This window comes from Hymenobacter sp. BT730, from assembly GCF_030542105.1.
GTDB lineage: Bacteria > Bacteroidota > Bacteroidia > Cytophagales > Hymenobacteraceae > Hymenobacter.
In genome coordinates this window covers 804,825-920,167 of sequence record NZ_JAUOFB010000001.1, presented here as the reverse complement: position 1 = coordinate 920,167, position 115,343 = coordinate 804,825, and the positions used below count along the sequence as shown (strand labels likewise).

96 protein-coding genes and 2 tRNA genes (1 of these 98 only partly in view) are annotated in these 115,343 nt (G+C 56.5%); 57 read left to right on the top strand and 41 right to left on the bottom strand.

All coding sequences use genetic code 11. The features are described from left to right. The first annotated feature begins 123 nt into the window (after window positions 1-123). Both Q4G72_RS03945 and Q4G72_RS03940 read left to right on the top strand, forming a co-directional pair. Entirely contained in the window at window positions 124-1,005 is an 882-nt protein-coding gene (locus Q4G72_RS03945) for a Cif family virulence factor (RefSeq protein WP_303310132.1), read from the top strand. A gap of 129 nt (window positions 1,006-1,134) precedes the next feature. Continuing rightward, the gene (locus Q4G72_RS03940) at window positions 1,135-2,037 is read left to right on the top strand and encodes a S66 peptidase family protein (protein WP_303310131.1); all 903 of its coding nucleotides are present in this window, start codon (window positions 1,135-1,137) and stop codon (window positions 2,035-2,037) included. Between the two features lie 18 nt (window positions 2,038-2,055). Here Q4G72_RS03940 and Q4G72_RS03935 read toward each other — a convergent pair whose 3' ends face one another. The 5 genes from Q4G72_RS03935 to Q4G72_RS03915 form a co-directional block, all read right to left on the bottom strand. Next, entirely contained in the window at window positions 2,056-3,348 is a 1,293-nt protein-coding gene (locus Q4G72_RS03935) for a MutS-related protein (RefSeq protein WP_303310130.1), read from the bottom strand. A 52-nt stretch (window positions 3,349-3,400) separates the two neighbouring features. Then, entirely contained in the window at window positions 3,401-4,708 is a 1,308-nt protein-coding gene (locus tag Q4G72_RS03930) for an alpha/beta fold hydrolase (protein ID WP_303310129.1), read from the bottom strand. A 103-nt stretch (window positions 4,709-4,811) separates the two neighbouring features. Beyond that, window positions 4,812-5,834, bottom strand: coding sequence for a M28 family peptidase (locus Q4G72_RS03925; protein ID WP_303310128.1), 1,023 nt, complete (start codon window positions 5,832-5,834; stop codon window positions 4,812-4,814). A gap of 42 nt (window positions 5,835-5,876) precedes the next feature. Continuing rightward, window positions 5,877-7,382 (bottom strand): cysteine--tRNA ligase, encoded by a 1,506-nt coding sequence (gene cysS, locus Q4G72_RS03920; RefSeq protein WP_303310127.1) that lies wholly within the window; start codon window positions 7,380-7,382, stop codon window positions 5,877-5,879. 61 nt (window positions 7,383-7,443) lie between these two features. Then, a complete protein-coding gene (locus Q4G72_RS03915; RefSeq protein ID WP_303310126.1) occupies window positions 7,444-8,580 on the bottom strand; it encodes an endonuclease/exonuclease/phosphatase family protein in 1,137 nt (378 codons plus the stop codon). A 117-nt stretch (window positions 8,581-8,697) separates the two neighbouring features. On the opposite strand from Q4G72_RS03915, the gene Q4G72_RS03910 reads away from it, so the two are divergent. The 7 genes from Q4G72_RS03910 (at window position 8,698) to Q4G72_RS03880 (ending at window position 19,934) form a co-directional block, all read left to right on the top strand. Next, on the top strand, window positions 8,698-12,183 hold the full coding sequence (locus Q4G72_RS03910) for a DUF7948 domain-containing protein (protein WP_303310125.1): 3,486 nt from the start codon (window positions 8,698-8,700) through the stop codon (window positions 12,181-12,183). A gap of 124 nt (window positions 12,184-12,307) precedes the next feature. Continuing rightward, window positions 12,308-12,778: a ribosome maturation factor RimP gene (gene rimP / locus Q4G72_RS03905; RefSeq protein WP_303310124.1), complete on the top strand. Its 471-nt coding sequence runs from the start codon at window positions 12,308-12,310 to the stop codon at window positions 12,776-12,778. Between the two features lie 126 nt (window positions 12,779-12,904). After that, on the top strand, window positions 12,905-14,185 hold the full coding sequence (nusA, locus tag Q4G72_RS03900) for a transcription termination factor NusA (RefSeq protein WP_303310123.1): 1,281 nt from the start codon (window positions 12,905-12,907) through the stop codon (window positions 14,183-14,185). A gap of 122 nt (window positions 14,186-14,307) precedes the next feature. Next, on the top strand, window positions 14,308-17,379 hold the full coding sequence (gene infB / locus Q4G72_RS03895; protein ID WP_303310122.1) for a translation initiation factor IF-2: 3,072 nt from the start codon (window positions 14,308-14,310) through the stop codon (window positions 17,377-17,379). A gap of 633 nt (window positions 17,380-18,012) precedes the next feature. After that, window positions 18,013-18,753, top strand: a complete 741-nt coding sequence (locus Q4G72_RS03890) for a hypothetical protein (RefSeq protein WP_303310121.1) — start codon at window positions 18,013-18,015, stop codon at window positions 18,751-18,753. 61 nt (window positions 18,754-18,814) lie between these two features. Then, complete coding sequence (locus Q4G72_RS03885; RefSeq protein ID WP_303310120.1) at window positions 18,815-19,288, top strand: lipocalin family protein; 474 nt, start codon at window positions 18,815-18,817, stop codon at window positions 19,286-19,288. A 91-nt stretch (window positions 19,289-19,379) separates the two neighbouring features. After that, on the top strand, window positions 19,380-19,934 hold the full coding sequence (locus Q4G72_RS03880; RefSeq protein WP_303310119.1) for an OmpA family protein: 555 nt from the start codon (window positions 19,380-19,382) through the stop codon (window positions 19,932-19,934). A gap of 260 nt (window positions 19,935-20,194) precedes the next feature. Here the strand turns inward: Q4G72_RS03880 and Q4G72_RS03875 are convergent, their stop codons facing one another. The 3 genes from Q4G72_RS03875 to mscL all read right to left on the bottom strand — a co-directional run bounded on the left by Q4G72_RS03875 (window position 20,195) and on the right by mscL (window position 22,231). Next, window positions 20,195-20,629: a hypothetical protein gene (locus Q4G72_RS03875; RefSeq protein WP_303310118.1), complete on the bottom strand. Its 435-nt coding sequence runs from the start codon at window positions 20,627-20,629 to the stop codon at window positions 20,195-20,197. 104 nt (window positions 20,630-20,733) lie between these two features. Further along, window positions 20,734-21,723, bottom strand: a complete 990-nt coding sequence (locus tag Q4G72_RS03870; protein WP_303310117.1) for a DUF3078 domain-containing protein — start codon at window positions 21,721-21,723, stop codon at window positions 20,734-20,736. 85 nt (window positions 21,724-21,808) lie between these two features. Then, the gene (gene mscL / locus Q4G72_RS03865) at window positions 21,809-22,231 is read right to left on the bottom strand and encodes a large conductance mechanosensitive channel protein MscL (protein WP_303310116.1); all 423 of its coding nucleotides are present in this window, start codon (window positions 22,229-22,231) and stop codon (window positions 21,809-21,811) included. A gap of 222 nt (window positions 22,232-22,453) precedes the next feature. Here mscL and Q4G72_RS03860 point away from each other — a divergent pair, with 222 nt between their 5' ends. The 7 genes from Q4G72_RS03860 to Q4G72_RS03830 all read left to right on the top strand — a co-directional run bounded on the left by Q4G72_RS03860 (window position 22,454) and on the right by Q4G72_RS03830 (window position 30,479). Continuing rightward, window positions 22,454-23,242 (top strand): enoyl-CoA hydratase/isomerase family protein, encoded by a 789-nt coding sequence (locus tag Q4G72_RS03860; protein ID WP_303310115.1) that lies wholly within the window; start codon window positions 22,454-22,456, stop codon window positions 23,240-23,242. Between the two features lie 124 nt (window positions 23,243-23,366). Continuing rightward, entirely contained in the window at window positions 23,367-24,875 is a 1,509-nt protein-coding gene (locus Q4G72_RS03855) for a lipopolysaccharide biosynthesis protein (protein WP_303310114.1), read from the top strand. Window positions 24,876-24,923: 48 nt separating this feature from the next. After that, a complete protein-coding gene (dut, locus tag Q4G72_RS03850) occupies window positions 24,924-25,358 on the top strand; it encodes a dUTP diphosphatase (protein WP_303310113.1) in 435 nt (144 codons plus the stop codon). Between the two features lie 118 nt (window positions 25,359-25,476). Continuing rightward, window positions 25,477-26,487 (top strand): sugar nucleotidyltransferase, encoded by a 1,011-nt coding sequence (locus Q4G72_RS03845; protein WP_303310112.1) that lies wholly within the window; start codon window positions 25,477-25,479, stop codon window positions 26,485-26,487. A gap of 87 nt (window positions 26,488-26,574) precedes the next feature. Next, a complete protein-coding gene (locus Q4G72_RS03840) occupies window positions 26,575-28,386 on the top strand; it encodes a tetratricopeptide repeat protein (RefSeq protein ID WP_303310111.1) in 1,812 nt (603 codons plus the stop codon). Continuing rightward, window positions 28,379-29,158 carry a lipoprotein insertase outer membrane protein LolB1 gene (gene lolB1 / locus Q4G72_RS03835; RefSeq protein ID WP_303310110.1) on the top strand — a complete coding sequence of 260 codons (780 nt, stop codon included), beginning with the start codon at window positions 28,379-28,381 and terminating at the stop codon, window positions 29,156-29,158. The genes Q4G72_RS03840 and lolB1 overlap by 8 nt, the downstream gene beginning before the upstream one ends. After that, window positions 29,142-30,479 carry a murein hydrolase activator EnvC family protein gene (locus tag Q4G72_RS03830; RefSeq protein ID WP_303310109.1) on the top strand — a complete coding sequence of 446 codons (1,338 nt, stop codon included), beginning with the start codon at window positions 29,142-29,144 and terminating at the stop codon, window positions 30,477-30,479. The genes lolB1 and Q4G72_RS03830 overlap by 17 nt, the downstream gene beginning before the upstream one ends. A gap of 260 nt (window positions 30,480-30,739) precedes the next feature. On the opposite strand, the gene Q4G72_RS03825 is transcribed toward Q4G72_RS03830, so the two are convergent. Further along, window positions 30,740-31,687, bottom strand: coding sequence for a GAF domain-containing DNA-binding protein (locus Q4G72_RS03825; RefSeq protein WP_303310108.1), 948 nt, complete (start codon window positions 31,685-31,687; stop codon window positions 30,740-30,742). 276 nt (window positions 31,688-31,963) lie between these two features. Here Q4G72_RS03825 and Q4G72_RS03820 point away from each other — a divergent pair, with 276 nt between their 5' ends. The 12 genes from Q4G72_RS03820 (at window position 31,964) to Q4G72_RS03765 (ending at window position 50,649) form a co-directional block, all read left to right on the top strand. Further along, entirely contained in the window at window positions 31,964-32,188 is a 225-nt protein-coding gene (locus Q4G72_RS03820) for a twin-arginine translocase TatA/TatE family subunit (RefSeq protein WP_303310107.1), read from the top strand. A gap of 9 nt (window positions 32,189-32,197) precedes the next feature. Continuing rightward, window positions 32,198-32,557, top strand: coding sequence for a Sec-independent protein translocase subunit TatA/TatB (locus tag Q4G72_RS17870; protein WP_368408960.1), 360 nt, complete (start codon window positions 32,198-32,200; stop codon window positions 32,555-32,557). A 10-nt stretch (window positions 32,558-32,567) separates the two neighbouring features. Continuing rightward, complete coding sequence (gatA, locus tag Q4G72_RS03810) at window positions 32,568-34,007, top strand: Asp-tRNA(Asn)/Glu-tRNA(Gln) amidotransferase subunit GatA (RefSeq protein ID WP_303310106.1); 1,440 nt, start codon at window positions 32,568-32,570, stop codon at window positions 34,005-34,007. Further along, entirely contained in the window at window positions 34,007-36,031 is a 2,025-nt protein-coding gene (locus Q4G72_RS03805) for a LysM peptidoglycan-binding domain-containing protein (protein ID WP_303310105.1), read from the top strand. Before gatA ends, Q4G72_RS03805 begins: the two co-directional genes overlap by 1 nt. 144 nt (window positions 36,032-36,175) lie before the next feature. Then, a complete protein-coding gene (locus Q4G72_RS03800; RefSeq protein ID WP_303310104.1) occupies window positions 36,176-36,751 on the top strand; it encodes a hypothetical protein in 576 nt (191 codons plus the stop codon). A 153-nt stretch (window positions 36,752-36,904) separates the two neighbouring features. Next, window positions 36,905-39,178, top strand: a complete 2,274-nt coding sequence (locus Q4G72_RS03795) for an NADP-dependent malic enzyme (protein ID WP_303310103.1) — start codon at window positions 36,905-36,907, stop codon at window positions 39,176-39,178. A gap of 389 nt (window positions 39,179-39,567) precedes the next feature. Further along, window positions 39,568-40,122 (top strand): Riean_0653 family protein, encoded by a 555-nt coding sequence (locus tag Q4G72_RS03790; RefSeq protein WP_303310102.1) that lies wholly within the window; start codon window positions 39,568-39,570, stop codon window positions 40,120-40,122. 244 nt (window positions 40,123-40,366) lie between these two features. After that, window positions 40,367-40,972: a Holliday junction branch migration protein RuvA gene (ruvA, locus tag Q4G72_RS03785; protein ID WP_303310101.1), complete on the top strand. Its 606-nt coding sequence runs from the start codon at window positions 40,367-40,369 to the stop codon at window positions 40,970-40,972. Between the two features lie 25 nt (window positions 40,973-40,997). Continuing rightward, on the top strand, window positions 40,998-48,320 hold the full coding sequence (gene sov, locus Q4G72_RS03780) for a T9SS outer membrane translocon Sov/SprA (RefSeq protein WP_303310100.1): 7,323 nt from the start codon (window positions 40,998-41,000) through the stop codon (window positions 48,318-48,320). A 173-nt stretch (window positions 48,321-48,493) separates the two neighbouring features. Continuing rightward, complete coding sequence (gene gcvH, locus Q4G72_RS03775) at window positions 48,494-48,874, top strand: glycine cleavage system protein GcvH (RefSeq protein WP_303310099.1); 381 nt, start codon at window positions 48,494-48,496, stop codon at window positions 48,872-48,874. Window positions 48,875-48,885: 11 nt separating this feature from the next. Continuing rightward, complete coding sequence (locus tag Q4G72_RS03770) at window positions 48,886-49,290, top strand: VanZ family protein (RefSeq protein WP_303310098.1); 405 nt, start codon at window positions 48,886-48,888, stop codon at window positions 49,288-49,290. 51 nt (window positions 49,291-49,341) lie between these two features. Next, window positions 49,342-50,649: a M28 family metallopeptidase gene (locus Q4G72_RS03765; RefSeq protein ID WP_303310097.1), complete on the top strand. Its 1,308-nt coding sequence runs from the start codon at window positions 49,342-49,344 to the stop codon at window positions 50,647-50,649. A 105-nt stretch (window positions 50,650-50,754) separates the two neighbouring features. Here the strand turns inward: Q4G72_RS03765 and Q4G72_RS03760 are convergent, their stop codons facing one another. The 4 genes from Q4G72_RS03760 to Q4G72_RS03745 form a co-directional block, all read right to left on the bottom strand. Beyond that, a complete protein-coding gene (locus tag Q4G72_RS03760) occupies window positions 50,755-51,297 on the bottom strand; it encodes a hypothetical protein (RefSeq protein ID WP_303310096.1) in 543 nt (180 codons plus the stop codon). A 332-nt stretch (window positions 51,298-51,629) separates the two neighbouring features. Then, complete coding sequence (locus Q4G72_RS03755; RefSeq protein ID WP_303310095.1) at window positions 51,630-52,523, bottom strand: YicC/YloC family endoribonuclease; 894 nt, start codon at window positions 52,521-52,523, stop codon at window positions 51,630-51,632. Between the two features lie 136 nt (window positions 52,524-52,659). Then, window positions 52,660-54,081 carry a beta-helix domain-containing protein gene (locus tag Q4G72_RS03750; RefSeq protein ID WP_303310094.1) on the bottom strand — a complete coding sequence of 474 codons (1,422 nt, stop codon included), beginning with the start codon at window positions 54,079-54,081 and terminating at the stop codon, window positions 52,660-52,662. A 41-nt stretch (window positions 54,082-54,122) separates the two neighbouring features. Continuing rightward, a complete protein-coding gene (locus Q4G72_RS03745) occupies window positions 54,123-56,996 on the bottom strand; it encodes a TonB-dependent receptor (protein WP_303310093.1) in 2,874 nt (957 codons plus the stop codon). Between the two features lie 142 nt (window positions 56,997-57,138). Here Q4G72_RS03745 and Q4G72_RS03740 point away from each other — a divergent pair, with 142 nt between their 5' ends. Both Q4G72_RS03740 and Q4G72_RS03735 read left to right on the top strand, forming a co-directional pair. After that, window positions 57,139-58,365, top strand: a complete 1,227-nt coding sequence (locus Q4G72_RS03740) for a glycosyltransferase (protein ID WP_303310092.1) — start codon at window positions 57,139-57,141, stop codon at window positions 58,363-58,365. Between the two features lie 10 nt (window positions 58,366-58,375). Next, window positions 58,376-59,668: a lipopolysaccharide biosynthesis protein gene (locus Q4G72_RS03735; protein WP_303310091.1), complete on the top strand. Its 1,293-nt coding sequence runs from the start codon at window positions 58,376-58,378 to the stop codon at window positions 59,666-59,668. Here the strand turns inward: Q4G72_RS03735 and Q4G72_RS03730 are convergent. The 6 genes from Q4G72_RS03730 to mutS all read right to left on the bottom strand — a co-directional run bounded on the left by Q4G72_RS03730 (window position 59,665) and on the right by mutS (window position 66,019). After that, the gene (locus Q4G72_RS03730; RefSeq protein WP_303310090.1) at window positions 59,665-60,624 is read right to left on the bottom strand and encodes an AAA family ATPase; all 960 of its coding nucleotides are present in this window, start codon (window positions 60,622-60,624) and stop codon (window positions 59,665-59,667) included. The two genes, Q4G72_RS03735 and Q4G72_RS03730, sit on opposite strands and share 4 nt — an antisense overlap. Window positions 60,625-60,830: 206 nt before the next feature. After that, window positions 60,831-61,229, bottom strand: coding sequence for a hypothetical protein (locus Q4G72_RS03725; protein WP_303310089.1), 399 nt, complete (start codon window positions 61,227-61,229; stop codon window positions 60,831-60,833). A 10-nt stretch (window positions 61,230-61,239) separates the two neighbouring features. Beyond that, complete coding sequence (locus Q4G72_RS03720) at window positions 61,240-62,544, bottom strand: PAS domain-containing protein (RefSeq protein ID WP_303310088.1); 1,305 nt, start codon at window positions 62,542-62,544, stop codon at window positions 61,240-61,242. Between the two features lie 329 nt (window positions 62,545-62,873). After that, window positions 62,874-62,957, bottom strand: a tRNA-Leu gene (locus Q4G72_RS03715). A 62-nt stretch (window positions 62,958-63,019) separates the two neighbouring features. Beyond that, a tRNA-Gly gene (locus Q4G72_RS03710) sits at window positions 63,020-63,092 on the bottom strand. Between the two features lie 239 nt (window positions 63,093-63,331). Further along, a complete protein-coding gene (mutS, locus tag Q4G72_RS03705; RefSeq protein ID WP_303310685.1) occupies window positions 63,332-66,019 on the bottom strand; it encodes a DNA mismatch repair protein MutS in 2,688 nt (895 codons plus the stop codon). 299 nt (window positions 66,020-66,318) lie between these two features. On the opposite strand from mutS, the gene Q4G72_RS03700 reads away from it, so the two are divergent. After that, the gene (locus Q4G72_RS03700; RefSeq protein ID WP_303310087.1) at window positions 66,319-66,864 is read left to right on the top strand and encodes an RNA methyltransferase; all 546 of its coding nucleotides are present in this window, start codon (window positions 66,319-66,321) and stop codon (window positions 66,862-66,864) included. Window positions 66,865-66,946: 82 nt separating this feature from the next. On the opposite strand, the gene Q4G72_RS03695 is transcribed toward Q4G72_RS03700, so the two are convergent. Next, entirely contained in the window at window positions 66,947-69,439 is a 2,493-nt protein-coding gene (locus Q4G72_RS03695) for a T9SS type A sorting domain-containing protein (RefSeq protein WP_303310086.1), read from the bottom strand. A gap of 317 nt (window positions 69,440-69,756) precedes the next feature. Here Q4G72_RS03695 and Q4G72_RS03690 point away from each other — a divergent pair, with 317 nt between their 5' ends. The 3 genes from Q4G72_RS03690 to Q4G72_RS03680 all read left to right on the top strand — a co-directional run bounded on the left by Q4G72_RS03690 (window position 69,757) and on the right by Q4G72_RS03680 (window position 73,675). Continuing rightward, window positions 69,757-72,342 carry a M36 family metallopeptidase gene (locus tag Q4G72_RS03690; protein WP_303310085.1) on the top strand — a complete coding sequence of 862 codons (2,586 nt, stop codon included), beginning with the start codon at window positions 69,757-69,759 and terminating at the stop codon, window positions 72,340-72,342. 92 nt (window positions 72,343-72,434) lie between these two features. Beyond that, the gene (locus Q4G72_RS03685) at window positions 72,435-72,866 is read left to right on the top strand and encodes a hypothetical protein (RefSeq protein ID WP_303310084.1); all 432 of its coding nucleotides are present in this window, start codon (window positions 72,435-72,437) and stop codon (window positions 72,864-72,866) included. Further along, on the top strand, window positions 72,863-73,675 hold the full coding sequence (locus Q4G72_RS03680) for a J domain-containing protein (protein ID WP_303310083.1): 813 nt from the start codon (window positions 72,863-72,865) through the stop codon (window positions 73,673-73,675). Before Q4G72_RS03685 ends, Q4G72_RS03680 begins: the two co-directional genes overlap by 4 nt. Window positions 73,676-73,757: 82 nt before the next feature. Here Q4G72_RS03680 and Q4G72_RS03675 read toward each other — a convergent pair whose 3' ends face one another. Both Q4G72_RS03675 and Q4G72_RS03670 read right to left on the bottom strand, forming a co-directional pair. Further along, the gene (locus Q4G72_RS03675) at window positions 73,758-74,528 is read right to left on the bottom strand and encodes a TerC family protein (protein WP_303310082.1); all 771 of its coding nucleotides are present in this window, start codon (window positions 74,526-74,528) and stop codon (window positions 73,758-73,760) included. An 85-nt stretch (window positions 74,529-74,613) separates the two neighbouring features. Further along, entirely contained in the window at window positions 74,614-75,105 is a 492-nt protein-coding gene (locus Q4G72_RS03670) for a YajQ family cyclic di-GMP-binding protein (protein WP_303310081.1), read from the bottom strand. A 159-nt stretch (window positions 75,106-75,264) separates the two neighbouring features. Here Q4G72_RS03670 and Q4G72_RS03665 point away from each other — a divergent pair, with 159 nt between their 5' ends. Beyond that, on the top strand, window positions 75,265-75,708 hold the full coding sequence (locus Q4G72_RS03665) for a GNAT family N-acetyltransferase (protein ID WP_303310080.1): 444 nt from the start codon (window positions 75,265-75,267) through the stop codon (window positions 75,706-75,708). Here the strand turns inward: Q4G72_RS03665 and Q4G72_RS03660 are convergent. Continuing rightward, window positions 75,705-76,010: an Mpo1-like protein gene (locus tag Q4G72_RS03660; RefSeq protein WP_303310079.1), complete on the bottom strand. Its 306-nt coding sequence runs from the start codon at window positions 76,008-76,010 to the stop codon at window positions 75,705-75,707. The genes Q4G72_RS03665 and Q4G72_RS03660 overlap by 4 nt on opposite strands. Before the next feature lie 63 nt (window positions 76,011-76,073). Here Q4G72_RS03660 and Q4G72_RS03655 point away from each other — a divergent pair, with 63 nt between their 5' ends. Next, entirely contained in the window at window positions 76,074-76,553 is a 480-nt protein-coding gene (locus Q4G72_RS03655) for a PaaI family thioesterase (protein WP_303310078.1), read from the top strand. Between the two features lie 78 nt (window positions 76,554-76,631). Here Q4G72_RS03655 and Q4G72_RS03650 read toward each other — a convergent pair whose 3' ends face one another. From Q4G72_RS03650 to Q4G72_RS03640, 3 genes are all read right to left on the bottom strand, one after another. Continuing rightward, on the bottom strand, window positions 76,632-77,639 hold the full coding sequence (locus tag Q4G72_RS03650) for an NYN domain-containing protein (protein ID WP_303310077.1): 1,008 nt from the start codon (window positions 77,637-77,639) through the stop codon (window positions 76,632-76,634). A gap of 390 nt (window positions 77,640-78,029) precedes the next feature. Then, entirely contained in the window at window positions 78,030-78,767 is a 738-nt protein-coding gene (locus Q4G72_RS03645; RefSeq protein ID WP_303310076.1) for a metal-dependent hydrolase, read from the bottom strand. A gap of 47 nt (window positions 78,768-78,814) precedes the next feature. Next, complete coding sequence (locus Q4G72_RS03640; RefSeq protein ID WP_303310075.1) at window positions 78,815-79,015, bottom strand: hypothetical protein; 201 nt, start codon at window positions 79,013-79,015, stop codon at window positions 78,815-78,817. Window positions 79,016-79,223: 208 nt separating this feature from the next. Here Q4G72_RS03640 and mfd point away from each other — a divergent pair, with 208 nt between their 5' ends. From mfd to Q4G72_RS03625, 3 genes are all read left to right on the top strand, one after another. After that, a complete protein-coding gene (gene mfd / locus Q4G72_RS03635; RefSeq protein WP_303310074.1) occupies window positions 79,224-82,748 on the top strand; it encodes a transcription-repair coupling factor in 3,525 nt (1,174 codons plus the stop codon). 96 nt (window positions 82,749-82,844) lie between these two features. Beyond that, window positions 82,845-84,056, top strand: coding sequence for a M50 family metallopeptidase (locus tag Q4G72_RS03630; protein WP_303310073.1), 1,212 nt, complete (start codon window positions 82,845-82,847; stop codon window positions 84,054-84,056). 5 nt (window positions 84,057-84,061) lie between these two features. Beyond that, on the top strand, window positions 84,062-84,619 hold the full coding sequence (locus tag Q4G72_RS03625; RefSeq protein ID WP_303310072.1) for a hypothetical protein: 558 nt from the start codon (window positions 84,062-84,064) through the stop codon (window positions 84,617-84,619). 31 nt (window positions 84,620-84,650) lie between these two features. Here the strand turns inward: Q4G72_RS03625 and Q4G72_RS03620 are convergent, their stop codons facing one another. Together Q4G72_RS03620 and Q4G72_RS03615 are read right to left on the bottom strand one after the other, a co-directional pair. Beyond that, entirely contained in the window at window positions 84,651-85,331 is a 681-nt protein-coding gene (locus Q4G72_RS03620; RefSeq protein WP_303310071.1) for a GAF domain-containing protein, read from the bottom strand. A gap of 161 nt (window positions 85,332-85,492) precedes the next feature. Continuing rightward, a complete protein-coding gene (locus Q4G72_RS03615; protein WP_303310070.1) occupies window positions 85,493-86,248 on the bottom strand; it encodes an energy transducer TonB in 756 nt (251 codons plus the stop codon). Window positions 86,249-86,446: 198 nt separating this feature from the next. Between Q4G72_RS03615 and Q4G72_RS03610 the strand changes: the two genes are divergently transcribed. Beyond that, entirely contained in the window at window positions 86,447-86,860 is a 414-nt protein-coding gene (locus tag Q4G72_RS03610) for a DUF2147 domain-containing protein (RefSeq protein ID WP_303310069.1), read from the top strand. A gap of 14 nt (window positions 86,861-86,874) precedes the next feature. Here the strand turns inward: Q4G72_RS03610 and Q4G72_RS03605 are convergent, their stop codons facing one another. After that, complete coding sequence (locus Q4G72_RS03605; RefSeq protein WP_303310068.1) at window positions 86,875-87,888, bottom strand: methyltransferase; 1,014 nt, start codon at window positions 87,886-87,888, stop codon at window positions 86,875-86,877. 174 nt (window positions 87,889-88,062) lie between these two features. Between Q4G72_RS03605 and Q4G72_RS03600 the strand changes: the two genes are divergently transcribed. From Q4G72_RS03600 to Q4G72_RS03590, 3 genes are all read left to right on the top strand, one after another. Further along, a complete protein-coding gene (locus tag Q4G72_RS03600; protein ID WP_303310067.1) occupies window positions 88,063-88,458 on the top strand; it encodes a hypothetical protein in 396 nt (131 codons plus the stop codon). 19 nt (window positions 88,459-88,477) lie between these two features. Beyond that, complete coding sequence (locus Q4G72_RS03595; RefSeq protein ID WP_303310066.1) at window positions 88,478-89,227, top strand: arylamine N-acetyltransferase family protein; 750 nt, start codon at window positions 88,478-88,480, stop codon at window positions 89,225-89,227. 110 nt (window positions 89,228-89,337) lie between these two features. Further along, window positions 89,338-89,760, top strand: a complete 423-nt coding sequence (locus Q4G72_RS03590) for a DUF2147 domain-containing protein (protein WP_303310065.1) — start codon at window positions 89,338-89,340, stop codon at window positions 89,758-89,760. Between the two features lie 36 nt (window positions 89,761-89,796). Here the strand turns inward: Q4G72_RS03590 and Q4G72_RS03585 are convergent, their stop codons facing one another. Beyond that, window positions 89,797-91,425: an amidohydrolase gene (locus Q4G72_RS03585; protein WP_303310064.1), complete on the bottom strand. Its 1,629-nt coding sequence runs from the start codon at window positions 91,423-91,425 to the stop codon at window positions 89,797-89,799. Between the two features lie 240 nt (window positions 91,426-91,665). On the opposite strand from Q4G72_RS03585, the gene Q4G72_RS03580 reads away from it, so the two are divergent. Further along, the gene (locus Q4G72_RS03580) at window positions 91,666-92,070 is read left to right on the top strand and encodes an META domain-containing protein (protein ID WP_303310063.1); all 405 of its coding nucleotides are present in this window, start codon (window positions 91,666-91,668) and stop codon (window positions 92,068-92,070) included. A 49-nt stretch (window positions 92,071-92,119) separates the two neighbouring features. Continuing rightward, a complete protein-coding gene (locus tag Q4G72_RS03575) occupies window positions 92,120-92,830 on the top strand; it encodes a DUF6624 domain-containing protein (protein WP_303310062.1) in 711 nt (236 codons plus the stop codon). An 89-nt stretch (window positions 92,831-92,919) separates the two neighbouring features. Here the strand turns inward: Q4G72_RS03575 and Q4G72_RS03570 are convergent, their stop codons facing one another. Further along, window positions 92,920-94,311 (bottom strand): FAD-binding oxidoreductase, encoded by a 1,392-nt coding sequence (locus tag Q4G72_RS03570; protein WP_303310061.1) that lies wholly within the window; start codon window positions 94,309-94,311, stop codon window positions 92,920-92,922. A 477-nt stretch (window positions 94,312-94,788) separates the two neighbouring features. Here Q4G72_RS03570 and Q4G72_RS03565 point away from each other — a divergent pair, with 477 nt between their 5' ends. Next, window positions 94,789-95,337 (top strand): GNAT family N-acetyltransferase, encoded by a 549-nt coding sequence (locus tag Q4G72_RS03565; protein ID WP_303310060.1) that lies wholly within the window; start codon window positions 94,789-94,791, stop codon window positions 95,335-95,337. Window positions 95,338-95,521: 184 nt separating this feature from the next. Beyond that, window positions 95,522-95,944, top strand: a complete 423-nt coding sequence (locus tag Q4G72_RS03560; protein ID WP_303310059.1) for a VOC family protein — start codon at window positions 95,522-95,524, stop codon at window positions 95,942-95,944. Between the two features lie 134 nt (window positions 95,945-96,078). On the opposite strand, the gene Q4G72_RS03555 is transcribed toward Q4G72_RS03560, so the two are convergent. Further along, window positions 96,079-96,789 carry a DsbA family oxidoreductase gene (locus Q4G72_RS03555; protein ID WP_303310058.1) on the bottom strand — a complete coding sequence of 237 codons (711 nt, stop codon included), beginning with the start codon at window positions 96,787-96,789 and terminating at the stop codon, window positions 96,079-96,081. A gap of 140 nt (window positions 96,790-96,929) precedes the next feature. On the opposite strand from Q4G72_RS03555, the gene Q4G72_RS03550 reads away from it, so the two are divergent. Continuing rightward, the gene (locus tag Q4G72_RS03550; protein ID WP_303310057.1) at window positions 96,930-97,493 is read left to right on the top strand and encodes a lipoprotein; all 564 of its coding nucleotides are present in this window, start codon (window positions 96,930-96,932) and stop codon (window positions 97,491-97,493) included. A 7-nt stretch (window positions 97,494-97,500) separates the two neighbouring features. Beyond that, on the top strand, window positions 97,501-97,986 hold the full coding sequence (locus Q4G72_RS03545; RefSeq protein WP_303310056.1) for a YdeI/OmpD-associated family protein: 486 nt from the start codon (window positions 97,501-97,503) through the stop codon (window positions 97,984-97,986). An 11-nt stretch (window positions 97,987-97,997) separates the two neighbouring features. Here Q4G72_RS03545 and Q4G72_RS03540 read toward each other — a convergent pair whose 3' ends face one another. Continuing rightward, the gene (locus Q4G72_RS03540) at window positions 97,998-99,104 is read right to left on the bottom strand and encodes a YitT family protein (protein WP_303310055.1); all 1,107 of its coding nucleotides are present in this window, start codon (window positions 99,102-99,104) and stop codon (window positions 97,998-98,000) included. A gap of 211 nt (window positions 99,105-99,315) precedes the next feature. Between Q4G72_RS03540 and Q4G72_RS03535 the strand changes: the two genes are divergently transcribed. Then, a complete protein-coding gene (locus Q4G72_RS03535) occupies window positions 99,316-100,365 on the top strand; it encodes a ferredoxin--NADP reductase (protein WP_303310054.1) in 1,050 nt (349 codons plus the stop codon). A gap of 9 nt (window positions 100,366-100,374) precedes the next feature. Here Q4G72_RS03535 and Q4G72_RS03530 read toward each other — a convergent pair whose 3' ends face one another. Together Q4G72_RS03530 and Q4G72_RS03525 are read right to left on the bottom strand one after the other, a co-directional pair. Beyond that, on the bottom strand, window positions 100,375-100,788 hold the full coding sequence (locus tag Q4G72_RS03530) for a hypothetical protein (RefSeq protein WP_303310053.1): 414 nt from the start codon (window positions 100,786-100,788) through the stop codon (window positions 100,375-100,377). An 82-nt stretch (window positions 100,789-100,870) separates the two neighbouring features. Next, on the bottom strand, window positions 100,871-101,269 hold the full coding sequence (locus Q4G72_RS03525) for a hypothetical protein (RefSeq protein ID WP_303310052.1): 399 nt from the start codon (window positions 101,267-101,269) through the stop codon (window positions 100,871-100,873). A gap of 163 nt (window positions 101,270-101,432) precedes the next feature. On the opposite strand from Q4G72_RS03525, the gene msrA reads away from it, so the two are divergent. Further along, the gene (gene msrA / locus Q4G72_RS03520) at window positions 101,433-102,092 is read left to right on the top strand and encodes a peptide-methionine (S)-S-oxide reductase MsrA (RefSeq protein ID WP_502213666.1); all 660 of its coding nucleotides are present in this window, start codon (window positions 101,433-101,435) and stop codon (window positions 102,090-102,092) included. Window positions 102,093-102,193: 101 nt separating this feature from the next. Here msrA and Q4G72_RS03515 read toward each other — a convergent pair whose 3' ends face one another. Then, window positions 102,194-102,445, bottom strand: a complete 252-nt coding sequence (locus tag Q4G72_RS03515) for a hypothetical protein (protein ID WP_303310051.1) — start codon at window positions 102,443-102,445, stop codon at window positions 102,194-102,196. A 227-nt stretch (window positions 102,446-102,672) separates the two neighbouring features. Between Q4G72_RS03515 and Q4G72_RS03510 the strand changes: the two genes are divergently transcribed. After that, window positions 102,673-103,143 carry an META domain-containing protein gene (locus tag Q4G72_RS03510; RefSeq protein WP_303310050.1) on the top strand — a complete coding sequence of 157 codons (471 nt, stop codon included), beginning with the start codon at window positions 102,673-102,675 and terminating at the stop codon, window positions 103,141-103,143. A gap of 13 nt (window positions 103,144-103,156) precedes the next feature. On the opposite strand, the gene Q4G72_RS03505 is transcribed toward Q4G72_RS03510, so the two are convergent. Further along, window positions 103,157-106,066, bottom strand: a complete 2,910-nt coding sequence (locus Q4G72_RS03505) for a TolB-like translocation protein (protein WP_303310049.1) — start codon at window positions 106,064-106,066, stop codon at window positions 103,157-103,159. Window positions 106,067-106,107: 41 nt separating this feature from the next. After that, window positions 106,108-106,503, bottom strand: a complete 396-nt coding sequence (locus Q4G72_RS03500) for a hypothetical protein (RefSeq protein WP_303310048.1) — start codon at window positions 106,501-106,503, stop codon at window positions 106,108-106,110. A 174-nt stretch (window positions 106,504-106,677) separates the two neighbouring features. On the opposite strand from Q4G72_RS03500, the gene Q4G72_RS03495 reads away from it, so the two are divergent. Continuing rightward, window positions 106,678-107,835, top strand: a complete 1,158-nt coding sequence (locus Q4G72_RS03495; protein ID WP_303310047.1) for a methionine aminotransferase — start codon at window positions 106,678-106,680, stop codon at window positions 107,833-107,835. Between the two features lie 115 nt (window positions 107,836-107,950). Continuing rightward, window positions 107,951-108,748 carry an amidohydrolase gene (locus Q4G72_RS03490; protein ID WP_303310046.1) on the top strand — a complete coding sequence of 266 codons (798 nt, stop codon included), beginning with the start codon at window positions 107,951-107,953 and terminating at the stop codon, window positions 108,746-108,748. Here the strand turns inward: Q4G72_RS03490 and Q4G72_RS03485 are convergent. Next, on the bottom strand, window positions 108,745-111,018 hold the full coding sequence (locus Q4G72_RS03485; RefSeq protein WP_303310045.1) for a T9SS type A sorting domain-containing protein: 2,274 nt from the start codon (window positions 111,016-111,018) through the stop codon (window positions 108,745-108,747). The genes Q4G72_RS03490 and Q4G72_RS03485 overlap by 4 nt on opposite strands. Before the next feature lie 43 nt (window positions 111,019-111,061). On the opposite strand from Q4G72_RS03485, the gene Q4G72_RS03480 reads away from it, so the two are divergent. Next, window positions 111,062-112,357 (top strand): UDP-N-acetylmuramoyl-tripeptide--D-alanyl-D-alanine ligase, encoded by a 1,296-nt coding sequence (locus Q4G72_RS03480; RefSeq protein WP_303310044.1) that lies wholly within the window; start codon window positions 111,062-111,064, stop codon window positions 112,355-112,357. A gap of 91 nt (window positions 112,358-112,448) precedes the next feature. Here Q4G72_RS03480 and rfbC read toward each other — a convergent pair whose 3' ends face one another. Together rfbC and Q4G72_RS03470 are read right to left on the bottom strand one after the other, a co-directional pair. Beyond that, entirely contained in the window at window positions 112,449-112,991 is a 543-nt protein-coding gene (rfbC, locus tag Q4G72_RS03475; protein ID WP_303310043.1) for a dTDP-4-dehydrorhamnose 3,5-epimerase, read from the bottom strand. A gap of 65 nt (window positions 112,992-113,056) precedes the next feature. Further along, the gene (locus Q4G72_RS03470) at window positions 113,057-114,175 is read right to left on the bottom strand and encodes a glycosyltransferase family 4 protein (protein ID WP_303310042.1); all 1,119 of its coding nucleotides are present in this window, start codon (window positions 114,173-114,175) and stop codon (window positions 113,057-113,059) included. Between the two features lie 107 nt (window positions 114,176-114,282). Here Q4G72_RS03470 and Q4G72_RS03465 point away from each other — a divergent pair, with 107 nt between their 5' ends. Next, window positions 114,283-114,630 carry a c-type cytochrome gene (locus Q4G72_RS03465; RefSeq protein ID WP_303310041.1) on the top strand — a complete coding sequence of 116 codons (348 nt, stop codon included), beginning with the start codon at window positions 114,283-114,285 and terminating at the stop codon, window positions 114,628-114,630. 64 nt (window positions 114,631-114,694) lie between these two features. After that, on the top strand, window positions 114,695-115,343 hold the beginning of the coding sequence (gene hflX / locus Q4G72_RS03460) for a GTPase HflX (protein ID WP_303310040.1). Its footprint extends 683 nt past the window's final position; the window shows 649 of its 1,332 coding nt (coding positions 1-649); the start codon lies at window positions 114,695-114,697; its stop codon lies beyond the right edge, outside the window.

The following is a 115,343-nucleotide window of genomic DNA, read 5'->3' as shown; positions in this document are numbered from 1 at the left end:
TCAGCCAGAGAATGTGTATATTCCAGTATGGAATCTGGCCGGTTTTTTCATCCATGAAAAACCAACCGGCTCAAGCATTTGCTACGGCCGAAAGGGTGTTGCCAGTTCTTACTGCTTTGCTCTATGCTTACTGCCCTGCTTTTCCCTCTTTTCAGTTTGTTGGCGGGCTGGTGTGCCCAACCAGCCGCGGCCACGCAGCGCGAGAAAACCGTGCGCAATGACTTTGAGGCGCTAGTGGAAGCGGAGCGCACTTTTGCTGCCTATGGGCAGGAGCATTCCGTGCAGAATGCCTTTAGCAAATACCTCAGCAATGCGTTTATGCTGCATCAGGGCCAGTTTATGCGGGGGCGCGATATTTACGCGCAAGCCCCGGATCAGCCCGGCCGACTGGTATGGCGCCCGGTCTTCGCTGATATTGCCGCTTCCGGTGATCTAGGCCTAACCACGGGGCCATGGGATTTTCGACCTAACACGCTGGCCGATGCGCCCACACGCTTTGGTGATTTTGCCACTATATGGCGCAAAACCAGCACTGGCAGCTGGGAGGCCGTCTACGATGGAGGCATCAGCCATGCAGCACCCGCCAAACCGGTGACTGAGCAGCTTCGGCCGGCCCGCTATGCTCTCAAGCAGGAGTCGGCGCCGGCGGATACGGCCAGCCGGCGGGCTGAACTGGCGCAGGCAGAGGCCGATTTTGCCATCCGTGCCCGCAAGTGTATGCGCCAGGCGTATCAGCCGATATTGGGGCCCACCGAAAATTTGCGCCTGCTGCGTGAGGGGGAAAAGCCTTTGCTGACCACCGCCGCCTGGGCGCTAACCAAAACCTCTACCCAACCGCTGAATCTGCAGCCAGTAAAAACCGAGGTGTCGGCGGCAGGTGATTGGGGCTACTCCATTGGCTATGTAGGGCAGCTGCCGGAACGGGGGCAGTTTCTGCACGTGTGGCGCCGCATAGATGGGCAATGGAAACTAACGATGGAAGTGCTCAGTGCGCGCGTAAACTGAATTAGCCAGTCTATTTCATTCAGCAAATACATCCGTATAAGCCCATCGTTTGGGGCACTTTGCTGATGAAAAGCTGCTAGTGCTCCCATATTTGTTCCGTAGGTTTGTTGCGCCTCCATTTGCTGCGCTATGCCTACTGTTCCTGCTCCGCTTCGCTCTCAAGACCGGGTTGCTATTGTGTGTACTGCCCGAAAAGCATCACATGAAGACCTGGCTACCGCTATTGCTACTCTTACCAGTTGGGGGCTGGAAGTAGTACTCGGCGAAAGCACGAACATTGCCCATCATCAGTTTGGCGGTGATGATGAGGTGCGGCGCCGTGACTTCCAGCGCCAACTCGATGACCCCAGCATCCGGGCTATTCTCATTGCACGAGGCGGTTATGGTACCCCGCGCATCATTGACCAGCTAGATTTTACTCGCTTCGCGGAGAACCCGAAGTGGATAGCTGGTTTCTCGGATATTACCACGCTCAACTGCCACCTGCTTCGTCTCGGCCACGAAAGCATTCATGGCGTTATGCCCATATTTTTCCACCAGCCCGGTGGCGAGGCAGCACTGGAAAGCCTGAAGCGGGCCCTGTTTGGAGAGCCTATTATATATACTGTCCCGGCTCATGAACTCAACCGTTTCGGTACTGCGGAGGGGGAGCTGATTGGCGGCAACCTCAGCATGCTGCAAAATCTGACGGGCACGCCCTCTGATTGTCCTACCGATGGCCGGATTCTGTTCCTGGAAGATACCGATGAGTACCTCTATGCCATTGACCGGATGATGGTACACCTGGAGCGCACCGGCAAGCTGCGCCACCTGGCTGGCCTGCTAGTAGGCCACTTCAGCAACCCGCAGGATAACCAGGTTCCCTTCGGGCAGACGCCTTATGAAATCATTGACACGTATGCGGGGCGTTATAATTTCCCGGTAATTTATGGCTTCCCGGTTGGTCACGAACCGGAAAACATGGCCCTGATCTGTGGGCGGCGTACCCGAATAACGGTGGACGAGAGTGGAGCGCGGGTGGAATATGTGTAAACCTTATTTGGGCGCTATTTAAGGCTGTAGCAAGTGGTATAATCCTTCTTTCTCAAATAGCAACCGCCCTATTTTAAGGCTTGACCATCCGGGCTGTAGGCGGTAGGTAAAACGCGGTGTGCTTTCTTCTAGCAAGCATTCTATACAGTATGCACGAATGCAGGGCAAGGAAGGGAGCCGGGTTTCCAGCTGCAGCAGGTGAGTAGAAATCATAAAGCATGAATTCGGGAAGCCGCTTAGGCCGTTAACCGTCGCCTGCGTGATTTCCGTGGCATCGTCCACATTTGTGCCTCGAAACAACTCATCGAAGATGGCAAACGTGCGGCCCGGCAACTGAGCTGCCTGCAATACGGATTTTAGATTCTGCAGCTCAGCCATAAAGTGACTATAGCCATCTTTCAAACTATCGGCTAGGTTACCGGCAACTACGATGGAATGAAAGAATGGCAGTTGACAAGATGCCGCAGGCACTCCTACGCCCAGGTGAGCCAGGTATACACATAAGCCAACCGCCTTTAGCAAGGTAGATTTCCCTGACATATTTGGTCCGGTCAGAACCACTATAGTATCAGTTGGGCCCAAGGCCAGCGTATTCTTTACCGGGTGTGGCAGCACGGGGTGATAGAACTCCTGCAGTTGTAAGCCTTCCTCCTGAAAAACGGGAAAAACAAATCCGAAGTGGAGCATGCCTTTTGCCAGCGACCAATACGCTTCAAACTCATTAAACCCTGTCCAGAAAGCGGCTATTTCCTCGGTGCTAACTGCCAAGAGTTGCCGGGCAAAGCGCACCATTTGGCCACTGGAAAAATCATCTTCCTGAATGGCCTGGGCATAAGCACTCAGGCTAAAACCCTCTAAAAACCGGATCAGCATGCCAAGCCGGGGCTGAAAGCAAGCCGGAAACACACCAACATTCAGCCGATGCAAATACCGCTGCTGTAGTTGATGCAGAAAGGAAATAGTTTGAATGCAACGGGCTCTACTAACATACCGTGCTTCCTCAGACAGCAGGAGTTTAACGGTCAGGCGCAGCCGGTTTTTCTCCAGCATGATCCGACCATGACTAACATCCAGAAGAAAAGCCCGCACCTCCTGCAAGGCAATTTTTTGGTAAGAAAAGTCGGCTAATACAGTCCAATTAGCCAAAAAGCCTTTGATAATGTCCTGCTTTTTCTGGATCAGCCCGATGGAAGGTGGCAACTCATGCAGCAGTTGCAGTAAGGTATCCTCTGCCTCCTGGTTATAGGTGTAGTTGAATAGAGGAAGGATATCGGCCTCAATCTTTAAGTCCTGAATGTGTATCACCCCCATTTTTATGAAAGAAGCCTTAAACTGCTTTTACCGCCAGCATACTGATTTTCTATTACTTGACTTCGGCATTGTTCAAAAACTGCAGTACCGTCTGGTTGAATAACGGACCATTTTCTTGCGGGGCATAGTGCGTAAGCCCAGGCAGAATAACCAGCTGGCTTCGCGGAATATTCTGAGCAATAAGACGGGTGTGCGCCTCTTTAATAACGTCCTTCTCCCCGGCTAGTACCAGTACCGGAGCCGTTATGGCGCGTAACTCGGCGGGTTTCATATTCGGATAGTTCAGTAGCAGGGTGCTGAGACGGTAGCCCTTGTGCCACTGCTTTTTGAAAGGGCCCAGCAGTGTCAGAATCCGCTTGGTATGGCGCACCTCCTTCAGTAGTTTGGCATCCACGGCAGTAGTATCGGCATAGAGATTAGCACCCATGGTTACCAGACTTTTTACCTGGGCCGGATAGCGCAGGGCCATGCTCAGGCCGGTGTTTCCGCCGTCGCTCCAGCCCACAATGTGGGCGGCGGGCACGTGCAGGTGCTCCAGTAGCGCATGTATATCATCCGCAAACAAATCGTAGCTAAGCCGGCCCTTGGTGGCCGCCGACTTGCCCTGGTCGCGGGTATCTACCGCAATAACCTGGTACTGCTTTGCCAGCGTCCCAATTTGCTGGCGAAAGCTGCTGATGGATTCTCCATTGCCGTGCAACAGCAGCAGGGGCTCGCCCTGCCCGTAGGTTTCGTAGTAGAGCTTTACGCCGTTGACCACCGCATAGTGGCCTGTGGATTTGTTGCGGCCGTAGGGCACAATATGCTGCCCGGTGGTGCGCAGGTAGTGGTTGCCGACAGTATCAGTCGCAACTTCCTGAGTAAAGCCAGTTACCTGCTGGAACTGCCGCCAGCCCTGGTTACCGGTCAGGAGTGGGCCGGCACCTTCAAAATCAGCGTTCAGGAGAGGAAGCTTTAGCCACTGCCCGGGCGCAGCCTCTACTTCCAACAGAAAGTCATCGAAGCCGAAGCGGCCGTTCATATAGTAGCCCAGCACCATCTGCAGGGAATCGGCCTGCTTACTCAGCTTGCCCTGCACGCTATAGGTGCGCCACTGGGCATCCTTAATGTTTTGGGGAAGGCGGGCGGAGCTAAGCCATTTGGTTTTAGAGTCCAGCACGGAGGCTGCAATCCAAGCATCAGCCCCATCGGAGGCGGCAGTATCTACCTGTACGCGCGCCGATAGCCGGTAAGGGCGCCCGGCATAAGCCCGCACGCTCACCCGCTGAAACAAGCCGTCGGCCACGGATATTTTGGGGGCCGTCTGGGCGTGGGCAGCAGCGCCCAGTAATAGCATCAACAAAGTCAGAGGTCTTTTCATACGTGATGAAGAGCCCGCAATGGGGCCTGGGGTGGCAAGGGCAGAAAAAAACTCCGGCAGTACTACTTGCCGGAGTTTTTTCTTGATTTTCAGCTGGCGGTAACTATTCGCCATAGATTACCTGCAACACCGTCTGGCCCACGGCCTTAAGCGTACGCCGGTCGATGATGCTCATATTATCCTGCGTGGTATGATGGTAGGCGGGGAAAACCTCTTCGCCAAACGGAAGGGTGTCAATAATATCAATGGTGCGGATACCTGCCTTGTTGGTATACACGTGGTCATCGGTGAGAGCAGGACCGTCGCGGAACAGGAAGAAATCAGAGAAGCCGATTTTAGCGGCCGTATTCCACACTTTTTCCACCACATCGGCCGCCATCTGGCGCGATTCACCCTCGCGGCTGAACTTAGCATTTTGGGCGCCTACCATATCCAGCAGAATACCATAGCTGGGCTTATAGCCAGCGGGCAGCAAGTGCGAGGCCCAGTACTGGGAGCCCAGACACCAGCTGTCTTCATCGGGCAGTTGGTTGCGCAGCTCGCTTTGTGTTGATTCGTCGTAGCCGTAATCTTCAGAATCAAACAAAATAAAGTCGATGCCGACGTCCGGCTTCAGACTGTCGGGCTGGGCAGCCAGCACGCGGGCCATTTCCAGAGCTATGCCTACGCCGCTGGCCCCATCAACCGCACCATCAAGCGGGGCATTTTTCCTGGTCTTGTCTTTATCAGCAAAGGGGCGCGTATCCCAATGGCTGAAGATGGCAATGCGGCGCGCTGCCTGTGGCTGAAACTGCGCCACAATGTTGCGGGAACGAAGCATTTTGCCATCAAAAGCCATAGCCTCAAAAGGCTGCTCTTTCACCGTCAGACCAAAGCTTTTAAATGTGCGCACTACCCAGTCGCCGGTTTTCACGTGGGCGGTTGTGTTGGGTACCCGTGGGCCAAACGCTACCTGCCGGGCCGTGTAGGCATAGGCAGAATCGGCATTGAAGCCGGGGGCTTTGGGCAGCTTAGCCTCTTGCGGCGGGGTGGCAGTTTCGGTAGTAGATTTCTTATCCCGGCAGCCGGCGGCCAGTAGCAAAACGGCCAGCGCAACCGAGGTAAGATGAGAGAGGCGAAAGTTCATAGAGTATAAAGAAGGGGTCAGGCTGAGAGAAGGCCGCTATGTTTATTCTTCACTGTAAGCCCAGTCTACACCGGCTTTGGTGTCTTTCACCACAATGCCCTGCTCCTTCAGCGCTGCCCGAATAACGTCCACTTTGGCGTAATCTTTGGCAGCTTTGGCTTCCTGATAAAAGCTAAGCGCCAGCCCCAGCAGATCTTGGGCATTAGCGCGGGGTTCATCCTGCAGGCCTAACACGTCCTGTACCAGCGTGCGGTAGGCGGTGGCTGCCTCTGTTAAAGCGGCTTCACTCACCTGCACCAGCGTAGTGGGGTTGGCTGCGTAGCTATTGAATTTGCGCAGCAGGTTAAACAGGGACGCAATGCAGCGGGCCGTGTTCAGGTCATCGTTCAGGCCAGTGAAGCAATCCTGCGTGAGTTTGCGCAGCTCGGTATCAGCCGGGGCAGTATCGGCAGCGCGCTCGGTGCCTTCCGGCAACACCAGCTTCTCCAGCACGCGCAAACCGTTCATCAGCTTGCGGTAGCCTTTGCGGGCAGCCTGCATGGCCTCATCCGAAATATCGATGGGGCTACGGTAGTGCGCCTGCAGCAGGAAAAAGCGCGCCACCATGGGCGAGTATGCCTGCGACAGGGTAGCATTAGTGCCCTCAAACAGTTCGGAGATGGTAATGAAGTTGCCGAGTGACTTGCTCATCTTGGCTCCATTCACCGTAATCATGTTGTGGTGCATCCATACCCGCGCCTCGTCGGTGTGGCTGTGGCTGCCCTGGCTCTGCGCAATTTCGCACTCATGGTGCGGAAACATCAGGTCCAGTCCGCCCCCGTGGATGTCGGACATCTGCCCCAGGTACTTGCGGCTCATAGCCGAACACTCCAGGTGCCAGCCAGGGAAACCCTGGCCCCAGGGCGAGGGCCACTGCATCAGATGGCGGGCATCAGCCTTTTTCCAAAGGGCGAAATCCAATGGGCTGCGCTTTTCTTCCTGCCCGGCCAGGTTGTCGCGCGAGCCGGCCAAGAGCTCATCTACCACGCGGTTAGAAAGCTTGCCGTATCCGCGCCCAGCTGCATTATAAGCCGGCACGTCAAAGTACACGGAGCCATTCACCTCGTAGCCAAAGCCGTTAGTGATGATTTCCTGAATCAGCTCAATCTGTTCGGTGATGTGGCCGCTGGCGCGGGGCTGAATATCGGGCGGCAGGCAACCCAGCACCTCCACGTGGCGCTGGTAGAGGTTGGCAAACTGCTCGGCTACCTGCATAGGCTCCAGTTGCCGGGCGCGGGCCATTTTGCTGATTTTGTCCTCTCCCTCGTCGGCGTCACTTTCCAGGTGGCCTACATCCGTGATGTTGCGCACGTAGCGCACCGTGTAGCCGAGGTAGCGCAGATAGCGCGTGAGCACATCAAACACCACCGGACCGCGGGCGTTGCCCACGTGGGCTTCGCTGTACACAGTAGGGCCGCACAGGTATACCCCTACAAAGGGGGCATGCAGGGGTTCAAAGGATTCCTTCTTGCGGGTAAGGGTGTTGTAGAGGGAGAGCGGGTGGTGCATCCGGCAAAGATATCATTGGCAATGAAGAATGAGGAATGATGCCGGCGGGCACCTTCGATTCTCATTCTTTCGTCTTGGTCTTCAACCGATACGTGCCGGTGAGGGGAAAGTGGTCAGAATACGGAATTTCGTAGTGTACGCCAAAGTCCTCAATAGTCCATTGGGGCCCGGCAAACTGCTGGTCGATGCGCAGGAAAGGCAGCCGGCCATTGTAGGTAGTGCCAATGCCATTACCAATGGTGGCATGGGCATTCTGCATATGATCAGCCAGTTGGTCATAGGTGTAGCTGTAGGGCAGATCATTTAAATCAGCGCAGAAAAGCACCGGGTAGCGACTCTCACTCATGTGTGCTATCAGCTGATCTACCTGCCGGCTGCGGGCAACCAGCCCGCGCTTAAACCGGCGCAGCAGCCCTACCCCTTTTGCCTTTAAGCCATCTTTGCTGGAATAGCTGTCTACAATGTCACGTTCCTCCATGCTCATACTTTGCAGGTGGGCGTTGTATACACGCATGGTGTCGCCGCTGGGCAAGCGCAAATCGGCAAACATGGCGTGGTTCTGGGTGAGCTTGCCAAAGCGGATAGTTCCCTGGTTTACAATAGGAAACCGCGAGAAAATAGCCAGGCCAAACTCGGCATCAATGGCATTACGCAGCGTAACGGACACAAATGGGTACCGGTGCGCATCGGGCCCAATGCGCTGCACCGACTGAAATGCCCCCTTACTTGCCTGGTTGGCGCGGGTAATGCGCGGCTCATTGTAGAACTCCTGCAGGCAGATAACATCGGCCGGCTGTTCGGCTATCCATTTGATTAACTGACGGGAAGAAGCATAGTCCTTATCGCGCAGTTGCGCATACACGTTAAAAATGCGCACGTTGGCACTCAGCAACTGGACTTTTTGCCCGGGGCCGGCAGCCGCATCAGCAGGAACCAGGTACAAAGGATGCAAAGCAAAGCCCCGCTGCACGTGTGGCCACATCAATACCAGCATTAGCAAAGGCAGGAGAGCTACCCGCCAGTTGCGCAGCAGCCAGTACACGGCCAGCACCCCGGTGAGCAGCAGTGCTACTGGTAAGGAAAGCCCGATAAAAGCCGCCGGCCAGAACTGATGCGCCGGCACCTGCAATGCAGCAATGGCCAGCAGCACCCATCCTAACACCAGCAGGGTGCATTTAAAAGCAAAGGAACGTCGCACAGGATCAAAGAAAGACAGCGGCAAAATACGACATCCTGCTTGTTTAGACACCTATGGTATTTATCCATGGCTACTTTAGACTATATTTCAGGGTTGTATTTCGCCTGCTATCCTCTTATGAATCAAAGGCTCCACTATAGCCTGCTACTGGGCTTTTTTTCCTTGCTGCTGGGCACAGTATGGCCTGGCCATAGCTACGCCTCCGTCCCCACAACCCGTAGCCTGGAGTTTGTGGAAAACCGTGGCCAGTGGCCTGAGCCCGTGCGCTTTGCGGCCGACGTCCCCGGCGGACGGATGTTTTTACGCCCGACCGGATTTACTTATTCCCTCTACTCGCCGGAGGATTTAAGCGCATACAACCACCACGATGGCCGTAGCCAGGCTACTACGACTCCTCCGGACCGGCTCCGCGGCCATGCCTATAGCGTTACGTTTGTTGGTGGGCGCTCGGCTACTATTAGCTCCCAGGAGCCCACGGAAGGGACGCGAAATTATTTCCTGGGCACAGATTCCCGCCGCTGGGCACAGAATGTGTCTGGCTTTCGCCAGCTGCGCTACGAAAAAGTGTATCCTAATACCGACGTGCAGCTGTACGAAAACATTGGCGGGCAGCTCGAGTATGACTTTCTGATAGCAGCAGGCGGTAAGCCGGAGGCCATACGGCTGCGCTATGAAGGGCAGGAAAGTCTCATGCTGCAGGAAGGCGTTCTGGTCGTGCGCACCTCGGTAGGCCACGTTACAGAAACCGCACCCGGGGCCTGGCAGGACATTAATGGGCGGCGCGTGCCCGTAGCCTGCGCCTTTGTGCTGCGCGGCAAGGAAGTATCGTTCAGCCTGCCCCAGGGCTATCAGCGCAAATACCCGCTTGTGATTGACCCTACCGTTATTTTTTCTTCGTTCACGGGCGCTACGGATGATAACTGGGGCAACACGGCTACCTATGATGAGGAAGGGCACCTGTATTCCGGCGGTACGGCATTTGGACCGGGCTACCCCGTCTCGCCGGGGGCTTTTGATCAGAGCTTCAATCAGGTAATTGATGTAGCCATTATTAAGTACAACACCAAAGTGAGCGGACCGGCCGCGCGTTTGTATGCCACGTTTGTGGGCGGCAATAGTGTAGAAACCCCGCATAGTCTGGTTGTGAACTCCAAGGGCGAGCTGCTGATTATGGGCACTACCTCTTCTGAAGACTTCCCCACCAGCGCTACCGCTTTCGACCGGAAGTTTAATGGCGGCGTGCCAATTGTGCCGCTCAGCGGCTCCAGCTATACGAAGGGGTCCGATCTGTTTATCAGCACTTTATCCGCCAACGGTAGTCAACTGGTGGCCTCCACCTTTCTGGGCGGCACTGGCAACGACGGCCTGAATACGGATAAATCGGGCGACAATTATCTCTCCCGCAACTACGGCGACTCTTTCCGGGGAGATATCACCGTGGACGCCACGGATAACGTGTACCTGGCTACCAATACCTTCAGTACCGATTTCCCGGTGCGCAATGGCTTGGGCCGCACTTACGGCGGTGGCGCCAGCGACGCCGTAGTAGCTAAATTTCCCGCCGACCTAAGCAACCTGTTATGGTCGAGCTACCTGGGCGGGCGCGGGGCCGATGCAGCCTATTCCATTCAGATTGCCCGCGACGGCTCCCTGTACGTGGCCGGCGGCACCAACAGCTCCGATTTCCCCGTTACTGCCGGCTCTTATCAGCCTGCCCGGGCCGGCAATGCCGACGGCTTTGTAGCCCACATTACGGCAGCCGGCACCACCATTAAGGAAGCCACCTACATAGGCACCGCCCAGTACGACCAGGTATATTTCCTGCAGCTGGATGAGCTGGACAACGTGTATTTGCTGGGCCAGACGTTTGGCACTTATCCTGTCACAACTGGCCTGTATGATAACCGAAAAAGGCGCGGCGGACAATTCATTCAGAAAATGGATCCGCAGCTTACCGCTAGGGTGTACTCGGTAGTCTTTGGCAGCGGCCGCACAGGCGTAGACTTATCATTAACCGCCTTTCTGGTAGATGCCTGTGAGCGGATTTATGCCTGCGGCTGGGGTGGCAATGTCAACCGGGGCTTCAACGGGGGCTCCACCGATGACTTACCCGTAACATCCAACGCCATTCAGGGCACTACCGATGGCTCTGACTTTTACCTGATACAGTTTGGAGCCGGCGCGCAAAGTGTAGAGTATGCTACTTTCTTCGGCGAAAATGGCGGGCGTGGCGAGCATGTAGACGGCGGGACCAGTCGGTTTGATAAGCGTGGCGTGGTATACCAGGCGGTGTGCGGCGGCTGTGGTGGCACTACTAATTTTCCGGTACCGCCTGGTGCCAACACCTATTCTACCCTCAATAACAGCCGCAACTGCAATAATGCCGCCTTTAAAATTGACTTCGGACTGCGCATAGCCCAGGCCGGCCCTGCCCAAACCCTGTGCGCCGATGCTGCTCCCCTGGTTTTGGGCGGTTTTCCGGCTGGTGGCACCTGGAGCGGCCCCGGCGTAACGAAGCAAAGTAACGGCAGCTACTTGTTCACGCCCAGCGCTGAGTTAGTAGGTGAGCAGCACCTGACGTACTCTGTAGCTTCCACGGGGGTTTGTGTAACAACCAGCACCCTACGGCTTACGCTGAATCCCGTGCAGACGGTTACTTTCCCGCTGGCGACTTTGCTATGTACCAACCAAGCCAGCGTTTCACTTTCTGCTACCCCGGCTGGTGGCACCTTTTCCGGCAAAGGGGTGAGTGGCAACCTATTTAATCCTGCCGCAGCCGGCCCCGGAGAACATACCATTACCTATACCCTGCCGACCGGGCAGTGCGGGCAGGCCAGCCAAACGGTAAAGGTACTGTCCCCGCCCAGCGTAGAGGCCGGCCGGGATACAGCGCTGTGCAGCTTCCAGAACCTTCCTTATCAGTTGCTGGGCGCCACCCCGGCCGGGGGCATCTGGAGCGGCATAGGTGTTACCCCGGAGGGCATGTTCACTCCACCTGCCGCGGCTGATACGGCCCAGCAAATCCGCCTCACCTATACTTATCAGGACCCCAACGGCTGCAGCCAGTTTGATGTTCGCCGGGTGGTAATGGCACCGCTCAATACACAGGTAGCACCACTACCGCTGCCGGAATGCGCTGCCTACCCTGGCAAAACCGGCCTGGCTCCCCTTACCATTCACTTTGTTACTCCTTCCCGCTATGCTAGCAGCTACGACTGGGACTTTGGCGACGGCGCACATAGTGACGAGGCGAACCCCACCCATGTGTATACCAAACCCGGCTCCTATTCTGTCAGCTCCAATGCTTACTATACCACCAACTGCCAGGTTGATACCCGTTTTCTGACAGTAGAAGTAGGCGAAACCTTCGTTCCCAACATCTTCACTCCCAACAACGATAAGCGCAACGATACTTTCGTGCAGCACTTCACCTGCCTGCCCGTTTCCCTCAAGATATTCTCGCGCTGGGGCAATGAGGTGTATAGTACCGCCGACTACCATAATGACTGGAGTGGTGACAAGCTCTCCGATGGCCTGTATTATTTCCTGCTGCGCGATACCGAAGGCAAGCAGTATAAAGGGTGGCTGGAAGTGCGGCGGTAGGCGCATAGGCCAGAGCCCGTCTTGCATTTAGGCAGAATATGTCCTATCTTTGCACCTGCAAACTACAAGTTAAGAGGAGGGGACGTGCAGTCCCCTCTTTCTTTTATCCCCCAGGTTCAGCCGTATGAGATTTGACCGTGACCGAATTGCCGAAATGCTACAGGACAGCCTGCCTGGCACTGAGCTGTTCGTTGTCGGCCTCACAGTTTCAGATGCTATCCGCCCCAAAGTGACGGTTATTCTGGACGGAGAGCAAGGATTGGGCATTGATGAATGCGCTAAAGTTAGCCGCCGGCTGGCCCACCGCATTGATGAAGCCTATGGTGAGGAAGCCAGCTATACGCTGGAAGTAACCTCCCCCGGAGCCGATCAACCCCTCACCGATTCCCGCCAGTACACCCGCCATGTAGGCCGAGACCTGAGTCTGAAGCTGGCCGATGGCACGGAGAAAACCGGTACGCTGGAAGCTGTAGAAGCCGAAGGCATTCAACTGGCCGAAGTCATTAAAGAGAAAACAAAAAAGAAAGTATTACCCGCCGTTTCCATCCCATTCACGGATATAAAAGAAGCCCGGGTTGTTATTTCCTTTAAATAAATTACGAGCGAATGGCCTTGGGTCATCCGCTTTTTCGTTCTGCTCACCTTTCATCTGTTTCGTCTGCTGGCTGATTTCCTAACGTAAGCCAACCACCAGCACCGACCAGTCAAAAGCTCAAACAATATGAACAGCCACGTTCTGATCGAATCGTTCGCCGAGTTCGCCCGGTCTAAGAACATTGACCGTCCCACGATGATGAGCATCCTGGAAGACGTGTTCCGGACGATGATTCGCAAAAAGTACACGACCGATGAGAACTTCGACGTCATCATCAACGTGGACAAAGGCGACCTTGAAATCTGGCGCAACCGCGAAATCGTGGACGATAACTCCGAGGACATCTGGGATTTCGACAAGATTCCGCTGGCTGAAGCGCAGAAAATTGAGGCCGACTTTGAAGTGGGCGAACAGGTTGCGGAAGAAGTAAAGCTGGAAGATTTCGGCCGTCGTGCCGTACTCATGGCCCGTCAAACGCTGATTCAGCGGGTGAAGGACTTGGAGCGTGATAACCTCTACCAGGCTTACAAAGACCAGGTAGGCGAAATCATTGCCGGCGAAGTATATCAGGTATGGAGCCGTGAGGCTTTGATCCTGGATAAGGACGAAAATGAGTTGGTGCTGCCCAAATCAGAGCAGATTCCGAAGGACCGCTACCGCAAAGGTGACACCGTACGTGCGGTAGTACACCGGGTGGAAATCATCAACGGCACACCTAAAATTATCCTCTCCCGCGCCGCACCGGCTTTCCTGGAGCGTTTGTTTGAGCAGGAAGTACCTGAGATTTATGATGGTCTTATCACCATCAAGAACATTGTGCGCGAGCCAGGCGAGCGAGCCAAAGTAGCGGTAGAAAGCTACGATGACCGCATCGATCCGGTGGGTGCTTGCGTAGGAATGAAAGGCTCCCGTATCCACGCGGTGGTGCGTGAACTGGAGAACGAGAATATCGACGTAATTAACTACACCGATAACCTCGAGCTCTACATTCAGCGTGCTTTGTCGCCGGCTAAAATCGGCTCAATGAAAATAAACGAACAAACCGGCCGTGTTTCAGTGTTCCTGAAACCCGACCAGGTATCATTGGCCATTGGCCGTGGTGGTGCCAACATCAAACTGGCCTCGCGGCTGGTGGGCATGGAAATCGACGTATTCCGGGAAGCCGGTGACTACGAAGAGGACATTGCCCTTGATGAATTCCAGGATGAAATTGAAGACTGGGTTATTGCCGAGCTGAAAAAAATCGGCCTCGACACGGGCCGCGCCGTATTGGCTGTCAGCAAGGAAGACCTGGTTCGTCGGACGGAACTGGAGGAAGAAACGGTGGAAGAAGTCTTCCGCGTGATTCGCCAGGAGTTTGAAGACGAAGAAGAACAAGAAGAAACCAAGACCGGCGACGCGCAATGAGTGCGCGGCGGCCGGTACGGCAAAGGCGTTAAATCGGGCCCCGCGGCTGGATTTAACGCCGCTCGGCAAGATTTAAAATAGTACCTTTGCAACTGAATAAGAGTATCGTTCGCGAGCATAGAATGGCGGAAGCAGCAACCAAGAGGCTGAATCAGGCGGCCAAAGACCTGAACGTTGGATTGTCCACTATCGTGGATTTTTTAGCGGAAAAAGGCATTCAGATCGACAATAAACCGACGACTAAGTTGACGGCGGAGCAGGTATCCCTGCTCAACAAAGCCTTCGAGTCATCGGCACAGGATAAGATCGAGGCAGCCAAGCTCAGCCAGGCCAAGCGCCAGAGCGAGCTGGAGGCACACCCGCGTCCGGAGCCTACGGCTCCGAAAGCAGAGGTTGTAGCTCCAGTTCCGGCAGCTAAGCCTACAGAAGAGCCCAAGCCTGCGGCCCCGGTTGCTCCGGCACCGGCGCCAACACCTGTTGCTGCTGCGCCAACACCTGCTCCTGCCCCCGCTATTACGGAAGAAGCGCCTAAAGTACCCGGCCTGAAGGTGATGGGGAAAATTGAGTTGGATGCGAAAGGCCGCCCGGTGCCGCCTAAGCCAGCTCCAGTGGCCGCAGCACCTATCCCGGCTCCTCAGCCTGCTGCTCCTGCCCCTAAGGCAGAAGAAAAGCCTGTATCCGCTCCTGCCCCGGCACCTGCTCCTAAAGTAGAGCCTGCTCCGGTAGCCGCAGCACCAGCCCCTCCGGTAACGCCGCCTGCTCCCAAAGTAGAACCGGCTCCTGCCCCCGTAGCGCCAACACCAGCTCCGGCTCCGGTAGCTCAGGCACCAGCAGCCCCTGCTGTCCCTGCTTCGGCTCCGGTTGCTGCAGCGGCACCGGAAGCAGGAACGCCAACTACAGAAGAACCCGCCGGTACTATTGTAGCCAAAGCCGACCAACTGAAAGGTCTGACGGTTCTGGGCAAGATTGAACTGCCCACGGATTCCTCGCGTCGAGGTGGCCGTGGTGCTCGCCCGGTTGCTTCTTCTGATGTTCGGAAAAGTGGCCTAGCTCCTGATAATAAGAAGAAACGCCAGCGTATTCCTACCCCCGGCACCGGTCAACCCGGCCAGGGTGGTCAGGGTGGTGGCCAAGGTGGCGCCCAGCAGGGTAACCGCCCGGGTCCCGGCCAAGGCCGTCCCGATCAGAACAGCCGTCCGATTCAGCGTTCAACGCATGCTGGTCAGCGTCCCGGCCAGGGCCAAGGTGGTGCACAGCGCCCCGTTACACCTGCTACTCCGGAGCAGAATGACAAGCAGATCCAGGAGCAGATCAAAGCCACACTGGCTAAGCTCAGCGGTGGCCGTGGTGGCAACCAGACCAACCGCGCTAAGTATCGCCGTGATAAGCGGGCCGGTGCTGCGGAAGATCGGGAAGCTATGCGTCAGCAAAACGAGCTGGATGCTAAGATTCTGAAGGTAACCGAGTTTATCTCGGCTAACGACCTGGCTTCGTTCATGAACGTTTCCGTGAACGAGGTAATTAAGGTCTGCCTCACCATGGGCATGTTCGTTTCCATCAACCAGCGCCTTGACGCGGAAGCTATTACGGTTATTGCCGATGAATTCGGCTATGACGTAGAGTTCCTGTCGGCGGAGGAAGATGAAGCAGAACTCGTAATTGAGGACAACGAAGAAGACCTGCAGCCCCGTGCGCCTATCGTGACTATCATGGGCCACGTCGACCACGGTAAGACTTCGTTGCTTGACTATATCCGGAATGCCAGCGTAGCTAAAGGTGAAGCTGGTGGTATTACACAGCACATTGGTGCTTATGATGTAATGACGGCTTCCGGCAAGCGGGTGACCTTCCTCGATACCCCCGGTCACGAAGCGTTTACCGCCATGCGTGCCCGTGGTGCCAAGATTACGGACATTGCCATCATCGTGGTAGCTGCCGACGACTCGGTGATGCCGCAGACGAAGGAAGCTATCAACCACGCCCAGGCGGCTGGGGTGCCTATCGTAATTGCCCTTAACAAGATTGATAAGCCTGGTGCCAACCCCGATAAAGTCCGCGAGGAACTGTCAGCTATTAACGTGCTGGTAGAAGAATGGGGTGGCAAGTACCAGTCGCAGGAAGTATCGGCTAAAACCGGCCTGGGTATTGAGGACTTGTTGGAGAAGGTACTGTTGGAAGCCGAGATTCTCGAGCTGAAAGCTAACCCAAGCCGCAACGCCGTTGGTGCTGTTATCGAAGCCTCGCTGGACAAAGGCCGCGGCTACGTAACCACTATTCTGGTACAAACCGGTACCATGAACGTGGGCGACATTGTGCTGGCTGGTCCGCACTACGGCCGCGTAAAGGCCATGACCGACCACCGCGGCAAGAAGATGAAGTCAGCTGGCCCGGCTACTCCGGTACAGGTGCTTGGTCTGACTGGCGCTCCACAGGCCGGCGACAAGATTCAGGTGATGGAGACTGAGCGCGAAGCACGCGAATTGGCTACGCAACGGCAGCAACTCTCGCGTGAGCAGAGTCTACGCACCAAGAAACACATTACCCTGGATGAAATTGGTCGTCGTCTGGCAATTGGTTCGTTCAAAGAACTGAACGTTATTGTGAAAGGTGACGTGGACGGCTCGGTAGAAGCACTGGCCGACTCCCTGCTGAAGCTGAGCACGCCGGAAGTGGCTGTAAACATCCTGAACAAGGGTGTGGGTGCCATTTCGGAAGGCGACGTTCTATTGGCTTCGGCCTCTGATGCCATCATCATTGGCTTCCAGGTTCGGCCCTCGCAGAGTGCCCGCAAGCTGGCCGAGCAGGAGCAGATCGATATTCGTCTGTACTCCATCATCTACAATGCCATCAACGAGGTAAAGGATGCCATGGAAGGCATGCTGGCCCCAACGGTGAAAGAAGTAGTGGTGGCCAACGCCGAAGTTCGTCAGGTATTCAACATTACCAAAGTGGGCACTATTGCTGGCTGTATGGTAACGGACGGTACCTTCACCCGCAAAACCCGAGTACGCGTAGTGCGCAACGGCATTGTGGTATACTCCGGCGAGGTACAGGACCTGAAGCGTTACAAAGACGATGTGTCGGAAGTACGCCAAGGCTACGAATGCGGTATTTCGGTGAAAGGCTTCAATGACCTGCGTGAAGGCGACAACATTGAGGGCTTCGAAGAACAAGAAGTAAAACGGACGCTGTAAGCGCTAATCCAATAATTAATGTACAACGCCCCGGTCTGCAAAGGCCGGGGCGTTGTGTGTTTAGGCCCTTAGGCCAGCTATTCTATCAGGCAGAAGTAACCAGGAGGGCACAAAATGGGAAAAACATTTTTCTCGACTCTCACATCATTGGGTATCCCCTGTAAGCATTCCCTGAAAAGTCGGTCAGTAATTATATGGACTGATCAGATGATCTACACAGTCTATTACCAACTGTGCGAACTGCTGGCAACGGGTAGCATGGCAGCTAAGCCCCTTTACCATTTCCTGGATTTCAACTTAGGGGATCTTAAGGCGCTACTAAGCCAAGAAGCCATTTTTAGCGAAAAATAGGACTCGGACATAAGCCTTGTACTTTGTACAGAAGCGAGGCATTTCCGGTTTCAAAGTGACGGCTGCTTCTAGCAATGGGAGAGAGTAGTGAGAGCCACATTTTTTTCCGGGCAAGGCATTTTTCTGCATTGTACTGCTGGTAGATGCTGCTACCAAGTCACATCATCATGCTATTGACGCTAGCAGCTTGGCAGCCTAGTTTTGCATCATGCCTTGAAGGAATTGCACCCAATTCCATAAGGCATTCCCTACTGTTCATCACCAACCTACCAACTACCTGCTATGAAAATGCTGGCTACCTCTCTATGCTTTGGCGCGATACTACTAAGCGGCGCTGCTGAAGCCCAATCCAAATCTGCCATACGCCCGGCTACCAAGCCCGGCAGTGCTACGGCACGGGCTACCACGGCCCGGCCAGCTGTCAAAACAGCCAGCCCCGTAAAAACGACACCCGTAGCACAGGCTGTCCCCCCGGTAGCCGCCGCACCAGAGCCCAAGACTGTAGTAGCACCTAAAGCGGCCGCGGCTACCGGTGGTTTTGGCAAGGGCTCTATGGCAGTAAACCTGGGCGTTGGCCTGGGGCTGGGCCACGGCTACCTTGGCAATGCCAGCTTACCTGCTCTCAACCTGTCGGTAGAGCGCGGCATTATCGACAACATTGGGCCGGGCACTATTTCCGTGGGAGGGTTAGTAGGCTACAAAGCTTACCGCTACAACTACCCCGGCACCGACTACAAAGCCACTTGGACGGATATCTACGTGGCAGCGCGGGGCATCTATCATTACAATATCACGGAGAACCCCAAAGTAGATACCTACGCCGGCATCAGCCTAGGTTTGCGGCTGGAAAGCTGGAAAGACACCTATTATGGCAATGATTACAATAACAGCTATGGCGGCGCCTATGTGCATTCGGGCATTTTTGTGGGTGGGCGCTACTACTTCACCGATAAGGTAGGCGCCTTTGCTGAAGTCGGCTATGATATGTCTTATCTGAAGCTGGGGCTCTCCGCCAAATTCTAATCTCTGGTCTCCTTACTCAACTTCTACTTTTTACTACACTCTTTTCTGCTCTTTCTGTGCTATGAAAACCAACCTGAAATTTATTGCTGCTGCCCTTTTGCTTGCTGTTACTGCCTGTGATAAGGATAAAGACTCCTCCCCTAGCCCATCCGTAACCGAAAATCAACTGGTAGAGAAAAACTGGCAGATGTCGGCCATGACCATCAGCCCGGCCCTAGAAAGCGAAGTCGGTCCTATTTCCGATCTGTATGCCTGGATGCCCAGCTGCTCTAAAGACGACTTTATACGCTTCGAAAAGAATGGCTCCTTTAGAGGAGACGAAGGCGGGAGCAAATGCGACGAGGAAGATCCGCAAACCACCAGCACCGGTACCTGGACGCTAACGGATGGCAACAAAAAGCTCACAACGGTAGAAAATGGCGAATCCCAGACGTTCACAGTGGACAACCTCAGCAAAGAGGAACTGAAGCTCAGCCTGCAGGAAACCGAAGAAGGGGTGACGTATACGGTGGTTACCACCTTCCGCAAAAAATAAAGCGCACAAAGCGCCCCGCGGGTACTAGCTGCCTGCGGGGCGCTTTGTCTTTTCTGACTTCTACTGTTGAAACCTTATTTCTGCTATTGCTATGAAAACCTTACACTACCTGCGCTGGGCACTATGGCTCACTTTCCTCTTACCACTGGCTGCCCAGGCACAATACGGGTTGTTGTGGCGAGTGGAAGACAAACTGGCCGACAAAGCCGCGCAAAAAATCGTTAACAAACTCGACCAGAAAGCAGAGGCGGCACTGGAGCGCCAGATGGCCGAAGCCAGCACAGAGTACTACAACGCCTTGCTAGCCGATGGAAAAATCGTTTGTCATGGCATCCAGTTTGAGCCGGGCACAGCTACCCTCACCGAGGAGTCGCAGCCAATTATCAACGCCTTGGTAAATGTGCTGGCCGAGAACCCTGATTTGCGCATAAGGATAGAGGGACATACGCCCCTGGAGGGCGACGCCGCCGCTAACCTGAAGCTCTCCCAACGTCAGGCAGAGACAGTACGGGTAGCCTTGGTGCGGGGCGGGGTAGAGGCCTCCCGCCTAACCACGAAAGGCTTAGGCGAGACCCATCCACTGGACCCCGACCCTGCAAACGGGTTGGACAGCCTGAACCAGCGGCTGGAACTGGTAAAGCTTTAGGAATAACCATAATAACGCACCGGTAGAGGTCAACTGCCTTCTGAAGGTGCAACAACAGGCTGAGGATGAAGTTAGTACCTTCGCTCTACACCAGGGCTACTCCTCTGGTGACGCCTGCCAGGCCCGCCTGGCGGCCCCTAAAGATGAAATGGATTACTCCGATTTCTTCTTTGGTAGCACCGGAGGCGAACGGTGGCTCTGGTTTTACCGAAGAAGCAAAAAGCCCCGGAACGTTGTTCCGGGGCTTTTTTTATGTTCGTTTATTTCGAGTAGTGGAAGCCTCTGCGACTCTTGCGTACCAGCGGTTTGCCGGGAGGATCAATGCCAGGAGCTGCACGCGTCATCCCCCGCTTCTGCATGGCGCCGGCGCGCTTATCCCGGAAACGCTTCACTACGAAACCGCCGGAGCCGCGCTCAAACGCGCGGGAGCCGCTGCCATAGCTGGAGTTTCCTCCACCGCGGGCCTCCAGCACTTCTATCTGTTGGTCGCGCTTTACTTCGTTGGGATTCATGCTCATGCGGCGCTGCATGCGCGCAATATCCTTGGCGGAAGCCTTGCGCTTACGCGGAGTAGCTTGCCCCTTGGAGCTTTCAAACACTGGCCCGCCCGGACCAGCTGGCCCGGTTTGCGCCAGGGCTTCCGAGGAAACCAGCGTACCCACCAGTAATGCTGCAGCTATTATATACTTCTTCATATCCATCAAAAGCCAAGATACCTGTAACTCAACCAGAGCATATGCCGTGCCATACTTCCGTATTCCTGTGGCAAAACGGCTTGCTAGCTAAGGTAGTTCATTTTCTAAAATTTGTAAGTAAGCCCCAGGCCTAATGTTTCCTTGAACTGGATTCGCTTGCCACGGGTATCAGGCGCATCGGGGTGGCCAACGGGCACCAGGATGTCGTCGTCATAGACCAGCGTGGCGGCTATGTTGGCACTTAGAAACTTATTGACCTTAAAATCAAGCAGATTTTCCCAGTTCACATCCACGTTTTGCGGATTGTGGAAGTAGTTACTGAACAGCTCTAGCCGGGACTGGTAGGTTACGTTTTCCAGCACGGGCTGCCGCAGCCGGGCATTCAGATAGGCGCCCATTTCCTCCCGCAGCCGCTCGCCGGTGCCGGCTATGGGCAGGTTATCGGGTCCCCGCCGGGCGGCGCGCACACCAAAGGCACCGGCATCTGCCAGGTCCTGGTCGCCTACAATAGTAAACTTACCTGTGGCTGGCGAGAGAAACAGAGAAAACCGTTCTGTTGGCTTGTACTCAATACCTACCGATGCCAGCACAAAAGCTGGCGCAAAAAAGCGCGAAAGCAACGAATCAGGCTTTTCTAAATCGGTGGTAGGCGTGAGCTGGGTTTTGAGGTTTAGCTGGGCAGCATAAGACAGCACTTGGGTAAACTGCCGGCCGTAACGGCTGTTCAGCTCCAGCCGGTCATCGTTTTTGCGCAGGCGTGATTTACCGGGCTTCAGCAGGCCGTATACCAGGTCGGCGGCGGCATCAAAGCTATGCCTGCCTTCTTTGTAATGAGTGTAGACGTTGCCAATGGCCAGCAATGACAGAGAGCTTTGTCCACCGGCCGCCCAATGACTTAAGCTTACCTGGCTAAAATTGAGGGTACCAGCCCCACCCCGGTGCCAGCCCTGCATGGTATCCACCGTCGCCGAAACCTTGTAGGCCTCGGCCGGCACCGGCGCCCGGTTTGGTACCTGCGCCCTAGTAGCTAAGGGCTGGAGCAACAGCCATAAGCAGCTTACAACAGCCGGAAAAGAAAGGAAGAGTGGTTTCATAGGTTAGAAATAAGGAAAAAGAAGAAGGCCAGCTTTTACCCACGCCGGAGCAAAAGCTGGCCTTTGGGCCTAAAACGAAACTGGGTTATACGCGGCTGCGCAGCGAGTCCCGAATTTCCATCAGCAGCACCTGGTCTTTGGTCGGGGCCGGGTCGGTTACAACTACCTCCGTGGGTTTCTTGAAGCGGTTGGCCACCTTCACCAGCCAGAAAATGGCGAAGGCAATGATGATGAAGTAGAAGATGGCATTGATGAGGTTGCCATAGTTGAGGGTGGCAGCACCGGCCGTTTTGGCGGCCTCTATAGTGGGGTACGATTTACCATCCAGCGAAACAAACCAGTTCTTGAAATCGACACCGCCCGTTAAGAGGCCGAGAATCGGCATCAGAATATCATCGGTGAGCGAGGCTACAATTTTGCCAAACGAAGCACCAATAATGACCCCGACGGCCAGATCCATCACATTGCCTTTGGAGATAAACTCCTTGAATTCGGAAACAAAGCCCATACGCAGCGAGGGAAAGTTGGGGTTGAACGGAAGAATAAGACAGCTAAATATATGGTTATGCTTATAATATGCAACAACACCAGTATTTTCATACACAAGAAGTTACCCCGGCATTCTGTTAGTTTACCCCACCTTTCTCCCTGCTTTCGCCACTTAGATTACCGCCCATAGCACAGGGCTTTTGCGCTATCTTTGCCGCCGTTCCAATCCTACCCACGCCCCATGCCTTCTTTCGATAACCTGCTGTATGAGCTGGACCCCGCTTCCGGCATTCTGACCATTACCATCAACCGGCCTACCAAGCTGAATGCGCTGAATGAGGCTACCATCTCCGACATTAAGGCCGCCATGCAGCGGGCTCAGGACGATGCGCGGGTACGCGGCATTATCCTGACGGGCAGTGGAGATAAGGCATTTGTGGCCGGAGCTGACATTGCCGAGCTGGCCCAGATGACCGAAATAACCGGCCGCCGCGTGGCCGAGTACGGCCAGGATGCCTTCTGCTCTATTGAGGAAAGCACTAAGCCTGTTATTGCGGCCGTAAATGGTTTTGCCCTGGGTGGCGGCTGTGAGCTGGCTATGGCCTGCCACATTCGGGTGGCGTCGGAAAACGCCCGCTTCGGCCAGCCCGAGGTAAACCTGGGTCTGGTGCCCGGCTATGGCGGTACCCAGCGTCTGGCCCAACTCATTGGCAAAGGCAAAGCGCTGGAACTGCTCATGACGGCTGACCTGGTGAATGCCGAGGAAGCCCTGCGGTTGGGTCTCGTCAACCACGTGGTAACCCGCACCGAACTGCTGGATTTCTGTCGGCAGCTGCTGGGCCGCATTCTGACCAAAGCTCCCCTGGCTATTGGCCTCATCATCGACTGTGTAAATGCGGGCTATGACCCGGAGCGCCACGGCTACCAGACGGAAGCCAACGCCTTTAGCCGCTGCTGCGCCTCCGAAGACTTCCATGAAGGCACCCAGGCTTTCCTGGAGAAGCGCCCGGCTGCCTTCACCGGAAAATAGCCCCTTCATTCTGAATACTGACACTGAACTCTGAAGATGAATGCGCCCGCCAGCTCCCTGATACAGGACCGAAAAGCACAGAATACATTCGGAATTCAACCGGCAGCATTCATAATTCTTTAGAATGAGTGTAGCAAAAAAGCTGGCCGGGCAAACGGCCGTGTATGGAATAAGCAGCATTGTAGGGCGGGTGTTGTCCTACTTGCTGGTGCCTATCTATACCAGCCGGTTTGCGGCCGCAGAGTACGGTATTGTCACGGCCCTGTATGCCTACGTTTCGTTTCTGAACGTGGTGTTTACCTACGGCATGGAAACGGCCTACTTCCGTTTTGCCAACCGTCCCGATACCGACCGGAAAGCGCTGTACAGCCAGGTACTGAGCCTGGTCCTGACCAGCAGTGTGGTGCTGAGCGGCCTGCTTGCCCTGCTGGCCACGCCCCTCATGAACCTGATGCACCTGCCGCCCGGTCATGAGCGCTACGCCGTCTGGATTGCGCTTATTCTGGGGCTGGATGCCATGGCGGCCATTCCCTTTGCACGCCTGCGGCTGGAAAACAAGGCTCGCAAGTTTGCTACCATCCGGCTGGTCAACATTCTGCTCACCGTGGGGCTGAACCTGTTTTTCTTGGTGCTGTGCCCCGATGTACTGGCCGGCAAATACCTGACGGGCCTGCAGCCTGTTCTCGCCCCGCTCTACGACCCCAGCATTGGGGTGGGCTACGTATTCCTGTCGAATCTGGCCGCCAGCGCCCTTACGCTACTCATGCTGTGGCGCGAGCTGACAGACTTCCGTTTCCGGCTGGATTTTCCGGCCCTCAAACCTATGCTGCGCTACGCCTATCCACTGATGTTGATGGGCCTGGCGGGAATGGTAAACGAAACCCTGGACCGGATTCTGCTGGGTTCCTGGCTGCCGCAGGGTTTCTACCCGGGCAAGTCTAACCTGGCGGCGGTGGGCATTTACGGGGCATGCTACAAGCTCAGCATCTTTATGTCTCTGGTGATTCAGGCCTTCCGCTACGCGGCCGAGCCGTTCTTCTTTTCGCAAAGCACCAACAAAAACTCCCCAGCCACTTTTGCTCTCATTCTGAAGTGGTTTACCATCTGCTGCGCGCTGATTTTCGTGCTTATCAGCATTAACATCGAGGATTTTTCGCTGCTGTTTCTGCGCCGGCCGGAGTACCGCGAAGGTATTGTGGTGGTGCCGGTGCTGTTGCTGGCCAACCTCTTTCTGGGCATGTACTACAACCTTTCGGTGTGGTTTAAGCTCACCGACAAAACGTACTTCGGCACCTACATTGGCTTTGGGGGTGCTTTGGTTACTATTGCCCTCAACTTTCTGCTGATTCCCTTGCTGGGCTATATGGGTAGCGCCCTCACCACGCTGGCCTGCTATTTTATGATGGCCGCTATCTGCTGGTGGCTGGGCAACCGGCATTTTCCGGTGCCCTACCCTATTTTCCGGCTGGGCCTCTGGCTGGCCCTGGCCATTGGGCTGGTAGCCATATCCTGGTACACGCCGGTAGCCGACTACTGGCTTCGCCACCTCTTCCACCTGGTTTTGTGCGCCGCTTTTGCAGGGCTGGTCTATCTGGTGGAAATTCGGGGGCGGCGGGCGGCCTTGGTTTCGTAGCTTTGTTTCGTGCCTGAGCACAACTTCTCCGCGTTCTTCCCGTTTCCGATGCAGATTCCTATTATTAACCGCTCCCATCATCCGTTGCCTGCTTACCAGACGGCCCATGCCGCCGGCCTCGACCTGCGTGCTAACCTGACGGAAAGTATTACGCTCAAGCCTCTGCAGCGCGCCCTGATTTCTACGGGCCTTTTCCTGGAAATCCCGGTAGGCTATGAGGCCCAGATCCGGCCCCGTAGTGGTCTGGCTTACAAGCACGGCATCGGCATTGTCAACAGCCCCGGCACCATCGATGCCGATTATCGGGGCGAGCTGAAGGTGCTGCTGGTTAATCTCTCCGACCAGGCATTTGTGGTGGAGGATGGGGAGCGGATTGCGCAGCTTATCGTAGCCCGGCACGAAACTATTGTGTGGGAGCCGGTAGAAGAGCTGAGTGAAACGGGCCGCGGTGCCGGCGGGTACGGCAGCACTGGCGTACACTAAAGCCCTTGGGCTGGTGGAGCGCTGCATTTGTGGCAGCTTTTCATCTGTCTAAGGTTTCTCTGTTTTGATTTACTAGCTTACTCATCCATACTTCTTACTTCCCAACCACTGACCCTCTATGAGAATCATCGTCCCGATGGCCGGCATGGGCAAACGCATGCGCCCCCATACGCTCACCGTTCCTAAACCCCTGATTCCGATTGCCGGCAAACCTATTGTGCAGCGCCTCGTGGAGGATATTGCCAAAGTATGCGGCGAGCAGGTAGAGGAAGTAGCATTCATTGTCGGCCGGTTCGGGACGGAAGTAGAGAAGAGCCTCGTGCAGATTGCCGAGTCAGTAGGTGCCAAAGGCTCTATCTATTATCAGGACGAGCCCCTGGGAACCGCCCATGCCATTCTCTGCGCCAAAGACTCTCTCACGGGTCCGGTGGTCGTGGCTTTTGCCGATACGCTGTTCAAGGCTGATTTCACTTTGGATTCTTCGGTGCCCGGCACCATCTGGGTGCAGCGCGTGGACGACCCCAAGCCTTTTGGCGTAGTGAAACTGGACGGGCAGGGCCACATCACGGATTTCGTGGAGAAGCCTCAGGAGTTTGTGTCGGACCTGGCCATCATCGGCATTTATTACTTCCAGGACGGCGACTATCTGCGCGACGAGCTGCAGTACCTGCTCGATAACGATATCAAGGACAAAGGCGAGTATCAACTCACCAATGCCCTGGAGAACATGAAGAATAAGGGCACCGTGTTTGTGCCCGGCCGCGTAACCGAGTGGCTGGACTGCGGCAACAAGGATGCCACCGTGTACACCAACCAGCGCTACCTGGAGTACCTGCAGGAGCGCGGCGAAAACCTGGTAGCCGCCTCGGCCCAGCTCACGAACAGCGTGGTGATTCCGCCGGTATATATCGGCGAAAACGTCATCATCAACAATTCGGTAATAGGTCCGCACGTTTCCATCGGCAGCCACACCGCCGTGCGCGACTCGGTTCTTTCCAACACCATCGTGCAGCAGTCCGCTACGGTTCTGCACGCCAACGTCACCAACTCCATGATTGGCAACCACGCCACAGTAACGGGTAAGCCCGATGACCTGAGCCTGGGCGACTACAACGTGGTGCGCGTCTGATAAAAGGCACTTTTCGGCCGCGGCGTTGTTCTGGCATTACCAGTGGCACGTCGCGGCCGATTATCTTGTTTGCTCCCGTTTTTGTTTATGCCTCGTTCTTCCGCTTTTGTTGTTCTGCTACTCCTGGCTATGGTGCTGGGGGCTGGGCCGGTTATGGCACAACAGCCCGCGGCCAAAACCGAGAAACCCGCTAAGCGGCAAAAGCTCACGCGCAAGGAACGCCGCGAGCTGAAGCACCGTGCCGCCGTGGAGCAGGCCCGCCAGCAGGTACACGACCTGACGGAGAAAGAACGGGAGCTAAGCGAGTCCTACTTTGTGGAGGGGGTGAAGTATGCCCTGCTGGAGGACTATACTAAGTCGCTGGAACGGCTGCTGGCCGCCTACCGCATCAACCCCAACAATGCCGCCATTAACTACAAGATTGCGGAAACCAACCTGCTGACCGGCAACCTGAAGGATGCCACCAACTTTGCTACTGCGGCCCTGAAGCTGGACGCGAAGAACCCCTATTACTATCTGCTGCTGGCGCAGATTTATGCCTCGCAGAAACAGTTTGACCAAGCCGCACAGGTATATACTACTCTGATTAAGGACGTACCCGACTCGGGCTACTACCTGTTTAACCTGGCGGACCTGTACCTGGCGCAGAACAAGCTGCCGGAAGCTTTGGCTACGCTGGAGCAGGCCGAAAAGCAGTTTGGCCCGCTGGATGAGGTATCATTCAAGAAGCAGCAGATTTACCTGCGCCAGAACAATCTGGACAAAGCCCTGCAGGAAGGCGAGGCGCTGATTACGGCCAACCCCAACGAAGTGCGCTATGTACTGGCTCAGGCCGAAATGTACGCCGCCAACAACCGCCTGCCCGATGCCATCCGGGTAGCCGGCCAGGCCCTGACGCAGGACCCCGACAACCCGCAGGCCCACATGATTCTGGCTGATGTGTACCGGCAGCAGAACAACCCTGCGGAGTCGCAACGGCACCTGAAGCTAGCCTTCACTAGTCCCGGGCTGGATATTGACCAGAAGGTTCGGATTCTGGTAGACTACATTAAGCAGCTCCCTAACCCCGCACTGGAAAAGCCCGCGCTGGAGCTGGCGGACATTACCATGCGTGCTCACCCCAAGGAAGCTAAAGCCTTTGCCGTGGCCGGGGATATTCAGTCCATTACCGAGCATAAAAAAGAAGCCCGTGCCTCTTACCTCAAAGCCCTGAAGCTGGATAACTCCAAGTTTCAGATCTGGCAGCAGGTGGTCCTGATTGATGCCGAGCTGAACCAGACGGATTCGCTGCTGGTGCATTCTGACCGGGCCCTGGAGTTGTTTCCCAATCAGGCTGTGTTCTGGTTTTATAACGGCACCGCGCACCTGATGAACAAAAGCGCCCCGAAGGGCGTGAAAGCGCTGGAATACGGCAAAAAGTTGGCCGCCGATAACCCGGAGCTACAGGCCCAGTTCGATATTCAACTGGGTGATGCCTACCACGAGCTGAAGGACTATGCCAAGTCCGACGCGGCGTATGATGCAGCTTTAGTGTTTGATGCCAACAATGCTCAGGCCTTAAACAACTACAGCTACTTTCTGTCGTTGCGCGGCGAAAAGCTGGACAAGGCCAAGGAAATGTCGGGCAAGCTGGTGAAGCAGTTTCCCGATAATGGCACCTACCTGGACACGTATGCCTGGGTGCTATACAAAATGAAAGATTATGCCGGTGCCCGTCAGTACCTGGAAAAGGCGCTGAAAGCCTCCAAAGACGGCACCGTAACGGAACACTACGGCGACGTTCTGTTCCAACTTGGCGATATTGCCGGCGCACAAACCCAATGGCAGCAAGCCAAACGCCTGGGCGGGACTTCCAAACTCCTGGACCGGAAGATCAAAGACCGTAAATTATATGAATAAACGCTTCGCGCCCCTGTTGCTTGGGTTGGTGCTGATAGTACTGGGGGCCTGTACCCGCAAAGCTATACCCACCCGCCCGGCAGCTGCGGAAGTGCCCAAAGTGGTTGACTTAGTACGTGCCGATAACCTGGATTTCAAATTTCTCTCAGCCAAAGGGAAAGCGCAGATTGAAACCAACGGAGAGAAAATGCCCAATGCTAACATTTCCTTGCGCATGCGCAAGGATAGCATCATCTGGGTATCCGTATCGGTAGTAGGCGTAGAAGTTCTGCGGGCCCACCTCACGCCCGATTCGGTCCAGATTCTGGACAAGCTGCACCGGGAATACCACGCCGGCAACTTCGATTATTTGCGGAAGCGCTTCAACATGCCCGTTACTTTTCAGCAGATTCAGGCCTTGGTAGTAGGCAACTACGTGCCTTCTGCCGATGCCAACACGGCCCTAACCGTAAGTACTGAAGGGCCGCTGCAGAAAGTGCAGTATCAGCAGGCCTCCCTGTTTGTGGAGCAGCTGATTGAGCAAACGCGGCAGCGGGTACAGAAGCTGGCGGTGAAAGACGACAGCAGCAAAACCAATTTCACGGTGGACTATTCCGATTTTAAGCCGCTGCTGCCCCAGCCTCAGCAGTTTGCTAATGCCTTACTGGTCATGATTCAGCCCCCAACGGGTCCTGCTTCTACTGCCTCCATCAACTTCCGTAACATCGACGTGGACAAAGAGCGTCTGTCGTTCCCCTTCTCGGTGCCCTCAGATTATGTGCGGAAAAAATAAGGCGCGGGTTGCCTTTCTGTTGATGCTGGTATTGCTGGCCGTTTCGGGTATGTCCCAAACGCGGCGGACCAGCCGCACAGGGCGCACGAAATCCCAGCTGGAGCGGGAAAAGCGCAATGCCCTGCGCGAGATTCGCGAAACCAGCCGCATTCTGCAGCAGACGCAGCAGCGTAAAGATGCCACCATTGGCCAGCTGAACGCGCTGAAAGAGAAAATTGCGGGCCAGCAGAACGTTATCAACAATATTTCCAGCGAGCTGAAGTATCTGGACTCAGATGTGCGCCAGACGGAAACCCAGGTGCAGCAGACCCAGCAAACCCTGCAGCAACTAAAAGAAGAATATTCCCGGTTGATTTATGCCTCGGCCAAAACGGCTAATAGCTACAACCGCATCATGTTCCTGTTCGCTTCGGAGTCGTTTAACCAGCTATTACGGCGGCTGCAGTATGTGCGGCAATACTCGGAGGTTCGCAAGGCCCAGGCCGCCCAGATTACCAATACCCAGGACAAATTAAACCGGCAGCTGACCGGCCTGCACGCCAAACGGCAGGAGAAATCAAGCCTCCTCTCTTCGCAGCTAACCGAGAACCGCAACCTGCTCACCATTAAAACCCAGCAGGACCAGGTAGTAACCCAGCTTAGCCGGCAAGAGGAAACGCTGCGTCAGAAGCTGGCCAGCCGCCAGAAAGCCGTAAGCCGCCTGGATGACCTGATTGCCCAGCGCGTGCGCGAAGAAATTGCCCGGGCCGCCCGCGCGGCCGCCAACCGGGCGGCCAGCAGAGCTGCTACGGCCAGCCGCGGTAATGCGCCCGTGCGTAGCCCGGGCAGCACCGCCCGCAACGCCCCGGTCGAGGCCGAAGTAGCCCGTACCGACCGGGTGACGCTCACACCGGAAACAGCGGTACTGTCTTCTTCCTTTGCTGATAACCGGGGCCGCCTGCTGTGGCCCGTAGGTCGCGGCTTTATTGCCCAGCGCTTCGGCAAGCACCCCCACCCCGTATTAAAGCACGTGGTGGTGGAAAACCGCGGCGTCGATATTCAGACTAACTCGGGAGAAACGGTACGCTCCGTATTTGACGGGAAGGTACTCACGGTGGCCAGCATTGCAGGCATGAACAACATCGTCATGATTCAGCACGGCGAGTACTTTACAGTGTATGCCAAGCTGCGCAGCGTAAGCGTGAGCGAGGGCCAGCAGGTGCAGGCCCGCCAGGCTATTGGTACCGTGTATACCGACGCTGAGGGCACCAGTGAAGTACAGTTTCAGGTATGGCGCAATAGCGCCAATCTGAACCCAGAAAACTGGCTGGGTCGAAAGTAAAACGCCGGACAAGCCGGCTGAGAATAGCACAAAAAAAACACCGTACAGCGCACGGTGCCTTTCTGAGCTATGAAAACAAACTTAGCTATCAGTCTATTCTCCACCGCAGGCGGCAGCGAGTGGTAGAGAATGCCCCCGATAACAGGCGAAAGATAGGAAAATTCCGTCGTTTATAATAGTGACTTTTCGTCCAATCCGTATTTTTTGTCGGTGAATTCCCCTATTTTACGATAAAGGACATTTCATGGTTTTGGGATTAATCAAATAAGATTTAGACGCGACATAAGACCTGCCCGGTAAGAAAGCCCTATGGGTATCTCTACGCCGCCTTTCAGGCCATCCACTACAATTACGTCGCCTTCAATAGCACTGAGTTTTTCCAGCTGTACAATATACTTGCGGTGCACCCGCACGAAGGTGCGAGCCGGCAGCTTCGACTCCATATCCTTCATGGTGGTATAGATTGTCAGGCGCTCCGTGTTCGTGTAAATATTGACGTAGTCGCCCAGCGCTTCGATATAATTGATATCGGTGATGCGCACGCGCTGTAGCTTCTGCTCGTGCTTCACAAAAATCTCATTGCGGCTGCCCATATACAACGCCTGCGCCGAGTCGTTGGCCATTTTTAGCAGCCCTTCCAGCTTCAGCTTTTCCTGCTCCAGCAATAGTTGAGTACGCCGAAGTTCCAGATGTACGGAAACTTCCTTGGCCAGAATCGTCAGCGCCTCGCGCTGATGCGGCGTGAGTTCATGGGGCTCTGTATGCAGGGTACACAGCGTGCCTAATGGTAGGCCATCCGGGGTCAGCAAGGGCGCCCCGGCATAAAACCGGATGCTGGGCTCGTCTGTCACCAGGGGGTTGTGGCGAAATAAAGGGTCTTCGGTGGCGTTTTTGACCTCGTATACCCCCTTATCAGTGAACATTGCATGCTGACAGAACGCTACGTTACGTGGCGTCTGCTGCACCGCTTCCAACCCCAGATTCGATTTAAACCATTGCCGCTCCGCATCCACCAGAGTCACCAGGGAAATAGGGGTGCCGCAGATTAAGGCCGCTAACCGCGTCAAGGCGTCTAAGGATGGTTCAGCGGGCGTATCCAGCACCTGATAGCTGTGCAGCGCTTCTAATCGTTCTTCCTCATTCACCACTTTCATGGTTGGCTTGGCTATAGACTTATTATCTACGGGAGTGACTTTTTGAGGAATCATGTGGGTAAGGCGAGCGGTTCTGCTGCTTTAATGAAAACGCTATACAAAAGTACTGGTTGAAGGTGAAATTATGGCTGTTGCCGTACCATGCACATCGGTTTAATCCACGCGTACCTACGTAGTTACCACACAAATCAGATTGTCGGAAAGCACTTCAGATGCTGGCCTTGCCATTCTGCATTTGGAAATTATAGGGTACCTTTGCCAATCCTGTACCCGCACTTAGTGCGTATACAAGATTTCAACTTCAAAATCGGCCCCCAAGGGCCTTGTGCCATGACATTCGCCACACTTCTTCTTGGTATCGGTAACTTTGGAGGCACCGAGCTTCTGCTTATCGGTCTTGCAATTATTCTGCTGTTTGGCGCTAAGCGTATTCCGGAATTGTTCCGGGGTATGGGCCAGGGCATCCGGGAGTTTAAGGATGCTTCCAAGGAAGAAAAGCCGGAGTATCGGGACCAGTCTTCCAACCCCAACAATTCTACCCAACCACGTCAGTAATTTTCTGTCATGCATACTCCATTCCTTCTTTTTCTGGGTGACCTGGGTGGCGGCGAGCTAATGCTGATCATGGTGGTTATCCTGATGTTCTTTGGCGCCAACAAGATTCCAGAGCTGGCACGTGGCCTGGGCAAAGGCATCCGCGAGTTTAAAGATGCTTCGCGGGAAATCCGCAGTGAGATTGAAAATGCTGGCAGCCCGCAGCAACCCCAGCAGCCATATCAGCAGCAGTTTAACCAGCAGTATGCAGCACCGCAACAGCCGGTAACTCCGCCGGTAGCCGCAACCCACGTAGCTCCTCCCATGGATGGTGGCATTACTCCACCTACGCCGGAAGAGCACAACCGCCTCGATCAACCGACCACCTGATTCTCTGACTTTGAGACGATTTAACTCCCTCACGGAAGTTCGCCACGAGCTGACGGCAGGCACCATGACCTGTCGTCAGCTCGTGGAGTATTACCTGGATAACATCCAGCAGAAAAGCCATCTGAATGCTTTTCTGGAAGTATTCGCCGATGAAGCCCGCGCTCAGGCTGATTCCGTGGACGCCAAGCTGGCCGCCGGAACGGCAGGTCGCCTGGCGGGTATGGTCATTGGGCTGAAGGATGTGCTGGCCTACAAGGACCACACCCTGCAGAGCAGCAGCCATATCCTGGACGGCTTTAAGTCGCTGTACACCGCCACTGCCGTACAGCGCCTCATCGACGAAGACGTTATCATCATTGGCCGGCAGAACTGCGACGAGTTTGCTATGGGCGCTTCCAACGAGACGTCCTACTTCGGTCCGGTTCGGAATGAAGCCGACCCGGAGCGGGTGTCCGGCGGTTCCTCGGGCGGCTCGGCCGTGGCGGTGCAGGCCGATCTGTGCCTGGCTTCGCTGGGTACGGATACCGGCGGTTCCGTGCGCCAGCCGGCCGCTTTTTGCGGTGTTATCGGCTTCAAGCCCACCTATTCGCGCATTTCCCGCTACGGGCTTTCCGCCTATGCTTCCTCTTTTGATCAGGTGGGTACTCTTACCCGCTCGGTGGAAGATGCCGCGTTGCTGCTGGAGCTGATGGCTGGCCCCGACAACTTCGACAGCACCGGCAGCCAGCAGGAAGTGCCCGCTTACAGCCAGCTGCTGGAGCCAGCCCCGCATTACCGCATTGCCTACATCCGCGACTGTATGGAGCGCCCGGGTCTGAACCCGGAAATTAAAGCGGCCACGGAAGACGCGCTGGAGCAGCTGCGCAGCCAGGGCCACGTGGTAGAAGCGGTAGAGTTTCCCTACCTCGACTACATCGTACCCACCTACTACATTCTGACCACCGCCGAAGCCAGCTCTAACCTAAGCCGCTACGACGGGGTGAAGTTTGGCTACCGGGCGCCCGACGCTACCGATCTGGAGTCGCTCTACAAGAAAACCCGCTCCCAGGGCTTTGGCCCCGAGGTACAGCGGCGCATTCTGCTGGGTACTTTCGTACTGTCGGCCAGCTACTACGACGCTTACTACACAAAAGCACAGCGCGTACGCCGCCTCATTAAGGAAACCACTGATGAGCTGCTGCGCCAGTACGACTTTTTGGTGCTGCCTACCACCCCTACTACGGCTTTCCGCATTGGGGAGAATAAAAAAGATACTTTAGCAATGTATCTTGCTGATATCTTTACTGTTCAGGCTTCTTTGGCAGGCGTACCAGCTGTTTCTGTTCCATTTGGTCAGGACGCAGCCGGGCTGCCGATTGGCCTACAGATTCTGAGCGGTGCCTTCCGTGAAGAACACCTGTTTGCCTTTTCCAAGTCCGTCACGGAAACCTTAACCCCGGCCGCTACTTGATGAGTACATCGTTCCGCACCTCCGCCCTGCTTCTCTTCCTGGCCACCGCGGCTCGCCCTACCCTGGGGCAAACCCTGCCCGAACTGAAACCGGACGCGCCGAGTGCGGACGATACGCTGCACGCGCAGCAACAACTTTTGCGCACCGACTCCCTGGTGGCCGAGCCGGCTTTCGCGCCGGACTCGGCCCTGCTGGTATGGCGGCAAACGCCCCCTGCCATCCGGGACTTAGTGGCCGACCGTATCGGCTGCTACGAGTCAGACATGCCGTTGGTGTTCAACAACACGGTTATGGCTTTCGTGAATTACTTCACGGTGCGTAACCGCACGTATACCCAGCGCATACTGGAGCGTCAGAACCTGTATTTCCCGCTGTTTGAGAAATACCTGGCGAAGTACCACTTGCCGCAGGATTTGAAGTATCTGGCGGTAGTGGAGTCAGCGCTGCTGCCGCAGGCCCGTTCCCGGGTAGGTGCCGTGGGCTTGTGGCAGTTTATGGGCCCAACGGCCGGCGACCTGCGCCTGCGCCGCGACGAGTTCGTGGACGAGCGCATGAACCCGGAAAAATCGACGGAGGCGGCCTGCAAATACCTGCGGGATTTGTATCGCTACTTTGGCGACTGGGAACTGGTGCTGGCGGCCTATAACTACGGCAGTGGCAACATCAACAAAGCCATCCGGCGGGCCGGAGGCAAGCGTGACTTCTGGGCTATTTACAACTATCTGCCGAAGGAAACGCGCAATTACGTGCCCACTTTCACGGCCACGCTTTATACGCTCAACTACGCCAAAGAGCACGGCCTGCACTCCGAAACGCTGAATTACCGTTATCCGGAACCCACGGATACGCTGCTGATTTCCGGCCGTTCGCTGGATCTGTACAAGCTGGCTAAGTCGATGGGACTGGACTCCACGACCATTCTGAGCTATAACCCGGAGCTACGCAAGTATTACATCCCTGAGTCGTTCCGCAACTACCCGTTGCAGGTGCCCAGTTGTGTACGCACAGAACTGGTAGCGCAGGACCGCAATACCCTGCTGGACTTCTGCAAAGTAACGTTGCCACCCCCAGCGCCTATTGTACCGCTTAATCCCTTGCTAAAAGGGGCCGATTCTACCCGTACTGCTATAGCTGCCAGCGAACCGGCTACTCCGGTTGAGAAGCCCCGCTACCGCCGCGCCCGGCACACAGTGCGCCGGGGCGAAACGGTGGCAAGCTTAGCCAACCGCTATGAGGTAGACCCCAGCCAGATCCGGCGCTGGAACAAGCTGGGAAAAGGCCAAAAGCTGGTAGCTAAGCAGCAGTTGTATGTGTATGTTCCGGTTACGGAAGAAAGCAATGCTACCATAGCTGCCACAACACCCAAACGGACGGTTCCAGCTAAGCTACCCTCAGTAGCCGTCGCGAAGAAAAATGTAGAAGCCCCGCCGGTGGCAGTTGTAGAAGCGAATACCACAACGGCGCAGGCATCAGAAGAGCCCGACAAGGGAGAAGAGGTATTAACCACAACCCGGAAATCTGCTGATAAAACCTTATCCCGCGCGGCTCCTACCCGGCCACTAGCAGCGGTTGCCTCGGAAAAAGCCCTTCCTGAGTCTGCGGTAGTGCGTCAGGCCAACGCTACTGACGATGACAGCCTGCCAGCTACCAAGTATGTAGTACGCCCCGGCGACTATCTGACCAAAGTAGCCCGCGAGCAAGGACTGAGCGTAGCGCAGCTTACTACCTGGAACCACCTTGAATCAAGCCAGCTAGTACCGGGTCAGAAGCTGGTATTGCGGGCTCCGGCTCCAGAAGAAGTTGTAGCCCCAATACGCCCTCAGGCTGTAGAGCGGCGGGCGGTGGCTACGAAATCAGCCCCGAAGCCTGCTATACCTGCCCGCGTGCACATGGTACAGCCCGGCGACACACTATATAATATATCCCGCCGCTACCAGGGAGTTACAGTAGAGCAGTTGCGCAAGCTGAACCACCTGACCTCTGACGAAGTGAAGCCCGGACAAAAGCTGATAGTGCAGGGATAATTTTCACCCTCCACTCACATGATTATGGGAGGACCACCGTGGTGGTTCTCCCATTTTCTTTTGAAAGCTTTGTGCTGATAAATCTTCTCGCTTCTGTTTCTCCTATATCAGGTTATGAAAACCCTCTGGCAACTTCTCTTTTTAATGCTTCTCGCATTTGCGGCGGTATCCTGCGGCTCAAAGGATGCTGACCCTTCGCCAACGCCCGCTGCTGATCCGGCCATGGAATTAACGATGACGCGGACGCAGGATTTTCTGGGTACTACTGCCGCAATGGGTATTACCTACACCCACGTTACTATGCTGGGGCGCGGCGCTTTCACTCCCCAGGAGCTGTCTTTGTATTTTGCCCCCAAGGAAGGCCTGGATGCTATAAGCTTTCTTATTGCTGCTGATAAGCTGACAGCGGGGGTTTTGGGTACATATTCGCTGAAAAGCCAACCCGACCCCAACCCCGGTGCGGTTACCACGCGCTATACGCTGTACTCCAAAAATACTACTGGCAGTTCCGCCGGAGTGATATATGGCAGCAGTTGGAACATCATGCTCGGAGAACTGAAAATCACCAGCTATGATGCGTCGCGCCGCTTAATTAGTGGCAGCTACTCGCTCCAGATGGATAACCTTCCGAACCCTTTTGATGGGGGCGTGAACAACACCGAAAAAGAGCATTGCAATTTGAAAGTAACTGGCACCTTCACCCATGTAAAACTGGAGTAGCCACCTGTTTCTCTGCCGGTTTATGCGCCCCAGGCATCCTTTGCCCGGGGCGTTTGCGTTTACGCTGCATGCCGCCTAAACTTTGATTCCGGCCAAATTCGCCCCAACTTGCTTCTTGCCTCACACCCGAGGAACCACCCTACCATTGCACGCATGCTGAAAATAAATAAACAGGAAGCGCTGGATTATCACTCCCGTACGCCCGCCGGCAAAATTGAAGTTGTCCCCACCAAGCCCGTCAGTACCCAGTTGGATCTGGCGCTGGCCTACTCCCCGGGCGTTGCCGAGCCCTGTAAGGAAATTGCCGCCGATAAGGACGCCGTTTATAAGTACACCGCCAAGGGTAACCTGGTAGCCGTTATCAGCAACGGCACAGCGGTATTGGGCCTGGGCAACATCGGCCCTGATGCCTCCAAGCCTGTGATGGAAGGTAAAGGCGTACTGTTCAAAAAGTTTGCCGGCATCGACTGCTTTGATATTGAAATTGATGCCACCGACCCCGACGAGTTCATCCGGATTGTAAAGGCGCTGGAGCCTACGTTTGGCGGCATCAACCTGGAAGACATTAAAGCTCCCGAGTGCTTCCGCATTGAGACGGAGCTGCGGGAGAAAATGAATATCCCGCTGATGCACGACGATCAGCACGGCACTGCCATTATTTCCTCAGCGGCCCTGCTCAACGGGCTGGAAGTAGTCGGCAAACGCATCGATGAAATTAAGCTGGTGGTGAGCGGTGCGGGGGCCGCTGCCATTTCCTGCCTGCGCCTGTATCTTGCCTTGGGCCTGAAACTGGAAAACGTAGTGGTGTTTGATAAGGACGGTATCATCAACCCCAGCCGCACCGACCTCGACCCGCTGCAGCTGCAGTTTGCCACCCACCGGCCCATCACCCGACTGGCCGAGGCCATGGAAGGCGCCGACGTATTTCTGGGCCTTTCGGCCGCCAACGTGCTGCCGGCCGAGCTGCTGTTGCTGATGGCCGACAACCCTATTGTGTTTGCGCTGGCTAACCCCGATCCGGAAATTGCCTACGAGTTGGCCATGGCCACTCGCCCGGATATCATTATGGCCACCGGCCGCTCCGACCATCCCAACCAGGTAAACAACGTACTGGGCTTCCCCTACATTTTCCGGGGGGCACTGGATGTGCGGGCTACGGAAATCAACGAAGCCATGAAGCTGGCGGCGGTGAAAGCTCTGTCGGAGCTGGCTAAGGATGCTGTGCCTGATATGGTAAACCGTGCCTACGGCGACAACACGCTGGCGTTCGGCCGTACCTACCTGATTCCCAAACCCCTGGATCCGCGCCTGATTACCACCGTGAGTCCGGCCGTAGCCAAAGCGGCTATGGAAAGCGGCGTGGCCCGCATCCAGATTGATGATTTTCTGGCTTACGAAGATGAGCTACGCAGCCGTCTGGGCGTGAACCAGAAGCTGATGAACCGCATTACGCAGGCCGCGCGCAGTAACCCAAAACGCGTGGTTTTTGCCGATGGCGACACCTACAAAACGCTCAAAGCAGCGCAGATTCTGAGCGAAGAAGGCATTGCCAAACCCATTCTGCTCGGCAACCGCAACAAAATTGCCCGCCTGGCTGCCGAAAACAGCCTGGACCTGGAAGGCTGCGAAATCATCGATATCCTGCAACAGGAGGCTAAGCGGGAAGAGTATGCCAACCTGCTTTATCAGAAGCGCCAGCGCCGCGGCATCACTATCTATGAAGGCCGCCGCCTGCTGCGTGAGCGGAACTATTATGGCTCCATGATGCTGGAAACCGGCGAGGCCGACGCCTTTATCACCGGTCTGAGCAAGGACTATGGCAAATCCATTGTACCCTCTTTGCAGGTAATTGGGGTAGAAGAAGGTGTGAAGCGCGTGGCCTCCATGTACATCATTCAACACAAGAAAGGGCCGTTCTTCTTTGCCGATACCACCGTGAACATTGACCCTACGGCCGAGGAAATGGTGGACATTATTGGTCTTACGGCGCGGGCCGTTCGCTTTTTTGATGCCGAACCTCGTGTAGCCGTTATCAGCTACTCCAACTTTGGATCCAACCCCGGCGAGCTACCCGATAAGGCACGCAAGGCTACTGAATTGGCAAAGAAGCGTTACCCGGAGCTCATCATTGATGGCGAGATGCAGGCCAACACGGCCCTGAACCCGGAGCTGCTGCGCGAGCAGTACCCCTTCTCCGAGCTGGCCGACAAAGGCGGCGCCAATACTCTGATTTTCCCGAACGTTATCAGCGGCAACATTGCCTATAAGGTAATCCAGGAAATTGGCGGGGCGGAGGTAATTGGCCCGGTGCTGATGGGCATGCGCAAGCCGGTGCACATTCTACAGCTGGGTGCCTCCGTGCGGGAAATCGTAAACATGGCCGCCATTGCGGTGGTAGACGCCCAGGAGCCGCAGCGGGGACTGTAGGCTTTTAAATTGTCATTCCGAGCAGCGCGAGGAATCTGGAGTAGCTCTTATACGGAGCGGCCCAGATTTCTCGCGCTGCTGCGTTCTGGGAGCATCTCGAAGTCCGATATCTGCTCTTGGCACAACTCGCTAAAACAGCTTGTATCTACTGTATTTGATATTATTGAATTCCACCATGCCTTGGTGGGGCGGTGTAAAAAGTCTGATGCTGCTATATTCCGGTTTTCTTTCTACTGTGGGTTTCACCACCTTTCTTACCCGTGAAAGACTACTGCATTCTGCCTGATGTTTTAGTCGGGCGGTTTCTAACCCAGCGTCTAATTCTGTGGGCAGCTGTCATTCAGACTTCATTCTTAATCTATACTATACCCTCCGTTTTTATCCTCTGTATGAAAACTATCGGAATGCTGCTCAGCCTGATATTACTACTAACCAGCTGTAAGAAAGACGAACTGTCTGCCTTACCCCCTGCTACCCAAGAAGGCAAAGGCACCGCGGGCTGTTTAGTCAATGGCAAGGCGTGGACGCCGGAGTATCGAGTATTACTAGGTATGGGAGGCTCTAATGCGCCCTTTGTTACGAGTTGGTATCCCAGTGCGTCCGGCAGGTCCTTTTATGTAGTGCTTAGTCGTGTAAATGAGGAAGAAAATTCTGAAGTGTACTTCTTTCTACCTCACATCCGGCAGCCTGGTACCTTCCTGCTGAATCAGGAGGCCAACCCCATGATGACCTCCAGCAATCCACCTTATGGGGAATACCGTGCTACCCGGTATTCATCTGTCTGTTATACCAACCCGACAGCTATGGGCTCCTTGACCATTACTCGGTTTGACACCGTGGCCAAGGTGGTTTCCGGCACCTTCGAGATGCATCCGGTCAACGCAGAAGGACAGGTTGAGTCGATTACACAGGGCCGCTTCGATTTACCACTTGATATCAATTGAGGGTTTCTGAGCAAGTGAGCATGAGCTGATAGTTCGGTTTCTAACTCAGGATTTCGCACGGCCCTCAACCGTGGGTAGTCGAATATTTACCTCGCAATAACTCTTTGCCCAAGGGTTACGTTAGGGCCATTTTATGCCCGAAGAATGCAGTTTACGGGATAGAAAACCGGCTTTCTGGTGTTAGTTGCGTACCTTCTGGGCTCAAACCCGGTTCCACTGAATTTCTGAATCTACTCCCCACCGCATGATTGCCTACCTCGACGGTAAACTAGCCTATAAAGACCCTACCCTGGCCATTATCGACCTCAACGGCCTGGGATATGAAGTTAAAATCTCGCTGGCTACTTATTCCAAGCTGCCGACCGAAGGCGAAAAAGCGAAACTCTATACCTATCAGCATATTAAGGAAGACGCGCAGGCCCTGTACGGCTTTCTGGACCCCAACGAAAAGGCCCTGTTCATGCAGCTTATTTCCGTCTCGGGCATTGGGCCGGGCACGGGCATTGTAATGGTGTCCTCCATGTCGGTGGGGGAAATCCGGCAGGCCATTGTGCAGGAAGATGTGCGCTCTATCCAGAGTATTAAAGGCGTGGGGCCCAAAACGGCCCAGCGCGTGGTGCTGGAGCTGAAAGATAAATTCCGCAAGGAAGAGTTACTGGCCAAAGCTGGCTATGATACCGTGCCTTTGGCGCGGCAGCACAATACCAACCGCTCCGAAGCGTTAGCAGCCTTGGTTACCCTTGGCTTTGCCCGGGCGGCGGCAGAAAAGCAGCTCGACCAGATTCAGCAGCGCCATGGCAACGATCTTAGCGTGGAAGAATTAATTAAATTTGCCCTTAAGTCCCATTAGGAATACCCTCTGTCCCTGCTGACAATTGAATACCGGTAAGCACTCCTTCACCGCCGTATCCGTCGTTTTTGCGTCACTGCTGGCTTGGTGGTCGCAGGCTGAGGCCACCGGAGCCGGCGCTTTTGCATTTCAGGGCCTTTGGGCGTCGGGTCAGCATATGCTGGCTGCCGATACCCCACGTACCGTATTGCCTTCTGATACCAGCCGCTACCGGCCCAGCCGCCGCCCCAAAGTGGCCCCGGCTGACCGGGTGGGCAACCGCCTGAGCCCCCAGCGCCGCGAGTCGCCGCTGCTGCTGGACCTGCCTTCCAACGTGAACCTGAACGTAACGGTGGACGACAGTCTGCAGGGCGTGGACCTGTCGGAAACCGTGGGGGACAGCATCAACTACCGCGACCCGACGCGGATGACGTTTGAGGAGTATTCCCGCTGGCAGGAGCAGCAGACCATTCGCAACTACTTCCGGAATAAAGCAGCCGGCGGGGTAGCTGGCGAGGCCAACACGCCCGCCGTAGCCCAGCGCCTGATTCCTAAGATTTACCTGGGGCCGGCTGCCGACCGGATTTTTGGGGGCAGCTTCGTAGATATCCGCCCCAATGGCTCGGTTACCGTGCGCGCGGGGGCCAAGTTCAACCGCAACCGCAACCCCACGCTTACCCTGCGCCAGCAGAAAACCGGTGACTTCAACTTTGAGCAGAACATGAACCTGAACCTCGCCGGCCAGATTGGCGAGAAGCTGCGGGTTTCACTCAACTACGATACGAAGGCGGCCTTCGACTTCGAAAACAATATGAAGCTCGACTTTACGGGCTTCGATACCGATATCATCCGCAAGATTGAGCTCGGCAACGTGAGCTTGCCGCTGAACAACTCCCTCATTCAGGGTGGGCAGAACCTGTTTGGCGTGAAAACCCAGCTGCAGTTTGGCAAGCTGGCCGTTACCGCCGTAGCCGCTACCCTGCGCGGGCAGGCCGATGAGGTGCGTGTGCAGAACGGCGGCCAGAGCCGCCCGTTCGAGATTAAGGCCAGCCAGTACGAGCGGGACCGGCACTTCTTCCTCTCGCAGTTCTTCCGCGACCGGTATGATGCGGCCCTGCGCAACCTGCCCACTATCCAGTCGGGCATCGACATTCGCCGGCTGGAGGTGTATGTAACCAACGACAACCGCGCTACTGACAACCTGCGCAACGTGGTGGGGTTGATGGACCTGGGTGAGCCCGAAGTGCTTTTCCGGGAGCAGTTCCGCAAGCCCCAGCCGCCCCGCACCCCGGCCGCCAACGATGCCAATAGTGAGTTTGAGAAGGTAGTGGGTGCCCCTGGGTCCCGCAGTAACCTCACCACCGATGACGCGCTAAACTCCCTAGGGCTCTCGAAATCAGTGGACTACGAGCATGTGCGGGCCCGCAAGCTGGACCCGCGCGAGTACACCTTCAATGCGCAGCTGGGCTATATTTCCCTGAATACCTCGCTGCTGCCGGAACAGGTGTTGGCGGTTTCCTACGAGTACACTTTCAACGGCCGCGTGTTTCGGGTGGGCGAGACGGTGAATGAATATGGCTCCAATGTGCAGCAGGACGAGGTGGTGTTCCTGAAAATGCTGAAGAGCACCAACCCCGCCCTACAGTACCCTACCTGGGATTTGATGATGAAAAACATCTACTCCCTGAATGCCAACCAACTCAACCGCGACAATTTCCGCCTCGACATTATCTATAAAGATGATGCCTCGGGCGTGGACCTGCTTTCGCTGAAGGAAGGCGAGCAGGTGCAGAACATTCCCCTGGTGCAGGTCTTCAACCTCGACAACGTAAACGCCAACAACGACCGACCCGCCGACGGCAACTTCGACTTTCTCTCCGGCATTACTGTAGACCCCGAGCAGGGCCGCATCATTTTCCCGGAAGTAGAGCCCTTTGGTTCTTACCTGAAGAGCAAGTTTGATACAGTTGCCGAGAAGGACCTGGTAGACAAATATGTGTACCAGGAGCTCTACGACCAGACCCAGAGCGACGCGCAACAGCGCCAGGAGAAGGATAAATTCTACCTGCAGGGCCGCTACCAGGCTACCGCTACTGATGAAATCAGCCTGCCCGGTATCCGAGTGGCCGAGGGCTCCGTGCGGGTGTATTCCGGCAGCACGCTACTGCAGGAAGGCACCGATTATCAGGTATTTTACGATCAGGCCAAGGTAAAAATCCTGAACCCGGCCTACCTGAATGCGGCCAACGAGCTGCGCGTGGCCTTTGAGAAAGATGCCCTGGTGCAGGTGCAGCCCCGCCGCCTGCTGGGCGCCCGGTTTGACTATCGCCTCAACGAAGACATCAACTTTGGTGGCACGGTGCTGCACCTGGTGGAAAACCAGGCGCCGGGCATCAACCGGGTGAATATTGGTGACGAGCCCGGCAACAATACCATGTACGGGCTGGACGTGAACATGCGGCGCGAGTCGCGGGTGCTGACCAAGTACCTGGATATGCTCCCGCTGATTGAAACCAAAGCGCCTTCCTCCGTAGCCTTCAGTGGGGAATTTGCGCAGCTGGTACCCGGCAAAACCAAGCTGGGCCGCGGCGAAAATGGGGTTTCCTACGTTGATGACTTTGAAGGGGCGCGTACGCCGTACACGCTCAGCGGTATTAGCTCTATTACTTCGTGGCGGCTGGCAGCTACTCCCCTGCCTCTGCTGGAAGGCACTGATCAGGCATCGGCCTATAATCGCGCCAAGCTGGCCTGGTACACTATTGATCAGTCGTACTACAACAACGGCTCCAGCAAGCCCAACAACATACGTGCGGCCGACCTGCTGAATCATTATACCCGGGGCATTGCGCGTACGGAAATCTTCCCAAACCGCGACAACGGCACCCTGGGGAACGGCTACGAGTACCCGCTGGACCTGGCGTATTTCCCCACCGAGCGCGGCCCCTACAACTACAACCCTGCCGTGGGCGCTGATGGCAAAACGCTGCCGACTCCTGCCAGGAACTACGCCGGCATCAGCCGCGAAATCACCTTTGACACCGACTTCGACAACGCCAACGTAGAGTACCTGGAGTTCTGGCTAATGGACCCCTTCATACCGGGTAAAAACGGCCAGATAGACGACAGTGAGCATCCGGCCGTCAACAACACTACCGGTGGTGAGCTGTACCTGAACCTGGGCGCAGTATCGGAAGACGTATTGAAGGACCAGAGCCGCTACGAGTTTGAGAACGGACTTTCGGATGAGGAAGGCGACCCGGAGCGGGACACGGACCGTACCGTGTGGGGCCGCGTGAGTACCCAGCAGTTTCTGACCGATGCATTTTCCACCGCTCCCGGCGGCCGCAACCGTCAGGATATCGGCTTGGACGGCCTGAACGACACGGAGGAAAAAACCTTCTTTCAGGGCGTGTATAGCACGCTGGAAGACCCTTCGGCCGATGACTTCCGCCACCACCTGAACGACTATTATAACTCCGGCGGACGCGACATTAAGATCTTGGGCCGCTACAAGGAGTACAACGGCATGGAGGCCAACTCGCCGGAGAACAGCCAGCAAAGCTCCACTCCCCTGCCCGACAAGGAAGACCTGAACCGGGACAACGTCATTTCTGACACGGAGCGCTACTACGAATACAAGATTTCGCTGAAGCCCGGCCAGTTGCGCGTGGGCGAGAACTTCATTGTAGACAAGGTCTCTAAAAACGTGAACGGCGACGCCGTGACGTGGTACCAGTTCCGGGTGCCAGTGCGCCAGCCCACGGCGGTGCGCGGCACTCCCGATGGGCAGCCGTTCGGCTTTAAGTCGATTCGGTTTATGCGCCTGTACCTCACGCAGTGGCAGCAACCCACCGTGCTGCGCTTTGTGCAGATGCAGTTTGTAGCTAACCAGTGGCGCCGCTTCCTGGGCACCGTGGCCGAGCCCGGCAAGCCCAACGTGAATACCGATGCCGATGCCGACGCCTTTGCTGTTTCGACAGTGAGCCTGGAAGAAAATGGACGTTCCAGCAGCAACGCCGGCACGGATGCCATTCCATACGTACTGCCGCCCGGCATTCGCCGCGACCGGGAGTTTGGCTCCAGCACCGTAAACCGGGAGCAGAATGAGCAAAGCCTGCGCCTGTGCGTGGAAGGCCTGCGCGAAGGATATGGCAAGGCCGCTTACAAAAATGTTAGCATCAACATGCTGCGCTACAAGCGCCTGCGCATGTTCCTGCACGCTGAAAGTGAAACCGGTACCCGCAACGACCAGGTTCGTGCCTTCGTCCGCATCGGTACTGACTATACCCAGAACTACTACGAGTACTCCTTGCCACTGAAAATTACGCCGCAGGGCTCTATCAATGAATCGGAAATCTGGAATCCAGCCAACAACATTGATATAGCCTTCCAGGAGCTTGTGGATGCCAAGATGGAGCGCAACAAGACCAAAACGGATCTGCGGGTACCCTATGTAAAGCAGCTGGCCGATGGCCGCACCATTACGATTGTCGGCAACCCCGATTTCTCGGAGGTACAGGGCGTACTGATTGGCATATTCAACCCCACTGATGACGCGGCAGAGCAGTCCGTATGTATCTGGGCTGATGAACTGCGTGTAGACGACTTTGACCGCACCGCCGGTTGGGCCGCTACGGCTCGTTTTAACACCCAGCTGGCTGATCTGGCCAACGTAACGGCCACCGGCAGCTACCTCACCGTAGGCTTTGGCAGCCTGCAGGACAAAGTGCAGCAACGCTCCCTGGACGATGTAGCCCGCGGTGACCTGAACGCCACTGTGGCAGCGGAAAAGCTACTCCCGGAAAAGCTGGGCCTGCGTATTCCGGTGCTGGTGCAGGCCGGCACAGAGTCCCGCTCGCCGCGCTTTGACCCGCTGGACCCTGATGTGGAGCTGAAACAGTCATTAGAGAAGTTTGAAACCGATGGCGAACGGGCGGCCTACCGCCGCGAGGTGACGGACCAAACGCGTAGCCGTAGCATTAGCGTGCTGAACCTGCGCAAGGAGCGGGTGAATCCGGAGAAGAAAGTGCGCCCGTATGATATTGAGAACTTCGCCCTCAGCTACTCCCTGAACGAGCAACTGCACACCGATATCCGCACCGACCGGGACTTCACCAAAACCTTTAATGCGGCGCTGGCCTACACCTACCAGACCACACCCAAAAACTACACGCCGCTGGCCGGGGTAAAGGCCCTGGAGTCGCCGTACCTGAAGATGCTGCAGGAGCTGAACTTTACGCCTCTGCCCAGCCGCTTTGCCTTCCGTGCCGACCTGGACCGCCGCTACAATGAGCGGTTCCTGCAACGCACTACCCTGCCAGGTCAGGTGCCTTCGGCAGAGGGCATCCCGGGCGTATTCCAGAAAAGCTTCTTCTTCAACCGCATTTATGATCTGAAGTGGGACCTGACCAAGAGTTTGGCTCTGGACTACACCGCCGCTAACCGCGGCACCGTGGATGAAGGCCCTGGCCGCACCATTGGCGACGATGATATTTCCCGGCGCAACCGGGCCCAGCTGTGGGAAAACCTCCGCCGTGGTGGGCGCACCACCAACTTCAACCAGACCATAGCCCTCACCTACCGGCTGCCACTGGACAAGTTCCCACTCACGGACTGGCTGAGTGCCGACACGCGCTACGCCGCCAACTACTCGTGGCAGGCGGCATCTACGGCCCTCACGGTGCCGAAAGACCCTACTAACCCGGATGGGGAAACCGTTCCATTGGATCTGGGCAACACCATTCAGAATAACGCGGAGTTGAGCGCCAACGGCCGCATCGACCTGGTGAAGCTTTACAATAAGGTACGCTTCCTGAATATCATCAATAACGCGCCCCCGCCCCCTCGCCGCCCCACGGCGGAAGAAGCCAAGCGCAACCCGCAAGCCCCCGTGGCCCAGGCCCCGACCGATACTACTAAAGGCCCGGAAATGCGCGTATTGAAAGCGGTGCTACGCTCCCTGATGACGGCTCGGAACCTTAACTTTACTTATACCCGTACGGCGGGCACACTGCTGCCGGGCTACATGCCTAAGACTCGTTTCTTAGGTATGAACAGTGACTTTGATGCCCCCGGTCTGCCCTTTATTCTAGGCAAGCAGTACGGGCTGGATGAGCTGTACAACCGGGCCCAGGCGGGTGATTGGTATACCAAGCGTAGCGACTATCTAAATACGCCGCTCAGCTCATTGGAAACCACCAACCTGAACCTGCGCACGGCGCTGGAGCCCTTCCGCGACTTCAATATTCAGCTGGACGCTACCCGCCTGGCGGTGCGCAACCGGGAAGTATTCTACCGCCTGGAAGTAGACCCCATTACGCTGGAGCCGTACCGCGACGCCAATGGTCAGTTTGATCAGAACCGACTGGCGCCCAAGCTGCCTTTGGGCACGGGCTCTTTCAGCACGTCCTTCATTTCCATTCAAACCCTTTTTGGCGACCAGAGCCGGGGCGGTACCGAATCGAAAGCATTTGACCGGTATGTGGCCAACCGGCAGATTATCCGTGACCGGCTGGATGAAGAAAATAAAAACCCGGGCACGTACGGCTTCAACTCCCAGGATGTGTTGATTCCGGCTTTCCTAGACGCCTACCGCGGCCGTTCTTCGGATGGCTATAAGCCTAAGAAGTTCGACCCGTTTGCCATGCTGCCGCTGCCCAACTGGCGTATTGATTACAATGGCCTGGGTGAGTTGCCATTCATGCAGCGGTTCTTCCGCTCGGTTTCCATCACGCATGCCTACGCCTCTACTTACAACATCGGCAGCTACTCCACCTCGGCGCAGTATAATGCTGAACCGTTGGGTCTGGCATCGGAAGTTAATCCGAATGGCGACTTCATTCCTTACTTCGTGCTGGGACAGGTAAGTATTCTGGAGCGGATGTCGCCACTGCTGGGCCTTAACTTCCAGACCCTGGAAAAGGTAACGGGCCGCGTGGAATACCGCACAGAGCGCAACCTTTCGCTGAACACCACCAACGCCGAGGTAACGGAGCTGCACACGGAGGAAATGGTTATTGGCTTTGGCTACGTCACCAATCAGCTGAAGCTGCCTTTCCGCATTGGCGGCGAGCAGCGCGTGCTGCGCAATGAGCTGACGGCCCGCCTCGATTTATCTATCCGGGACAACAGCACTATTCAGCGCCGCATTAATAATGTATCGGCTACTGATCCGGGGCAGTCTAACAGCACTACCACCAATGGTGGCCGCCAGGTGCAGCTGCGCCCCACTATTGATTACGTGCTGAACCAGCGGCTGAACCTGCAGTTCTACTTCACCCGTATCATCTCGGAGCCGCGCGGCAACTCGGGCTACCGCAACGCCGCCACCGAAGGCGGCCTGCAGCTGCGCTATAGCCTCTCAGAATAAGGTGTCAGATCAGGAAAGGCTTCTGCCTGTCGGAAGCTTTTCTTCAGCCTCCTCTTCAGAACACCTATCCGGCCGCATATTCCGGGCCGGGGCTGGCGTTACAAGCATTATCTCTTACTTTTGAGCACCGGCCGATTTGGCCTTATACCATCCGTTTTCCTTTCCCCAGCACTATGAACTTGCCCGCTAACCTGCAGTACACCAAAGAGCACGAGTGGATTCGCGTCGAAGGCGACGTGGCGTACATCGGCATCACCGACCACGCTCAGAAAGAACTCGGCGACATTGTGTACGTTGACATTGACACCGTTGATAAAGACGTAGCCCGAAACGACGTATTCGGCACTGTAGAAGCCGTAAAAACTGTATCAGACCTGTTCAGCCCTATTTCCGGCACCGTGCTGGAAGTAAACGAGAAGCTGGACGGCAGCCCCGAGCTGGTCAACTCAGACCCTTATGGCGACGGCTGGATGATTAAAATGTCGGTTGGCAATCCTTCGGAGCTGGCTGATCTGCTTTCTGCCGAAGCTTATGGTGACCTGGTAGGCGCATAAACTTTTTGCTGATGTATCCGGCCCCGCCCACGTCTCGCCCCCGCGCCTATGCCGCGCTGCCCGCGACGTGGGCGGTGGTCATTTTGGTCCTGACGCTTACCCCGAAGGACCATATGCCGCCGGAGCCGCACTGGCAGCTGTTCTCTTTTTATACGGCGGCGCATGCCTTCGTTTTTTGGGTTCTGGCTATCCTGTGCTATTTCTCTACCCAGCGGCAAGCTCGTTACCCCTGGCTGCGCACTCACGCTTTCCTTCTTTTGTTTGTGGCCTGCACCTTATTTGGCTCCCTCATTGAGCTTACCCAGTTACTGATGAATCTGGGCCGTTATGCCGAGTGGACGGATGTGCTCAGTGATGCTTTAGGCACGCTGACCGGGCTAGTGATGGCCAAGATGGCCATGCGCCGTTTTATGTAATTTTCTTCCTTGCCCAGTAGGTTGGTTTTGCCAGCCTTTGTTCGTTCGTGTATGCCAGTATTCTGGAAGCTGACCCGGCCTTCCCTGCAATGGCTGGGATTGAGCGTTTGTTTGCTGGCTTTACCTTCTGCACCTGCCCACGGCCAGGATACGCCAGAGGTACGCCGTACTCTGCGCTACCTTACCTCCCGGCACCTGCACGGACGCGGCTATACTCACCACGGCGACCAGCGTGCGGCGGCCTTCCTGGCCAAGCACTTCAAACGCCTGGGCTTGCTACCATTTAGTTCGGCCAGAGACTACACGCAGCCTTTCTCGCTAACCGTTAATACCTTTCCGGGCAACCTCTCGGTTACAGCTGACCAGCAAAAGCTCCGACCCGGCCATGATTTTATTGTAGCCCCCGAATCAGGTGGTGGCCGCTTTACTGCTTCAGTGGTCCACTTTGATTCGCTGGTATTTTCCCAGGAGCCGCTTCTACAGCAGTTTCTGGCGCAGCCGTTGCAGGCCGTTGCGCTGGCAGTAGCCCAGCAGGATTATCAGCGTGCTATGGCGCAGCCATTACTGGCCCAAAAGCTACAGGAAGCCCGTGCCATAGTGGTCCTGATTCCGGGAAAGCTTACAGCTTCCCTCGCCGCCAAACAAGCACCGCAGCCAAGGCTGCTAGTTGCTGCTCTCGCCTGGCCGCCAGCCGCCAAGGAAATTACCATAGATCTGCAGGCACGCCTGCAGCAAAGCTACCGCACACAGAATGTACTGGGCTATATTCCCGGCACTGCCCGCCCCGATTCTCTTCTGGTGGTCACGGCTCATTACGACCATTTAGGTGAGTTGGGCCGGCACCACTATTTCCCGGGTGCCAACGATAATGCCAGTGGCACCAGCATGTTGTTACAACTGGCCCGCCACTTTAGCCAGCCAGCTCATCGGCTGCGTTATACGCTAGTATTCATTGGATTTAGTGGGGAGGAAGCCGGACTGCTCGGCTCACGTTATTTCACGGCCCACCCATTGTTCCCCTTAGGCTCCGTCCGTTTCCTAATTAACCTGGACTTAGTAGGTACCGGGGATTCTGGTGCTACGGTAGTTAATGGCACCCTGCACCCTAAGGAATTCCAAATATTGCAACAGCTCAATTCCGGCACTGCCAGCGTGGGGTCTCTTGCTGCCCGCGGCAGAGCCGCCAATTCTGACCATTTCCCCTTTTCAGAAGCTGGTGTGCCCGCCTTCTTCCTATATACCCGGGGTGGCATAGCAGCCTATCATGATATACAAGACAAAGCTGAAACACTTCCGCTTACCCGCTACTCCGAGCTTTATCGGCTACTAACCCAATTTCTGACTTACCTGACCCATTAAGGTAGATAGAGACATATATAAAAGCCACTACCCCGAAATAGCCCAACCTAAGTCAGAGTATTTCGGGGTAGTGGCTTTTATTGGTATACCGGGTAGCGGTGCAGCTTAGCCGTTCGACTTAAGGGAGTTCATGATTTGCTTGGCAACCATTTCCCACTCAGGCTTCTGACGGTCAGCGCAGGTGAAGGTGCACATGAGCAGTTTGCCTTCCACGTCAGTGAAGAAAATCAGGTTATATACTTCGTGACCCAGCTCAGGCTTCATCAACTCGAGGTAGCCAACGTGACGGCCGCTTACGTCCTTCATGCCTTTTCCAAACCACTTGGCGTCTGGAAACTGCTTGGAGTAGGTCTTGATGAAGTTGTCCGTATACATTTGGATCATATCCTGATCCGCCGTGTTATCGGTGTAGGTGAAGGAAATACTGGCTTCCTTGCTGTTGGTATAGATAACACTAGGACGGCTCTGGGCTCTCGCATAGATGAAATCCATCTGCTGCTCGCTCATCACCTCAAAACCTTTGGGGATAAGGATTTCAACCCGCTCACTCAGAACGCGCTTCTTGATAAGTTCAACTTCTGCGGCAGGACGGGCAGCCATGAGCAAAAGCATCAGGCTGAATACTGGGAAGAGTAGAGCTTTTTTCATAGTCGTAGGCAGAAAAAAGATGGAATCAATCTTAGAGAAAAGCCGGATCAGAAGAAAAATCCAACTGTTCGGATAACACAATTTACTGACAATATTCGGAGCTGCAAGTATTTAATAAAAAATATTTTTACAACACCGACACCAAGCCCTTCCCCTTAGGCGGGAATGACCGATGAGTGAGATACTCAGCGTTTTGGACGAGCAAATATAAGAAGGTTTTAAATAGCCAAGCGTAAAATTGTTCAATTTTACTCAATAAATTAATATACTATTAATAATTAATATAATACAATTTTAATCAAATATCCCGGCATAATAGTGCAAAACAGGACTTAAAGGATATTATTGATTTGTTCCTTGATCTTCTCTAATTCTTCCTTCATTTCCACCACTAAGTGCTGAATCACAGGATCATTCGCCTTAGAGCCAATGGTATTAATCTCCCGCCCGATTTCCTGGGAGATGAAAGCCAACTTCTTCCCAGTGGGCTCCGGCAGGAATACTGTCTCGTTAAAATAGTGCAAATGGCTAATCAGGCGCACCTTTTCTTCAGCAATGTCAAGCTTCTCAATGTAGTAGAGTAGCTCCTGCTCAAACCGGTTGGCGTTGAACTGCTCGGCCGTGCTTAAGTCGGCCAAATGAGCCCGCAACTTTTCCCGGATGGTTTCTACTCGCACCGGGTCGTGGCGGTCTACGTCGGCCAGCAGGATGCGGATCCGGTCAATATAGCTAAGGATTTCGGTCGTGAGGGTTTGGCCTTCATCCTGTCGAAACTGGTTCAGCTTATCGAGAGCTTCCTGCAGCACGGGCTGCAGTTCCTCCCAGGATAAGGCTTCATTTTCCTCGGGGCGGGCGGCTTCGGTAGGGCTTTGAATAACGCCCGGCATCTTCAGCGCCAAACCAAACAAATCGTCCTTGGGCGCGCCTACCAGCTCTGCAGCCCGTGCCAGCTCCTGATAAGCGGCTACCAGGGCCTCTTGGTTAAGGACAAACTGAACAGAGGTAGTAGTGCGGGGCCGGCTGAAGTCAATGCTCAGATTGATTTTACCGCGACCTAATGCCCGGGTAGCCATGTTGCGTATTTCCAATTCCCGATCATTCAGAAAACGAGGCAGGCGCAGGCTCAGGTCCAGGCCTTTTGAGTTCAGCGACTTGGCTTCGACAACGAGAGAATACTGGTCGGTTTCGCGGGTGGCGGTACCGTAGCCGGTCATAGATTGAAGCATGGGGCAAACAGATCAGAAGGTGACAGGCCCTAAAAGTACAGCTTCGGCGCAGAACCTGCACGGGGCTTGATGGGCAATAAAAAAGCCGGAGCAAGTGCTCCGGCTTTTTATGAACTCGCCTTACCAGCAATAAATATTAATAGTCGGTGCTTTCGGGGGTAAAGTTGGTCCAGCCCTGCGCCCAGTTCTCGGTACCAAAGGCACCTTTGTAGGTCACTTTATCAAAGAAGCTGTCGGCAGCTTTTCCCTCGAAGGTGGCTCCGCTCAGCAGTGAAGAACCGGCCTGCGGCAGGAAACCGGGGGCTGACAAGTTGAAGTTGCTGGCATTGAGACCCAGAGTGCTCAGCTCGGCGCCGGCTACCACCGAGTTGGCCTTACCGGCTTCTTTAAACCAGGTGGTCAGTTGGTCCAGCGTGAAGGCATCTGTGTTGTTCTTCGCCACCAGCGCCGTGGTGTTGTTAGCTACCACTACACCGCGCAGGGTGAGGCCGCCCGACTGAGCATTGGCCCAGGTAGGGCCGCCATCCAGGCGAAGACCTTCGGGATAACCCACAACCACCGTATTAAAGATGCTGGTAGATGTGTTCCGGCGCAGGTGCATACCTGACTGGTACGCGCCGCTGCCCGACTGCTGCGTGTTAGAGGGCGTGCCCGCCGTTACAAAGGCACTTACGTTGCTGAACACCGGCGCTGTGAGAGGCATGCCTTCGTTGGCGCCGATAGTGCCATCGGCCTTGGTGCCGGGGTTAAAGTTATCCGATTCAAAGGCATTAGAGCCCGACTGGTCGGCAATTTGCGGGTCGCGCAGTGAAACGGCGTACTGCACTTTGCCCACGTAGCCGAAATCCGTATCAAAATCATCATCCCAGCCACGGAAGGCTACCAGGTGCTTGGCATTTACGGTGCCGCCGAACCACTCATAAGAGTCGTCGCCGGAGTAGGAAACCTGAATGTAGTTAAGTGTGGTTCCCGAGCCTACGCCGTACATGGTCAGGCCGTTGATTTCGCTGTTGGCGGCGGCGGAAAGGGGCACGCCGGCAAACTCAATGCGCACATACTGCAGGCTGCCGGAGTTATCAGCGGCATCAGAGCCCCCGAACTCGCCCCGGATGCCCCCTTCCAGCTTGGTGGAGGAAGGCTGGTTCATGGGTGCCCGACCTACCAGTACTACGCCGCCCCAGTCGCCGTACTTGCGGCTGCCTTTAGCCTGGGCGGAGGTAAAAACAATGGGCTTGGCGGCGGTGCCGTTAGCAATCAGCTTGGCCCCACGCTCAATAATAAGGGAGCCTTTCGTGTCTTTGTCCCCGAAGATGACGGTGCCCGGCTGGATTTCCAGCGTTACACCTTCTGTCACATACACAAAGCCTTTTAGCAGGTACTTCTCCGTGGCCAGTAGCGTGCGGCTGGTTTTGATTTCACCTTCCAGCACCACGCGTCCCTGCGCATCGCGGGGGCCGTTGTCTACCACCACCGGAATGGGGTCGGGGTTGTCTTCTTTGCAGCTTATCGCTGCCACCGTCATCATGGCTACCAACAGTGCTTTACTCAGCTTTTTCATGGAAAGAATTATAGGAGTTGGGTACTGTATGAAGCGCGGAATTAGAATTTGAACGTGAGGCCCAGCGTGGAATTAGCGCCGCGGCGGAAGGAGCGCACGGTAGGGTCGCTGTTATCAATGCTGGCGTTGGTATTGAGGTCCTGCACCAGCTTCACGGGCTGGTTGAGCACGTCCTGGACGGCAGCGCGCAGCTCCAGCTTCTTGCTCAGGTTCTTGGTCAGCACCAGGTCAATAACGTTGCGGGGAGCTTCGTACACGGTGGGGTTGAGGCGGTTGCCTACTGCGAAAATGCGCGGACCCACCACGTTATACAGCAGGCTGAACTGCGTGCCGGCTTCCTCGTGGTTGTAGTAAACGCCCAGGTTGATCAGGTAAGGCGACTGGTTCTGCAGCGGACGCTTCTGGTCCTGGATATCGGCCACATTTTCGCGGCTTACTTCCCCGCCCAAATCAGCGGCCAGTACCGTCTCGCCCAGATCTACGCGGCTTACGATGTAGGAAGCATTACCTGACAGCGAGATGCGCCGCAGCAAGCTGGAATTAGTCATTTCGGACAGTGACTTGCGCACTTCCAGCTCCACACCGTAGTTCTGCGCCGACTTTGAGTTCACGAAGGTGTTGCTCAAACCCGAAGGCGTATAGAGCAGGAACGACTCAATGGGGTTGCGGAACTCTTTGTAGAACGCACCCAGCGAAATCATTTCGCCGGAGGCCGGGTAATATTCCCAGCGCACGTCCAGGTTGTGGATGTTGGCAGTTTTGAGCGTGTAGTTACCCACCACATTCGAGTTCAGGTTGAAATCATAGAAGCTGAACGGGGCCAGTTCCCGGAACTCAGGCCGGTTGATGGTTGCGGCGTAAGCGGCCCGCACCAGCGCATTGTCGCTGAGGGTGTAGGTCATGTTCAGCGAAGGCAGCGGGCTGAGCAGGCTGGTACCGCCTTTTGTAGGCGTGCCGTCCAGGCGGCGGCTGTTCACTTTGATGTCGTTGTACTCGGCGCGCAGGCCCAGGGTACCGGTGAAGCGGGCACCTACTGGCACCGTCAGGCTGGCATAGCCAGCTACCAGCGTATTGCTGGCATCATAGCGGCCGTTGGGTTCCGTGCCTTCCTCATAGGTTAGCTTACCCTCGGTGCCGGTTACGTTTTCAGGGGCAAAAACCTGATCCAGCGGCAGATAACGCACGCCACTGGTATTGCCTACGCCCTGGTAGCCAAAGAAGCGGGACGTGAAGTTCCGGTCTTTACGCTCAGCGTACAGGCCCGCTTTCAGCTTCAGGCTGCGCTCCTCACCCGATACGGAAGAAGAGTCTTTCTGGCCCAGCTGCTGTGTCAGGTTGGCGCCAACGGTTTCTACCCGCTCCGTCAGCTCGGAGAAGAAGCGGCCTGCGTCGGTCGGGTTAGGGTCTGAGGGTAGCGCCACGCCAAATTCGGCCTGTGCGCCTTCCGCCTCCGGGTTCACGTGGGGACGGATATATCGTACCCGGCGCCAGTCAGGCTCGGTGCGGCGAATAAAGGAGAAGCCACTCTGCCAATCAATTTTAGTTTTATCGTTGGCCAGGTCGTGCTTGCCCAGTAGCTGGCCCGAGTACAGGCTGCGGCTCTCGTAGCGCTGCGAGTAGGCCCGCACGTCGCTGTCAGAGGAAGTAATGTCCTGACCTTCACGACTTACGGTTTCGGCGAAACCCAGCTGATTGAACAGGTTCTTAAACTCGAAGGAGTTGCGTGGATTTACCCGCAGCCAGAAGTTCTGTACCAGGCCCAGGCGCACGTTGGTGCTATAGGTGCGGTCGTTGTACTGCTGGCCCACTTTCTGGCCTTCGTAAAACGAGAGGTCGATGTCAGAAAACTGATTGTAGCTGCCGTAGTTGAGGCTGGTGAGCGTACCGGCCTCCTTGTCGCCCAGGGCAAAGCGGCGGCCCATATTGAAGCCCAGTCGGAAATCGGGCAGCGCTTTGCTGGTTTTCAGGCCCCAGCGGTTGGGCATCTGGTTGGCATAGGCGGCAGCGCGCTCTGCCGTGAAGGGCGGCACATGCAGCTGTACCGGATAGTTGCCGGGCAGGTCGCGCTTGCCGTCATCAAAACCCAGGAAATCGAGCTTGCCGCCCTGCTGTTGCTGCACCTGCTGAAAAGTGGTGTTGGTGCGGTAGCCGCCGCCAATGGTCAGGTTGGTAAAGTTCTCCTGGGGAGCCCGCTTGGTATACAGCTTAATAACACCACCCGCAAACTCGCCGGGCAACTCCGCCGAGCCCGATTTGTAAATCATCATCCGGTCGATGACGCTGCTCGGAATCATGTCGAAGGAGAAAGCGCGGCTGTCTACTTCGGTGCTGGGGGTCAGCACATCGTTCAGCAGCACGGAGTTGTAGCGCTGCGTAAGGCCGCGCACCAGCACGAAACGGTTATCCTGAATGGAGACGCCGGGTACGCGGCGGGCAATCTGGGCCGCGTCGCGGTCCTGTGACTTCACTATCTGCTCCGAAGAAACGCCCACTGCTACCAGCTGGGCGTTCTTCACTTCGGTAATAACAGCTACTTCCGTATTGGTAATGCGCTGGCCGGTCACCACCACATCGGCCAGCTGATGCGCTGACTCCGATAGGCTGGTATTCACCATCAGGGCCTTACCGCCTTCCACGGTCAGGCTCGGAATGGTCTTGGTTTGGTAGGAGATGTAGGAAATGACGAGCGTCTGGGGCCCCGCCGGTACTTTGGCCAATGTGAAGCGGCCGTCCAGGTCGGTGGCAGCGCCAATGGTAGTGCCCTGCACCCCCACGCTAGCCCCGATAATGGCCTCCTTTGTTTTTTCGTCTTTCACGACCCCGGTAATGGTACCAGTCTGAGCCGTGGCTTCCAGGCAGCTGAAGCCGAACAGCAACAGCGCCAGGGTAATGATTCGGGTTAGAAGTGTGGCCATGTCAGTAGATTATGCCACAAAGGTCCCGGTCTAATGTTACACCAATCGGTCCTTATCATTACCAAATTATTACCAGCCTTTCCCCTTACTTTTATGTTCGGCGAGAATAGCGCCTCACGCCCGAATCCGTAGCTTGCATGCCGTGAGCAAACTGCGCGTACTGATGCTGCCCAAGTGGTACCCCAACCGCTATGACGACCAGGATGGGGACTTCGTGGCCCGGCATATCCAGGCCATTGCGCAGGCCGGGGCGGCGGATAACTGCCTGCAAACGGCTGTGGTATTTGCGGCCGTAGCCCGTGGCCCATTGCCTACCCTGATTGACGTTGAAACTGACCTAAGTGGCCTCACGCCTACCTGGCGCTATTACTATCGGGCTAGGCCTACGGGCCTACCCTGGTTGGAAAAGCCCGTAAAGCTGCTGTTGTGGCTGGTCTGTATGGGCCGTGGTTTGCGGGCTGTACGCCAGCATTGGGGCGGCCAGCGGCCAGATCTGGTGCACGCGCATGTGCTGTTTCGGGCGGGAGTACTGGCTTGGTGGTTAAAGTGGCAGCATGGCATCCCATACCTGCTGACCGAGCACTGGACTATTTTTCAGCCAGCCAATACATGGCAGTTAGGCTGGGGAAAACGCAAGCTTACTGCCTGGCTGGTAAGGCAGGCAGCGGCGTTTACTTGTGTATCGGAAGACTTGCGGCAGGCAGTAGCCCGGCTGGGTGGTTGTAATGCCCGCACGGCCATTATCCCCAATGTGGTGGATACCGAGCTGTTCTATCCGCCCACGCAGCCTGCTTCAAGACAAGGGTTGCTGCATGTGGCCGCTTTCAATGAACAGGCAAAAAACCTGAGCGGCATCTTACGCACCGTAGCCCGGCTGCGAGCAGCGCATCCAGCCCTCCTGGTAAGTCTGCGTATTGCCGGCTATGGCCCGGCCGAAGCCCGGATGCATCAATTGGCTTCCGAATTAGATTTGCTGGCCAGTGGTATCGTTGCGTTTTTAGGCAAGCTGACGCCTACCCAAGTAGCCGCTGAAATGCGGCGGGCGCAGACCTTGGTGCTGTTTTCCAATTATGAAAACCTGCCCTGTGTACTCATTGAAGCCCAAGCCAGCGGCCTGCCTGCCGTAGCTACCCGGGTAAACGGTGTGCCGGAACTTATGCCGGAGGATGGCTCCTGTGGTCTGCTGGTTCCGGCCGGGGATGAAGATGCTCTGGCCCAGGCATTGCTGGATGTGCTGCAAGCCCCGGCTGACCGCTTTGATTCTGCCGCCCTCCGCAGCGCAGCCATAGCCCGGTTCAGCTATCCGGCGGTAGGTGCCGCTTTCCTGCGGGTGTATCAGCAGATAATTCCCGAAAAGCAGCTTTCCTAGTCCTTATTCTATGCTGCAACGCATCCTCCATAACTTTGCTACCCGGCTGCTGAGCGCATTGCTGAGCTTTGGCGTAGTGTGGCTGACAGCGCGCTATCTGGGTGCCACCGGGCGCGGGCAGGTAAGCCTGTTTGTCACGGATTGTGCGGCGCTGTTGCTATTTATTGGGCTGTTGGGTGGGTCTTCGCTGATTTATCTGGCGCCACGGCGTAACGTGTGGCACTTGCTGTTGCCGGCGTATGGCTGGGCCTTGCTGGTATGTGCGGGCGGCACGGCGGCGGTGGGTCTGCTGCGGTCGGTGCCCGTACCGTATTTGCTGCATCTGTGGGCGCTTTCCTTACTGCAGGCTTTTCTTTCTGTGAATACGCTGCTGCTGCTGGGCCGCCGCCGGGAACAGGCCTATAATCTGCTCAGTATATTACAGGTATTGCTCCTGGCAGCGGCGCTGCTGATAGCCTTTACCTTGTTTCGGCAGCGCACGCTCCAGGTGTATTTCCAGGTGGCGTATCTGGCCTATGGGCTGCCCCTGCTGCTCAGCTTTGGCTGGCTATTGCGCTTGCCTGGCGCACCTATGGGGGAAGCCCCCCTTCGAGGCACAATGCGGGAGTTAGCGCGGCACAGTCGGGAGGCTCATCTTTCCAACATTCTGGCCTTTATCAACTATCGGCTCAGCTACTACTTTGTGGCGCACTTTGCCAGTGCTCAGGCCGTAGGCGTCCTCTCCGTGGGCGTAGCGCTGGCCGAGGCTATCTGGATGATTCCGCGCAGCACGGCCCTGGTGCAGTACGTGGAGTTGGTGCAGGCGGAGGACAAGCCTGCCCAGGTGCAACAGGCTCTGCGAATCACCCGCCTCACGCTTCTGCTAACTACGGTGGCTATAGTGATACTCTGTGCCTTACCCCCGGCGCTACTTTCCCTGGTTTTTGGGCATGAGTTTGACAGTGCACGCCCTATTATTCTGCTGCTGGCACCGGGCGTAGTAGCCATTGCCCTGAGCCAGATTTGCAGCACCTACTTTGCCGCTGTGGCCCGCTACCGCTTCAATAATGCGGCTACGCTGCTGGGCGTGGTAGTAACGCTGATAGGTTGCGTTACGGTGGTGCCAATCTGGGGAATCAAAGGCGCGGCGCTGCTGATGAGTGTGTCTTACAGCTGCTCCGCGTTGTATTTGGTGCGGGCTTTTTTTCGGGCCACTGGTATTCGGCTGCGTGATTTACTGCCCGTGCGGGCGGATGCTATTTATGCCTGGCAGCTACTCCGGCCGGCACAATCTACTCCCGCTACTGTGGAGAAAGCTACTTAGCTGATGGGCACTTTGCGCAGGATGGCTTCAATCAGATCCGCCGTGCGGATGCCGTCGGCTTCGGCTTCGTAATTCAGCAGGATGCGGTGGTTCAGTACATCGGAGGCCACTTCCTTGATGTCTTCCGGCAGCACATAGTCGCGCTGGTCCAGGAAGGCCACGGCCTTGGCGGCGCGGTGCAGCGCAATGCTGGCCCGCGGGCTCACCCCGAACTGCACATACTGCGCAAACTCGGCCAGGTCGTACTCAGCGGGCTTGCGCGTGGCAAATACCAGCTCAATAATGTATTTCTCCAGTGTTTCAGATATCTGTACCTGGTTGATAAGGCTGCGAATGGCGAAGATATCCTCCTTGTGCAGCACTGGGTTCACCTCGCCTACATAGGAGAGATTGGCCATGCGGCGCATGACTTCCAGCTCGTCGGCCTTTTTCAGATAGTCCACATACACCTTCATCATGAAGCGGTCTACCTGCGCTTCGGGCAGCGGGTAGGTACCCTCCTGCTCCACGGGGTTCTGCGTGGCCAGCACCAAAAATGGCAGGTCCAGCTGATACGTGGTTTCGCCAATGGTGACCTGCTTTTCCTGCATGGCCTCCAGCAGAGCACTCTGCACTTTAGCCGGGGACCGGTTAATTTCATCCGCCAGCACCAGGTTAGCGAAAATCGGCCCCTTCTTCACCTCAAAAATGGACTGGCTCTGATTGTAAATCATTGTGCCCACTAAGTCAGAAGGCAGCAAATCGGGGGTGAACTGTACCCGCTGAAAGGGCAAATGCAGTACTTTGGAAAGCGTACTGATGGTCAGGGTTTTGGCCAGACCCGGCACGCCTTCCAGCAATATATGCCCGCCGGTGAATAGGCCAATCAGTAGCCGATTGACCATATACTGCTGCCCTACTACCACCTTGCCTACTTCCGTAAATACCTGGCGGATCTTGTCGCGGTAGTCGTTCATGCAGTTGCTAGATAAGCCAGATAGAAGAAGTAAAGGGGTAATTCCGTTCGGTGCGGAACAGCCACCGGGCTACCCTGTTTTCTCAAAAATAGATATTCAGCCAGATTTGCCACCGCTTAATTCCAAAAGCCTGCCCCGCAGCAGCCAAACCATTTCAGCAAATTCCTTTCCTCCAATGCATTTGGAAAATAAAGAACCGTGGGCTGCTATACACGCGCAGCAGCGGAAGCACTTTGGGGCAACTGCTGAAGCAGAGTCAGAATTTGCTCGGCCACCCTATCTATCTGACCTAGGCCCTGGCGGGCTTCCTCAATCTGGCCCCGCTGATATTGCGCAACCAGGATACGGCCTGTTTCCAGCATGTGCCCCAACAGCTGCTCTATCTGACGCATTTCCGGGCGGTTACTGTGTTGGGGCTTGACCACGGCATTAATCCATTGCGCTAACGCATTTTCCTGCGGTGAAAACAGGCCGGGCGTAGGCTCACGCACACCATACAGCACCGAACGCAACTGTGACTTAAACAGAATCTGTTTAATGCGGGCCTGCTGAAAATCAAGCGTGGTGATATCCATATACACGCCGCCATAGCGGCTTGAGGGCACTGTATGTAGCTTACTGGGCAGAAGAAGTGTTCAGCAGCATCTCCAGTTTCTGCCGAGCCAGCACCAGTTCCGTAACGTCAAAGGCGAAACAGGAAATACCCGCAATTTGCCCATGCTCCCGGAATACCTGATAAGTAAAATTCAGATAACACTCCTCTACCCGGCCCGTGTCCCGACGGTGCACCTGCAGTTTCATTTCCTTGCCATGAAACGGCTCGCCGGTCTGATATACGTGGTCCAGCAGGGCAACAAAGCCTTGCTCCACCGTTTCTGGCAGTACCTCAGCCACGGGGTGGCCCACCAGCTCCCGCTCCGGAAACAGCTCCTGATAAAGCGGGTTCACAAACTCAAATACGAATTCAGCTCCCCGAACCATAGCAATAAGGGCGGGAGCCTGCATAAACAGGCTGTATAAGGTTTCCCGGTGGCTCTGGGCCAGTTGATGGGCTTGGTACGCCAGATCAGAGAGGGCCGATTGCTCCTCATTGGCCAGCAGCAACTCTGCCACCAGTTGTTTCTGCTCGTGCATATCTACCGTAGAGCCAATCCACATGGTAATGTGGCCTTCTGCATTTAATCGGGGTACGCCCTGGGCCAGCATCCAGCGGTATTGTCCATCGGCACTGCGCAGGCGGTACTCTACCTGGAATTTCTCCTTAGAAGCATCAGCGTGCTGCCATACCTGGCTTACTTTTTCCAGGTCCTCAGGATGAATATTTACTTGCCAACCCTGGCCAAATTCCTGCTCCAGAGTGCGGCCGGTAAATTGTAGCCAGCGCTGGTTAAAGTAATCTGCACGCCCATCGGGCTGCGCCGTCCAAACCATCACCGGCAACGACTCCAGAATAAAGGTAGCCCGCAACTGGCTTTCCTCCAGCTCCCGCTGCATTGCCTGGCGGGTAAGCTCAGCAAAGTGCTCGGCCGTTACATCCTGAGTCTGACGCAGGATATACAGCAGCTGGCCGTCGGCCCCCAGAATAGGAGTATTGGTAGCCTGCCAGTAACGCTCCTCATAGCCACTACCCTGCTCTGGGGTGCGCTGCAGGTCGTAGCGTATCCGGGGCATGGTGAAAGGCTGGCGGTGCAGGCGCACCTGCTCGAAAGAATCGGCCAGCACCTGCCACTCGTTTTCATTAATAGCCGCATAGGCCTCGAGGATATTGCGGCCAATCACTTCTTCCCGCTTTTTCAAGGTTATAGCCAGGTAGCTATTGGAGGCATCCAGAATGGTATTGTCCGGAGTCAGAAGAATGTAGTGACCAGGCAGTTGACGTATAATAGCCGTGATATCGAGAGCAGCAGGGATAGCAGACATAGAGGGTAACAAAAAACAGATAGGGGATAAAGGTAGGAGAAGGAAGCTGTTGTGCATGGCTTCTTCTAGCTACTGGAACTATGGAATTCAACATTACAGCAACTCATTGCCCACAACGACAACACCATAACCCAAATTAATTTTCCCTCCGGGGAAGCCTGATTACGTTAGCCAGACTCCCTACTCTTGCCGTGTCCCTACCAGGAAGAACCAATCAAAACGGGCCCATTGGCTTTTGAAGTATGGATATTCGATACTAGCACAGTCTCACTTACTCGGTACTCGTAGAATAAAAAGGCCCTTCGCTGCATAGCAAAGGGCCTTTTTCGTACCAGAGACGGGAATCGAACCCGTACGCTCGTGAAAGCAAGGGATTTTAAGTCCCTCGTGTCTACCAGTTCCACCACTCCGGCAGTTGTGCAGCAAACATGCACAAAAATAAAAAAGGACGCTGCGCGGGCAACGTCCTTTTTTGAGCGGGAGACGAGGTTCGAACTCGCGACCTCGACCTTGGCAAGGTCGCGCTCTACCAACTGAGCTACTCTCGCTTGAGGTTTGCCACCGAAGTGGCGTTTGGTGTGACAAAGGTACTAGGAGATTCTCTTTTGTCAAGCCTTTGGCTCTAAAATTTCTCATTTAGGGCCACAAAAAAGTGCTTCTGGCTCATTTTCAGACACTTTTTTTCTCCTCAACTCTAAATACCCCTAAAGAAAGTCATCAGCCCCTGCCCTTAAAAAGGAGTGATGAGAGCTGATTATTGGAACCTGTCCTTCGTTTAGCGGTGCTATTATTTTCCACCTAACACCAGCTTCAACTCATTTATTTTCAACAAAGCTTCAATTGGGGTTAGGGTATTTACGTCCAGATGCTGTAGCAATTCCCGTACGCGCTCCAACGCCGGATCGGCAGGCTCAAACATACTCAGCTGTAGGCTGGGACGTGGTGCCGTAGCCACAGCTGCTGCAGGCTGGGCAACCGGACCACGCACGGCCTCTTTCTTTAGGGCGCTGCCATTACGGGCCGGCCGCTCATCCAGCCCGGCCAGCACGTCGTCAAACTCCGTGGGGCCATCTTCCAGGCCAGCACTGGTGCGCTCCTGCTCCAGATGGTGCATAATTTCATTGGCACGCAGCACCACGGCAGTGGGCATGCCGGCCATGCGGGCCACGTGGATGCCGAAGGAGTGCTCCGAGCCGCCCTCCTGCAGCTTGCGCAGGAACAGGATACGCCCATCAGCCTCCTTTACGGCCACGTTGTAGTTGCGCACCCGCGGGCAGTCATCGGCCAGCTGGTTAAGCTCGTGGTAGTGGGTAGCGAAGAGGGTTTTGGCTCGCGCTTTCGGGTTGTTGTGCAGGTGCTCCACAATGGCCCAGGCAATGCTGATACCATCATAGGTGCTGGTGCCGCGCCCTATTTCGTCCATCAGCACCAGGCTGCGGTCGGAGAGGTTGTTGAGGATGCTGGCCGTTTCCGTCATCTCCACCATAAAGGTGCTTTCGCCCTTGGAGAGGTTATCGGAAGCGCCTACGCGGGTGAAGATTTTATCGATAACGCCGATGGTAGCCGCCTCGGCGGGCACGAAGGAGCCAATCTGGGCCAGTAGCACAATCAGGGCCGTTTGGCGCAGCAGAGCCGATTTACCGGCCATGTTCGGCCCGGTGATGACCACAATCTGCTGGTCTTCCTGGTCCAGGCAGATGTCGTTGGGAATGTAGGCCTCGCCGGGGGGCAGCTGGCGCTCAATCACCGGGTGGCGGCCCTGGCGGATATCCAGCACCGTTGACTCATCCACCACTGGCTTCACGTAGCGGTGCTGGCGGGCGGTGGTGGCAAAGGAAGCCAGGCAGTCGAGCACGCCAATGGCGCGGGCGTTCTGCTGAATCTGGGGCACGAACTCCAGGGCCGACAACACCAGCTCATTATACAGCTGCTGCTCAATCACGAACAGGCGGTCCTCGGCGTGCAGGATTTTTTCCTCGTAGGTTTTTAGCTCTTCTGTGATGTAGCGCTCCGCATTTACCAGGGTCTGCTTCCGAATCCAGGTGGTGGGCACTTTGTCCTTGTGAGCGTTTGTCACTTCCAGATAGTAGCCGAACACTTTATTATAGGCCACCTTCAGGGAGCTAATGCCGGTGTTGCGCTGCTCGCGCTGCTGCAGTTGCAGCAGATAGTCCTTGCCCGAAAACGCAATGCTGCGCAGTTCGTCCAGCTCGGCGTGCACACCGTCCAGAATCACGTTACCCTGGTTGGTGAGCACCGGGGCATCGGGGCGAATTTTGGCGTTGATTTCTTCCCGCAGCGAGGCGCAGGGGTTTAGCTGATCGGCCAGCTTTTGCAGGGCTTTCAGGCCGGAACCCGCCAGCAAGGCCCGGATAGGCTCCATAGCTTCCAGGGCGCGGGCCAGCTGCAGCAGCTCACGCGGGTTGATGCGGCGCACAGCTACTTTGGAAATCAGGCGCTCCAGGTCGTTTATCTGGCGCAGCTGTTGGTTCAATTCGCCCAGCAAGTCAGTGTTCTGCAACAGGCCATCCACGGTATCGAGGCGGCGCTGAATCTGTACGGGCTCTTTCAGGGGCAGCACTACCCACTTGCGCAGCAGGCGCGCGCCCATGGGCGTTACGGTCTGGTCCAGAATATCAATGAGCGGCACGCCGCCGGGGTGCTGGGGATAGACCAGCTCCAGATTACGCACCGTGAAGCGGTCCAGCCACACGTACTTATCCTCTTCCAGTCGGCCAATGCTGCTGATGTGCGCTACATCGTCGTGCTTGGTTTCGGCGAGGTAGTGCAGGATGCAGCCGGCAGCCGTGATGCCCTCGCGCAAGCCATCGATACCAAAGCCCTTGAGGGACGTGGTGTTGAAGTGGCGGGTGAGAATATCGTGGGTGTAATCGAAGCCAAACACCCATTCATCCAGCGCATAGTGGCAGAAATCGGGGCCGTAGTGGTGCTCGAAATCGTGGCGGCTTTTCTTGCAGAAGAGCACCTCGGCGGGGCTGAAATTCTGCAGCAGCTTGCCGATGTAGTTATGGTCGCCCTGGGCTACCAGAAACTCGCCGGTGCTGATATCCAGAAAGCTGATGCCGCACTCCTGCTTGCCGAAATGCACGGCGCAGAGGTAGTTGTTGCTCTTGCGCTCCAGCACGTTGTCGTTGAACGACACGCCCGGTGTCACCAGCTCCGTAATGCCGCGCTTCACCAGCCCTTTAGCCTGCTTGGGGTCTTCCAGCTGGTCGCAGATGGCCACGCGCTGCCCGGCGCGCACCAGGCGCGGCAGGTAGTTATCGAGGGAGTGGTGGGGGAAACCAGCCAGCGGGGTTTCGGAGGAGGTGCCGGCGCCGCGCTTGGTCAGGGTGATTTCCAGAATGCGCGCCGCCGTCACGGCATCTTCCCCAAAGGTCTCATAAAAGTCGCCGACGCGGAACAGCAGCAGCGCGCCGGGGTGCTGCTGCTTGAGCTGATAGTACTGCTTCATCAGCGGCGTATCAATCACGGGCGCGGGACCGAGGGTGCCGTGGGTGCGGATGGGCTTTTTATCGGAAGCAGCTACTTTGGATTTCACGGAAGCGGAACTACAGAAAGAGGTAAAAAATGCCAGCCGTATGTCAGACACAGCCAATTTCACGTGCTGACATTTATGAATAAAGACCGTCATGCTGAGCGCAGCCGAAGCATCTTGCTAGTGCGGTAAACCTAACGAAACGGTAGAGATGCTTCGACAGGCTCAGCATGACAGTCATAGGGTTAGCAGATAGCACTTCCTACCTTTGCACTATGCGCAAACTTTCCATGGAAGAGCTGAACCGGCTGACGGTGGCAGACTTCAAAAATACGCAAAAATTCCCCCTCACTTTAGTACTTGATAACGTGCGCAGCCTGCATAATGTGGGCGCCGCCTTCCGCACGGCCGATGCGTTTGCCATTGAGAAAATGTGGCTCTGCGGCATTACGGGCCGCCCGCCTCAGCGGGAAATCACCAAAACGGCGCTGGGCAGCACGGAGTCGGTGGTATGGGAATATGCTGCTTCCACGCTGGAAGTAGTGCGCCAGCTGCAGGCCGCGGGCTACGTGGTAGTGGCGGTGGAGCAGACTACCGGCAGCCTGCTACTGCCGGCCTTTGAACTGGAACCCGGCCGGCCCTACGCGCTGGTGATGGGCAATGAAGTATTTGGAGTAGATGATGAGGTGCTGGCGCAGTGCGATGCTGCCGTGGAAATTCCGCAGTTCGGCACCAAACACTCGCTCAACGTCTCGGTAGCTGCCGGGGTCGTGCTCTGGGACTTCCTGACCAAGATGGATTTTCAGGCACCGCCCCGCTAATGAGCAGAATGAAAGAAAGCCAAAGGCCCTTTGCTCAGCAAAGGGCCTTTGGCTTTCTGACAGATCTTACTACGCCACAGAGCTACTGATGAATCATCAGTTTTTGAGTCTGGCGGCGGCTGCCCTCCCCTACCGTCACATAGTAGATACCAGCAGCCAGACTACTCACATTAATCGGTTCATTTAAGAAGCCCTGCAAGGCGGCGGCCGTTTTGTGGAAGACAACTTTCCCCAGCTGGTTGTACACTACAATGGAGGCACTGGTCACCGACTTATCCAATTGGGTGCTCACGGTGAACTGGCCGCTGGAGGGGTTCGGGAATACGCTCAGGCCACTGGCATCTGCCGTAGGAGCCGGGCGGGGCGTCTGAATGTAGAGGTTATCCACGGCCCAGCCCCAGCCATGGGCGCCGGCATCGGCAAACAGCCGGAAGCGCAGCTTCACCACGTCGCCAGCAGAGAATTTATCGCGCAGGTTTAGTTTGCGCTCCTTGAATAAGGCCGGCGTACCAACGCCCGTAGAGTTATTACCACTGGTTCCTTTATTCCATTCAGCCAGCCACCGGGCATCGTCCCGGGCATCATAGCCATCGGCCAGGGGTATCCAGGTCTGCCCATCGTTGGTGCTCCCTTCTACCACTACGTAATCGTAGAACTCCACGGTACCAAAGGGCTTGCCTTCTTCGCCAGGCTCTACCAGCACTATTTCATCAAAGATTACCGAAGCGTTAGCATCCTGGCTCACCGTAATCGGCACCAGCAATTGATAGATGAAGTTACTTTCCTGATTAGGGCCAGTACCATCGGGGTACGGGTGCAGAGAATGAATAGCGCCGTTGCTGAATCCCGCGGGTTTTTCAATGGAAAAGCCGTTGCCTACAAAATCAGAAGTCGAAGTGTTGAAATCATTGACATACGTGGCCTGGGCAGGCTTGAAGTCCACAACCGGTACCGTGTAGTAGCCGCTGGCCGGGCTATAGGCCAGGTTATGCGCGGTGGAGGCATCCTGCGCTACAATGCGGTAGGAAATAACGTCGCCGGCATTGATGGGGCCACCGGCTGTGGTCAGGTTGCCTTTGTATAACCCATCAGCCTGGCGGGTAAGCTCCACATCGGGGCGGGCCTGGCCGTTTACTTTGACTTCCGCATACACGCGTGCCACCCCAATATTGTCGGTCACGTCGGCCTCTAACTGGTAGGGCAACTGCGAGAGAAACAGAAAAGGCGGCGCCTGATGCACAATAACCGGGGCTTCAGCATCGGGCCCAATGTTAAACTCATAGCGCGGCTGCGCGGGCTTACCGGGAGTGCCGGCGCCGGGCGTAGTGTAGGTGCGTTTGGTTTCGTTATCGGAAGCCTTCAAATAGTAGCTGACCTTGGCCCGCTGGCCGGGGTTAGGAATAGTGGCGGCATATTCATTTGTCTTGCCGGTAGGCTGCATGGTCAATGTGACGTCGGCCCCACCATCCACTGCATACACCAACTGCACAGAACCAGGAGTAACCGTACCATCCGATTCAACAACAGCTTTTACCGTGTAGCTCTGCAGGGTTTCGGCATCGGGCAGCGGCGTGTGGCGAATGGCGGTATTAAACCAGCCCATGTCGTAGAACATGGCCAGCATGATGGGGCCCGGCTGATGGTTGGACTCGCCATCGGCAATTTGCGGCGACATCAGGGAGTTGGGGGTGCCGGACATGTAGGTATCCTCATCCAGGTGGGAGATGCTGGAACCACCACTGAACGTAGCCGGCGCATACAGGCGGGGGCGCACATTCTTGTTGGCTGCTACCGCTAAGGGGCTGTTGAAGTACAGCGCCATGCTGGTCAGCTGGGTGCCCAGCTGGGTAGAAGGATTGGTGAAAATGGTTTCGTTGGTGAGGCGCTGGCCGCTGGCATTTTCCACAAAGGTGTCGTAGACCGAGGGCAGGGTACCCAGGCCATAGCTCCCCTTCTTTTGGGCATCCTTATCCATGGTATCTACAAAGCCCAGGCCGTGGCCCAGTTCGTGCAGCACTACCGTTACCAGGTCGTACTGGTCGGCGGGGGTTTTGCCATCCAGCCCATAATACCAGTCAAACTTGCTGTTGAAGCTGGCGGCAATATCTGCTTCAGAAGCATCATTCAGCTCTTTTCCGTTGATCTTCTCCGCCAGCGCTACCGGAAACCAGGCATTTGTGCGGGGGGCGCCGCTGAAGTTGCGGTAATAGGCCGTAGAGCCAGCCGAGCCCAGCGTGCCAGCCGCCAGCTCTTTCCACGTAGCATCAATATGAATCGGCACCGGACTATCCAGCTGGGACTCCCAGATATCTACGGCAAACTGAAAAGCCTTCTGGGCCTCCGGGGTAAAGTCGTGGTAGGTTACGGTAATGGCGGCCGCAGTGCCGGAAGGCCGGGCTTTACCCGCCTGGGCTCTCAGAAATGCTTCCGGAGGAGCAATACGCGTGAGGGTATTTTGCGTGGTGGCAAAGCAGATGGTAGTACGCCCCGGTGCCCGTTCCAGCTTGGGTGCCTGCGCCCATACTGTCTGACACGAAGCCCACAGGCCTATCAGCAGAAGTAAGTGTTTTTTCATGGGAGAAAGAATTTTTCGCAACGAGCTACTACCGATATAGTGCAATCCTACAACTGTGGAACTGCTCTGACAGGCTCCCTGTTCGGGACACAAGAGGCTTCAAAATAGTTGCGGAACGGAAAAATACCACCATTTCCTGAGTCCACACCTAGCCCGGGCCGGCAAACCAGGATTTACGGTCACTAACTCCTGTCCTGTAAGCTGACAAAACCGGAACCCTGAGGAGCTACAAAAAGATTCCAGCGGTGCCTGCTCATCAAAAAGCTTTCCTTCCAGTTTGTTATCTTTCACAACTCTTTTACTCTAAACGGTTTTCTGTGCGTACACCCTCTACCCTTCTGGGCAGGCTGCTGGTTGTGGTTCTTCTGCTGGAACTGCCCCTGTTTGCTGCTGCCCAATCCTTCTCCTCTGAACAGGCTCAGCAGTATCTGACCAGCCACCGTGCGCAGCTGGGCCTGACAGAAGCCGATGTGGCCACCCCGGCCGTGACGGATAGCTACACCGATACCCATAATGGCGTATCGCACGTGTACCTACGCCAGCAGCACCTGGGACTGGAAGTACTGGGCACGGAAATGGGCCTGCACTTTGACAGCCAGGGCCAGTTGCTGAACCAAACCGGGAAATTTGTAACGGATCTGGCCAGCAAGGCCCCTGCTGCCACCGCCACCTTATCGGCTCCGGCAGCCACAGCAGCAGCAGCGCAGGTGCTACGCCTGACGCCCAGCACCCTGCAACAAACCTCTACGGCGCAAAGCCGCTCCAGCCGCCTGACCCTGCATGATGCTGCCCTGTCTACGGAAGACATTCCTACTCAGCTGGCCTATGCCGTGCAGCCCGATGGCAGCGTGAAGCTGGTATGGCACCTGGTTTTGCATCCACCCAAAACGACTAACCAGTGGAGCCTGCAGGTAGATGCTACTACCGGCAAAGTGCTGAAGCGCCTGGACCGGAATACGCACGAGAAGTTCGCGCCCCCTTCGGCTACGCCGGCGGCCATTCTTACCCTGCCCGCCAGCCGCGCCGCTGCCCGCCCCTCCGGTACCGATGCTACTTATAATGTATTTGCCATTCCTGTAGAAGCCCCGGGCTTTGGGGCACGCACGCTCACCCGTAACCCCGCTGATGCGCAAGCCTCGCCCTATGGCTGGCACGACAACAACGGCGTGGCCGGCCCCGAGTATACCACCACCCGTGGCAACAACACCACAGCCTACGTGCCGGAAGAAGGGGTTTCATATTTTGCTGAGGGCGGCACCAATCTGACCTTTGACTTCCCCTATGACATCCAGAAATCGACTGGCACCAACAAGAATGCCGCGCTAGCCCAGTTGTTCTACCTGAACAACATCATGCACGACATTTCCTTCCAGTATGGCTTCAACGAGGTCAGCGGCAACTTCCAGACCAAGAACTACACCGGCAAAGGCAAAGGTGCCGACCCCGTACGGGCCGTAGCCCAGGATCCGGAAGGCATTTACAACGCCTACTTTTCACCGGGTGTTGATGGTAAAAGCTCATCCATGCACATGTTTTTGTGGCCGGGCGTTACTTCTTTTAAAGTGACCAGCCCGGCAGCAATTGCCGGAGATTACCAGGTAGTAGAAGGCAGCATTGGGCCGCCGCTGCCCTCCGATGCGCCGCTCACGGGCAAGCTGGTTCTGGTAGACGACGGCAGCGCCACGCCCACGTTGGGCTGTACCTCCCCCCTGAAAAATGCGGCCGCCCTTAAAGGCAATATTGCTGTAATTGACCGGGGCTCCTGCGAATTTGGCGTAAAAGTACAGGCCGCGCAAAATGCCGGCGCTATTGCCGCCCTGGTTATCAATAACCAGCCCGATACCCTGATAAGAATGGGTGGCAATTATATGCTGAACATCCCCAGTGTTTTCATGACTCTGGGCGACGGCAACATCCTGAAGCAACGGATCAAAGCCGGTGAGTCGGTAACCATTAGCATGACCACGCCCGCAGGGCGGGATGGGGCTTTCGATAATGTAGTGATGGCCCACGAATATACCCACGGCATTTCCATCCGCCTCACGGGCGGCCCCGCTACCATTGAGTGCCTGAATAACCAGGAGCAGATGGGAGAAGGCTGGAGCGACTTTTTTGCGCTCTGGCTCACTACCAAATCCGGTGATAATGGCGCTACTCCCCGCAGCGTGGGCTCCTATGTTATGGGCCAGCCCACCAGCGGCGTAGGTATCCGGAACAAGCTCTACAGTACCGATATGGCCGTGAACGACTATACCTATGCCATCATCGGCACTCCTCCCTTTGATGAGGAGCACTCGATTGGAGAGGTATGGGCAGCCGTGCTCTGGGATTTAAACTGGGAAATGATCAAGCAATATGGCTACAGCACCGACCTGTACCATGGCACCGGCGGCAACAACAAAACCATGCAGCTGGTAATGGATGGCCTGAAGCTGCAGAAGTGCAGCCCCGGCTTCCTGGATGGCCGCGACGCCATACTGGCGGCCGATAAAGCCGACTTTAAAGGGGCTAACCAAGCTCTGATCTGGCGGGTATTTGCCCGCCGGGGCATGGGCAGCAATGCCGTGCAAGGCAGCAGCGACAACCTCAATGATAATAAGGCGGGGTATGCTATGCCGGCCGTACTGGCCACTACCCGGGAGCTGGCCGCTACTTCCGTAGAGCTATACCCAAACCCGGCAAAGGACCAGCTGACACTCCGCACATTTGGCCTGGGCAATGCCCCGGTACAGGTAGCCGTGTACTCGGTGCTGGGCACCGAGGTACAGCGCGCTTCCTTTACAGCTGCCCAAGCGCAGCGGGGTAGCCAGTTGCAGCTCGGCACCCTCGCCAACGGGGTGTATATGGTGCGCATCTCTACCCCTGATGGGGCACTCACCCGTAAAGTAGTAGTGCAGCACTAGCATTTAGTTTCTTTGCCATCAGCACCCGTTTCTTCCTGATACCAGGCAGGAGCGGGTGCTGATGTTTATGGCCTTTACTCCAGCTACTTCTAATGTCTGCCTACTTTTCTTATTCCACTACCCGCGACGCGGCCCTGCTGGCGCTACGCCCCAGCATAGCCGGTATTCCCATTGCTACCCCTGCACAAACAGTAGGCGAGTTTTTGCACTTGGCCTTGCGCCCCATCCTGAAGCTGCAAAACGAGTTGTTACTGCAAACCGTAGCCGATTTCATTCAGGATCATCACATCCCACTAGCAGCCCAAAGTTTGGTGGAGAAACAAAACACGGTGGCAGAGCTATTGACGCGTAATACAAAGCTGCGCTACACCGTAATCGGGCTGGTGCTGGCAATGTTCACCAGCACGGAAATGGCCTTTTACCGGCAGCACCGCCCAGAGCTGAACCGGCGCTTACTGGAACTGGCCACCCGGCGGGTACAGGACCAGACAGATATCTTGGGAGCAGAAACCAGCACGCTGTGAGCTACTATCACACGCTCGGAATCCCTACTGAAGCTACCCCCGAGGAAATTCGCCTGGCTTACCGCCGTCTCGTATTGATGACGCATCCGGACCGCACCAAGGATACAGCAGCGCATCAACGCTTCCTGGCCATTAATGAGGCTTACGAAACTTTAAGCCAACCTACTTTGCGAGCGGCCTATGATGCCAAACTGCGGCGGCCGCATCCACCCGTTGCCGAACATCATACCGTCCCGCACCCAGACCCGGCATTGCGTCGTCGGGGCTTTCGCCGTGCCCGCCCGGCTCCTCGTGCGCCCCTGCCACCGCTTCACATCCGCTACGCGGCCGAGTTTAAAAGAGCACTCCCCCAATTTAGAAAAGCCGCAAAGCTGAGCTTACTGGGCGTACTGCTGGTCGTGGTTGATTTCAACCGCAATGTGCGCCTGCCTAATGAAACCATTCAGGAGTTCACCTATGTGGCCAGAAGAAGCCGCTCAGGTGGTGGTTCATCTTACTTCTTGGTTTACACTCAGAACACTGATTTTCGGACGGATGCTACGACCGATCTGGAGGTCGGCGACCAACTGAGTATTGACCAGACGCCGTGGTTTGGAAAGGTGAAAGCGGTGAAGGTACACTCTGGCAAAATGCGGGGATACCGGTTTCAAATTGCCGACTTTAGCATTATATGGGTGCTGAGTGGGGCCGTGGCAGCCAGTGGCCTATTGCTGCTGGGGACGCAGTTCCGACCTGATTATGCGTTCAATATAGGCTTCACCAATATTGTATTGAGCATTATCTTACTACTGTATATGCTGTTTGTTTAACAGCATATACAGTAGTAAGATAATGCTCATATAACAAAAAAGCCCGCGGCTACTGCCGCGGGCTTTTTTGTTATATGAGTCCTTAATCGTACTGCGAGTCGCGCAGGTGTACGGGCTCGGTTTTCTTGCGCAGGCGCATGTTCAGTAGTTCTACCAATAAGGAGAAGAACATGGCGAAGTAGATATAGCCCTTCTCTATCTCCTTGTGGAAGCTTTCCATCACCAGCATCACCCCAATCATAATCAGGAAAGAGAGAGCCAGCATTTTGATGGTAGGATTTCGGTTCACAAAATCGGCTACCACGCCGGAGAAAACCATCATCACAGCCATAGACAGGATAACGGCCATTATCATAATCAGCACGTTATCCACCAGACCCACGGCCGTCAGGATAGAGTCAAAGGAGAAGACGATATCAATAATGATGATTTGAATAATTACGCTACCCATGGTAGCGGCGGCTTTGCCGGAGTTGGCCTGTTCTTCCTCGCCCTGCAGTTTGGTATGAATCTCGGTGGTGCTTTTGCCAATCAGGAACAAGCCCCCACCCAGCAGAATAAGGTCGCGGCCCGATACGCCCCAGCCGCCTTCCATCCAGGGCAGCGGTACCGTGAACAGGGGGTCTTTCAGGCTTACAATCCAGGAAATGCTCAACAGCAGACCAATGCGGAACAGCAAGGCCAGGAACAGACCGATGCTGCGCCCGCGGGCGTGCTGCTCCCGCGGCAGCCGGTTAACAATGATGGAAATAAAGATAATATTATCGATACCCAGCACGATTTCCATGAAAGTCAGCGTGAGCAGGCTTACCCATGTATTGGCGTTGGAGAAGACGGAGAAGTCGAAATTCATTGGGTATACTTAAGGTATTAGGAAGGATGAATTATGCTTTCGGGACGCATCCACTACGGCATAACTCAGCAGGCACAAGACTGCCTTAGCTCTTCATGTTTACAAACTGCAGGGGCTGCCCGATATCGGTGCGGCGTAGCAGGGCAATAACGGCCTGCAGGTCGTCAATTTTCTTGGCCGATACCCGCACCTGGTCGTCCTGCATCTGGGCCTCCACTTTCAGCTTGGCGTCTTTAATAGCCTTGATGATTTTGCGGCCGGCATCTTTGTCTACTCCGGCGCGCACTTTAATGGTCTTTTTCACCAGGGAGCCGCTGGGCAGCTCTTCGGCCGTAAAGTCCAGCGCTGTCCCGTCAATACCCTGCTTCACGATGCGCGTGAGCAGGATATCTTCCAGGGCTTTGATGCGCATGGAGTTTTCAGAGCTGAGCTGAATAGTATTGTTCTTCTTATCGAGCTCCATGCCGCCTTTGGTGTCGCGCAGGTCGTAGCGGGTCTGCAGTTCTTTTTTGGCCGTATTCACCGCATTTTCCAGGGTTTGCGGATCTACTTTGCTCACGATATCAAATGAAGCCATAATGCAGGAAGCGTAAGGTGGGAATACTATGCTGCCCGGTAGCCCGACAGCAAGGGTGCCAAAGGTAGGAGTTTGCCGGAATGCTACCTTTACCCGGAGGTAAAATTCGGTGTTTCCAGCCCGGGCCCTACCTCTACGAATCCTGTCTGAGCCGCGGTTATGCATCCTCCTGTTCGCCTTCCCCAAACGCCCACCGACTGGGCTGCTTATTATCAGCTCCGCTACGAAGTGCTGCGCCGGCCCTGGCAGCAGCCAGCCGGCACGGAGCGCGCCGAGGATGATGCCCTGCCCGATACCTTTCATGCCCTGGTAGCAGCCCCCGATGGCACGGCGTTGGGCGTGGGCCGCCTGCACACTGCTGCTCCCGGCCAGGCGCAGGTGCGCTTTATGGCGGTGCACCCCGGCGCGCAGGGCCAGGGCATCGGGCGGGCGGTACTAGCTTATCTGGAAGCCGAAGCCCGGCGCCGCGGCCTGACGGAGAGCGTGCTCCACGCCCGGGAGCAGGCGGTGCCCTTCTACCAGCGACTGGGCTATGCCGTGGTAGCGCCTTCGCACACGCTGTTCGGCAGCATTCCGCATTTTCTTATGCGCAAGCTGCTTTAGAACTTCTCCCGCCCGCGCAGCAGGTCCCAGTACAGGCGGAAGTCGCCGCGCAGGGAGAATAGCGGGTGCTGGAAGGTGGCGGGCTTGTTGTGCTCCACAAAAAAGTGGCCTATCCAGGCAAATCCATATGCGGCCACTACGCCATACAGCAACAGAATGGGCCGGTGCAGCACTAAAGCCAGCATCAGGCAGAGCAGAAACAAGGTGGTACCAATAAAATGCAGGATGCGGGTGCCGCGCTGCTGATGCTCGCGCAGGTAGCGCGGATAGAACTCCGCAAAAGTCAGGGGACGGGCCGTCATATAAAGCAGGGGTTTACGTAAAGAAGCCTAACTTTTCCCTGAAATCACAGCCTGCCCCGCACAATGAACCCTTTACCTGATGTAGCCACGCTAGTGGCCGTTTACAACCAAATGAACCAGTACGGTCGCCTCAACGGCATGGCGCTGCACGTAGCCACTCCCGGCGAGGTGAAGTATACCATGACGGTGCGCGCCGAGCATCTTAGCTCCCCCGATACCTGCCACGGTGGGGTGCTGGCCGGCCTCATGGACTCTGCCCTGGGGGCTGCCGCCCTTTCTCTCTCCTTCACCACCGGAGAGTTGGTTTCTACGGTGGAGTTCAAGATTAACTATCTGCACCCGGTGCGCCTGCACGATGCACTGGTGGCCACGGCCAGGGTAGACCATGCCGGCAAAACGCTGGTAGTTGTAACCGGCGACATTTACTGCGCCACCCGCGAGATAGTAGTAGCCAAGGGCATGGGCACCTTTAACCGCTACCCCGCCGACAAGCGCGACTTCCGCAAGCTACTCTTCCCCTCCGCCGACGACGAGCAGGAATAAAACGCAAACCACCGGGCAGCTCCCGTAAAGGAACCGCCCGGCGGTTTATAACAGTGCCGGTTTAGTGGCGCTGGCTACTTAGTAGCGCGAAGAAGCCGACTCGTGCTCCTCTTCCTCCTGGGAAGAATCGTCGTCTTCGTTTTCATTCATGATGGGGGGCTGCACTTTGCGCACGTTGCGGGCACAGTCCTCGTCGCGGTGGTTGCGGCCAACGGTGAATTCCACCCAGTCGCCTTCCTGCAGGTCGTTGAAGTCGCCTTCGGCCATATCAGCGTAGCTGAAGAACAGGTTGTTGGGGGGCATTACCACGAAGCCAAAACCGTTTTTCAGGTTTTTGATGGTGCTTACGCCAATGGAGCCTACCGGGCCAGCGGCCGTAGGGCCAGCGGGGCGCACCGGCTTGGGCGCAGCGGTATAAGGAGCGGGCTCCGGCTGGTTCACGAACAGGTCCTCAATGAGAGGGTCGTTCTTGCTCAGGCGCTCATCAATCACCTCATGCATGGCTACGGGATAGGTAGCATGGTCAAGGAGCTGCTGCGAAGCGCGGGTTACGCGGTTCTCGCCTTTGTAGTCGGTGTATTTGAAGTCCCAGTTCAGCAGCATCACGCGGGTGCCAACGGTATTGAGCTTCTTCACCAGGGGCAGGTAGTCGCTGTCGCCGGCAATCAGCACAATCACATCAAAGCTCTTGTGCAGGGCAAGTTCCAGGGCTTCCAGGCTCAGCCACACATCAATGCCTTTTTCCTGCAAACGACCGTCGCGGGTTTTCAGGGGCATGTAGTGAGTGGTGATACCCAGGTTCATCAGGATATCGTCGAGCAGACGGTCGTGGAATAGCCGGTCCTTTTCGCGGGCCTCCGTGGCGCTGAGGCGGCCGCGGAAGAAGTGTGAATCGGTGATCTGGCATAAGCGGACGTCCGTGTCCTCATCTTCTGCTACCTGGTGCCGGATGAACTCATGCAGTCCCTCCAGGCTAATGCGCGCCTTACGGTCATGCTGAAAGTAGTAGTAATCACTGATCTTAAGGAAATAATTGCCGTCATAAAAGACACCGATCCGGATCAGCGGGCTATTCATCTGATTCATAAAATCTACTCTTTGGGGGAATGTGCAGTGGGGTGTGCCGAAACACGTAACAGGTCAGAATGGGCTTAAGGAGGGAAGCCCGGTCAAAGGTACGAAGTATGCATAAAATACATAATATAAATTTAATATGCTAACTCTTTGATATTAAGACTACATACCGCAAAGTCATTCTATTAATAATTATATTTATGCATACTTTCCAGGAACTAATTTTGCAGTGAAAACCGATATTTAACCAAGCATATACTCCAGCTTCCAATAATAAAGTACAAGTTTACTGTCGAGCTTACCAAGGCGGCGCCTACAGAACAGCCAAGCCTTTTAAGTGCAATATGTGGGCGCATACGAACCGCAAAAACCGCCTTTACGCTGATAACAATACTGAGCGCTTTAGAATTTCATTCTACTCACTATCAGCAACATTACTACCGCACCATATATTCCGCAAACTGCTACTTCCAGCAAATTTCCCATTGCTGAACCCGTCCGTATGAGCGGCAATTTAATAGCCAAATCGGAAATGGGCATAAAATACTTTACGCCGGACTTGGTGAGCGTATCGGCCAGCAGGTGGGACAGGTAGCCGCCGCCGGCAAACAGCGCTACGCCGTGCCAGCCCAGGGTTTGGTTGGCCAGGTGCCCGATGTACGTCCAGAGCGCAGCGGCCCAGATGGTGTGCGTCCAGGTGCGGTGGCTGGTGAAGGGCGCCACAGATACAAATGTGCCCAGCATACTCAGCCAGAGCATACCGGTATACAGCCCCGCTACTACGGTGCACAGGCCCGTGAACATGAGCGCCAGCTTGCGCGCCGAGCCGCCCTGCATGGCCGCGCCCACCATACCAAAAGCCAGCGCGGTGGTAAAGCCCATGCGCCGGTCGGCGTCCAGCAGCTGGTAGTGCGTGTAGGCCGCTATGGCAATGCCCACCAGCACAAACGCCCAGCGCACGTAGTTCTGGGCAAAGCCCAGGCGCTTGCTGAGGCGGGAGCTGGGGTGGTCTAAATCGGGAGCCAGGGCCGAGAAGCCCGCCAGGGCAATGCTGGCCGGAGAAAAGGGCACGCCAGGCACCAGGCCGGCCACGGCTATGCCGGTAATAAGGCCAATGGCCAGGTGAGAAGAGCCGCGCACGCAGAAAAATACCTTTGAACGAAAGAACGAAGGTACGCGGCTAACGGCTAGGAACGAGGGGCCGCCGAGGGTAATGCGCAGGCCGTGCCCCGCACTGGCACCTCCCGGGTATAGGGCCGGGCAGCCTGCACGGCGGCCAGGCAGCGCTGCCGGTAGATGGCCAGCCAGGCATGGCGGGCTTGTTGCCAACGCTCCCAGGCGTCAAGGTCAAATTCGGGGTCCGGGGCGGGGTTACGGGTGGGGTCCATACGGCAACGGTGGGATGGGTGGGGAGAGCAGAGGACTAAGATATAGACTTTCCGCTATAGTTTTCACCAAGCTCAACAATAGAAGTCTTAATAGCACATCCCGGAAACTTTCGGACCTTGGCTGTGGTATTGCTACCACCCCCAGCCCGACCGGATTCTCATTCGGCCGGGCTTCTCCCGTTGTTTTGCCTCCTAGCCGATATTCGTTTTGCAGGTCTCCGATTTCCTCAAGCTCTATACCCTGGACCCTACCGTGCTGACCGTAGGTGCCCGCCTGAACCCGGCCACGCGCAACAGCCTACGCGCCGAGGCCAAAGCCCCGGAAGCACCCGTGCACCTGCATTTGCGCGGCCTGGTGGGCAGCCAGGATGCCGTGCTGGCCGCCGCCCTGCACCAGGACTTTCCCGATCAGCACCACCTGTTTATTCTGCACGACCGGGACGAGGCGGCCTACTTTCTGGCCGACCTGCAGCACCTGGTGCCCGATGAGGAGCCTCTCCTTTTCCCCAGCTCCTACAAGCGCCCCTACGCCTTCGATGAGACGGAAAACGCCAACGTGCTGATGCGGGCCGAAGTGCTGAATAAGCTCAACTCCCACCGCGGCCCCAAAACCACCGCCGAGCAGGCCGCCGAAGATGCCGACGACGCCCTGCCGGAAGGCGACGGCAAAGCCCGGAGCAAGAAAATCAGCGTAAAGGACACGGCCGGCGCGCTTATCGTAACGTACCCGGAGGCGCTGTTCGAGAAGGTTATCAACAAGAAGAGCTTAGTTGCTAACACTTTCATTGTGAAGGTGGGCGACAAGCTGGACGTGAACTTCATCAGCGACATGCTGGCGGAGTACGACTTCGAGCGCTCGGACTTTGTGTATGAGGCGGGGCAGTTTGCGGTGCGCGGCGGTATTGTGGACATCTTCTCGTACGCCAATGAGCTACCCTACCGTATTGAATTGTTTGGGGACGAGGTGGAGACCATCCGGACGTTTGACCCGGAGAGCCAGCTTTCGGTGGAGAAGCGGCAGCAGGTGAGCATTATTCCCAACGTGCAGACCAAGCTGCTGCAGGAGACGCGCGAGGCATTTCTGGACTTCATTCCGAAGAACACCGCCATCTGGGCCAAGGATGTGCGCCAGACGCTGGATGTAGTGGAGGAATCCTTTGACCGCGCCGAACAGGGCTTTAAGGAAATGCTGGAAGGCGCCGGCGGCATGCAGATTGTGAGCAAGCCGGAAGACTTGTTCGAAACGGGCAAATCATTCAAAAAGCTGCTGGAGAACTTCCCCATTGTGGAGTTCGGCAAGCGCTTCCACTTCAAGGGCGGCGAGGATTTCCAGTTCAGCGCCAAGCCCCAGCCTTCGTTTAACAAGGACTTCAACCGGCTGGTGAAAAACCTGCACGAGAACCAGGAGAAGGGCTACGTCAATATCATCGGGGCGGAATCTGTGCGGCAAGCGGACCGGCTGCGGACCATCTTTGATGAGCTGGACAACAACGTGCAGTTTCAGCACCTGTTGCTGGGTTTGCGCGAAGGTTTTATTGATGACATGCTGAAGCTGGTAGTGTACACCGACCACCAGCTGTTTGAGCGCTTCTACCGGGCGCAAGAAGGCCGCAAGTTCTCCAAGAAAAAGGCCCTCACCCTAAAGGAGCTGCGTACACTGGTGCCCGGCGACTACGTGGTGCACCAGGACTACGGTATTGCCCGCTTTGCGGGCCTCACGCAGGTAGAAATCAACGACCGGCTGCAGGAGGCTATCCGCCTGGTATACCGCGACGACGACGTGCTGACCGTGAGCATACACGCCCTGCACAAAATTGCCAAGTACAGCGGGGCCGAGGGCACGCCGCCTACCATGAGCAAGCTGGGCTCGCCGGAGTGGGAAAACAAGAAGAAGTCCGTTAAGAAAAAGGTGAAGGACATTGCGGCCGAGCTGATTCGGCTGTACGCCAAGCGCAAAACCGCGCCCGGCCATGCCTTCGCCCACGACTCCTTTATGCAGGCCGAGCTGGAGTCGTCGTTCATTTACGAGGACACGCCCGACCAGGGCCGCGCCACCGAGGACGTGAAGCGCGACATGGAGCAGCCCCACCCCATGGACCGCCTCGTGTGCGGCGACGTGGGCTTTGGCAAGACGGAAGTAGCCATTCGGGCCGCCTTCAAATCCGTGGCCGATGGCAAGCAGGTGGCCGTGCTGGTGCCCACCACCATTCTGGCCATGCAGCACTACAAAACGTTCCGGGAGCGGCTCTCGGCCCTGCCCGTAACGGTGGAGTACGTGAACCGCTTTAAGAGCACCAAGCAGATTAAGGAAACGCTGGGCCGCGTGGCCGAGGGCAAAACCGACATCCTCATCGGCACGCACCGCCTCACCAACAAGGATATCAAGTTCAAAGACCTGGGCCTGCTTATCATTGATGAAGAGCAGAAGTTCGGGGTGAAAACCAAGGACAAGCTCAAGGAGCTGAAGGTGAACGTAGACACGCTCACCCTCTCGGCCACGCCCATTCCGCGCACGCTGCACTTCTCCCTCATGGGCGCCCGCGACCTGAGCGTTATTGCCACGCCCCCACCCAACCGCCAGCCCGTGCAAACGGAGCTGCACGTATTCGATGAGCTGCTGATTCGCGACGCGGTGGCCCGCGAAATAAAGCGCGGCGGGCAGGTGTTTTTCGTGCACAACCGCGTGAAGGACATTGAAGAGCTGGCCAACATGGTGCTGCGCCTGGTGCCCGATGCCCGCGTGACCTACATCCACGGGCAGATGGAGGGCGACCTGCTGGAAAAGCGCATGATGAAGTTTGTGGACGGCGAGTACGATGTGCTGGTGAGCACCAACCTCATTGAGTCGGGTCTGGATATTCCCAACGCCAACACCATCATCATCAACCGCGCCCATCTCTTCGGGCTGAGTGATTTGCACCAGATGCGCGGGCGCGTGGGCCGCTCCAACAAGAAGGCCTACTGCTACCTGCTCACGCCCCCGGTGGCGGGCCTGCCCTCCGATGCCCGCAAGCGCCTGAGTACCCTGGAAGAATTCTCCGACCTCGGCGACGGCTTCAAAGTAGCCATGCGCGACCTGGATATCCGGGGCGCGGGCAACCTGCTGGGCGGCGAGCAGTCGGGCTTTATTAATGACCTGGGCTTTGAGACCTACCACCAGATTCTGGACGAGGCCGTGACGGAGCTGAAGGAAACCGAGTTCCGCGACCTGTTCCTCGGCGACCCTACCCAGCGCCTGCAGGAAGCCGCCGCCACCAAAGGCCCCAAGGAGTGCAACATAGAAACGGACCTGCAAATCCTGATTCCCGACCACTACGTGAGCAACGTCTCGGAGCGCCTGCAGCTGTATAGCAAGCTGGACCGCGTGAAAGGCCCCGAGGAGCTGCGCAAGCTGGTGGCCGGCATTGTGGACCGCTTCGGGCCGCTACCCCAGGAAGTAGAGCAGCTGGCCGACATTGTGCGCCTGCGCTGGCAGGCCTGCCAGGTGGGCTTCGAGAAGCTCACGCTGAAGAAGAACCACATGAAAGGCTACATCCCGGCCACCAACAACGAGGCCTACTTCCAGGGCAACGTCTTCGGCAACGTGCTCAGCTACGTGCAAACCCACCCCCGCTCGGCCAGCATGAAAGAGCGCAAAGAGCAACTGATTATTTCCTTCGAGGAAGTGAAAAGCGTGCAGGCCGCTAAGCGGATTTTGAGTGAGTTGGGGAGTGAGGAGAAGGTGGGGGTGTAGAACCATTGTAGTGCTTTGCCGGATAGGCGCTGTTTCTTCGGGAATAGCGCCTATTTTTATTGCCCTCAATTATTAGCACTCCTATCCACGCAGTTTATGCTTGATTTTTCTAAGCCCGATGCTCCCCGAACACCCGAACAAGAGAAGCGTAGAAGCCTATTTTTTTGGATTTTATTAGGGCTCGAGCTTGCCTATCTATTTCGCCAAAACATCAGCAACGGGTTCGAGCAGCTCCAAATGCAGGCGCTCCGTGTAAATCTACCTTGGCCTTTACTTATGCTGGGCTGGGCTTTGGTCCTACCTGCATCGTATCTGTTGCTTGTTTTTTTGCACGAGGCAGGCCATGTGGTGGGGGCTCTACTGACTCGCTTTCAAATTCTGAGCTTTAACGTCAGTCGGCTCCATATTTCCCGGAGGGCTTCTGGCTGGCAAGTCCGGTTTCGTAAGCCGAAAAAGGGGCTAAGTGGTATGGTACAGGTACTAGCATCTGACAGCCGCAATCTGCGCAGCCGCTATGCCCTGCTTCTTGTTGGCGGGCCAAGTGCCAACCTGCTCACCGGGGCGCTAGCACTGTATGCGGCCTACATGTGGGTACCCTATTCTCCTCCTTTCCCCTTCACCGGGTATCTGCTGCACTACACCCTACTGGTATTTGGCTGGATGTCAGTGGTAATTGGTACACTAAATTTGCTGCCTCTCAAATTAAAATCGGGCCATATCATTGATGGCAAGCACCTGTTGCATTTAATGCAGGGTGGCCCCGCTATGCACCAGCAGCTGGCAGCACTCCAGCTTTCCAGTCTGTCGCACAATGGTACCCGCCCCCGCGACTGGAATGCTACCATTGTTGAGAAGCTGCTCAGCAACCACAGCAACAGTGTCTTGGACTGCTACGCGCACTATTATGCCTATTGTTACTATCACGACTGTAACGACTTAGAAGCTATCCGGCTGCATCTTAACGAAGCGTTAGACCGCCGCCATTTAGCTCCCGTGGCGTTCCAACAATACATATTAGGAGAGGCCGCATATGTTGCAGCCTTGCATACATATGATACCGAACAAGCCCGCCACTGGCTCAATCGTGCCCAGGAAGTAAAGCCCTATAGTAAGGAAGAAGGGCTATTTGCCCGTGCCGCCGTTGCTTGGGCCGAAGGCCAACTAAGCGAGGCTAGCACCTGGCTACAGGCTGCCCGCCAGCAGTTAGCAGAATCTCTTGATGTTGGCACACGCACACAAGCCGCCGAACGAATGGATGAATTGCAGGTCAAGATTGAGCAGGCATCTCTTGTAGCTGTATCAGTTTAGCGAATATGGCTATCCGCCTCAAGCCAATTACTTGGCGCTTATTAGCTCTGCATATGATTAGTGTGCCCTTCTTAGTACTGGGAATGCAGCAGCTGTTTCTGATTCAGTATATTGATTTAGTCCAGCGCTTGACTGAACTGCAAACCCATTACGGCCAGGAATATGCAGCCCACTTTTCTTTACCACCCGGCTTCGATTCCTTCGCACAGTTGATTTTGGAACTAGAGCTAAGAGATGCTAAAGCCACCTTTCTAGCATTGCTCATTGCCTGTACTTTGTCTGGTATCGTCGTCTGGCACCGAAGGGAGAGCCTATTAATTCCGTTGATGCTGTTCCTTAGCCAACCTCTTGTCTTTGGCCTAAGCGGTTTCTATAAAGAACCAGTGGTAACAACCGCTATTAACCTTTTATATAGCATATCTTCTAATCCCGTTGGAAAGTTACAACTGGCTGTAGTCGGCAGTTTATTATTTATAGTAGGGGTATTGCCATTCTGTATTACTTGGAGAAAACATCAGTCTGTTTCCACATCCGACATAACCCCTGTTGGTGCACATCTATGACTGATATAAACAGGTGGAGGAAGCCTCCAAGCTACTCCTCCCCTTCCTGCTCCACCGTCAGCACTTCGGCTACTTCTTCCAGGCGCTTGGCAATGGGTTCCAGCAGCTCGGTGGGCACGGGCACCTGGCCGTCACTGCGGGCTTTGAGGTAACGCACCACGGCCATTTGGTTGTGCAGCACTTCTTCGGCTTCCTCGCGGAGCCGGTCCCAGCCGTCGGTATTTTGGGCGCTGTGCAGCTGGCGGCGTGCTTCCAGGGCCCGCATCACCAGGTCGGCGAGTTGGGCGAGGAGCTGCTGCTCGGGGCCGGTGAGCTGGCGCGGCTCATACCCGGCCAGGCACACCGTACCAATGGGAATACCCAGCGGGGTGCGCACCGGCACGCCGGCATAAAACCGTACGTTGCGCTCCTGGGTGGTGGCGGTGCCCGGCCCGGGCTCGGCGGCCAGATCCTCGAATACCAGCACCGGCTCCTCGGCCGCTATGGCTTTAGTGCAGAGGGTTTGCTCCAGGGCCAGAAGCTCCTGCGCGGGCATGCCCACACTGGCTTTGTGCCACACGTTCTTCTCGTGAATGAAGGCAATGCGGGCCACGGGCACGCTGAAAATGTAGGCGGCCAGCTCTACCAGGTCGTCAAACAGCTTTTCCTGTGCGGAATACAGGATATCGTAAGATTCCAGCACCGCCAGGCGGTTACGTTCATCGAGGGTCATACGCGCACGGGAGTCGGTGGTAAGAGCAAGCTACGCACCTCTGCCCAAACATCAGTCGGGGCGGTTGCGGCATATGCTGCTTTTCGGGGCTATGAATGTTTTTACAGGGGAAGCAGGTCAGCCCAACAGGTAGCACTCTGCCGGAAAGGGTGTTTGAGGCGCTATTGGCTGGGTAGGCTCCGGAACTCGAAGGGCATCTGCACTTCGGCGGCCACCGGCCGGCCGGCTACCGAAGCGGGCAGCCAACCCGCCGTGATGACCTGCGCTACTCGTATTACTTCTTCCTCTATCCCATATCCCACCGACTGCACTACCCGGTAGTTGCTGGTTTTGCCGTCGGCTTCCAGCGTGAAGGCTATTATGGCTGTGCCGCTCACCCCTTTTCGCAGCGCCTGCACGGGAAAGCGGACCGTTTGGCTCATGAGCCGTTTCACCGTTGCAAAGCCCCCTATGTAGACGGGGTTCAGCTCCAGCGGGGCCCCACTGGCCAGGGGGCGGAAGGTAATGTTCGTTTTGTCGGGGTCATTCATCACCAGCTGCCGCCGGGTAAAGTCATACTGCTGCTCCAGCTTGCCCTGGTAGGTGTAGAACTCCCACACGCCCACCGGCTCATCGTTGCGGTAGCGGCCTTTGCTCTGCACCTTCTGGTCGGGCCCATAATAATAATGGTGCCAGATGCTGTCCTTGCGGCCCTGGTTGTAGAAGCCCGCCACGCTGGGGGTCTGGGCTCTCAGGTCAAACTGCTTGTACTCGCCGTGCCGGATGTTGCGGTCATCTTTCAGCACCGAGTACTCTTCGCGGTACTGGGGTATTTCGGGAAACTGATGGTATTTCACCACTTTCTTGGTGTCCTGGGCCTGGCTGAGCAGGGGCAGCACGGTAAGGGCCAGCATCCAGGCCCCGGATAGAATGCGCATCTGTAAGTAACGATGGGATAAAGGGTAATGAAAATGAATGGCGAAAGGTAGCGGCCTATTGGCGTTCAGACAGCATCCGGCGCACAAAAGACGCCGCTACTGGCCTACTGCCGGGCGCACCGGCTACCGGCATAGGCCGTGTTCTGCGTAGAAGGGCAGGTAGCCTACCGGCTACTGCTTTCTTTTTGTTCCTTTCGCATGAAACTGTTGCTTCTTCTATGGCTTTTGGTGTTTGCCGGAGCCGAAAACAAACCGGCAGCCACGGCCATTGTGGGCCGCTGGCAGCCGGCCGACAAGCGCGGTATGCTGGAAATTTATGAGCGCCAAGGGCGCTTCTACGGTAAAGTGGTAGGCCCCACCAAACCCCGCCGCCTCGATACGCACAACCCCGACCCCAAACTGCGCACCCGCCCCATGCTGGGTGCGGTGATCCTAAAAAACTTCCGCTACGATGGCCAGGGCACCTGGAAAGATGGCACCATCTACGACCCCAACAGCGGCAACACGTACTCCAGCACGCTGAAGCTGCGCAATGCCAATACGCTGGTGGTGCGCGGCTACATCGGCATTTCCCTGCTGGGCCGCACCGTTACCTGGACGCGCGTGCCGTAAGCTGGCTCACCTGCTTACTTTGCCACGCCTTCCAGAATACTGAACGGCGACCTGGTGGGAATGACCCGCGCCAGCTCCAGGCCCGCCTGATCGAACAACCGGCGGTATTCCTGCTCGGTCCGCTCGCAGCCGGGCAGATACAGGAGCATCTGCAAGTCCAGGAACTTGCCCATGGAAGGCGCATTGCCTTCAGGCACCACAATTTCTACTACCAGCACTTTGCCATCGGCGGGCATGGCCTGGCGGCAATTCTGCAGGATGGTAATGCATTGGGCATCGTTCCAGTCATGAATGATGTGCTTCATGATGTAGGCGTCGCCACCGGCGGGTACCGTCTGGAAAAAGTCGCCGCTCTGTCGTTCGCACCGGTCGGCTACGCCGTGCGCTTCCAGCAGGGTTTGGGCAGCTTCCGCTACGGCGGGCACATCGTAGAGCACACCGTGCAGCTGCGGGTATTTCTTCAGGATAGAAGCCAGCAGAATGCCGTGGCCACCACCCACATCTACCAGCCGCGAGAAGGGAGAAAAGTCGTATGCCTCTACTACGGCGGCGCTGGCGTGGGCGCTGTTGCTGGTCATGGCATCATTAAACACCTTCCCGGCTTTCTCATTCGACCAGAAATAATCGAAGGAAGTCATGCCATGCACTTCGTCGAAGGCGGGTTTGCCGGTCCGGACGCTGTAGGGTAGCTGAGCCCAGGTTTGAAACTGCCAGTCGGTGGTTATCATGGTGGCAAAGGCCCGCAGGCTGCCGGGCGCGTTGCTCCGTAGCGGCTGCGCCAGGGGCGTGAGGGCGAAGCCCTGGTTCTCGTCTTCAGTAAATACGCCCACGCTGGCGCAGGCCCGCAGCACGCGGTATAGGGAGCGGGCATGGGAGCCGGTTTGTTGGGCTAGCTCTTCCGCACTTTTGGCGCCATCCTGCAATAAATCGGCAATACCCAGCTCGGCGGCAACGCCAATGGCCCGGGAGGCAGCAAAGCCAAACAGCATTTGCATTAACTGGGCGGGTGGCGGTAGCTGCTGTTCCATAAGTGTCGGCGGGTCTAAAAAGGACAGACAATAAATTATAAATATTTCATCAATAAATATATCTATTTCAACTTAATATTGTATTCCTTTGGAATATATTACCCCGACGACGGTATGGTACTATAGCAGAATAAGGTCGTCCTTTTTATATTCGCGGCCACCCTTTTGCTTCCCATGCGCCACCGAGTACTGTATCAGCTTGATTTTCTGACCCTGGAATATGATGTAGTGGAGGAGTACCTCCATGCGGTGTGGCGGGGTGAGCAAACGGACGAGACTATTCGGGAGGGCTATGAACAGATTCTGCAGGCGTTGGGCCATGAGCGCTGCGCCCGGCTGCTGGACAACCACTATGCTATTCAGGGCATTTGGGTAAGCCAGGCCGATTGGCTGGCCCACGACTGGTACCCCAGGGCGGTAGAGGCGGGCTTGCGCTACCATGCGGTGGTTTACTCCCAGGATTTTTACAGTCGCCGCTCCACGCAGGAGGCCATTGCCAAGATTCCCGGCGGTCTGGTAGCCGCTTTCCATCGGGAAGAATCGGCTAAGCAGGCTTTGCTGGCGCTGTAGCTTTTCGTTATTCCCTCTGATGAACACGGCAGCCTACCTGGCCAGAATTGGTGTTGCGGCTGCCATGCCCCCTTCACTGGCCGCGCTGCAAGCGCTTCAGCAGGCCCATTTACTGGCAGTGCCCTTCGAGAATCTGGATATTCACCTGGGCCGGCGCATTGACTTAGCCAACACCTTTGACAAAATCGTTACGCACCGGCGCGGCGGCTTTTGCTACGAGCTGAACGGGCTGTTTTGTGAGTTGCTCCAGGCACTGGGGTATGAAGTGAAGCAGGTTTCGGCCAGGGTTTATGACAGCAAAAACCAGACCTACAGCCCGGAATACGACCACCTGGCGCTGGTAGTGACGTTGGAGAAAGAAGATTATCTGGTAGATGTGGGGTTTGGAGATTTTGCCCAGCAACCTTTACAGCTGCAGCTCCGGCAGCCGCAGCAGGATGCCCGCGGTCAGTTCCGGATTAGCTGCCTGGATGCCGACTATCTGGTGGTAGAGCACCTGACGCCAGACGGCTGGGTACCCGAGTACATGTTCAGCCTGACACCCCGCTGCCTGGCTGAGTTTGCGCCCATGTGCCATTACCACCAGACCAGCCCGGCGTCGCACTTCACTCAGAAAAGCGTGTGCAGCCTACTTACCCCGGATGGCCGCATTACCCTAACCGGCCAGACGCTAAAAATAACCCGGAACGGTATAGCCACGGAGTACGTCCTGGCAGATGAGCAAGCCTACCACAGTGCCTTGCTGGAGCATTTCGGTATCACGCTATAAACAGGCTGGCAGACCGACGACCCGGGCACTACCCATGCTCCGGCCGTGTTTTAGGGAAGTAGCGGGCAGCAACGGAAGATGCCGCGCTTTGCTCTGTTTTCCCCGGCGTAATGAAACGGTTCCTGATTTTCCTGTTCCTCCTGATGCTGGCTGGTGCCGCGCCCACAACCAGTCCGGCTGCTACCGCCATTGTGGGGCGGTGGATGCCTGCTGATAAGCAGGGCACCCTGGAAATTTACGAGCAAAAGGGGCGGTTCTATGGCAAAGTAGTAGGCCCCACCACTCCACCCCGCTACGACACCCAAAACCCCAACCCGAAGCTGCGCCGCCGCCAATTGCTGGGCGCCGTTATTCTGCAAAACTTCCGCTACGATGGTCAGGGCGCCTGGCGCGGCGGCACCATCTACGACCCCAACAGCGGCAACACCTACTCCTGCACCCTGAAGCTGCGCAATGCCAATACGCTGGTGGTGCGCGGCTACGTGGGCATTTCCCTGCTGGGCCGCACCGTGGTCTGGACGCGGGTGCGGTAACGCTGCCGGGTGTTGCCTATTGTTTTCCTTACCGCGCTACTTTAACACGTGGGCATCATACGCCACCTGGCCCCCGATGAGGGTAAGCACGCTGCTGGTACCGGGCAGAGCGGGTGGAGGAACGGTAAAAATATCCTGGGAAAGAACTACTACATCGGCCAGCTGGCCAGGGGCGATGCGGCCTTTGTCGGATTCGGCAAATTCGGCGAAGGCAGAGCCGTGGGTGTATGCCTGCACCGCCTGCTCCCGCGTGATGCCCTCTTGCGGGTTGGAGGGCGTGAGGCTGGCCATCATGATATTCAAGAAAGGATTCAGGGGCCCATCGGAGCCCAGCGCTACCGGTATGCCGGCCGCCAGCAACGACCGGAGCGGCTGCATACTAGTGCCCCAGCGCTGGTGAAACAGCTGCGGATCGGAGAAGTGCATGGGGTTTTGCACCACCACAACGCCCAGTTTCTTTGCCCGCGGTATCAGGTCGTTTATCACCCCGTCGCCGTGCTCTATGCGCACCCGGCGGGCGGGCCAGCTGGCGGCCGGGCCGTTGTTTTCCAGGGCCTGCAGCACCACCTCGGCGCTTCGGTCGCCGGCGCAATGCACCAATAGCTGTTGGCGTAACGCCACGGACTCCTGCACCATGCGCGCTACGTCGGCCTCGCTGAAGTTCAGCCTTCCCGACCAGCCGGGGCGGTCCTGGTAGGGCTGGCGCAGGGCCGCGCCTCGCTCATAAGGCGTGCCATCGAGCACCCATTTAATGCCACTGGCTTTTACCTGCGGGCTTTGCGGGTTAAGCCTGGCAAGCTGGCGCGCCTCCGAAATGTTGCGCTGCTGCGGGGTGGTAGTGGAAAACGGTATAGCCCGCACGCGCACCGGCAACCTGGCCTGCACCAGTAAGCGCGCAAACCGCTCAATGGGCATAGACGAGAAGAGCTGCATGGAAGTGATACCGAACTGCACGGCCTCAGCCGACAACTGGCGCAGCTCATGGATGGCAGCGGAGTCAGGCACTTGTTCGGCCAGCGTGCGGAAGGATGGCCACTGGGCATATTCCCAAAAGCGGCCGTTGAGCTTCCTGTTGCTGGTACGCTCCAGATAGCCACCCAATGGGTCGTGCTGTTTTTCTTTGATTTTCAGCTTTTTCAGGCCCGGCGAGTTGGCAATGTAGCCGTGGCCGTAGTAAGCGCGCAGCAGTACGGGGTGGTTGGGAGCCAGCTTATCCAGAGCGGCGCGGTTTACCTGCTCGTTGGTGAGAATGGTGTAGCCCACGGAGCCCAGAATCCAGGTACCGGCCGGGGCTTTTTGCGCCGCATCTGTTATGGCCTTCGCAGCTTCTGCCCAGGTAGGCTCCAGGGTTTTAAAGGTTAGCACTTCGCCGGGAGGATCGGGGCTGAAGTGGTTATGCGCATCGTTGAAGCCGGGCGTAATGGTGCGGCCCTGCACATCAATGCGGCGTGTGTTGGGCCCAGCCAGCTGGGCTACCTCGGCGGTTGTGCCCACGGCCACTATCCGCTCTCCCCGAATGGCCAGGGCCTCGGCCGTGGGCCGGGCAGCATCGGCGGTAAAAACCTTGCCGTTTAGCAGAATCATATCCGCGGGGGCGGCCTGCTGGCCCACGGCACTTAGCGAAAGCCACAGGCATAGTCCGGCAACAGAGAATAGTGTTTTCATAGCATATCGGGAGAGGCAGAATATCTTGGATTGAAGATACTCAAATACCTGGCTCATCCTACTGGCCGTTTGATGCTTAGGGCATGCCCCCAGTGAGGTGCGCATATGTCTGAAGGCAGCATTTTACTTTCGACAGCAAGCAACCTTTCCGCCTCAGTTGGCTATCCTGTATGTACTGCTTCCACTCCGTTTATTTATCTGCTTATGCGCTTCGCACTTCCTGTATTTTGTTTCCTTAGTTTGGCAGCATCCTGCCAGAGACTGGACAAAAATGTAGAACCGGCTGCCAAGCTGGAAAACACCCGCTGGATGCTGGTGCAGGTTGAAGATATACCGGTGGCTACGTCCAGCTATTCTGAGTCGGCGCGCTCTTATCTGGAATTCACCCCGGAGAGCAAGAAGACTACCGGTCGGGCCCCATGCAACGCCTTTAGCGGAACCTACACACTGGGCAGCACCCAGGGCGCACTCACCATCGGCGGGCAGGCATCGACGAAAGCTACCTGCCCGGCCCAGAACTTAGAGGACCGCTACCTCAATGCTCTGCCCCAAACGGTGCGCTATGAAATAAGCGGGGACGAGCTGCGCCTGTACGGCCCGGATAACTCCCTGAGGCCCAAGCTGGTTTTCAGCAAGACCCGCTAACGGGGTGGCTTTTCCTTTTCGGCGACTCTGCGCGGTAACTTCCCGGTTTATGTGGAAAGCTTTTCTCTGTGGATTGGTGAGCCTGCTGGCCGCCTGCAGCTATGCCCAAACCACCCCGAATCAGCCGCTAAAGCTGGAGCTGGACCGCATAGACGCCGAAGATCAGAAATACCGTATTCTGATTATGCAGGCCATGCTTACAAGCACTGCCAGCGGCTATGATTCGGTGGCCCGGGCGGCTAACATCCCCCGCGAACAGGCAGGCGCCTACGTAGCCCGGCGCATGACGGAAATTGACTCGGTTAACATCAGGCGTATTGCCCGGATTATTGCGCAGTACGGCTACCCGGGCAAAACCCTGGTGGGCGTGCCTGCCAATGAGGTGGCGCTGCTCGTGATTCAGCATTCTAACCGTATTCCGCAGTACCTGCCGCTAATAAAAAAGATGGCTGACCAAGGCGAGGTACCCTTTTACCTATATGCCCGCATGCTGGACCGGCAGTTAATGCAGGAAGGAAAAGAGCAGCTCTATGGCACGCAGGGCCGTAGCTTTGGTGTACGAAACGCCCAAACCGGCCAGCGGGAAACCGTTTCGTTTATCTGGCCGATTAAGGATGCCGACCAGGTAAACCAGCGGCGTAAGAAAGCGGGCTTCGATTCTACGGTAGAGGACAATGCCAGGCGCCTGGGAATCGAATACAAACTCATGACGCTGTCCGCCGCCCAAGCCATTGAGAAAGCGGCCCTGGCGAATCCGTAAAAGCTACTCCTGAAGTATTGTAAGGCATGCAAAACCCCAAAGCCCCGGCGCACACCGAGGCTTTGGGGTTTTGCATGCCTTACAATACTTCAGGTGAAAATATGCTCCCGCTCGGCGGGCTGAATATTCTGGTTTACCCGGAACAGGTTTTGCGGATCATACTTGGCTTTAATAGACGACAGGCGGGCGTAGTTGGCGCCGTAGGTAGCCCGGATGCGGTCTGCGCCTTCTTCCATCATAAAGTTAACGTAGGCCCCGCCCGCCGAGTAAGGGTGCAGCGCATCGAAGTAAGCACGGGCCCAGGCAGTAATCTTCTCATCATTGGCCGGGTCAGGGTCCACGCCTACAATTACCATAGACCAGGTAGCATTCCGGTAGTTCCAGGCAGTATCCTTCTGGCCAATGCGGGCAGCCGCCCCGTTGATGGGGTACAGGTGCATGCTGGAGTGCATGGTGGGCAGCAGGTTACCAAACCGCATATGCTCAGTAATAGCCTCCTCCGGCAGCTCATTTACAAAATCGGCCTTCCAATACCAGTGCAGGCCGGGTGGGTACAGGCCATCGAACATGCTTTGCAGCGCTGGCATAGGCAAGGGCCCCACCAGATCCAGGGCCGGCTTTTTGAACGCCCGTGCCGGTCGAAACGCCTCTTCGGCCCCGGAGGGCGCCCCCGTATAGCACCATACAATGGCGCACATTTTTTTCAGGTGCAGATGCTGGGGGAAGGGCTCGGCGGGTGGCACCATAAGAAAGGCAAAGAAGCCATAGATGGATTCCGGGGCAGTTTTGATGAAGCGACTGTACCAGCGAAGCATCTCGGGTGCATCTTCCATAGACCAGAGCATGGGGCCAGCCACTACTGTATCTACGGGGTGTACCCGAAACAGAAAGGAAGTTACCACCCCAAAATTGCCGCCACCACCCCGTAGCGCCCAGAATAAATCAGGGTTGTGCTCGGCCGAGGCCTTTACCAAACGGCCATCGGCCAGCACTACGTCAGCTTCCAGCAGACTATCAATGGTCAGGCCGTATTGGCGGGTGAGGTAGCCCAGGCCGCCACCCAGGGTGAGGCCGGCCACCCCGGTGGTGGAGATAATGCCGCCCGGCAGTGCCAGTCCGAAGGCATGGGTGGCGTGGTCCACGTCGCCGAGGGTGCAGCCACCCTCTACCAGCACAGTACGGGCTTCGGGGTCTACATGAATACCGCGCATCAGGCTCAGGTCAATGACCATGCCCCTATCGCACATGCCCAGCCCAGCCCCGTTGTGCCCGCCGCCATGAATGGCTACCAGCAGGTTTTCTTCACGGGCATAGTTGACGGCGGAAATCACATCGGCCACATCGGCGCAGCGCACAATCAAATCCGGGTGCTTATCAATCATTCCATTATACAGCCGGCGGGCGGCATCGTAGCCAGCATCCTGGGGCTGCAGAATCTGTCCTCGCAGGCTGATGGGGGGCAGCGTGCGGTTTTTTTCCATTAACATATACCAAGTAGTAACACAGTAATGGGCCGAAGCGGCCGGCATAACGGGCCTGCCCGGGGCAGGCAGCAGGGGGCACCGGCGGTGCATGCCGCCGGACTAAAGAGTATATAGGAATTTACAGATAAATATAATGCAAAGCACGTCTTTGCCTGCAGGCAAGCTGCTTTTCCCGCATCCGTTTCAGAATAATACCAGCTGGAAGCCCTTGCATAATTCCGGGGATATTCGTTGATTCCGGGAGAGTTAGAAGCGTTTCTCTTCCGATTTTGCTTCCTATGCGCATTCCTCAAACTGCGGGCCCACTGGCCCGGGGCTGGTACTACTGCCGCAAGTAGCCGGCCCACTCCTGCGCCTTACCCAAACGCCCCGCCTGCGCGGGGGTGGGGCGGCCGTCACTCCGCTTTCGGCAGTTACTCCCGTTACTTTCTGCTCCTGTGCTGTGCGGCTATTCGCTGTTTGTTACCTGCTTTTATGTTTCGCGCGCTGTATTCCGACTCCATTACCCTGCACCTCATCAATGAGGACAACCTGACGGATATAGTCATGCTCTTCCAGGGGTATGCTGATTCGCGCCCCATGCTGGAGGAGCTATTCCGCAACTACCTGCCGCGCTATGAAAATGGCCGCCGCACCAACTTCGGTTTCTACTCCCTGTTGCACGGCGAGCTGGCCGGCATGACCCTGTTGAGCGTGGACAGCTACGAGGAGAGAGCCGGCTCCACCGGTGCCGACGTATTCCAGCACATGCGGGGCCGGGGCGTTACGCCGCGCAGCAAGCCTCACCTGTTTTATCTGGCCTTTGAAATCCTGGGGCTGCACCGCGTGGCTACCGGCTGCCGGGTATCCAACTTCGCTTCCAAACGCTCCATTGAGAAAACGCCCGGCTTTCAGTTGGAAGGCGTGATGCGCGAGTCGGGTGTAAATGAGCAGGGAGAGTTTGAGGATGAATATCTGTATGCCATTCTGCGGCAGGATTGGGAGAGGCTCTATGACAAGTCTCAGGTACAGGTGCTGCCGTAAACAATCAACTGGCTAAGGCTGAAAGTAGATGCCAGGGGCAGGCATTTGCTCTGTTGAAAACGCACCTCACGATGGCCAAAATTATATATACTAATTTTATTGTCTTTTAGATAGTAAAGCCAAACCGTTTAGCTAATTTTGTTAGCAAATCAACCTGCTTCTATCCCACTTTTCTCTCTAACCCATGAGCAAAACCCGACTCACCCCCTACCTCACTTTCAATGGCAACTGCCGGGATGCTATGACCTTCTATCAGCAGTGCCTGGGCGGGGAACTGCTGATCAGCACCTTTGGCGATTCGCCCATGGCAGATAAGATGCCGGCCGACGCGCAGCAAGGGGTTATGCACGCCAGCCTGAAAAACGACATCCTGGAGCTGATGGCTTCGGATGGCGGCATGCACGCCGTTACGCAGGGCAATGCTATTGCCCTGTCGTTGAACTGCAGCAGCGCTGAGGAAATTGCTACGTGGTTTGCCAAGCTCTCAGCAGGCGGCACCATTACTATGCCCCTGGAAGAAACATTCTGGGGCGCCACCTTTGGCATGTTTACCGACCGGTTCGGGATGCCCTGGATGCTGAACTACGACCACGCCCCGGCCCAATAAGCACAAGGCTGCAGCCGGCTGACAAGCCCCTGTTAGCCCCATTTGCTTTTATTACCTTCATCTGCTGCACACTTTGTAGCGCATAAAAAAGGCCGCCTCTTCTGAGGCGGCCTTTTTTATGTCTGCCATTTGCTTTAGCAGGTACCCGTCTCCAGGTCGCAGGCGGCGCCTTCGGCGCCAGCCAGCTGTATGGGCTGCGGCCGGGCTTCTTCCCACACTTTCTGCAGCACTTCCTCAAATAGCTCGGCGGGTTGCGCACCCGATACGGCATACTTATCATCGAAGACAAAGTAAGGCACGCCGCGCACGCCAATTTGGCGGGCCTGATACTCATCGTGGCGCACTTCCTGGGTAAAGTCCTCGGACTCTAGCAGGTGGGCTACCTCAGCGGCAGGCAGTTGCAATTCAGCGCCCAGGCGCGTGAGCGTGGCGGGGTCATTAATGTCGAGGCCTTCTTCCAGATAGGCTTTAAACAAACGCTCTTTCGCCGCATCCTGCTGACCGTGCTGGTTAGCCAGATGCACCAGGCGGTGGGCCCGCAGGGAGTTGGCCGGCACTACCCGGTCGAAGTCAAAAGCCAGGCCTTCTACCGCGGCCATTTGGGTCATGTTGGCGCTCATCTGCCGCGCCCAGGCTTCCGTGTTGCCATATTTGGCCGCCAGGCGGGTATATTGGTTTACGCCGGGCTCCGGGTTGGCTTCGGGGTCCAGCTCAAAGCTGCGCCATTTTACCTCTATCAGGTCGCGCTGCGGGAAGCGAGCTATAGCCGTTTCCAGCCGCCGCTTGCCTATGTAGCAGAACGGGCACAGGATATCAGACCAGATTTCAACAGTTATCTTTTTCATGAATATAAACTCGGATTGGGATGCTGTATAAGCCGGATCAGGCCCAAAAGGTTTCTATAGTGCCTTACCCACACTAACGGGCCGAAATTATGCGTATTCTTACGCCGTAACCCATCGTTGCCTTTTCCCCTCGTTTTCTGATGAAACGCTTTCTACTGCCGCTGTTGAGCGTGGCGCTGCTGGCTGCCTGCAACCAGACCACTAAGCCTGCCGAGCAACCCACCTCCGCCACCCCGGAGCAAACCGCCACCGATACCGTGGCGGCCGATGCCACTGCCACCACGCCGGCCGGCCCGGCTACCGCTGCCCCCACTGCCGCAGCCCCGGCAGTAGCCGACGTGCACCTGTCGCTGCGCTTTAAACCGGTAGCCGACGCCCAGCCGAAACGCACCCAGGCATTTTTGAAGCTGCAGGGCCCGGAAACCAAGGAAATTGACCTGGGCTCTTTCCCCGGGAAGCCAGATTTGATTGATGCAGCCAAAGCCCAGCGCGCCGGTTACCCTGCCGGCTGGGTTGTTGGCTTCCGCAGCTACGATGCCGCTTCCGGTACCGGCGCCGATGTAGCCGTACTACCCGGCACCGATGCTACGCATGTGCGCATTATGCAGCGCCGCATAGATGAGGCTGCCACCGAGCCTTACACGTTTCAGGTTTCGCGGGAGCTAAGTCTGCCCAGCCCCAGCAACCTCAGCGCCGCCAAGTAACCTTTTTATGGCAGCGCCCATCTGCACTTTTACGGCCTGCCTGGAGGCGGGCGGCCCCAGCTTTATGCCCACGCAGGTGGTAGTGGTACCGCTGCAGGTGGTGGAGGCCCTGGGCGGTAAAACCACACGCCGGGTGGCTGGCACCCTCAACGGGTACCCCGTACGCCTGGGCCTGTTGCCCATGAAAAGCGGAGAGCGGCTGATGATGATAAATAAAAATATCTGTCAGGCAGCTGGCGTGCAGATAGGGCAGCAGGTAACCCTTACTTTAAATCCCGACCCCACCCCCGACCATGTGGACCTGCCCGACGAGCTTGCCGAGGCATTGGCCGCATGGCCGGAAGCGGAAGCGGGATTTCAGACGTACAACGGGAGTATGCGGCGGGCTATAGCCCAGCACGTGGGCACGGCCAAACAGGCCGAAACCCGGGCCCGGCGGGCCGTAGAGCTGGCCGAGCGGTTGGCGGCGGGAAGACACCCGTTCCGCAAATAAGGGCGCCTGGTTTAGCGCAGCGGACGACGCTTCATGAGCCCGCCCCGGGCATCACGCACTTTCTGCATGACCACAAAGGCCTGCGGGTCAATTTTATTAATCTCATTAGTCAGCTGCGTGACTTCCAGCCGCGTTACCACGGTGAAAATAACGTCGACGCTGTGCAGCTGCGGCCCGTGCGAACCATAACCCCGGTTACAGGTGTAAATGGTAGCACCCCGGCGCAGCTTATCGGTAATCATCTCCCGAATGTTTTCGCTCTGGGGCGAGATAATCGTAACCCCGGTGTACTCCTCAATACCGACCACGATAAAATCGACGGTACGGGCGGCGGCTAAATAAGCCAGAATGGAGAACAGGGCGGTTTCTACCGAGAGCAGCCAGGCCGCAATGCCGAAGATGAAAACATTGATAATCAGAATAATGTCTCCCATCGAAAGCGGCAGCCGCTTACTGATGTAGACAGCCAGAATTTCCGTACCATCCAGTACAGCCCCGCCCCGCACGGCCAGGCCAATACCACCGCCCAGGAAAAACCCGCCGAATACGGCAATCAGCAGTTTATCGTGGGTGAGGGTAGGGAAAGAAACAAACAGCAGCACCAGAGCCAGGGTGAAGATGGCGGCCAGGGTCTTCACCGCGAATTCACGGCCAATCTGGAAGTAGCCCAGGATAACAAACGGAATGTTGATGAGCACAATCAGCAGGGATAAGGAAACTCCCGTAATCTGGCTGGCCAGCAGGGAAATACCCGTGACACCGCCATCAATAAAACCGTTGGGCAGCAGGAAGCCCTTCAGGCCCAGCGCAGCGGAAAACACCCCCGCCAGGATAATGGTGGATTGCAGCAGCAGGCGCAGTATCCACCGCTTCGACTCCAGATAAAACCGCATGGCCTTAATAGGCTTGTGGTGCAGTTTGGGAGCCGGCTCAGGTGGCGCTACGGGTACGGGGGGCACGGCAGCAGGCGTTGGCATAAGCGGCATCTCCATCTTATCCGTCGGTGCGCCCGTTAAGGCAACATCGGGGTTAATCTTGGGTGGGGGAGCTTTGGTTGAGACAGGGGCCCCGTCGAGACTGGGTACAGCCACCGGCGGAGGGTAGGTTTGAACTAACATGACTCAAGGAAAAACAGCGTGCGGATAGCATTTACAGCACATGCACCGGCCCCGGGGCCGGCCCTTACGAAAAGACACCGCGTGCGGCAGACACAGTGCCAGGAACAGGACTAAGATACACGCTCACAGAGCCGGCCTCAATACTCAGAGTAGGTATTCTACTCCCGCGCCAGCGTTAAAAAACGGTTTCTTTCCGTTTATTTAGCGGCGAATGATGTCTGCTGATCAGCTGCTTACCATCCGGGCCATCCGGACGGAAACTCCGGAGGTGAAAACTTTTATGCTGGAAGCGCCAGCCGGTTCCACACTGCCTTCCTATCAGGCCGGGCAATACCTCACGCTGGTGCACCAGGTATATGGGCGCGAAGTGCGCCGCTCCTACTCCATCAGTTCGGCCCCGGTGCTGCAGGAGCCGCTTAGCATCACGGTAAAGCGCGTAGAAAATGGGCTGATATCACGCCGACTTATTGACCATGCCCAGCCCGGCGACACGTTAACCACAATTGGGGCAGCCGGCTTTTTTACTCTCCCCCAGGACATCGATGCGTTTCAGCAACTGGTGCTGGTGGCGGCGGGCAGCGGTATTACTCCGGTTTTTTCGCTGTTAAAAACGGCGTTGTTCGCTCACCCGCACCTGCGCGTGCTGGTGCTCTACAGCAACCGCACCCCGGAAAGCGCTATTTTCCGGGAGTCACTCCTGGCCCTGGCCCGGCAGTTTCCGGACCGCCTGCACCTGGAGCTGCTTTTTAGCAACAACCCTGATCTGGCGCGGGCCCGCCTGTACAAAGAGCTGCTGGAAGAGTTGGTGCAGCGCTATGCCCCGGCCCCACCTCAGGGCACGCTGGCTTACCTCTGCGGCCCGCTCAACTTTATGCGCATGGCTACCTACGGTCTGCACGAAATCGGCCTGCCCCTCAGCCACATCCGCCGGGAGCAGTTTAACCCCGATGCGGCTACCGTGCCTCACTCCATTCCGCCGGACACGGATGCGCACCAGGTACTGCTCCGGTTTCGGGGGCAGGAGCATCGCCTGCAGGTGCAGTACCCGCTCACCATTCTGCAGACGGCCCGCCGCCAGGGCCTGCGGCTTCCGTATAGCTGCGAGGCCGGCCAGTGCGGCCAATGCGCTGCCTACTGCACCGCCGGGCAGGTTTGGATGGCCGTAAATGAAGTGCTGACCGACCGGGAAACCGCCCTCGGCCTGGTACTTACCTGCACCGGCTACCCTATTGGCAGCGCCGATGTGCAGCTGGACATGTAGCTTCTTTGTTTAGCCGGGCAGGCTCCGCAGCCAGTCTTTGGCCGTTTCAATGTCCTCAAAGAGTTTCATTTCAAACTGGTTGCCAATGCGGTGGTGCAGATCTTCGATAGAAAGCTGCCCAAAAATACCTGGCGACAGCACATGCGCGAAATAGCGGAGTCCGGCCTGCATAATCAGAGGGGTCCATACCTGGGCAATCCAGTCGTTGGCTTCCAGAAACCGGCCTACCAGCTCGCTGTGGTCGTTCAGCAGCTTGGCACAGGGCTCAGCGCGCAGCATTTCTACATACGCCATGCCGCCTTCCATCACGGTGTGTTTGTTCTGTACCCCTATCCAGTGGGCATATATCCAGCCTTCCTCACGGTTGCGTTCGGCATTCAGATAGATATGCCCATCGGGCCGGCGGAAAGAAACAACAGACATGAAAATGAGGAAAGTAGGAAACAGAGCAAATTAACAGCGTATTACCTGAGTGGCGAACCACCGGGCCGGGCAGAGGCCCGACTTATTGCCGGATCAGCCACTCATAGGCACCCGCTATATCATCGAAGGCGGCCACCACAGGCATATTCGCTTCGTGCGGCTGAGCCAGATCAAAGATAAGCCGACTATAGATATGCGGAGAATACACCCAGGCCATATGGCGCAACCCGGCAGCCGCTATTTCCGGCAGCCATACCCGGCGTCCCCACATCAGGCCTTCCGGCCAGGGGGTGGTAATCAGCGTATTATCATTCAGGATCTTGGTGCAACCTTCGGTCTGCAGAATTTCGGTTAGTTGCCGGCAGCCCGCCTCTACCCGCTCCTGGTTCAGCTCACCTTTCCATTGCGCATAAAGCCACCCATGCGCTACATCGTGGGTAATGGAAATAAAGGAGGAAGTGTACAGTACATGCGTGGTCATAGCAGGGCCTTCCCGTAGGCGGACAGAATTATTGCTGGTACGTAGCCGCCATCATAAAGGCTTTGCTATCTACCGGTTCCTTTATTCTTTCAGAACAGGCGGACTTTTATACCACCCGGAATAAGTCCGAACCAGAGTGTGGTTTCGTATGTTGGGCATGGGTATGAAAACTATGTTTTTTCTGGTACTGATGATGCTGAGCATTGTCAGCTGCGAGGCCCGGCCGGGGGCCGCTGCTCCTGCCCAGCAGGATGAAACCCGTTTTGCGGAGCTGCCTAAGCTCCGGCCCGGGGAGGCGGTGGCCACCTTTGCCAGTGGCTGTTTCTGGCGGGCCGAGCACGTGTTTGATAACCTACGAGGCGTACGGGCGGCCATTTCCGGCTACGCCGGCGGCACTACGGCTAACCCTACCTACGAGCAAGTAGGCCACGGCAGCAGCGGCCACGCCGAGGCCGTACAGGTCTATTACGACCCTAAAGTCATCAGCTATGAAACCTTAGCCAAGGTATTCTTTGCGCAGCACGACCCGACCACCCTCAACCGCCAGGACCCGGACGTGGGCCCGGAGTACCGGTCGGTGGCCTTCTATCGCACCCCACAGGAGAAGGCGGTGCTCGTGGCAGAAATTCAGCGGGTAAATGCCTCGAAGCGCTATGCCCGTCCCGTGGTAACGCAGGTGGTGCCCTTTAAGGCCTTTTATCCTGCCGAGCAATACCACCAGGAATACCTGGTGCGGCACCCGGAGAACCCCTATATCCAGCATGTTTCGCTGCCGCACTACCAGCAATTTGCCCGGGAGTTTCCGCAGCTGCTCAAAAAGTAAGCTCTGCTTACAGGATACTACAAAGCCCCTCCCATGTATGGGAGGGGCTTTTGCTTTGGTAAGCTCTGGCAGCAGGGTTATTGAAAAGCTTGATAGACTGGCTAGTCGCTTAATTCGTCAGTTTGGACTGCCAGGCTGATTTCATCGAAGAGCATTTCTATATGATACACGTCTGTATTGGGGTTTAACACCCATTGGCTAATGGCGTGGCAATAGGCCTGCAACAGGGCGTCGCGCCCTTTTTCATGGAGGTAGTGGGCATGGAAGTGGTGAAAACGGGTGGTAATGTCCGTTCGCATGTTAGGCCCGTCTCGGCGCGGACCAGATAGCAATAGGGTAGGTGGCAGATTCATAGGACAAGGCAATAGGCATGTTGTATATAATTATGAGCTGAGACAATAATACGATTTTTAGTACGTGAAAGTATATGCTTAATCATCCTTTCTGGTGGGCTACGTAAACTGGATTTCCGGATTCCGTATTTGCGGCCTGCGGATATTATCCTAGATAGCATGCAACCTCTTTTTCGGGGTGCGTATCTTAGGCATATCTACTATCAGCTATTATAAAATCACTTGTGATGCGTAGTCTTTGGAGGATAGCGGGCGCACTGCTGGTGCTGCTGGCGGGCAGTTGGTGGACACAGAATATAGGGAATACAGCATCTCCACGCTGGGTATTGCAAACCATAGATGGACGCCCCATACAGCTCCATCGTTCCAGCCCGGGCTTTCAATCTGCTACGGTCTGGGCCGGCGCCCTGCCCGACCCGATGACCAGTGAGGGCGAGTTCCGACCTTCGCTGGAACTTAGGGTACGCGCCTTTACCCACGTTATTGCCACGCTGCTGCACTGCAATGATGAAGCTGTGCGGCTGGAGCTACACTACGTTAATCTGCTGCAGCAGGCTACCCGCTACCGCACCCGGAATGGGCACCTGTATCTTTTCGACGATACGCACCCGCGGCCGCGCCTGGTATTTGAAACCGCGCCGGCGCCAGCCAGCCCCTTCACGGCCGCGGCTGCCTCGCCCCTGCCATCCTCTATGTAAAAAATCAGCGGGCTTAAAAACCGATATCCAGCACCAATGGCTGTAAGAGCCATTCACCGGTGCGCACATTATAAATAGTGCGCATGCCGGCCTCCAAAGGCGTACGCAGGCGCAGCGGGTTGAAAACAAAAGAAACATCGGCTCCGATAGTCCGGTAGCTGGCCTGGTCGGTAGTAGTTACGCCATCCTGCCCGTGCACCCGTGTGCGGCCTTCCGCCATATCATAAAAGGCGGCGGCCTTCATGCGCTGAATATAGAGCCAGCGGCCCAGCGTCCAGTCGGTATCAGCCAGAGGCAGGCGGTATTCCAGGCTGGCAGTGCTTAGGTTTTGGAAGCTCCGGTAGTCCTGGCCCCGCGGGAAAAACACGGCTGCACTGAACCGATAGTCCCGCATTTTTTGCCACTGATAGCCGGCCCGCAGGCGTAAAGAATGATGCTTGCCGATGCCGGGAAGAAACAGACTCCCCTGCCCAGCCAATTGAGCTGCCCGCAACCCAGTACCGAAGGGCGTAGTGCGCCAGGTAGCCAATAGGCTTTGTCCCCAGCGCGGTGCTACGTCGCGCTTGCTTTGGCGCAGCAGCCGGTAGTAGGAAGCCGAGCTGGCTATGGCGTGCAGACCGGTATTATCTACTTCGGTGTAGCGGCGCAACGGCAGATTATAACCGCTGACCTGCTGGCCAATGTAGTAAGAGCCCAGGGTAAGGCCCTGCGAAAACCGGGACTGGGTGAGCTGTAACGGCAGCCGTGCCCCCACCGTGAGGCTGGTATAATTCCATCGGTCCGTCCGCAGACTATCCAGCGGATACTCAAAATCGGTGTAGAGTGACTCCCGGCGCTGGCCCCGCTCTATGGTGGCATCCAGCACCGGAAACAGGCCCTGGTAGCTGAGGGTAGCAAAGGCGTTGCCGGTGCGCTCGGTCTGGTTGAAACCCACCCCAGCAACGGCCTGGATCGTATTCAAAATATCCTGGGACCGAACCCCCACACTCAGTCCACTACCCGCCGGCGACTGCACCAAACCCCAGCCATAAATATTGAAAGCATGCGCCAGCGGCCGATATGGCCGGCTGCTGGCTACTGTCTTATCCAGCTTCAGCGAATCCAGCGGCAGAACCGGGCCCACGGTTCGGGCCCCGGCGTCCGTCTGAACCAGCGGCTCGGCGTAGGCGGCGGGGTCGTGCGCGGCGGTGGGAACGGGCTGCCACAGGGCGGTATCAAGGGGCATTTCCCGGACGCGGCTGCCGGTGGCTTCGAACTCATGAAAAGCCAGATGGCGGCCATCGGGAGACACCGCAGCATGGTAGGCCCCCAAGGGCCGAGAAGTAACCTGAAACGTATGCCCCGTGACCAAGTGCACTGCATACACATTGTCAATACCAGACTGGGGCGAGTTATACAGCACATAGTCCTGCCAGGGCTGCGGGTGGCTCAGGTTAAGGCTGGCTACTGGCAATAACTCCCGACGCTGGCCGGTTTCGGTGTTTAGCAGCTCCAGGGTTTTGCCGTTCGGCTTTAGTGCTACTGCTACCGCCGTGCGCCCATCGGCCAGCCAGCGCGGGTGCTGGTAGAAGCTGTGCTCGGGGTTGGCCAGCGTGCGCAGCACCTGGCCGGTGCCGGCATCCAGCACCAAAAGCTGTGTCTGGTAGTCGGGATTGGTGGTGACGGCCAGCAGACGGGTACCATCCGGAGAAAGAGTGGCGGCAGTATAGCGGGTGCCAGACGCCAGACGCGTGAGCTTACCCGTGGCAATATTCAGTATGCGCAGCTCCGAAAACACCTGCTGCCCCCAGCGCACATGGTAGCGGAACTCCGGCCAGCACACCTTGCCCCCACCCACGGAGAGCATTTCCGGGTTGTTGAGTAGCCCGGGCACATATACTTTCTGCTCGGGCTGGTGCCGGCTGAGCAGTACCAGCTGGGAAATATCCCCCAAGCCGCTTTTCAAAGCCAGCAGGGTACTGTCGGTGAGGTATTGCGGGTATTGATATTGGGTAAAGACCTTGCGCTCGGGCCGCACAACCAGGTCGGTGGCCGGCGTAGGGCGCAGCTCCTGCGGCTGGCGGCGCCAGATAGAATCCACCTCGGCCATGGCGCGGGCGTAGAGGTCTTCTGTGCGCAGGCCGGTGTTGCGCCGCAGGCTGTTGGAAAATGAAAAGGGGTAAGCCGGAAAGCGGTAATACTTATTGAGCACGGCGCTCCAAACGTCGGGGCCATACCGGCGCTTGGCGTAGGTGCTCAGGAAATAGCCCAGCACGTAATGGTTGGGCACATTATCCCGGAAGGAACCCGCCACGGCCTTGGGGTAGGAAAAGTGCCGCCCGGCCAGCAGGTTGGCGCGCAGGTCTATATCAAAATTGGGAATCCGCCCCCGGCCGCTGCGGGTAAGAATGGTTTCAGTGCCCACGGCGTCGCCTTCGGCAAACCAATCGGGCACGCCCAGGGTAGCCACGCCCAGGCCGCCGTAGCCAAACAGCCGGTAAGCCACTTCTGAGAGGCCCTGATGGGCTTTTTCATACTGTACTACGTGCCGATACTCGTGTACGGCCAGCTGGTCTAGCCAATCCAGGGTGCCAGATAAAAACGGGTCCTGAGCGGGCGTAAGGAAGAACTCGGAGTGGCGGGGCAGAATGGTGACAAACCCGTTGCTGATGGTGGTCTGCGTTTGCAACACCAGCGTGAGCGGGCGCGGGCGTACACCCAGGGAGTTGCTTACCGGCTCATACACCTGCTCCAACCGACGAATAGTGCGTTGCGCGGGCTGCTCGCTGCCAGCCGGGTACAGCAGCCTAAAATGCGGACTGCTTAGCTCCTGCCAGCGCAGGTTGGGTGGGTTTTGGTTGAGGACCGGAAACTGCTGCGCTACCCCTGAATAGGGCAGCGCCATAAGCAAGCCCAACACCACACCCCAAAAAAGTACACGCATAGACCCTAAAGAAGAATTGGTTGATGCCGGAAGCAGCTTGGTTACATCTGCCGCAACCAGGCACTGGCCGTGGGCAGGTCCTCAAAAGTTGCAATGATAGGACTGGAGGTGTAGCGCAAGGTAAGGTCTGTAGACAGGCGGCTGTAGAGGTTGGACGAATATACCCAGGCAAAATACTTTAGTCCGCCGGCCGCCATGGCCGGAAACCACACTTTACCACCCCACTCTGCCGCATCCGACCACATACTGGTGACACTGGTATTGTTGTTCAGCACTTTGGTGCAGCGCTCGGCTTTCAGAAACTCCAGCATCTGCTCGCAGCCCTCCTGCACCGACTGCAGGTTTTGGTCGCCCAGCCAGTCAGTATACAGCCACTCATTTTCATAGTCGTAGGCAATGAGAATATTGGGCTGAGAGAGGAGAACTCGGGATGCCATGAGAGACGGGAATGCCGGGGTTAAACGGCGGGCCAGGCAAAAGGGTATGGAATTCTACAAAGACGAGCTTGCCCAAAAATAGCAGACTCACCGCATTTGTTTATTCCCGGTTCGGACTACCCGGCATTGCCCCTGCGCCCTGTATATTTGGCCCCCTTCTTCCTACCGCATTTTATGGCTACTCCTGCTTTTGTTTCCAAGCTTCCCGATGTGGGAACCAGCATTTTCTCGGTGATGTCGCAGCTGGCGGCTGAGCATGGTGCCATTAATCTGGCGCAGGGCTTTCCGGACTTCGACCCACCCACGAACCTAACCGATGCCTTGGCCCACTACGCCGGCCTGCCGGGCCACCAGCAGTATGCCCCCATGCCCGGCTTGCCCCGGCTGCGCGAATTAATCAGCGCTAAAACTGCCCAGGTTTATGGTGTAACACCCCCCGACCCCAACACGGAAATTACCGTCACCAGCGGAGCTACCGAGGCCCTGTATGCTGTACTGGCGGCCGTAGTGCATCCCGGCGACGAAGTAATTGTGCTGGAACCGGCCTACGACCTCTACGGCCCGGCCATTCGGCTGCAAGGCGGCGTCCCGGTGTATGTGCCCTTGCGCCAGCCTGGCTTCCGCCCCGACTGGGACCAGGTAGCAGCGGCCCTCACGCGGCGCACCCGCCTCATCATGCTCAACACGCCCCACAACCCCACCGGCGCCGTAATGGATGCCGCCGACTGGGACCAGCTGGCCACGCTGCTGGCCGGCACCGATACCATGGTACTCAGCGACGAAGTGTATGAGCACATGGTGTTTGATGGGCAGCCGCACCGCAGTGCCTTGCAGCACCCCGCACTGGCCAACCGCAGCTTTGTGCTGTCATCCTTCGGGAAAACCTACCATGCCACGGGCTGGAAGGTAGGCTATTGCATTGCCCCGCCGCAGCTCACGGCCGAGGTACGCCGCGTGCATCAGTTCCTCACTTTCAGTGTGAGCACGCCCACGCAGCATGCCATTGCGGAGGTGCTGGCCGATGCCACCCACTACCACGCCCTGCCCGCCTTCTACCAACACAAGCGCGACTTATTTGCCAGCCTGCTGCAGGATACTAAGTTTGAGCTGCTCCCCACAGCCGGGTCTTACTTCCAGCTGGCCCGCTACCACCGCATTTCCTCCGAAGATGATGTGGCCTTTGCCCGCCGCCTGACTATAGAAGCCGGCGTAGCGGTAGTGCCTATTTCGGCATTCTACCACCATGGGCTGGATGAAGGCCTGATACGATTCTGCTTTGCCAAGCGGGATGAAACGCTTCACACGGCCGCCGAACGACTACGAAAGCTATAGCGGGTATTCTTTCAGGAAAATCCCGTAAAAAATTCAGGTCATAGAATTATTCCGACAGCAGATTTAGTTCTTAGTTCGTAGTATTCTTCTATCTCCCACTTCCCTCTCCGCATACGTGTCTGATCTTACTGTTTCCTGCGTACAACCGGCTCTGCAATGGCATCAACCTGAGGCAAATAGAGCGGAGCTAACGCGGCTGATTGACGAAATTCCAATCCCTACTGACCTCATTGTGCTGCCCGAAATGTTCAGCACGGGCTTTAGTATGGATGCCCCGGCCTACGCCGAAACTCTGGATGGGCCCAGCGTGGCCTGGATGCGGCACATAGCGGCCCAGCGCCAGGCCGTGGTAACGGGCAGCCTGATGCTGCAGGAGCAGGATAACTTTTACAACCGCCTGCTGTGGGTGCGCCCCGATGGCACCATGAGCCACTATGATAAACGCCACTTATTTAGTCTGGCCCAGGAGCAGCATGTATTTGTAGCCGGCAATGCGCCCTTGATAGAAGAGTGGAAAGGCTGGCGCATCCGGCCCCTGATCTGCTATGATCTGCGCTTCCCCGTATGGAGCCGCAATACGCCGGAGCAGCCCTATGATTTGCTGCTGTACGTGGCCAACTGGCCAGCCGTGCGCCGTACTGCCTGGAGTACGCTGCTGCGCGCCCGCGCCATCGAAAACCTGGCCTACACCATTGGGGTGAACTGCGTGGGTATTGACAATCACGGCCAAACCTACAACGGCGACTCAGCACTGCTGGACATGAAAGGCGAATATCTGGTAGAAGTAGGCAACCAGGAAACCTGCATTACCCGCACACTGCGCCGCTCGGAGCTGGAAGCCTTCCGCAGCCGCTTCCCCGCACTGCACGATGCCGACCCTTTCACCATTCTCCCAACGCCGGCCGCTCTCTAGCGCACTACCAGTCGGCGCACACCCACCCGCCCATCAGGCAGCGTTACGCGCACCACATACACGCCGGCGGCCAGTCCTGTTACCTGCAGTGGTTGGCCGCCGGTGCTGCGCACAGCCCGCACAGTACGCCCGGTTACATCCAGCACGGTTACCTGGCCCGGCCCGGGTACCTGAATATGCACGGCACCAGCGGACGGATTAGGAAACACCTGTAACCACTGCGGCTCCCGGGCCGGGCGCGTGGCGGTACCAGTTGACGGCCGTTGCCGAATCCGGAAGCTTTGCACGCCGCCACTTTCCTGCCCTACCAGCAGCTCAGGCACAGCATCTCCATTCACATCGGCCGCGGCCAGAGCCAGGCGCAGCTGCGAAGCCGTGCCGAAGCGGCTGGCCGCGTACTGCTTGCTCAGGGGCTGATAGAATAGGTCGGTCTTAGGGGAGAAAGCCCCGGAAAGGCTGCGGAAGTTGCTGAAGAACTGCACTACGCCCGTGTTGTCCACGGTCAATAAGTCGGGTTGAGTATCGCCATCAGCATCTACTACCACGGGGGCAAGGTTGATAGGGCGAGTGCTGGCTGCCGTGCGTATCTGGCCGAAATCTTCGTTTTGCAAGGTAAACTGCAACGTTCCCGTAGTGCCGGGCTGCTGGCGGTAGTAACGCAGCGAGCCCCCGGAAGAGCCAGCTGCATTCGTCCCGACGAGCACATCCACGTAGCCATCCGCATCAACATCTACCAGGGCGGGGGCCAGTCCCGGCAGGCTGGTCAGGCCACCTGCCGTTTGCATATTTTGGGTGTTGAAAGCCAATGGGTTTCCAGCCGCCGCCGTGTTCAGAATATAGTATAGATTGGTGATATCGGCGGCTGTGGTGGCAGCAAAGGCCAGATCTATAGCGCCGTCCTGGTTCAGGTCGGCGAAGACAGGTTTCAGTTCGGTGAGCTTTTGACTGGAGAGGTTTAGGTAATCCATGGTTACCAGCCTGAAAACCGGGTTGGTAGCCGTACCATCATTATGATAGTAGGCCAGGGCAGCGCGGTAGCTGCCGTCTACCTCGTCGCCACCGTTACCGATGAGCAGGTCCGGCAGGCCGTCGGCGTCAATATCCGTCAGAGCCGGGGCAGCAGCTTCGCTTACCTCCAGCATTTGCTGCTGCAGGAAGTCGGGCTGGCGGAAGGTGAAGACGGGTGCTCCGCTGGCGGCGGTGTTCTCATACAGCCAGACGGATTGCCGCAGGCTTTCCCGATGCTCGTTCCCGAACAGTGCCGGGGCTACCAGCAGATCGGGGCGGCCATCAAAGGTGACATCAGCCGAATACGCTGCCGGGAAAATCAGCTCATGAGCAGGGGTACTGGCGGGAAAGTGGGTGCTCAGTCCGGCAGCCGTCATGCGGGCCGTAGTGGCACTACCGGCGTTGGTGAGGCTGGCTAGCTCGTGGCATTCGTCGCGACCGGAGAGCAGGTCCCGGTCCCCGTCATTATCCAGATCCAGCGTGAGCAAGGTAAAGCCGCTGGTATGCTGGGGCCGCGCCAGCGGACAGGTGGCACCGGGACCAAACGCAAACCCCGCGCAGCTAACCGCGCATGCCCTGATTTCGCCCCAAAAGCTGGTTTCCAACTTAAAATCCAGTCCGCCGCAGGTTGGGCTTACGTTGCGATACCAGGTAACATAGTTGCTGGTGGCAAAGTCCAGCATCAGCAGATCCAATTTCCCGTCCCCATCCAGGTCATCCAGAGCGGGTAAATCCGTGGGGTTGGCAAAAATATTTCCGTTGTTGATGCTGGTATTGAAATAGCGCAGCTGGTTGCTGACCAGTCGGAAGCTGAGTGTACCGCTAGCATTCAGCTCATTATGATACACCCGAATATCCCCACCGGTACCGTGCGCGAACAGGTCGGGGCGGTTGTCACAGTCATAGTCGCGCAGCAGGGCCCAGCTGGTTATATCGGCGGGAAACAAGGCTTCAAACTCGGGGGCATACTGCCACTGGCGCTGCCCTTTGCGGCCAACTATGCTTCGATATGTGAAGATTCGGCTGCTGATCCGGTCGTAGATGAACAGGTCGTTTTGCCCGTCATGATCGAAGTCGATGTTAGAAAATTGTGGGCTGTTGAGCCCGCCGGCCCAGGCCAGGCGTAGGGTATCATTGCCGTGCACTACTTTTGCCACCGGCTGGTACTCAAACCCCAGCGCGCCCGGCTGCTGTGCCAGCGCGGTGGTTAGTACCAGCCAGCACAGGCTGCCGGTTGTCAGTATCCATCGAAACGTCAGCATCCGGTTTTATTTTCGTTTTCGACCCAAGTTATTTTTCTGCCGCATGAGTGAGCCCACTGCTCTTTATTCCCGGTTTCTTGAATGCCAATCGGTGAGCACCGACACGCGGCAGCAGCAAGATAACACGCTGTTTTTTGCCCTGAACGGTCCCAGCTTCCGGGGCCGTGATTTTGCTCCGCAGGCCCTGGCCAAAGGTGCCCGCTACGCTGTGGTAGACTCCGAAGCCCTGGCAGCCACCGACCCGCGCTATACTTATGCATCGGACCCGCTTTTGGCTTTGCAGGAGCTAGCCCGGCACCACCGCCGGCAGCTGGCCATTCCAGTACTGGCCGTCACTGGGTCCAATGGCAAAACCACTACCAAGGAGCTGCTGAACGCGGTATTGAGCCGCCGTTTCCAGGTGCAGTACACCCGCGGCAACCTTAACAACCACATTGGGGTGCCGCTCACACTGCTCAGCATTCAGGCCGATAAGCACGAGGTGGCCATCGTAGAAATGGGCGCCAATCATCAGGGCGAAATAGATCTGCTCTGCCACCTGGCCGAGCCCACGCACGGGCTCATCACTAACATTGGCAAGGCCCATCTGGAAGGTTTTGGTGGGGTAGAAGGCGTAGCCAAAGGCAAAAGTGAGCTGTGGCGCTACCTGGCGGCCCATGGCGGCACAGCCTTTGTGAATACTGCCGATGCGCAGGTAGCGCACTTAGCCCAGTCAGTACCTACTCGCATTACCTACCCTAATGCGGCAGACACTTATCCGGCTGAGCTGCTGAGTGCAAAGCCCAATGTAGTGCTGCGCCTGTTTGATGGTTCGGTAGTAGAAGCCCAGATTAATGGCGGCTATAACTTCCTGAACCTGGCGGCCGCCGCCGCAGTAGGCGCCCACTTTGGGGTCCCCGCTACGGATATAACCCAGGCCCTGGCCAGCTACGCTCCCACTAACAACCGCTCCCAACTGGTACGCACCCAGCGCAATGAACTGGTACTGGACGCCTACAATGCCAACCCTTCTTCTATGGCCGCCGCCCTGGCCAGCTTTGCCACCCGCCCCGGCGAGGACAGCTGCAAAATGGTAGTGCTGGGTGACATGTTCGAGCTGGGCCCGGAAAGCGCTGCCGAGCACCGTGCACTAGGCGAGATTCTGGCGCGCTACTCCTTTGGAACAGTAGTACTATGCGGACCCGAAATGGCAGCGGCTCGCTCTCGTCCGGAATTTCTTCACTTTTCCTCCAAAGCCGAAGCTACCGCGTGGCTACGGGAGCAATCGGTGCAGGATCAGCAAATCCTCATTAAAGGCTCCCGCGGCATGGGCCTGGAAACGTTGGTGGAGTTGTTATAAGCACCTTTCAATAATTGTAAAAACCGCCTGTCATTCTGAGCCCTAGGCAGGGTTCAGAATGACAGGCGGTTTTGCGTTAGATTATTAGTCCTTAAAAGGGGCTTTCGAAATCCTTCAGGAGCGGTAGTATCTGGTCTTTTTCCGACACCAAAGGGCTGACTACACCCCAGTCAATAGCCAGAGCCGGATCATTCCAGTGCAGGCCGCCTTCCGCGGCGGGGTGGTAGTAGTTGCTGCACTTGTAGAGAAACAGTGTGTGGTCTTCCAGAGCTACAAACCCGTGCGCAAAGCCCACTGGGACATACATTATATTGCATTTTTGAGCATCCAGCTCAACCGTCAGATGCTGGCCATACGTGGCCGAATTACGCCGCAGATCCACAATCACATCCATAGCCCGGCCAGCAGCTACGCGTACTAACTTGGCCTGGGCATAAGGCGGACGCTGAAAGTGAAGGCCTCGTAAGACGCCTTGGCTGGAGCTGGACTGATTATCCTGCACCCAGTTTTGCCGGATACCAGCCTGATGCAGCACTTTTTCGCTGAAGGATTCAAAAAAAGCCCCACGGGCATCGGCGAAAACGCGGGGGGTGAACTCAAAAACACCTTCCAGTGCGTGTTGCTGTATTTCCATAAAAAGTAACGAGGCAGAAACGTAGAGTTAAATTAATAAAAGGGCAAAAAGGTGCTAATGCCACGTTACGGGCGCGGGCCAATTTCGGCTACCAAACGCAGGTATTTATCCAGCACCAGCTGCTCATCAAATTTGTCTTCGGCAAGACGACGGCTGGCCCGGCCCATTTCGGCCAGCTGCTCATCAGATAGGTCCTGAATCTGGAGCATCTTGCGGGCCAGGTCGGGGCCGTTGCGTACCTGGCAGAGCAGCCCATTGTGGCCGTCGATGACGGTTTCGCGGCAGCCGGGCACGTCAGTCGTTACAATGGGCTTGCCCATGGCAGCGGCCTCCAGCAACGTTTTGGGTGTGCCCTCGCGGTAAGACGGCAGTACCACCACGTCGGCTTGGGCAATGTGGGCAGCTACGTTATCAGAAGTACCCAGATACTCGATGTTCCCGGCCTGTAGCCATTCTTCAAATACCGCGCGCTTAACACCCACGCCACCGGACTCATCAATGCCACCCAATAACTGCACCCGCGTGCCCGGTATGGCCTCGCGCACCAGACGGGCGGCTTCAAAATATTCCTCTACTCCTTTCTCATAGAGCACGCGGGCAATCATAAGAAAGGTGAAATTTTCGTTGCGCTGGAAAGTATCGGCGGGGCGAAACTTGCGCACGTCGATACCGGAGCCAGGCAGCAAATCAGTAATATGCTTGCTCACCAGGTTATGCTGCAGAAACAGCTGCCGGTCGTCATCGTTCTGGAAAAACACCCGGCGAGGAAATCGAAACGCAAACCGGTACAACCCTAAGGCCACTTTACTCACCAGGTTTTTCACGATGAACACCGTTCCCAGCCCCGACACGTTATTTACGCTGGGGATGCCTGCCAGCTTGGCTGCCAGGGTACCGTAAATATTGGGTTTGATGGTGTATTGCAGCACTACATCGGGCCGCTCGCGCCGATATACATCATAGAAACGGCGGGTGAGCAGTGCGTCCTTAATGGGGTTAGTGCCTTTGTTCTCCATCAGAATGGGTACAAAGCGGCAGCCCAACTCGGTTTCCAAACGCTCAGAATACGCATCGGGTGGGGCTATAGCCAGCACTTCGTGGCCCGCTGATTGCAACGCCTGTACCAGGCTGCGGCGAAAATTCCAGATATTCCAGGAGGTATTAATTACAATGGCAACGCGCATGCAAACAGGGTTATTCAGAATACAAAGGTAACGGGCTAAGCACTGGCAAGCCGCAGGCCGCCGCACTTTCGGTTACTTTGTGGCGCATTACGGTATTTTCTTTCAGAATGATGTTGTCATGGTATGGGCCTCAGGCCTTTTTTATTCTTCTGAGCAGTTTGCTGGTAGCCTCCTGCTCCTCTTCTCCCACAGAAGCCCCAGCTGCCACCCCTGCCGCCAGTGCACCGGCAGAGCTACCCGGGAAGGCCCTTTTTGCCACCAATTGTGCCCTATGCCACGGTCCGGACGGCAAGCGTGGTCTGAACGGCGCCCACGACCTCACCAAAAGCAACCTAAATCAGGCCGGACGCGTGTACATGGTAACCAATGGGCTGGGCAAGATGCCTGCTTTCAAAGGCCAGCTCACACCCGAGCAGATTGAACAGGTAGCCGCTTACTCCCTAACCCTGCAGTAAGGAGTCTATTTGATGCGTAGCGCCTGTAAAATCTCCTCCCACTCACTCAAGCAATTCCCTATAAATGGCTAATAAACCCGTTTCCAAAGGCCGCAAGCATAGTAACAGTACCCGCCACCCTGGCGCCGTAGACAGCGTGAAAGGCCGTGCCGGCCGCATACTGGCCAAATCGGAGAAAGGCACCTACGAAACCTCGCCCGAGGAAGAAACCGCCGTACTAGTGGCCGTGCCCGATAAGCGCCAGGCCGATGCCCTCACCCAGGAATACCTCGATGAGTTAGCCTTCCTGGCCGAAACCGCCGGTGCCACCGTCACCAAGCGCTTTGTGCAGCGCCTGGAAAAACCCGATATCCGCACGTTTGTGGGGGAGGGTAAGCTGGCCGAAATCAAAGCCTATGTGCAGCACAGCGGAGCCAGCATGGTGATTTTCGATGATGACCTCTCGCCTTCCCAGCTGCGCAACTTGGAGGCCGAGTTGAAGGTGAAGATTGTAGACCGTTCCCTGCTTATCATTGATATTTTCGCCAGCAGGGCCCAGTCGGCTACGGCACGCACGCAGGTGGAGCTGGCCCAGTACCAGTACTTGCTGCCCCGCCTCACCGGCCTGTGGACTCACTTGGACAAGCAGCGTGGGGGCGTAGCCCAACGGGGCCCGGGTGAAACGGAAATTGAAACTGACCGCCGCGTAGCGCGCGACCGGATAGCCTTTCTGA

Coding starts and splice junctions, on each gene's coding strand:
- rimP (WP_303310124.1), top strand. CDS start 12,308: ATGAGATTTGACCGTGACCGAATTGCCGAAATGCTACAGGACAGCCTG.
- Q4G72_RS03830 (WP_303310109.1), top strand. CDS start 29,142: ATGTGCGGAAAAAATAAGGCGCGGGTTGCCTTTCTGTTGATGCTGGTA.
- Q4G72_RS03910 (WP_303310125.1), top strand. CDS start 8,698: ATGAATCAAAGGCTCCACTATAGCCTGCTACTGGGCTTTTTTTCCTTG.
- Q4G72_RS03665 (WP_303310080.1), top strand. CDS start 75,265: ATGCATCCTCCTGTTCGCCTTCCCCAAACGCCCACCGACTGGGCTGCT.
- Q4G72_RS03735 (WP_303310091.1), top strand. CDS start 58,376: ATGCTGCAACGCATCCTCCATAACTTTGCTACCCGGCTGCTGAGCGCA.
- cysS (WP_303310127.1), bottom strand. CDS start 7,382: ATGCACCACCCGCTCTCCCTCTACAACACCCTTACCCGCAAGAAGGAA.
- Q4G72_RS03880 (WP_303310119.1), top strand. CDS start 19,380: ATGAAAACCTTACACTACCTGCGCTGGGCACTATGGCTCACTTTCCTC.
- Q4G72_RS03530 (WP_303310053.1), bottom strand. CDS start 100,788: ATGTCTGTTGTTTCTTTCCGCCGGCCCGATGGGCATATCTATCTGAAT.
- Q4G72_RS03570 (WP_303310061.1), bottom strand. CDS start 94,311: ATGGAAAAAAACCGCACGCTGCCCCCCATCAGCCTGCGAGGACAGATT.
- Q4G72_RS03845 (WP_303310112.1), top strand. CDS start 25,477: ATGAGAATCATCGTCCCGATGGCCGGCATGGGCAAACGCATGCGCCCC.
- Q4G72_RS03925 (WP_303310128.1), bottom strand. CDS start 5,834: ATGAACTTTCGCCTCTCTCATCTTACCTCGGTTGCGCTGGCCGTTTTG.
- Q4G72_RS03525 (WP_303310052.1), bottom strand. CDS start 101,269: ATGACCACGCATGTACTGTACACTTCCTCCTTTATTTCCATTACCCAC.
- Q4G72_RS03670 (WP_303310081.1), bottom strand. CDS start 75,105: ATGGCTTCATTTGATATCGTGAGCAAAGTAGATCCGCAAACCCTGGAA.
- Q4G72_RS03650 (WP_303310077.1), bottom strand. CDS start 77,639: ATGAATCAGATGAATAGCCCGCTGATCCGGATCGGTGTCTTTTATGAC.
- Q4G72_RS03620 (WP_303310071.1), bottom strand. CDS start 85,331: ATGACCCTCGATGAACGTAACCGCCTGGCGGTGCTGGAATCTTACGAT.
- Q4G72_RS03945 (WP_303310132.1), top strand. CDS start 124: ATGCTTACTGCCCTGCTTTTCCCTCTTTTCAGTTTGTTGGCGGGCTGG.
- Q4G72_RS03510 (WP_303310050.1), top strand. CDS start 102,673: ATGCGTAGTCTTTGGAGGATAGCGGGCGCACTGCTGGTGCTGCTGGCG.
- Q4G72_RS03595 (WP_303310066.1), top strand. CDS start 88,478: ATGAACACGGCAGCCTACCTGGCCAGAATTGGTGTTGCGGCTGCCATG.
- Q4G72_RS03820 (WP_303310107.1), top strand. CDS start 31,964: ATGACATTCGCCACACTTCTTCTTGGTATCGGTAACTTTGGAGGCACC.
- rfbC (WP_303310043.1), bottom strand. CDS start 112,991: ATGGAAATACAGCAACACGCACTGGAAGGTGTTTTTGAGTTCACCCCC.
- Q4G72_RS03795 (WP_303310103.1), top strand. CDS start 36,905: ATGCTGAAAATAAATAAACAGGAAGCGCTGGATTATCACTCCCGTACG.
- Q4G72_RS03840 (WP_303310111.1), top strand. CDS start 26,575: ATGCCTCGTTCTTCCGCTTTTGTTGTTCTGCTACTCCTGGCTATGGTG.
- Q4G72_RS03930 (WP_303310129.1), bottom strand. CDS start 4,708: ATGAAAAGACCTCTGACTTTGTTGATGCTATTACTGGGCGCTGCTGCC.
- Q4G72_RS03485 (WP_303310045.1), bottom strand. CDS start 111,018: ATGCTGACGTTTCGATGGATACTGACAACCGGCAGCCTGTGCTGGCTG.
- Q4G72_RS03940 (WP_303310131.1), top strand. CDS start 1,135: ATGCCTACTGTTCCTGCTCCGCTTCGCTCTCAAGACCGGGTTGCTATT.
- Q4G72_RS03805 (WP_303310105.1), top strand. CDS start 34,007: ATGAGTACATCGTTCCGCACCTCCGCCCTGCTTCTCTTCCTGGCCACC.
- Q4G72_RS03540 (WP_303310055.1), bottom strand. CDS start 99,104: ATGTTAGTTCAAACCTACCCTCCGCCGGTGGCTGTACCCAGTCTCGAC.
- dut (WP_303310113.1), top strand. CDS start 24,924: ATGCAGATTCCTATTATTAACCGCTCCCATCATCCGTTGCCTGCTTAC.
- Q4G72_RS03750 (WP_303310094.1), bottom strand. CDS start 54,081: ATGAAAAAGCTGAGTAAAGCACTGTTGGTAGCCATGATGACGGTGGCA.
- Q4G72_RS03605 (WP_303310068.1), bottom strand. CDS start 87,888: ATGGAACAGCAGCTACCGCCACCCGCCCAGTTAATGCAAATGCTGTTT.
- lolB1 (WP_303310110.1), top strand. CDS start 28,379: ATGAATAAACGCTTCGCGCCCCTGTTGCTTGGGTTGGTGCTGATAGTA.
- Q4G72_RS03745 (WP_303310093.1), bottom strand. CDS start 56,996: ATGGCCACACTTCTAACCCGAATCATTACCCTGGCGCTGTTGCTGTTC.
- infB (WP_303310122.1), top strand. CDS start 14,308: ATGGCGGAAGCAGCAACCAAGAGGCTGAATCAGGCGGCCAAAGACCTG.
- Q4G72_RS03700 (WP_303310087.1), top strand. CDS start 66,319: ATGCGCAAACTTTCCATGGAAGAGCTGAACCGGCTGACGGTGGCAGAC.
- Q4G72_RS03890 (WP_303310121.1), top strand. CDS start 18,013: ATGAAAATGCTGGCTACCTCTCTATGCTTTGGCGCGATACTACTAAGC.
- Q4G72_RS03615 (WP_303310070.1), bottom strand. CDS start 86,248: ATGCGCATTCTATCCGGGGCCTGGATGCTGGCCCTTACCGTGCTGCCC.
- Q4G72_RS03600 (WP_303310067.1), top strand. CDS start 88,063: ATGCGCCACCGAGTACTGTATCAGCTTGATTTTCTGACCCTGGAATAT.
- Q4G72_RS03790 (WP_303310102.1), top strand. CDS start 39,568: ATGAAAACTATCGGAATGCTGCTCAGCCTGATATTACTACTAACCAGC.
- Q4G72_RS03770 (WP_303310098.1), top strand. CDS start 48,886: ATGTATCCGGCCCCGCCCACGTCTCGCCCCCGCGCCTATGCCGCGCTG.
- Q4G72_RS03500 (WP_303310048.1), bottom strand. CDS start 106,503: ATGGCATCCCGAGTTCTCCTCTCTCAGCCCAATATTCTCATTGCCTAC.
- Q4G72_RS03720 (WP_303310088.1), bottom strand. CDS start 62,544: ATGTCTGCTATCCCTGCTGCTCTCGATATCACGGCTATTATACGTCAA.
- Q4G72_RS03875 (WP_303310118.1), bottom strand. CDS start 20,629: ATGAAGAAGTATATAATAGCTGCAGCATTACTGGTGGGTACGCTGGTT.
- Q4G72_RS03695 (WP_303310086.1), bottom strand. CDS start 69,439: ATGAAAAAACACTTACTTCTGCTGATAGGCCTGTGGGCTTCGTGTCAG.
- Q4G72_RS03565 (WP_303310060.1), top strand. CDS start 94,789: ATGTTTCGCGCGCTGTATTCCGACTCCATTACCCTGCACCTCATCAAT.
- Q4G72_RS03855 (WP_303310114.1), top strand. CDS start 23,367: ATGAGTGTAGCAAAAAAGCTGGCCGGGCAAACGGCCGTGTATGGAATA.
- nusA (WP_303310123.1), top strand. CDS start 12,905: ATGAACAGCCACGTTCTGATCGAATCGTTCGCCGAGTTCGCCCGGTCT.
- Q4G72_RS03590 (WP_303310065.1), top strand. CDS start 89,338: ATGAAACGGTTCCTGATTTTCCTGTTCCTCCTGATGCTGGCTGGTGCC.
- Q4G72_RS03640 (WP_303310075.1), bottom strand. CDS start 79,015: ATGGACCCCACCCGTAACCCCGCCCCGGACCCCGAATTTGACCTTGAC.
- Q4G72_RS03760 (WP_303310096.1), bottom strand. CDS start 51,297: ATGAAAAAAGCTCTACTCTTCCCAGTATTCAGCCTGATGCTTTTGCTC.
- Q4G72_RS03585 (WP_303310064.1), bottom strand. CDS start 91,425: ATGAAAACACTATTCTCTGTTGCCGGACTATGCCTGTGGCTTTCGCTA.
- Q4G72_RS03560 (WP_303310059.1), top strand. CDS start 95,522: ATGAGCAAAACCCGACTCACCCCCTACCTCACTTTCAATGGCAACTGC.
- Q4G72_RS03515 (WP_303310051.1), bottom strand. CDS start 102,445: ATGAATCTGCCACCTACCCTATTGCTATCTGGTCCGCGCCGAGACGGG.
- Q4G72_RS03470 (WP_303310042.1), bottom strand. CDS start 114,175: ATGCGCGTTGCCATTGTAATTAATACCTCCTGGAATATCTGGAATTTT.
- Q4G72_RS03755 (WP_303310095.1), bottom strand. CDS start 52,523: ATGCTTCAATCTATGACCGGCTACGGTACCGCCACCCGCGAAACCGAC.
- Q4G72_RS03535 (WP_303310054.1), top strand. CDS start 99,316: ATGATGTCTGCTGATCAGCTGCTTACCATCCGGGCCATCCGGACGGAA.
- Q4G72_RS03625 (WP_303310072.1), top strand. CDS start 84,062: ATGGCTATCCGCCTCAAGCCAATTACTTGGCGCTTATTAGCTCTGCAT.
- Q4G72_RS03860 (WP_303310115.1), top strand. CDS start 22,454: ATGCCTTCTTTCGATAACCTGCTGTATGAGCTGGACCCCGCTTCCGGC.
- Q4G72_RS03495 (WP_303310047.1), top strand. CDS start 106,678: ATGGCTACTCCTGCTTTTGTTTCCAAGCTTCCCGATGTGGGAACCAGC.
- Q4G72_RS03480 (WP_303310044.1), top strand. CDS start 111,062: ATGAGTGAGCCCACTGCTCTTTATTCCCGGTTTCTTGAATGCCAATCG.
- Q4G72_RS03870 (WP_303310117.1), bottom strand. CDS start 21,723: ATGAAACCACTCTTCCTTTCTTTTCCGGCTGTTGTAAGCTGCTTATGG.
- mutS (WP_303310685.1), bottom strand. CDS start 66,019: ATGAAGCAGTACTATCAGCTCAAGCAGCAGCACCCCGGCGCGCTGCTG.
- Q4G72_RS03505 (WP_303310049.1), bottom strand. CDS start 106,066: ATGCGTGTACTTTTTTGGGGTGTGGTGTTGGGCTTGCTTATGGCGCTG.
- Q4G72_RS03555 (WP_303310058.1), bottom strand. CDS start 96,789: ATGAAAAAGATAACTGTTGAAATCTGGTCTGATATCCTGTGCCCGTTC.
- Q4G72_RS03630 (WP_303310073.1), top strand. CDS start 82,845: ATGCTTGATTTTTCTAAGCCCGATGCTCCCCGAACACCCGAACAAGAG.
- Q4G72_RS03675 (WP_303310082.1), bottom strand. CDS start 74,528: ATGAATTTCGACTTCTCCGTCTTCTCCAACGCCAATACATGGGTAAGC.
- Q4G72_RS03575 (WP_303310062.1), top strand. CDS start 92,120: ATGTGGAAAGCTTTTCTCTGTGGATTGGTGAGCCTGCTGGCCGCCTGC.
- Q4G72_RS03685 (WP_303310084.1), top strand. CDS start 72,435: ATGTCTGCCTACTTTTCTTATTCCACTACCCGCGACGCGGCCCTGCTG.
- Q4G72_RS03465 (WP_303310041.1), top strand. CDS start 114,283: ATGATGTTGTCATGGTATGGGCCTCAGGCCTTTTTTATTCTTCTGAGC.
- Q4G72_RS03825 (WP_303310108.1), bottom strand. CDS start 31,687: ATGATTCCTCAAAAAGTCACTCCCGTAGATAATAAGTCTATAGCCAAG.
- Q4G72_RS03730 (WP_303310090.1), bottom strand. CDS start 60,624: ATGAACGACTACCGCGACAAGATCCGCCAGGTATTTACGGAAGTAGGC.
- Q4G72_RS03660 (WP_303310079.1), bottom strand. CDS start 76,010: ATGACGGCCCGTCCCCTGACTTTTGCGGAGTTCTATCCGCGCTACCTG.
- Q4G72_RS17870 (WP_368408960.1), top strand. CDS start 32,198: ATGCATACTCCATTCCTTCTTTTTCTGGGTGACCTGGGTGGCGGCGAG.
- Q4G72_RS03885 (WP_303310120.1), top strand. CDS start 18,815: ATGAAAACCAACCTGAAATTTATTGCTGCTGCCCTTTTGCTTGCTGTT.
- gcvH (WP_303310099.1), top strand. CDS start 48,494: ATGAACTTGCCCGCTAACCTGCAGTACACCAAAGAGCACGAGTGGATT.
- Q4G72_RS03935 (WP_303310130.1), bottom strand. CDS start 3,348: ATGGGGGTGATACACATTCAGGACTTAAAGATTGAGGCCGATATCCTT.
- Q4G72_RS03800 (WP_303310104.1), top strand. CDS start 36,176: ATGCTTCTCGCATTTGCGGCGGTATCCTGCGGCTCAAAGGATGCTGAC.
- Q4G72_RS03610 (WP_303310069.1), top strand. CDS start 86,447: ATGAAACTGTTGCTTCTTCTATGGCTTTTGGTGTTTGCCGGAGCCGAA.
- msrA (WP_502213666.1), top strand. CDS start 101,433: ATGAAAACTATGTTTTTTCTGGTACTGATGATGCTGAGCATTGTCAGC.
- Q4G72_RS03765 (WP_303310097.1), top strand. CDS start 49,342: ATGCCAGTATTCTGGAAGCTGACCCGGCCTTCCCTGCAATGGCTGGGA.
- ruvA (WP_303310101.1), top strand. CDS start 40,367: ATGATTGCCTACCTCGACGGTAAACTAGCCTATAAAGACCCTACCCTG.
- mscL (WP_303310116.1), bottom strand. CDS start 22,231: ATGGGCTTTGTTTCCGAATTCAAGGAGTTTATCTCCAAAGGCAATGTG.
- Q4G72_RS03550 (WP_303310057.1), top strand. CDS start 96,930: ATGAAACGCTTTCTACTGCCGCTGTTGAGCGTGGCGCTGCTGGCTGCC.
- Q4G72_RS03545 (WP_303310056.1), top strand. CDS start 97,501: ATGGCAGCGCCCATCTGCACTTTTACGGCCTGCCTGGAGGCGGGCGGC.
- Q4G72_RS03655 (WP_303310078.1), top strand. CDS start 76,074: ATGAACCCTTTACCTGATGTAGCCACGCTAGTGGCCGTTTACAACCAA.